This is a genomic window from Burkholderia sp. MSMB1459WGS, assembly GCF_001534535.1.
Taxonomy (GTDB): Bacteria; Pseudomonadota; Gammaproteobacteria; order Burkholderiales; family Burkholderiaceae; genus Burkholderia.
In genome coordinates this window covers 1-112,548 of record NZ_LPMU01000037.1, presented here as the reverse complement: position 1 = coordinate 112,548, position 112,548 = coordinate 1, and the positions used below count along the sequence as shown (strand labels likewise).

Below are 112,548 nucleotides of genomic sequence, written 5' to 3'. Positions count from 1 at the left end.
GTTCACGCCCTTCGACGCCCAGTACGTCTTCGCGTAGGTTTCCTGGATCGTGCCCTGCTCGACGCCGACCGACTTGCCCTTCAGCGATTCGGCCGTCGGCATCAGGCCGGCGCCCTTCTTCGTGACGAGGCGCGTCGGCGTGTTGAACAGCTTCGCCGAGAACGCGATCTGTTCCTGACGCGCCGGCGTCATCGACATCGACGACAGCACGCCGTCGAACTTGCGGGCCTTCAGCGCCGGGATCATCCCGTCGAAGTCGTTTTCGATCCACACGCACTTCGCGTTCAAGCGGCGGCAGATTTCGTTGCCCAGATCGACGTCGAAGCCGACCACCTTGCCGTCGGCGCCTTTCGATTCGAAAGGCGGGTAGCTTGCGTCGACGCCGAACCGCACGGTCGTCCAGTCTTTCGCGTACGCGCTGCCGGCCGATACGGCGAGCAGGGCCACGGTCACAGCCGCAAGAATCTTTTTCACTCGGTGACTCCTCGTTTTGTTCGATGGGTGCGCGGTTGTGCCGCGCCGTAAGCCTTCGGCCCGCCGCGGCTTCGCGTCGGACAGTCCGTTTCGCCCGCCCGATGGGGGCGCGCGACGTGCGCAAGATTATCAAGACAAAATACCGGCAGGGCGCCTAGGACAAGCCCCGATACCGGGCCCGGCGGCGGCGCGTCGGACGCGCCGCCGTTTCACACACAGGAACGATTCAGCCGAGCGTTTCGTTGACCGCGCGCTGCAGGCACGTGACGAAGTGCGAGACGGCCGGCGTGGGCAGCAGGTCGCGCCGCGCGATGATCGACAGGTCGAAGCGCGGCATGCTTTCGTCGAGTTCGGCCGTGCGGATGCCGAGCGGGGCGACCATCGCGGCGAGCGGGCGCGTGAAGCAGCCGATCACGTCCGAGCGCGCGACGAGCCCCAGCGTCACCGCGAACGACATCGGCGAGCGCAGCAAACGTTTCGGCAGCGGCAGCCCGTGCGCCTCGAACATCCCGACCATCACGCTGTGCGGAAACTGCTCGGCGCCGACGGTGACGATCCATTCGGCGTCGAGCAGTTCCTCTAACCGGCGCGCATGCGCGAGCGGATGACCGTCGCGCATCACGATCGTGAATTCGGTCGACAGCAGCGGCAATTGCGTGAAATCGCGGTCGAGCGCGGGCACATGGTGCATCGCAGCGATGTCGAGCGTGCCGTTGCGCAACTGCGCGAGCGCGTCGGGCACCGTCACTTCCTCCAGATGCAGGCTGACGTTCGGCATCGACCCGCGGAATGCCGTCACCGCGTGCGGCAACGCGGTCAGCGCGATCGACGGCATCGTGCCGACCGCGACGCGGCCCGACATCTCGCCTTTCACCTGCTCGACCGCCTCGACCGTGCGGCGGATGTCGCCGAGCAATTGCTCGGCGCGCGGCAGCAGCGCCTCGCCGCAGGCGGTCAGCTCGACGCCGCGCACGCTGCGGGCGAGCAGCTCCGCGTTGAGCGCGGTTTCGAGCTCGCGGATCGTGTGCGTGATCGCCGGCTGCGTGACGCCGAGCTCGCGGGCGGCGGCGCGCAGGCTCTTGTGGTGCGCGGCGGAGACGAACGCCTGGAGCTGCGCGATGTTCAAGGGGTTGCGGATGCGGGTCATGGATCGAGTCCGGTGGGCGCGAAAGGGGGCGGCGGATTCATGCTTCGGCGGGGCGATCCCGATGCGCGTCACGCATCGGCGCGCGCGCGGAACGCCTGCCGATAACGCTGCGGCGAGGTGCCGACGATGCGCGCGAAGCGTTCGCGAAACGCGGTGACCGAACCGAACCCGGCTTCCGTCGCCACATGTTCGATCGACAGCTCGGTCACCTCCAGCAACTGCTGCGCATGCCGCACGCGCGCGATCTGCAGCCATTGCCCCGGCGACGTGCCCGTCTGCTCCCGGAAGCGCCGCGTCAGCGTGCGCACGCTCGTCGACGCCTTGCGCGCGATCGCGTCGAGCGTCAGCGGCTTGCGCAGGTTGGCCTGCAGCCAGTCCATCAGGTCGTGCAGGCCGTCGCCGCCGGCCGGCCATTCGGGTGCGATGAACTGCGCCTGCCCGCCTTCGCGCACGCGCGGCGCCACCGCGCTGCGGGCGGCGTCGACGGCGACCGCCGCGCCATAGTCGGCCTGGATCATGTGCAGGCACAGATCGAGGCCGGCCGCTGCACCGGCCGACGTCAGGATCTGGCCGTTGTCGACGAACAGCACGTTCGGGTCGACGTCGACGGTCGGGTAGCGGCGCGCGAGTTCGGCGGCTGCGAGCCAGTGCGTCGTCGCGCGCAGGCCGTCGAGCAGCCCCGCTTCCGCGAGCACGAACGCGCCGCTGCAGATCGACGCGATCCGGCATCCGCGCGCGGCCGCCGCGCGCAGCGCGTCGAGCACGCGGCGCGACGTGGGCGCGAGCGGCGCCGACGTGCCGGGCACCATGATCGTATCGGCGTCGGCCAGCGCATCGAGACGAAACGGCGGACGCAGCTCGAACAGCTCGCCGCCGACGCGCGGCTGCTCGCTGCACACGCGCACGCGGTACGCGGGCGCGACGTCGGGCGCCCGCACGCGCGCGAACGTGTCGCAGGCGACGCCCAGATCGAACGGGACGACATCGGGCAACGCAAGAACGGCGACCGTGTGCATGGCGTGTGCGGCCGTGGCCGGAATCCGTTGAAAGATGTCATTCTAGCCAATGGCTCGAACCCGCACCACACGCGACAATCGCGGCGAACCACCTGGAGCCCGCCGATGAAACAAGACGATCGCAACGCGTTGCGGAACCTGCAATACCTGTCGCTGCTGGAGGCGACCACACTCGTCGTGCTGGTGTGCGTGGCCGTGCCGCTCAAGCATCTGGCCGGGTATCCGGTCGCGGTATCGATCATGGGCCCGGTTCACGGCATCGCGTTCGTCATGTATGGATGGGCGGTGGTCGGCACCGCGTCGAGCGGGCTGTGGAGCAAGGGCGAGGTCGCGCGGCTCGTGCTGTCGGCCGTCGTGCCGTTCGCGGGGCTGGCGAGCGCGGGCTGGATCGCGCGCAGGCGGCACGCACGATGATCTACCTGGTGCTGAAGGCCGTGCATCTGGTCGCCGTCGTCACGTTCGTCGGCGGGTTGCTGTTGTCGTCCGTCGGGGTCCGGATTGCGAACCTCGCCGTGCATCGCGCGGTGCGGCGCTGGGATCGCACGGTGACGGCGCCCGCGCTCGCGCTCGTCTGGATCGCCGGCATCGCGCTCGCGCTGAGCGGTCACTGGTTCGGCGCCGCGTGGCTGTCGGCGAAGCTTGCGCTCGTCGCCGCGCTGTCGGTGCTGCACGGGATCCTGGCCGGCACGCTGCGGCGCATGGAGCGCGACGATCTCGTCGTCATGCCGGCGCCGTGGCTCGGGCAAGCGGCGGGCGCGGCGATCGTCGCGATCGGGCTCGTCGTCGGGCTGGCCGTGATCAAGCCGTTCTGACGGCGCGACGCCGCGAACGTGACGCCGGGCGCGAACGGGTATCGCGCCGTTGTCGCGAAGCGCGTCACGCGGCGCCGTACGGGCAAAAAAGGCCTGGAAACTCGCGTTCCCAGGCCTGGAGACCATCGACGACGATGGTGGAGGAGACGATCTCGTCCCGATGCGCGTCACCCTTGTGCAGGCGACGTCGCGCAGGTGTCGCGCTCAGATTGCCCAGCCGCCGAGATAGAACGTGACGAGCACGGCCGCGATGAGCACGGTGCCGACGTTGAGCTTGCGGAATTCGCCGCTGGCGATGCGGCCGATCACGAGCGTCGAGAAGCCGAGCATGATGCCCGTCACGATGTTCGCGGTCAGCACGATGAACACCGCGCACACGAGGCCCGACATCGCGTCGACCATGTCGTCCATGTGCAGCTTGCTCACGCTGCCGAGCATCAACAGGCCGACGTACATCAGCGCCGGTGCGGTGGCGTACGACGGCACGAGTCCCGCGAGCGGCGAGAAGAACATCACGACGAGGAACAGCAGGCCGACCACGGCCGCCGCGAGCCCCGTCTTCGCGCCGGCGGCCACGCCGACGCTCGACTCGATGTAGGCCGCCGCCGGCGCGCCGCCGAGGAAGCCGGAGAAGATCGAGCTGATCGAATCGGCGGTCAGTGCGCGGCCGCCGTTGACGATGCGGCCGTTCTCGTCGAGCTGGCCGGCCTGCCCGGCGACCGCGCGGATGGTGCCGGTCGCGTCGAACACGGCGGTCATCACCAGCGCGAGCACGCTCGGCAGTACGGCCATCGACAGCGCGCCCTTGATGTCCATCGCGCCGATCAGCGATGCGTGGCCCGGCGCGCTGAGTGACGGCAGCGCGAAGATGCCGCGGTATTTCACGCCCGGATCGAAGATCAGGCCGAATACCGAGATCGCGATCACGACGAGCAGGATGCCGCCCGGCACGCGACGCTTTTCGAGGCCGAAGATCGCGGCGAGGCCGACGATCGACATGATGACCGGGAACGCGGTGATCTGGCCGAGCGAGACCGGCAGGCCGGCGCCCGGGTTCTTGATCACGAGGCCGACGTCGTTCGATGCGATCAGCAGCAGGAACAGGCCGATGCCGATCCCGGTGCCGTGCGCGACGCCCGCGGGCAGGTTGCGCAGGATCCACGAACGCACGCCGGTGACCGAGATGCCGGTAAACACGAGGCCCATCAGGAACACGGCGCCGAGCGCGACCGTCGGAGGCAGCCCCTTGCCGAGCACGAGGCCGAACGCGGTGAATGCGGTCAGCGAGATCGCGCAGCCGATCGCGATCGGCAGCTTCGCCCACAGGCCCATCAGCAGCGAGCCGAACGCGGTGGTGAGACAGACCGCGACGAACACGGCGCTCGTGTCGAAACCGGCCTTGCCGAACATGCCGGGCACGACGAACACGGAATAGACCATCGCGAGGAAGGTGGTCACGCCGGCAATGATCTCGCGACGCTGCGTGCTGCCGCGCGACGAAACGCCGAAGTACCGGTCGATGACTCCCTGGGCGCCAAAGTCAGTTTCTTCCGCGCCGACGCCGACCGTCGGCTGCACCGGGGTATCGCTCATGAGCTTGCTCCTTTATCAGCATGCTGAAACGGTCCGTAGCGAACCGTCGTCAGGGTGTCTCGTATCTGGTTGGGATTGTTCGGCAACGTCGTGGAGACGAATGACGCGCGATGCGCGTCGTGACGTGCGAATCGAAACGATCGCGAGGATGTCGCGTCGGACGACGCGTGGTGTGGTCGACCCCGTCACGTGTGCTTTGCCGTAGCGAAGGTTAGGCGAGCCGCCGATCACGTCCCATCGGGGGACGAGCATGCAGCGCATGTCGCAGCGCTTATATCGGCGTGCGATGGGGCTCCGTCGCGCCGACACGCGTGTATACGCCTAGTTCGAATCCGTTAAGGCGACTATTTGAATGCAGGGTCGGCGGGCGGGGTGGAAGCGGGCGACGCATTGAATATTACGAACGACTTTCAATGTGGCCGGGAGCGCCGGTGCGCACAAGGGCGGGCGGCGGAATTCGCGGCCGCGCAACCTGCATGCGGGCGATACGGCTGGCGCGCGTGCGCGGCCTCCGTGCCGGCGCGGGCTCAATCGTGCGCGAGATGTGCGAGATATGCGCAGAACATGTCGGCCATCGCGGCGGAATAGGCGTCGATTTCCGCCGGCGTGCGCGCCGTTTCGGAGAACGCCTTGCCGCCGGCCGTGAGCGTCGTCATGATCAGCTCGCACGCGAGCGCATGCGTGGCGTCGGATACGTCGGGCAGCGCTTCGCGCATGAACGCGTTGAACACCCGGTGGCTCTCCGCCTTCACTGCCTGCGCCTCGGGGGCGTCTCGATAGAGCGGCGCGGCATCGTCGAGGGCGACGCGCATCGGCGCCTCGTCGCATTCCGAACGGATGAACGCGTGGACGGCGGTGCGCAGCCGCTCGGGCGGCGTCTTCCGTGTCCTGCAGCATCCCGCACAGCATGTCGTGCGTCTGTCGCCACTCGTCGTGCTGGAGCCGGAACAGCACGGACGCCTTGTTCGGGAAGTACTGGTACAGCGAGCCCACGCTCACGCCGGCCCGCTCGGCGACGCGCGCCATCGTGAAGCGCTGCGCGCCTTCGCTCGCCAAAACCTGAATAGCCGCCTCGAGGACGTCCTCGACGAGACGGGTCGAACGCGCCTGCCGAGGCTGCTTGCGCGTGGCAATCGGGGTGTTTCGGCGGTCGGCCATGAGCGGTCTGCCAATGCGAATAGTAAAACCTGAATAGTTCGTCATATTCTAGTCGCACTCAACCCGATACAGGAGATTCGCATGACCACCCTGATGCTCGACCCGCTGGCTTCGCTGCTGGCGCGCCTGTTCGACGAAGCCGACGCGTCGTCGCCCGCGACGAGCCCGGACTTCGCCAACGTGTCGCGCGACGAGCAAGCGCGGCTGATGCGCAGCAAGACGGACTACGCCGATCTGTATGCGCGCCTGAAGGACTATCCGCTCGCCGTGTCGCGCGAGACGGGCACGCTGCTGTACATGCTCGCGCGCGGCGTCGGTGCGAAGGTAATTGTCGAATTCGGCACGTCGTTCGGCATTTCGACGCTGCATCTCGCGGCCGCGCTGCGCGACAACGGCGGCGGGCGGCTGATCACGAGCGAGTTCGAGCCGTCGAAGGTCGTGCGTGCGCACGCGAACCTGGCGGCGGGCGGATTGGCCGATCTCGTGGAGATTCGCGAAGGCGATGCGCTGCGCACGCTGGCCGCCGGTCTTCCGGATTCGGTCGACCTGCTGCTGCTCGACGGGGCGAAGGCGCTGTACCCGGAGATTCTCGCGCTGGTCGAGCCGCGGCTCAGGGCGGGGGCGTTCGTCGTGGCCGACAACGCGGAATACAGCCCCGACTATCTTGCTTACGTGCGTGCGGCGGAAAACGGCTATCTGTCGGTGCCGTTCGGTGGCGACGTCGAAGTGTCGATGCGGCTACGCTGACCAGAGGGAACGAGGGGGCTGGCGATTTCACGGTTCCCCGCATCAAATATAGGAAAACTGATTAAATGGAAGCGTGGCGGAAGGCGACGGGATGACACCCGTCGCTTGCGACGCCGTGCGCGTCACTTCAGGAACACGTATCGCGCGAAGTACGGGAAGCGGCCGACCGCATGCTCGGTCGTGCACGTCGCGGCCGGCGGCGTGCCGCCCGCCGTGTCGAGCCGCTGCACGAAGCGCACGCCGGCGAGCGTGCCGGTTGCGGCCGGCGTCGCCGCGAGCAGCAGTTGAGGAATACTGGCCGGGCTTGCGCTCGGCGCTTCCGCGAGCTTCTTGCCGGTAATGCGGCTACCGTCGAGTGCTTCCCACGACGGCCCCGCACCGTGCCGGACGACGAGCGTGCCGCCGCCGTCGAACAGCATCGCCTCCGGGCGCTTGAAGGTCCACGCGAGCCGGTGGTCGGCATCGTATTCGCACGAATAGATCTGCACGCCGGTCGCGGTGGTCGTCAGCACCGGCGTGGCCGGCGCTGGCGCCGTGAGGCCGGCGGCCTCGTCGGCTTGCGCGGGCGAGGTAAAGGCCGCCAGGGAAAAACCGGCTGCAAGGGCCAGCAGCATGTCGCGTGTCGGGGAGAGGCTTGGCATGACGGAGCGTCCTTTCAGGTCGGGTGACGGTCGTACGGCGTCGATCCCGTCAACGTTAGACGTCGATCGCACAGGCTGCAATGCGGAAATGGCAATCGCGGCGATAGTCGCCGCGATTGCCGAAGGACGGATGTGCGATCAGCGGATCGCGACCGGGTTGATGTTGACCTGCGTGGAGCCGACGGACAGCGGCTGACCGGGCACGAACGGGAGAATCGTTCAGGCCGCGGCTTGCGCGAGCGTCGGGTAGTCGGTCAGGCCGTGGGCGCCGCCGCCAAACAGCGTGTTGCGGTCGTGCGGCGCGAGCGCGGCACCGGTGCGCAGCCGCTCGGGCAGGTCGGGGTTCGCGACGAACGGGCGGCCGAATGCGACGAGGTCGGCCCAGCCGGCGGCGATCGCTTCGCGTGCGCGCTCGGCGGTGTACGCGCCGGCATAGATCAGCACGCCCGGGAACGCGGCGCGCAATTGCTGCTTGAAGGCGACCGGCATCAGCGGTGCGTCGTCCCAGTCGGCTTCCGCGATGTGCAGGTAGCCGACGCCGAGTTCGCCGAGCAGCTTCGCGGCGGCGACGTAGGTCGTTTCCGGATCGTCGTCGACGCAGCCGTTCAGCGTGGTCAGCGGCGCCAGGCGGATACCGACGCGCGATGCGTCGCCGGCCCCTTCGATCAGCGCCTGCGCGACTTCGCGCAAGAAGCGCAGCCGGTTTTCCAGCGAGCCGCCGTACGCGTCGGTGCGCGTGTTCGCGTTCGAGTCGATGAACTGGTTCACGAGGTAGCCGTTCGCGCCGTGCAGCTCGACGCCGTCGAAGCCGGCTTCGATCGCGTGGCGGGCGGCGGCGCGGTATTGATCGACGATCTCGCGGATCTCGTCGATCGACAGCGCGCGCGGCTCGGACGCCTGCACGAAACCCGGCGTGCTGCCGTCTTCGCCGGCGATGAACACGTTCACGCCCTTCGCCTGGAGCGGCGACGACGACACGGGCTGCGCGCCGCCGAGCAGGCTCGTGTGGCTCAGCCGGCCGACGTGCCACAGCTGCGCGAAGATGCGGCCGTGCGCGGCATGCACGGCGTCCGTCACCTTGCGCCAGCCGGCGACTTGCGATGGCGTGTGGATGCCCGGCGTCCATGCGTAACCTTTGCCGAGCGGCGCGATGTAGGTGCCTTCGCTGACGATCAGCCCCGCACTCGCGCGCTGCGCGTAATACGCGGCCATCAGTTCGTTGGCTTCGTCGCCGGGCTGGCTCGCGCGCGAGCGCGTCATCGGCGGCATCACGATGCGGTTCGGCAGCGTCAGCGCGCCGAGTCGCAGCGGTTGGAAAAGCGGGTCCTGGGTCATGGTGGTGTCCTGTCGGTGCCGCGGCCGGCGGGCCGCGACGGGTCATGTCGGATGAGGGCGCGGCGCGCTCAGTCCCACTTCGGCGCGAGGCCGGCCGGGTCGACTTCGCGACCGTTGCGTTCGAGCGCGGCGATCTGCGCCATGTCTTCGTCGGTCAGGCGCAGCGTCTGCGCGAGCAGGTTGCTCGCGAGGTTCTCGCGCCTGGTCGACGAAGGAATCACCGAGTAGCCGAGCTGCAGCGCCCATGCGAGTGCGACTTGCGCCGGCGTCGCGTCGTGGCGCTGCGCGATTGCGCCGAGCACCGGATCGCCGAGCACCTTGCCGTACGCGAGCGTCATGTACGACGTCACGTGGATGCCTTCGGCGTTCAGGAACTCGACCAGCTTGCGGTTCTGCAGGTACGGGCTCAGCTCGATCTGGTTCGTCGCGATCGCGTCCTTGCCGACGGCCGCGATCGCTTCCTTCGTCAGTTCGATGTTGAAGTTCGAGATGCCGATCCGGCGCGTGAGGCCCTTCGCCTGCGCGTCCGCCAGCGCGGTCATGAACGCGTCGATCGATACGCCGTTGCCCGGGGCCGGCCAGTGGATCAGCGTCAGGTCGACGTAGTCGGTGCGCAGCTTGCGCAGGCTTTCCTCGAGGCTGGCCGCCAGCTTGTCCGGCGCGTAGTTGTCGACCCAGATCTTCGTCGTGAGAAACAGGTCTTCGCGGCGCACGCCCGACGCGGCGATCGCTTCGCCGACTTCGGCTTCGTTGCCGTAGATCTGCGCGGTGTCGATCGCGCGGTAGCCGACTTCGAGGCCGTTGCGCACCGAGTCGATGACCACGTGGCCTTGCAGGCGGAACGTACCGAGGCCGAAGGCGGGAATCTTGCTCATCTGTGCTCCTGAAAGAGGGGGAACGATTGCGGTATCGGAATCATTCTGGCGCTTGAAACTGATGAAATAAACGCCTTTAGATATCAAAAATATTTGATTTGAAATCAAATATTGGTCGGCGCTTCGCCTATGGGAAGATGCTCGTCGGCCTTATGCGGCACGCGTCTGCGGATTCGTTTGCGGATGGAATGCGGGCAGCACGTCCGCCGCGATCTCGGCCATCGTTTCGTCGAGCGGCCGCCGGTTGCGGCGGAAATGCAGGCCGATGTGCTGCACGCCCGCGTCGCGCATCGCCGCGAGTTCCTCCGTCAGCGCGACGCGTCCCGCGCGGGCGCCGAAGCGATGCCGCTGCAGCGGCGCGTGCGGATCTTCCGCGAGGTCGAGATGGATGAAGCTCACGTACGGCTTGTCGCCGGCCACCGCACGCCAGCTCGCGGCGCGCTGCAGATGATCGGCGGGCGTGCCCGGATACGCGAGGCAGCCGTCCATGTGCTCGCCGATCCACGCGGGCGTCTGCTGCGCGAGGCCCGCGACGAGCAGCGGCACCGGCGAACGGGCCGCGGGAAGCACGTCCAGGCCGGGCGGCAGATGCCCGCGCGCGCCGTCGCGCAGCAGCGCGACCTGGTCGCGGAAGGTCGCGCCGCGCGTGGAGAAGTCGCGGCCGAACAGCGGATATTCGACCGGCCGGTCGCCGCTCGCGACGCCGAGCAGCAGGCGCCCGCCGCTCAATTCCTGGATCGTCGCCGCCGATTTCAGCGTCAGCAGCGGTTCGCGCAGCGGCAGCACGACGGCCGCGGTGCCGAGCAGGATGTCGCGCGTGATCCCGGCGAGGTAGCCGAGATACGAGAACGTCTCGAACACCTGCGCGGCGTCGCCGAACGACGGGTCGTACACCGGCACGTCGCGCACCCAGAGCGCGCGGAAGCCGAGCGTGTCGGCCAGTTGCGCGAGCTCCGCGTGGATCTCCATATCGGGCACGCCGGGGCGGCGGCCGTCATGCTGGCGCTTCGCGTCGCCGGCCGGCGACCAGTCGTTGTCGATCGGCAGTTCGATGCCGATGCTGAAGCCGCCGTCTGCGAGCTTGTCGAGCGACGTGGACATGATGGCGCCTCCGTTCAGACCGCGCGCAGGCTGCCGTCGAGCCGGTAGAAATCGAGCGACGACGCGGTGAAGAACGAGCGCGACGTGCCGGCGGCGAAATCGTCGATATGCACGACGGTGGCGCGATCGGCTTCCTGCCACGAGATCGCGTAGGTCTCGCCGGCGACGCGCTGCCACGTGTATTCGACTTCGCCCTTCGCGCCCGCGTACGGGCCTTCGGTGATCTCGTAGCGCATGTGACGGCCGTCTTCGTCGTATGCGTTGAGCGCGGTGAGGCCGTCGTAACGGACTTCGAAAGTCTTGCCGGCGAACGGCGGGCGTGAGGTCGATGCGTTCATGCTGGTGGCTCCTGTAAAAAAGTGGCGTTCAATGGGCGAGTTCGATGGGGCCGGCCGTGCGCTCGGGCAGCCCGTGGCGGCGGTCGAGACGGCCGCTCAGCGCGGTGAGTGCGAATGCGCCGAGCGTGACGACGGCGGCGATCCACGGCGTGTGGCCGAGGCCGACGTTCGCGACGATCAGGCCGCCGAGCGACGAGCCGCCGGCCACGCCGAGGTTGAAGGCGGCGATGTTGAAGCCTGATGCGACGTCGGTGGCGTCCGGCGCGAAGTGGCGTGCCTGCTTGACGACGTACACCTGCAGCCCCGGCACGTTGCCGAATGCCACGGCGCCCCACGCGAGCATCGTCAGGACTGCGAGCCATTTCGCGTGGATCGTGAAGGTCAACGCGAGCAGCACGATCGCGAGCAGCAGGAAGATCCGCTTGAGCGCCTTCACGGGGCCGACGGCGTCCGCGAGCTTGCCGCCCCACACGTTGCCGACCGCGACCGATACGCCGTAGCCGACGAGCACGAGGCTGACCTGCGACGGCGTGAAGCCGGCGATCCGTTCGAGCAGCGGCGCCATATAGGTGAACGCGATCAGCGAGCCGCCATAACCGACGGCCGTCATCGCATAGACGAGCAGCAGGCGTGGCTGGGCCAGCACGCGCAACTGGCGGGCGAGGGGCGCCGGCGGCGTCTGCGGCAGCCCGCGCGGCACGAATGCGACCGCGCCGACGAACGCGACGAGGCCGAACAGCGCGACGATCAGGAACGTCGCACGCCAGCCGAAGTGCTGGCCGATGAAGGTGCCGAGCGGAATGCCGGCGACGAACGCGACGGTCATGCCGCTGAACATCGTCGCGATCGCGCTGGCGGCCTTGTCCTTCGGCACGAGCGTGGTCGCGATGATCGAGCCGACCGAGAAGAACACGCCGTGCGCGAGGCCGGTGAGGACGCGCGCGACGATCAGCGATTCGTAGCCGGGCGCCTGCCACGCGACGAGGTTGCCGACGGTGAAGAGCGCCATCAGCCCGGCGAGCAGCGCCTTGCGCGGCACGCGGCCGGTGAGCGCAGTGAGCAGCGGCGCGCCGATCGCGACGCTCAGCGCATACAGGCTGACGAGCAGGCCGGCGGACGGCAGGCTGACGCCGAGGTCCGCACCGATCGTCGGGATCAGCCCGACGATCACGAATTCGGTGGTGCCGATGGCAAAGGCGCTGATGGTCAACGCAAGCAACGCGAGTGGCATGACAGGATCCGGGTTTCAGTAGGAATGGATCGCAGTGTGCCGGCTTTACTTTTGCTGAAAAACTGGTCTATAAACCAAATTGTTTTGATTTCAAATCAACAATGAAGACCACCCTCGACGAACTCCAGGCCTTTATCGCCGTGGTCGACACCGGTTCGATCACGGCCGCCGCCCAGCACCTCGACCTCACCGTGTCGGCGACGAGCCGCACGCTCGCGCGGCTCGAGGAGAAGCTGAAGACCACGCTGCTGCGCCGGACCACGCGGCGGCTCGAACTGACCGAGGAAGGGCGCGCATTCCTGCAGGACGCGCGCGCGATCATCGAATCGGTCGAGAGTGCGGAAGAGCAGATGCTCGCGCGGCGCGAGATGCCGTCCGGACGCCTGCGCGTCGACGCCGCGACGCCGTTCATGCTGCACGTGATCGTGCCGCTCGTGCGCGGCTACCGCGAACGCTTTCCGAAGGTCGAGCTGGAATTGAACAGCAACGAGGGCATCACCGACCTGCTGGAGCGGCGCACCGACGTCGCGATCCGGATCGGCCGGCTGAAGGATTCGACGCTGCACAGCCGGCGCATCGGCAACAGCCGGGTGCGCATGCTCGCGAGCCCCGCCTACATCGAAGCGCACGGCCAGCCGCGCAAGGTCGAGGATCTCGCGAAGCACACGCTGCTCGGCTTCACGCAGCCCGAATCGCTGAACGTATGGCCGATTCTCGGCACGGACGGCGAGCCTTACCGCATCGAGCCCGACGTCTGGTCGTCGAGCGGCGAGACGCTGCGGCAGCTCGCGCTGGAGGGCACGGGCGTCGTGTGCCTGTCGGATTTCGTGACCGCGCAGGATCGCGAGGCCGGGCGGCTCGTGCAGGTGCTCGCGCGGCAGACGCTCGAGGTCGAGCAGCCGATCAACGCGGTGTATTACCGGAACACCGCGATCTCGTCGCGGATCGCGTCGTTCGTCGATTACATGATCGAGATGCTCGGCGCCGGCAGCGGGCGCGATGCGCCGGCGCGGCGCAAGGCCACGTGGCTGCTGTCGCCGTAGCGACGCGGCGCAGGCGGCGCGGTCCCGGCCGGCAACGGGCGTGCCGCGCGGCGGCACGCCGTCGGGCTGCGCTTACGCTTCTTCGGCCCACGACATCCCGTCGCGCGCGAGCAGCGCCGACGAGGCCGCGGGCCCGAACGTGCCGGCCGTGTACAGGCGCGGCCGGTCGCCGAGCTGCTTCCAGCCGTCGAGGATCGGCTCGACCCACGACCACGCCGCTTCGAGCTCGTCGCGGCGCATGAAGTGCGTGAGGCGGCCGCGGATCACGTCGATCAGCAGCCGTTCGTACGCTTCCGCGCGCCGCTCCGGGATCGCCTGCTGCAAGTCGAGGTTCAGGCTCACCGGCACCATGTTCATCCCGCTACCCGGCTCCTTCGCGAGCATCTGCAACTGGATCGACTCTTCCGGCTGAAGCTGGATCACGAGGCGGTTGCTGTAGTGCCGCGGGCCGGTCGGGATGATCGAGAACGGCATGTCCGCGAACTCGATCACGATTTCCGACTGGCGGCGCTGCAGCCGCTTGCCGGTGCGCAGGAAGAACGGCACGTTCGCCCAGCGCCAGTTGTTGATGTACGCGCGCAGCGCGACGAAGGTTTCCGCGCGGCTGTCCGCCGGCACGTTGTCTTCCTCGAGATAGCCCTTGACCGGCTGGCCGTCGACCGCGCCGGCCGTGTACTGGCCGCGCACCGTGTCGCGCGCGACGTCCGACAGCGACATCGGCCGCAGCGAGCGCAGCACCTTCAGCTTCTCGTCGCGCACCGCGTCCGGGTCGAGCGACACGGGCGGCTCCATCGCGACGATGCACAGCAGTTGCAGCAGGTGGTTCTGCACCATGTCGCGCAGCGCGCCGGTGTGGTCGTAGAAGCCCGCGCGACTGCCGACGCCGACCGTTTCCGCGACCGTGATCTGCACGCTGCGGATGCTCGGCGCCTGCCAAAGCGGCCCGAAGATCGGGTTGCCGAAGCGCAGCACCATCAGGTTCTGCACGGTTTCCTTGCCGAGGTAATGGTCGATCCGGTAGATCTGCGATTCCTCGAAGTGCTTGCCGACCGCGTCGTTGATCGCCTTCGCGGACGCGAGATCGTGGCCCAGCGGCTTTTCGAGGACGACGCGCGAATGCGCGTCGACGAGGTGCGCGGCCGACAGGTTGTCGCAGATCGTCGTGAACAGCTCCGGCGACGTCGACAGGTAGAACACGCGGATCGCGTCGCTACGTGCCGCTTCGGCGAGCCGCCGGTAGTCGTCCGGCGCGTTCACGTCGATCAGCACGTACTTGAACAGGTCGAGGAAGCGGCTCCACGCGTCGGCGTCGAACGCCTTCTCGTCGATGAACGGGCGCGACTGCTCGTCCATGAACTTGCGGTAGCCGTCGATGCCCCAGTCGCGGCGGCCGACGGCGATGATGCGCGTCTCGGGCGGAAGATTGCAGTGCAGGTGCGCCATGTACAGCGCGGGCAACAGCTTGCGGGCGGCGAGGTCGCCGCCGCCGCCGAAGATGATCATGTCGACGGGCCGGTCGGCCGCGGTCTGGGAAGGCTGATTCGTCATGGGAGGTTCGCGGTTTGAAACGGTGAACGTGAAACGAACGTCGAGGGCATCGGGCGCCGGATGGCCGGCGCCGGTACGGCAAAACGCTAATAGTGCACCGTTTTAATGGATTGCGTATGCGTTCCCCCGGATGTAACAGGGCTTGCATTCTCGACGTCGGGTTGATTATGATTGAGCGCTCACTCATTAAAGGAATCGAACGTGGCTCGACCGCGCAGTCCCGACAAGCACGAAGCCATCCTCGCCGCGGCCGCGCGCGCGCTCGCCGAGGACGGCGCAACCGCCACGACCGCACGCATCGCGCGGCTCGCCGGCGTGGCGGAAGGCACGGTGTTCACGTACTTCGAGACCAAGGATGCGTTGCTGAACGCACTGTATCTGAGCCTGAAGGCCGACTTGCGCGAAGCGATGATGGCCGGGTTTCCGGAGCGCGCGCCGGCCGAGCAGGCCGTGCGGCATGCGTGGAACGGCTATGTGTCGTGGGGCATCGCGAATCCGGACGGCCGGCGCGCGCTGCAGCAACTGGGCGTGAGCGGGCGCATCGACCACGCGCATCGCGCGGCCGGCGCGGAAGGCTTCGGCGCGATCGGCACGCTGCTGCGCGAGCAGGTCGCCGCGTCGGGCGCGCTGAACCGGGACGAAGCGCATGCGTTCTGCTCGGCGTTGTTTACGTCGATCGCGGAAACCGCGATGGAGTGTATTGCACGCGATCCGGCGCGGGCCGATGCCTACCGGGAAGCGGGGTTTCGCGCGTTGTGGGCCGTGTTGCGCGCGGTGTGAGTCGAGGATCGCCGTCGTGGCGTCGCGTGCTGCGACGACCGGCAGAGCGTTTCAGGGAGGGCGATGCAGTCCGCAAGGGCTGCTACGTCGCCCATATTAATGAGTGAGTAGTCATTCATTTTCGTCGTTTCATCACGATCAAGGAGCGGAAAAATGTCGAAAGTCTGGTTGGTAACGGGGGCCGCACGCGGCCTGGGGCGAGCGATTGCGGAAGCGGTGCTGGCAGCCGGCGACCGGCTGGTGGCCGGCGCGCGCGATCCGGCGCGACTGGCCGATCTGGCCGAGCGTCATGGCGACCGGCTGCTGCCGGTCGAACTCGACGTCACCGACGAAGCGGCAGCCGCGCAAGCCGTCGCCGCGGCACGCGCCGCGTTCGGGCGCATCGACGTGCTGGTGAACAACGCGGGCTACGGCCACACGGCGCCGTTCGAGCAGACGGGCGCCGACGTCTTTCGCGACCAGATCGAAACGAACCTGTTCGGCGTGATCAATCTGACGCGCGCGGTGTTGCCGACGATGCGTGCGCAGCGCGCGGGGCACATCTTCCAGGTGTCGTCGGTCGGCGGGCGGACGTCGACGCCGGGATTGTCCGCGTACCAGGCCGCGAAGTGGGCGGTCGGCGGGTTCAGCGACGTGCTCGCGAAGGAAGTCGCGCCGTTCGGCGTGCGCGTGTGCACGCTCGAACCGGGCGGGATGCGTACCGAATGGGCCGCGCGGGCGAAGCGCGGGATCGACGATCTGCTGCCGGACTATCGGCCGTCGGTCGGAAAGATTCTCGACCTGCTCGGCGCGTATGGCGGCCACGAGGTCGGCGATCCCGCCCGGATCGCGGCGCTGATCGTCGAGCTGTCCCGTCGCGACGACGTGCCGATGCGCCTGCTCCTCGGCGGCGATGCGCTGTTCGTCTGCGAGCAGGCGGAGCGGCAGCGCGCGGAAGAGGCGGCGCGGTGGCGCGATGCGACGCTGTCCACGCAGTTTCCGGATGCGATGCTGCCGGACGGGCTCGATGCTTTGAAGGCGATCGAGTAACGGCGGCCGTAGTCGCGGGCAGCGCCTCGACCGCGTCGCTCGCGCAAGCCGTGCCGCTTGCCGCTGCCGATTTGCTCGGCGGCCCAGCGCGTAAAACTCGGCGGTGGGCCGCATGTTCGTCACGTTCGCGATGGGGCGATCAACTGCCGTAGATGTTCTCGCAGAGCGCGACACTGGCGCCCAGCTTCCGCGATAGATCGGCGGCCGCATCCAGTTGGGGTCGATCCAGTTCGCCCGATTCGTGCGCGACGCTGAGGCGGGACGCAGGACCGGACAGCGTCAGCGCCGCCATGAACTTGTCGCCGGCGCCGAAGATCGGCACCGCGAACGCCGCCGTGTGCACATCGCGCGCACCGGCGGTGAAGAGGGGCAGTGCAGGCGGCTTGTCATAGATCGGTTCGCCGAGCCCCCAGAAGCGGATCACGTGGCTGATGGCCGTGTCGTCGAGCGGCAGCATCGTCCCGGCGAGCCGCGTTTCACGCAGACCTTCGGACGGCTCGACCCGAAACAGGCAAAGCCGCTGCCCGCTGTCGTGCACATAGTACGATGCGCTTTCCTTCGTCAGCGCGGCCAGCGCATGCAGCGCCGGTTCCACCACCGTGGACAGATGGAAGGACTGCTCGTACAGCTTGCCGAGGTACAGCACGCGATGTCCGAGCGAATAGTTGCCGGATTGCGCGCGCACGACATAGCCCATTCGCTCCAGCGAGTTCATCAGCCGGTAGACCGTCGTCTTGTGCATGCCGGATGCCTGCGACAGCGTCGCGAGCGACTGCGATTCGGCGCCCGGCTTGAAGCAGTCCAACAGCGAAAGCGCCTTTTCCACGGCAACGACCCCGTCATTTCCCATTTCTTCTCTCCCATCGATACATGACAGAAATTGTACTAGGTAAAACGCTGGTTTACCACGTAAAAGGGTAAACGCCAGTGCCATGCCGTACGTCCTCTGGTTATAGTGATTTCACTATGTACACCACAGTTGTACAGAGTACAACACACAACCCGAGGTCGAATCATGAGCAACCCATTCGTCAGCACATCGCTGATCAATCGCGACATCGAACGCATCTCGCCGGAACTCGTTCAGGCGGCCGCGCGTTACCAGGCCGCGATCCTCGCCGACGTCGCGGGCCGCCGCGGTACGGTGCATGGCCGCGTGCGGCCGCTGTCGCCGAAGATGAAGGTCGCCGGTCCGGCGATCACGGTCGAAGTTCGTCCGGGCGACAACCTGGCGATCCATGCGGCGCTCGCCGTCGCGAAGCCGGGCGATGTCGTCGTGGTCGACGGCAAGGGCGACATCTCGTGCGCACTGCTCGGCGAAATCATGGCGGCGCAGGCGAAGGCGAGCGGCATCGCCGGCATCGTCATCGACGGCGCGGTGCGCGATGCGCACGAACTGGCCAACGGCGACTATCCGATCTTCTCGGCCGGCCTCAATCCGTGCGGCCCGACCAAAAGCATCGCGGGGCGCGTGAATGCGCCGATCTCGCTGGGCGGCACGACGGTCAATCCGGGCGATCTGGTGGTCGGCGATGCCGACGGCGTCGTCGTCATTCCGCGCGCCGACGTCGCGCGCATCGTCGATCTCGCGCAGAAAAAGCTCGACGTCGAAACCGCGCGTATCGAGGCGATCCACAAGGGCGACCTTCGTCCGGGCTGGATCGAGAAGGAACTGCGCGCGGCCGGCATGCTGGCCGAAGGCGAGGCACTGTGATGCAGCTCGCTTCGCATAAGCCCGTGGTCCTCGTGACCGCCGCCGACCTTGCGCCGCAAGCGCTCGAGATGCTTGCTCAGTTCGATGTCGTGTTCGCCGGCAAGCAACCGACCGAAGACGAGATCGTGGCGCTCTGCACGCGGCACAAGCCGGTCGCGATCATCGTCCGGTACGGCAAGGTCAACGCCCGCATCATGGATGCGGCCGACAACCTGCAGGTGATTTCGAAGCACGGCAGCGGCATCGACGTGATCGATCAGGACGCTGCCGCCGCTCGCGGCATCGCGGTGCGCGCCGCGGTCGGCGCGAATGCGGCCGCCGTCGCCGAGCACGCATGGGCGCTGCTGCTCGCCTGTGCGAAGTCGGTTCCGCAGCTCGATGTCCGCATGCGCGAAGGCCATTGGGACAAGTCGACGCACAAATCCGTCGAACTCGACGGGCGCACGCTCGGCCTCGTCGGACTCGGCGCGATCGGCCGGCGCGTGGCCACGATCGGCGCCGCGTTCGGCATGAAGGTGCTCGCGTTCGATCCGTTCGCGAAGGAAGCGCCGGCCGGTGTGAAGCGGGTGCCGCTCGACACGCTGTATGCGGAGTCGGACGTCGTGTCGCTGCATTGTCCGTTGACGGCCGACAACCGCCGGATGCTCAACCGCGACACGCTCGCGCGTTTCAAGCGCGGGGCGATTCTCGTCAATACCGCACGCGGCGGTTTGATCGACGAAGCCGCGCTTGCCGACGCGCTGGCGAGCGGCCACTTGCGCGCGGCCGGGCTCGACAGCTTCGACGTGGAACCGATGACGGCGCCGCACCCGTTCCAGCAGATCCCGAACGTGATTCTGTCTCCGCATATCGGCGGCGTGAGCGATGCCGCGTACGTGAACATGGGGAAGGGCGCGGCCGCCAACGTTCTCGCGGTGCTCGACGAACGCGCGCACAGCGCGGCTTGAACCCTGAACATCGAGGTACGCATGTTTTATCTGACGAGTCCCGAAGTGCGCGAAGCCGACGTGTTCACGCGCATGCCGGAGAAGTTCCGGAAGCCGGACGTCCGCACCGAATGGGCGCGCGCGAACCGCGGCGGCATGGTCACGGACTCCTTTCTCGAAGGGCCGGTGTGGGATCCGGACGGCTATTTGTTCGTCACCGACATTCCGCACGGACGCATCTTCCGTATTTCGCCGTCCGGCGACTGGGATCTCGTCGCCGAATACGACGGCGAGCCCAACGGGATGAAGCGCTTCGACGCATCGCACCTGATCATCACCGACTACCGGAACGGCCTGATGCTGCTCGATATCGAGCGCGGTGAAGTGCGTTCTTATCTCGAGCGCCGCAACACCGAGCGCTTCAAGGGCGTGAACGACCTGACGTTCGATTCGGCCGGCAACCTCTATTTCACCGACCAGGGGCAGACCGGGCTACACGATCCGACGGGCCGCGTGTATCGGCTGTCGCCCGACGGCAAGCTCGACATGCTGCTCGGCACCTGCCCGAGCCCGAACGGGCTCGTCCTGTCGCGCGACGAGAAGGTGCTGTTCGTCGCGATGACGCGCGGCAATGCCGTCTGGCGCATGCCGCTGCAGGCCGACGGGGCGGTCACCAAGGTCAGCCAGTTCTTCACGTCGTACGGACCGAGCGGCCCCGACGGCCTTACCGTCGATCTCGAAGGCCGCCTGTTCGTCGCGAATCCGGGGCTCGGCCGCGTGTGGGTACTCAACCACTGCGCGGAGCCGGTCGAGATCCTGACCGGTCCGAAAGGGGCGTCGCTCACGAGCGTGTGCTTCGGCGGGCCGGACATGAAGACGCTTTTCATCACCGAATCGACGTCCGGTTCCGTCCTGAAAGCGGACATGAGCATTGCCGGCCCGCTGCCGAAACAGGCCGCGAAGAAGGACTGAGACCCACGAGCCGGGAAGCCGCTCGCCGGCTTCCTGTCCGCATGCCGAAAGATCGCGCCGCCAGCCGCGCGACGAAGGAGACAAGCATGACCATTTCGCACGTGCTGCGTGCCGGCGATGACGCGCCGCGCGCCGACGCGCCAGCCACGGGGCGCCTTGCCGCCGAAGATTTCGCGGCCAGCGAGCGCACGCTCGCCAAGGCGTTCCGGCGCATTCTGCCGTTCATCTTCGTCTGCTACGTGATCAGCTATCTCGACAGGACCAACGTCGGTTTTGCCGCACTCACGATGAACAAGGATCTCGGGCTGACGGCCGAGCAGTTCGGCTTCGGTGCCGGCCTGTTCTTCATCGGCTATTTCCTGTTCGAGATTCCGAGCAACCTGATCATGCAGAAGGTCGGCGCGCGTGTGTGGATCGCAAGAATCATGATCACGTGGGGCCTGTTCTCGATGGCGACGGCGTTCGTCGTCGGACCGAAGAGCTTTGCGGCGGCGCGCTTCCTGCTCGGGCTCGCCGAGGCGGGGTTCACGCCCGGCATCTACCTGTACTTCACGCACTGGTTTCCCGGCAAGTGGCGCGCGAAGGTGACGGCGGCATTCCTCGTCGGCATTCCCGTCGCGAACATGGTCGGTTCGCCGATTTCCGGGGCGCTGCTCGAACTCGGCGGCCTGCATGGGCTGCGCAGCTGGCAGTGGCTGCTGCTGATCGAAGGCATCCCTGCGGTGCTGCTCGGCATCGCGTGCCTGTTCGTGCTGGCCGACCGTCCCGAGAAAGCGGCGTGGCTCAGTGACGAAGAGAAGACGTCGCTCGCGAAGCGACTCGCGTTCGAGCAGCGCGACATCGGCGCGAAGCACGGCAGCAATCTGCGCGACGCGATGACGAACTGGCGCGTGTTCGTGCTCGCGTTCATCAACTTCTGCGGGATCGTCGGCTCGCTCGGTGTCGGCTTGTGGATGCCGCAGATCATCAAGCAGTTCGGCGTCGAACACGCGGTGGTCGGCTGGCTGACGGCCATTCCGTATGCAATTGGTGCCGTCATGATGCTCTGGTGGGCGCGTGTGGCCAATCGCGTGGCCAACCGCATTCCGTACGTCGCCGGCGCACTGGCCGTTGCCGCCGTGGCGTTGTGCGCGAGCGCCTTCATTCATGCGCCGGTGTTCAAGCTGATCGCGCTGTGCATCACGGTGAGCGGGATCCTCGCGTTCCAGGCGACGTACTGGGCGATCCCGTCAGGATTCCTCACCGGCCGGGCCGCCGCGGGCGGACTCGCGCTGATCGTGTCGGTCGGCAATCTCGGCGGCTTCGTCGGGCCGTCGCTGATCGGCGCGCTCAAGCAATTCTCCGGTGGCTTCACCGCGCCGCTCATCGCCGTGTCGGGTGTGCTGCTGCTCGGCGCGTTGACCATTGCGTGGCTCGGCGATCCGGGCTCGGGCGCCGGCGAAGCGGCCGCAGCCCGCCGGACGTGAATTTTTCTTCGTCAGACCCACCCATAAAAAACAGTTTGGAGACTCCATGTTGTCGAATCAGGTCAGCCGCAATACCCGCCCGACATCCCGCTTCGTGCTCGGCGCCCTCACCGTCGCGAGCGCGGCCTCGTGGTGCGGTGCCGCCCATGCAGAAAGCAGCGTCACGCTGTACGGCATTGCCGACGTCGGGATCGAGCACATCAACAACACGAGCACCGGCGGCGCGCAGACGCGCGAAGCATCGGGCAATCTGTCCGGTTCGCGCTGGGGGCTGAAGGGCGTCGAGGAGCTCGGCGGCGGCATGAAGGCCATTTTCCAGCTGGAAGACGGCTTCAACATCAACGACGGCACGACTGCGCAGTCGACGAAAGGCCTTGGTCCGAACGCCGCCACGACGTCGCGAATTTTCGGCCGGCAGGCGTGGGTCGGGCTGTCGTACCGAGGCCAGCAACTGACGTTCGGCCGCCAGAACGCACTCTTCTACGACCAGGCCGTGGCCTTCGACCCGATGGGCGCGTCATCGCGGTACTCGGTGCTGTCGCTCGACTACGCGGCGGCCGCACGTATCGACAATTCGGCGAAGTACACCGGCGTGTTCGGTCCGGTGACGGCGCAGGCGATGGTCAGCACCCGCTACGACACCGGGTACGGCGCCGAGGTGCCGGGCGCGCAACTCACCGGCCGCTTCTTCAGCGGGGCGTTGACTTTCGCGCAAGGGCCGCTCGCCGCGAGCGTGTCGTACGAGCAGCGCAACAGTAACACCGTCGCGACGAACACGGGCACCGAGCGGCGCGCCACGGCCGCCGCGTCGTATGCGATCGGGTCGGTGAAGGGCTTCGCCGGCTATCGCTATCTCCGTGCGTCGAACGTGTTCATGCCGGCGAACCCGATTCGCGTCGCGAACGGCGCCGAAGCCAGCGCGGCGAACCTGTACTGGGCCGGCGCGCAATACGCGGTGTCGCCGGCGTTCGTGGTCACGGCAACCGCCTATTACCAGGACGTGCATTCGACCGGCGCCGATCCGTGGCTCGCCGTGCTCTGTGCGGACTATCTGCTGTCGAAGCGCACCGATATCTATGCGACGGCGGGTTTCGCGCGCAACAAGGGCGGCTCCGCGCTCGGCGTGAACGGCTATGGCACGGTCGCACCCGATCACAACCAGACGGGCGTGGTGATCGGCATGCGCCAGAAGTTCTAAGGCGAGGGCGATGCAGACCGTTCACGCACCCCATCTTCCTGTCCGGCCCGAGTGGCTCGCATTGCGCGACGAGCCGGTGCTCGAACCCGAGCTGGCCATCGTCGATGCCCATCATCACCTGTGGGACCGCCAGACCGGACGCTATCTCGCGGACGAGTTCGGCGCGGATCTGCGCAGCGGGCATCGGATCGTGTCGACGGTCTACGTACAGTGCCGCTCGATGTTGCGCGCAAGCGGGCCGGACGCGCTCAAGCCGGTTGGCGAAGTGGAATTCGCGAGCGGCATCGCCGCGATGTTCGACAGCGGCGCTTACGGCCCCGCGCGATGCTGCGAGGCCATCGTCGGCGGCGCCGATCTGTCGCTCGGCGCAGAACTCGATGCGGTGCTCGACACGATGCTGCAGGTGTCCGGCGGGCGACTGCGCGGAATCCGCAATCCGCTCGCCTGGCATGCGAGCCCCGACGTGCGATCGAGCCCGGTGACGCCGCCGCGCGACCGCATGTCGGATCCCGCTTTCCGGCAGGGCGTGACCGCGCTCGCTCGCTACGGGTTGGCGCTGGACGCGTGGGTCTATCACACGCAGCTCGACGACCTGTACGAACTCGCACGCGCATCCGAGCACGTCATCGTCGTCATCGACCATTTCGGCGGCCCGGTCGGCGTGGGTCCGCATGCCGGCCGGCGTGCCGAAGTGCATGCGCAATGGAAACGGCAACTCGCGCGTCTCGCCGCGCTGCCGAACACGCGCATCAAGCTCGGCGGCGCGGGCATGACCGTATTCGGTTCCGACTTCGCCGCGCGCGACCTGCCGCCGTCGTCGCAGGAGCTGGCGGCGGCGTGGCAGCCGTATTTCGACACCTGCGTCGAACGCTTCGGCGTCGATCGCTGCATGTTCGAAAGCAACTTCCCCGTCGACAAGGGGATGTTCAGCTATCGCGTGCTGTGGAACGCCTTCAAACGACTCGCGGCCGCGATGTCGGCCGATGAAAAGGCCGCGCTGTTCAGCCGGACAGCCGCAACGACGTATCGCGTCGCGATTCCCGGAGACAACCCATGAAGACGAGTGCAACCGTGGCGACGCAGGAAATCGATTCCGCAGCCGCGGAAAAAGGATTGACGCGCGTGACCGGTATCGAGTGGCGTTCGCTGTCGCTCGCGGGGCTCGGCTGGACGTTCGAGAGCTACGACTCGTTCCTGCTTTCGCTGCTGCTGCCGACGCTCGCGCTGCAGTTCGGGCTGAGCAAGGCGCAGCTCGGCATGTTCACGAGCGTCACGGCGGCCGGACAGATCGTCGGCGGCATTCTGTTCGGCTTCGTGTCGGACCGGATCGGACGCGTGCGTACCGCGATGCTCTGCGTCGGCATCTACTCGCTGTTCTCCGGCCTGATCGCATTCGCGCCCGACGCGCACTCGTTTGCCGCGCTGCGCTTTTTCGGCGCGCTCGGCATGGGCGGCACCTGGACCGCCGGCGCGGCGCTCATCGCGGAGACCTGGCACCCGAGCCGGCGCGGCAAAGGCGGCGCGCTGATGCAGATGGGCTTGCCGATCGGCGCGATTCTCGCGATCGCGATCTCGGGCATCGTCGGCGCCGCGCAGGGCGGATTGGCCGGCGACGGCTGGCGTCTGCTGTTCCTGATCGGTGCGTCGCCGTTTTTCATTCTGTTCTGGGTCGCGCGCAAGACGCCGGAATCGCCGATCTGGCTCGAGCGCCGGCAGGCGAAGTCGCAGGCCCGCAAGCTCGACACGGTGAGTCGCGAGAAGCTGAACGTGCGCGGCCTGCTCACCGCGTTTTGCTTCATCTTCTTTCTGCAATACCTCTACTGGGGCGTATTCACGTGGACGCCGACGTTCCTCATCACGGTAAAGCACCTCGACTTCGTGCATAGCCTGAAGTTCGTGCTGGCGCTGCAGTTCGGCGCGATCACCGGGTTTCTGCTGTTCTCGGCATGGGTCGACCGGCTCGGCCGGCGGCCGATGTTCCTGGCCTACCTGCTGGTCGGCGCGATGGCCGTCGGCGTGTACATCGTGTCGGTGAATCCGTGGCTGCTGATGGCCGCGATCTTTGTGACCGGTTTCAGCGTGAACGGCATCTTCGCGGGCGCCGGCCCGTTCCTCGCGGAGATCATCGGTAACACGGCCTCGCGTGGGTTCTTCATGGGCCTCGCGTATAACGGCGGCCGGCTCGGCGGGTTCATCGCGCCGCTGGTCATCGGTGCGCTGGCGTCGACGTCGGGCGGTTTCGTGCTCGGGCTCGCGACGACGATCGTCGCGTTCATCGCCGCGGCCGCGGTCGTGCTGTTCGCGCCCGAAACGCGCGGAAAGGCGCTGTCATGAACGTGGCAACGCAAGCCGGGTGGGTGAACAGGCTGTTTCCCGCGCTGTCGGAGGCGTCGCTGCGGCGCTATCTGAGCGGGCAGGTCGCGTCGGTGCTCGGCAGCTGGACGCAGAACGTCACGCTCAATCTGCTGACCTATCACCTGTCCGGCTCCGGAGCGATCCTCGCGCTGCTCAATTTTCTGCTGTACGGGCCGCAGCTGATCGTCGCACCGGTAGCGGGTTCGCGCATCGGCTCGGCCAACGCGCGCCGCGTGACGCTATGCGTGCTGACGGCGTCGCTGCTGCTGACGGGCAGCCTCTTCACGTGGTCGCTGCTCGGCCTGCTCGGCGTGAAGCTGATCCTCGCGCATGCGCTCGCGATTGGCGTGTCGAGCGCGGTGGAAACGCCCGCGCGGCAGGTGCTGCTGCTGACGAGCCTGCAGGATGCGACGCACACCTCCAACGCGGTCGCGATGAACACGATGGTCTACAACGTCGGGCGCATGGTCGGCCCGACCATCGCCGGGTTCGTCTATCCGACGCTGGGGCCGAGGACGTCGTTTGCGATCTATGCGCTCGCGCTCTGCTTCATGGCGACGTGCGTGCGGTCGATCCGGACCGCGTCGGCGGACCGCCCGTCGCGCGCCGAGAGCGGCCTGCGTGACGCGGTCGGCTACGTGCTGTCCGATGCGTTCTCGGCCCGCTATCTGCCGATTCTCGCATGCATCGGCCTGTTCGCCGGCAGCTACCAGACGCTCGTGCCGCTGCTCGCGGACCAGGGTTTTCACGACGCGGCACGCTTTACCGGCGTGTTTTTCGCATGCGCCGGCGCCGGCTCGTTGAGCGCGGCGGTGCTGCTGTCGTCGGCGCTCGGGCCGCGCGCGTCGCACCGGTTCATCGCGTATGCGCCGTGGACGGCAGTCGGCGCGCTTGCCGTGCTGGCCGCGACGACCGATGCGGCGGGATCGATTCCCGCGTTCTATGCGCTCGGCTTCAGCCTCACGTTCGCGGCCACGTCGACGAACGCGACCATTCAGCGCCAGTGTCCGGATCAGGTGCGCGGCGGGCTCGTCGGGATGTACGGCATGGCCTACAACGGCACGATGCCGTTCGGTTACCTGCTCGTCGGAAGCGCATCGGAAGCGCTCGGCGTGCGACACACCTTTGCCGCCATGGCCGCCGTGCTCGCGTGCGGGGTCATCGCGGTCATCGCGTGGCAACGGTTCACAGGAACGCGCTCAGGCGCACAATAAACGGAGACAACATGCAAACCGGTTTCATGGACGCGTCCGCGATCGAGCGCCGGACCATACGAAAGGTCGTCTGGCGACTCATTCCTTTCTTGATGCTCTGCTACCTGCTTGCCTTCATCGATCGGGGCAACGTGGGGATGGCGTCGCTGCAGATGAACCACGATCTCGGGATGTCGGCACAGGTCTTCGGCTTCGGCAGCAGCCTGTTCTTCATTTCGTACTTCTTTTTCGAAGTGCCGAGCAATCTCGCGCTGCAGAAATACGGCGCGCGGATCTGGATCGCCCGGATCATGATCACGTGGGGCATCGTGTCGGCGGCGACCGCGCTCGTGCACAACGCGACGACGTTCTACGTGCTGCGTTTCCTGCTGGGCGCGGCCGAGGCCGGCTTCTTCCCGGGCGTGCTGCTTTATTTGTCGTACTGGATTCCCGCGCAGTACCGTGCGCGGATCGTCGCGACGTTCATGGTCGCGATTCCGGCCGCGAGTTTCATCGGCTCGCCGATCTCCGCGCTGCTGTTGCAGATGGACGGTGTCTGGGGGCTGCGTGGCTGGCACTGGCTGTTCATCCTCGAAGGCATTCCAACCGTGCTGCTCGGCATCGCGTGCCTGTTCATGCTGACGAACAAGCCGGAAAACGCGAGGTGGCTTGGCGACGACGAGCGCGCGTGGCTCTCGAGCGCGCTGGCTGCCGGCCACAAGACACGCAAGAAAGTGCCGTCGCTGCCGCTCACGCAGCTGTTCCGCAACCGCTACGTACTGTGCCTTGCGCTCGTCGACACGTGTGCTTCCGCGGCAGGCAGCACGCTGTCCGTGTGGCAGCCGCAGTTGCTGAAGTCGTTCGGCTTGACGGTCATGGAAACGGGCCTGCTGAACTCGGTGCCGTACGCCGTGGCCTCGATCCTGATGGTCTACTGGGGCCGGCGCTCGGACCGCGTCGGCGAACGTCGCTGGCACACGGTCGTGCCGATGCTGCTGATCGGCGTGGGCCTGTTCGCGACATCGCTGAGCGGATCGCTGCTGCCGACGATCTGCATGCTCTGCGCGGTGCTGGTCGGCGCGTATTCGTTCAAGGGCCCGTTCTGGGCGCTCGCGACCGACATGCTGTCCAACAGCACCGTGGCGGCCGGGCTTGCGACGGTCAACGCGATCGCGAACCTGCTCGGCGGCGGGCTGATGGTGAACGTGTACGGGTGGGTGAAGGCGGCGACGGGCAGCTACGCGCTCGCGTTGATGCCGCTCGCGATCCTCACGCTCGTGAGCGTCGCGACGCTGTTGCTGCTCACGCGCAATCATGCGGCCGGCAAGCTGGTCGGCAAGACGGGGACCATCTGATCATGGCACGCATCGCGAGACGCGGGTTCCTCCGGATCGCCGGCGCGACGCTGGCTTCGGCGGTATTGCCGAGGCGGGCCGCCGCCGCCGAAACGTGGTCGGGCGGCACCGAGCGGCCGGCGTTCCAGTTGCCAGAAGGGGCGGTCGACTGTCACATGCACATCTACGACGACCGGTTCCCGGTCGCGCCGGGCACGACGCTGCGACCGCCGAATGCGACCGTCGCGCAATACCGAAGCGTGCAGGCGCGTATCGGCGTGAAGCGCAACGTGGTCGTGACGCCGTCGACGTACGGAACGGACAATCGCTGCACGCTGGCGGCGCTCGCGCAGTTCGGCGCCGACGCGTGTGGCGTCGCCGTGGTCGACGGCACAGTGAGCGACGACGAACTTCGGGCGCTCGATCGCGGCGGCATCCGTGCGATCCGGTTCAACCTGAGCTATCCGGGCGCGACGACGCTCGACATGCTGGCGCCACTCGCCGCCCGTATCGCGAACCTCGGATGGCATATCGAGCTGGTGGTTCAGGGCGCGCGGCTACCGGAGCTGGAGCGTCATCTCGCGGTGCTGCCTTGTCCGCTCGTCATCGACCATATCGCGCATGTGCCGCAGCCCGGCGGGCTGTCGTCGGCCGCGTTTCGTACCGCGCAACGCCTCGTTGAAAAGGGCCATACGTGGATCACGTTATCGGGACCGTACGTCGACAGCAAGACGGGCGCGCCTGCCTACGACGACGTCGCACCGGTCGCGAAGGCGCTGATCGACATGGCACCGGAACGCATGCTCTGGGGCACCGACTGGCCGCACCCGACGCAGAAGACGGACAAGCCGGACGATGCAAGCATGCTGGACGTGATCGCCGGCTGGATCGAGCGGCGGGACTGGCAGCAATTGATATTCGTCACGAACCCGGCGAAGTTGTACGGATTTGCATAGCGCGGGAGGATGTCGCGAATTTGAAGCCGCCAACGAAACGATGTCGTCCGCAATCGGGCGATACGTTTGAAGGCGGACGGAGCCAGCGCTTGATCAGAGAATCGAGCGGTAGGTGCCGCCCTCGACGCGCACCGCGGCGCCATTGGATGCCGCGCCCAAAGGACTGGCCAGCAACGCCACCATCGCGGCAATCTCGTCGGCCTCGATCATGCGGGCAATCAGCGAGCTTGGACGATACGTGTCGAAGAAGTGCGATTCGATTTCCGCATCGGTCATATCGGGCCGTGGCGCGGTTTGCCGAAGATAGGCGACGATGCCTTCGGATCGCGTGGCGGATGGCAGTACGCTGTTGACGGTCACGCCGGTTCCCTTCGTCAGTTCGGCCATTCCGCGCGAGACCGCGAGTTGAGCCGATTTGCTGACACCGTAGTGCACCATGTCCGGCGGTGTGAATGCGCCGACTTCGCTGGACATGAAGATCACACGCCCCCAGTTCTTCGCAAGCATGCGAGGAAAGTAATGACGTGACAGCCTGACACCCGACATCACGTTGACGTCGATCATTCGCAGCCAGTCGTCATCGGTGATCTCCGCGAACGGCTTCGCTTCGTAGTAGCCGAGATTGTTCACGAGAATATCCGTGTCCGGCTGGGCATCGATCAGTTCCGCGGCACCTCGGTCGTTGCTCACGTCGGCGACGATGCCGCGGACGTTGCCACGCTGCGCGCTAGCGGAAAGCTCGGCCACGGCCGCGTCGAGCTTGTCACGTTGCCGCCCGGTGATCGTGACCGCGACACCTTCCGCGGCCAACGTTCGCGCGATCGCCATGCCGATGCCGGCAGTGGCGCCGGTGACGATCGCGGTTTTTCCTTCAAGTTGCAGATCCACGGTTTGCTTCTCCTTGACTCATCGAGGAACCGGCATTGCCGGTCGATTGCACGGCTTACTTGAGCCGCTTCAGCATTTCGCCGGCGACGTCCAGCGCCGACGCCGGATTCTGTCCGGTGATCAATTCGCGGTCGGTCACCACGTGCGCGGTGAACGGCACCTCGTTACTGCTATAAATGCCGCCCGCGCGTTGCAATGCAGTCTGCGGATAGAACTTCATCGCGCCGCCGCCGAGCAGCCCTTTGGCTTGCTCTTCTTCCGCGTTGCTGATCACCGTCATCCGGTAACCGGCGTAGATCCATTTCGTGTCGCCGTCGCCTGCGTTTCCCGCCGCGAGCTTTCGTGCAAAGCCGGGCGCATCGGGCAGCGTCGACAGCAGCGCGATCGGGCCGTGGCAAACGAGCGCCGTGGTCTTGCCGCGCGCGTGAAAGTCGGCCAGCAATCTGCCCACTGCGGGGCTGGTCGACAGGTCCTGCATCGGCGCATGGCCGCCGGGAACATAGACGGCGTCGAAGTGCCCGTAACCGATCTGCTCCACCCGAGCCAGGCTGATCACCGGCGAATGCTCGCGCGACGTGATTTGTAGGCGGTCGAGCAAGGCCCGGTAGTCGCGCATCGCGTGGTCGTCGCCGCCGAAGTACATCTTGTCGGCCGACGTGACGTCCAGCGTCGGCGCCTTGCCCTGCGGCGTGGCGAAGGTCACCTGATGGCCGGCATCGAGCAGCGCCTTCACGGGCTGCATCAGTTCGTTCAGGTAGAAGCCCGTCGCGAAGACCTTGTCATCCTTCAGGTCGAGGTGATCGGAATCCGACAACACCACGAGCACGTTGGCCGCATGAGTGCCGTATGCGGCCATGCCGAGCAGTGCCGCCACGGCGAGCTTGCGCATCGAATACATCGTTTTCTCCATCGGGAAGTTTCAGGCTTGTCGTGAACGGGTGAGCAACAGATGACGCATCGCGGCGCCTACGCCGGAAGCCGACTGCGGGTTCTGGCCAGTCACGAGCCGTCCGTCGACGACGACCTTCGCGGTCCAGTTCGGCGCGGGATCGTGAAGTGCGCCACGCTGCTTCAAGGTGCTCGCGAGCAGGAAGGGGACGACGCGATCGAGCTGGACCGCCCGTTCTTCTTCGTCCGTGAATGCGCTCAGATTCTTGCCGGCGACGAGATATGTCCCGTCGTCGAGCTTCACGTCGACCAATGCGGCCGGGCCGTGACAGACGGCGCCGACCACGCCACCCGCTTCATGGACCGTGCGCGTCACCTTTTCCACGTCGGCATTGCCGGGAAAATCCCACATTGCGCCATGACCGCCGGCAAAGAAGACCGCCGCATATTTCGACGCGTCGACGTCGCCGAGCCGCTGCGTGTGGCGCAGCGCGTCGCGGAAAGCCGCATCGCGCCAATACCGGGCGTTGATTTCGTCGTCGAGATCGAGCCCGTCGACCGGCGGTTCGCCGCCCTGAATGGACGCGAATTCGACGGGAATGCCGGCGGCGTCCAGTTCGGCCAGCGGATGCGTCACTTCGCCGAGATAGAAACCGGTCGGCTCGCCGGTCGAGCCTTTCTTCGCGTGGCTCGTGAGTACGAATAGAACCGACAGATCCTGCCGGTCGCGATGTTGGCCATTCATGCTGTGCTCCTGGATTTCAATGGGTGACTCGGCGATGCAGTCACGACGCACGCACTTTATTTGGCTCGCCAGCGGAGATAAACTCGCGCGAAAGTAAATCTTTTGTTCTTTGGAGGACAAGATGGCGCGCAAATTCGACCATCTCGGTGACGTGGAAGCGTTCGTGACGGTGGTCGAAAAAGGCTCGATGACGGCCGGCGCGGTGGCATTGGGCAGCACGCCGTCCGTGTTGAGCCGGGCCATCACCCGTCTGGAAGCCCGGCTGGGCACGCAGTTGTTGCGTCGTTCCACGCGGCGGTTGAGCCTGACGGAGCACGGCAGGCTCTATCTGGAGCAATCGCGCGCGGCGTTTTTGCTGATCGATGACGCCGAGCGGGCCATTCAGGGGCACGGCGGTACCTTGACCGGCCATGTCCGGCTGAGCGTACCGACGACGTACGGGCACTATCGTCTGCCGCCGCTGCTTCGACGGTTCACGCGGGAACACCCGCACGTTCGCGTGGAGTTGAACATCGCGAACCGGAACGTGGATCTCGTGGCCGAAGGTTTCGACCTGGCGATCCGTCTGGGCGAATTGCCGGACAGCGGTCTGGTCGCGCGCAAGCTCGAGGATGCGGCGCTGTGCCTTGTCGCGTCGCCCGAGTACGTCGCCCACGCCGGCACGCCCGCAAACGTGGCCGACCTGGAGCACCATCTTTGTTTGCCGTTCATGCTGCCCAGCAGCGGCCGTATCGCGCCCTGGGTATTCCGTGACGGCGATCGGGACATCGATTGGCTGCCGGCTTCGAACGTCGCGGTGTCCGACGATGTGCTCGGTGTCGTGTCGATGGCGCAGAGTGGCGGCGGTATCTGCCAGACCTACGACTTCATCGTTCAGGATCGGATCCGGGCCGGAAATCTCGTCGAAGTGTTACCCCATCTGCGCGGGCGCACACGGCCGTTTTCGGTCGTCTACGCGCCGCATCGCCGCCTGTCGGCCGCGTCCCGCAATTTGATCGACATGTTGGTCACGTCGGCGGCCGAGGCTTGAAGCGATTGCGATACATCCTTCGCCGCGGCACGCGATGAAAGGGCGGCGCCACTTGCCGGGTCGGGCTTCCCGGTCAGGGTGGAAAGCCGTTTTCGACTGGGTGTACGGGCTATCCATCGTGAGCCTGTATCCCTATCCGATCGAAAGCCACACCGGACCGATGCCCCCGTATTAACCCTGATTAAAAAACCTTATCGCGGTGAAAAATTCCGCATCTTATTGCGCGGATATCGGCTCGCTATAGTGGCTCGCTTTCCCGCACGCATCCCCGCGTGCGCAGACGAACGGCAGGAGCCCCTTGATGACCACCGCTACCCGATTCACCGAAGTCGAGGATCTGATGCCCGCCGCAGGCGGGCTGCGCGAGATCCGTCACCACATCCATCACCATCCCGAACTCGCGTACGAAGAGCACGACACGGCCGCGCTCGTCGCGGACAAGCTCGAGCAATGGGGCTGGCAGGTGACGCGCGGGGTCGGCAAGACGGGCGTCGTCGGCACGCTGCGGGTGGGCGACGGCGCGCGCAGCATCGGCATTCGCGCGGACATGGATGCGCTGCCGATCGTCGAGGCGACCGGCCTGCCGTATGCGAGCGGCACGCACGGCAAGATGCACGCATGCGGCCACGACGGCCACACGACGATGCTGCTCGGCGCCGCGCAGCATCTCGCGAAGACGCGCAACTTCTCGGGCACCGTGCACCTGTATTTCCAGCCGGCGGAAGAGCACGGCGTCGACAGCGGCGCGAAGAAGATGATCGACGACGGCCTGTTCGAGCGTTTCCCGTGCGACGCCGTGTTCGGCATGCACAACCATCCGGGCGCGGCGCCCGGCGTCTTCCTCACGCGGCGCGGCCCGTTCATGTCGGCGGGCGACAAGGCGATCGTCACGATCGAAGGCGTCGGCGGCCACGCGGCGCGGCCGCATCTGACCGTCGACCCGGTGGTGGTCGCGGCGAGCATCGTGATGGCGCTGCAGACGATCGTCGCGCGCAACGTCGACCCGTCGCAGCCGGCGGTGGTCACGGTCGGCTCGATGCACGCGGGCACCGCGAACAACGTGATTCCGAACGGCGCGCGCCTCGAACTCAGCGTGCGTTCGTTCAGCCCCGAGGTGCGCGCGCTGCTCAAGCGTCGCATCACCGAGCTGGCCGAAACGCAGGCCGCGAGCTACGGCGCGACCGCGAACGTCGAGTACATCGAAGGCTATCCGGTCGTCGTCAATACGGATGCCGAAACGGATTTCGCCGCGCAGGTCGCGCGCGAACTCGTCGGGGATGCGCACGTGGTCGAGCAGGCCGACCTGCTGATGGGCAGCGAGGATTTCGCATTCATGCTGCAGCAGCGGCCCGGCTCGTTCGTGCGGCTCGGCAACGGCGAAGGCGAGGACGGCTGCATGGTGCACAACCCGAAATACGACTTCAACGATCGCAACCTGCCGATCGGCGCCGCGTTCTGGACGCGCCTCGTCGAGCGTTACCTCGGGCAGTGATCGCAACGGCGGCGCGCAGCCGGCGCTTCCGGCCGCATTGAGAGGAGAGGAGAGCGATGCAGAAAGACCATCTCGCGCTGCACCCCGCGTCGCCGGGCGCCGCCGAAGCCGGGGCGCCCGGCGCGCCTGCCGTCACGCGGCGCGGCGCGATCGCCGCGGCCGTGATCGGCAACTGGCTGGAATTCTTCGATTTCACCGTGTACGGCTTCTTCGCGGTGCTGATCGGCAAGCTGTTCTTCCCGTCGAGCGACCCGACCACGTCGCTGCTGCTGTCGGTCGCGACGTTCGCCGCCGGCTTCTTCATGAACCTGACGATCATGCTGATGGCGCTCGGCACCGGCCTGATCGCGATCGCGCCGACCTATGCGCAGGTGGGCGTGGCCGCGCCGCTGCTCGTGGTGTTCGCGCGGTTGCTGCAGGGCTTCTCGCAAGGCGGCGAATTCGGCGCGGCGACGTCGACGCTGCTCGAACAGGGCGGCACGTCGCGCCGCGGGTTCCGCGCGAGCTGGCAGCTCGCGACGCAAGGCGGCGCCGCGCTGATGGGCTCGGGGTTCGCGGCGCTGCTGTCGAACACGATGACGAAGGACGCGCTGGAAGGCTGGGGCTGGCGGCTGCCGTTCCTCGTCGGCGTGCTGATCGCGCCGGTCGGGATGTTTTTGCGTCGCCGGCTCGCGGACGACGCGCCCGGCGACCGCCATCACGGCATCGAGCGCGGCGTGCTGCACGAGCTGTTCTCGAAGCACGCGCGCACGGTGCTGCTGCTGATGCTCACGGTGATGGGCGGCACGGTGTCGACCTACATCCTGACGTTCTACATGCCGACCTACGCGATCCACACGCTCGGCCTGCCGATGAAGCTGTCGATGTTCGTCGGCGTCGCGTCGGGCTGCGTGATGCTGGTTACGTGCCCGCTGTTCGGCTGGCTGTCGGACAAGCTCGGCAGCCGGCGCCTGCCGATCTTCGTCGGCCGCGGCGTGCTGGTCGCGCTGCTGTTTCCGGCATTCTGGCTGATGAACCATCATCCGACGCTGTCGGTGATCCTGCCGCTGACCGCGCTGATGCTGCTGTTCTATTCGCTCGGCTCCGCATCGGAAATGGCGCTGATGTGCGAGTCGCTGCCGCGCCACGTGCGGGCGACGGGCATCTCGATCGCGTATGCGCTCGCGGTGACGATCTTCGGCGGCACCGCGCAGTTGATCGCGACCTGGCTCGTGAAGACGACCGGCAGCAAGCTCGCACCGGCGGGCTACGTGGCCGCGTGCGTGGTGCTGTCGCTGATCGCGGTCGCGATGCTGCGCGAGACCGCGCGCGAATCGCTGGACTGACGCGCGAGGCGTGATGGGGGCGGCGCGCGCGGCCGTATGCGCTTACCGTCCGCTCACCACCCTCAGATACGACGCGAGCATCGTCGCGAGTTCCTGCGCGGCCGGCGTCAGCGGTACGGCCGCGCGCTGCAGCAGGCAGACGTCCTGCGCTTCGGCCCGTTCGCGCACGGGCACCTTCACGAGCGCGCCGGCGAACGGCCCGTGCCGCGTGATCGTTTCGGTTTCGAGCGCGAGGGAATCGGTCTGCGTGACGATCTGCAGCGTCTCGAACATCCCTTCGACGGTCGCGAGGATCTTCGGCGGCGGCTGGCCGTGCGCGTCGAAGTACGCGAGCAGCCGGTTGACGACCGGGTCGGCGCTCAGGTTCGGCGAGCGCGTGGACACCCATGCGTGGCCGGCCAGCTCGGCGAGCGATCGCGCATGCATCGCCGGGTGCCCGTTGCGGCAGACGACCACCGGCGCCGACGTGCGCAGCGGCGTGACCGCGAGATCGGTCGTGTCGGTCTGCTTCGCGACCAGCGCGATCGCGAAATCGACCGCGCTTTCGCGCAGCCAGCCGATCATCATCCGCGACGTGCCGGTGCGCAGGTGCACGTCCACCTTGTCGAAGCGCGCGCGGAACGCGGTCAGCACCGGCGCGAACGCGTCGATCAGCGGCTCGGTCACGAGGCCGAGCGTGACGGTGCCTTCGTAGGCGCCGCTCAACTGACGGATCTCCCGCTCGACCTGATCGCATTCGCCGAGGATCGAACCGGAGCGCGCGAGCAGCCGCTGGCCGACGGCCGTCGGCACGATCCCGCGATTGGTGCGCGTGAACAGCGTCGCGCCGAGCGTCGCCTCGAGGCCCTGCAGTTGCTGCGAGACGCCGCTTTGCGCGAGATCGAGCGCGCGTGCGGCCGCGCGCAGGCTGCCGTGCTCGACGACGGCCTGGAAGATGCGGAGCTGGGACAGCGTGAACGCCATGGGAAGCTGCGAGACCGGTGATCGGAAATACCGATCATGATAAGTCAGCCGATGGTTCCGGCGGCAGCCGGCGGCCCCTACGATCGCAGGCAGTCCGGCGCATGCCGTTCGTCCCGCTACCTGCCCATCGTCGACCATGAAACGTCTCCTCGTCCCGCTCGTTTCCCTGTGCATTGGCCTAGCGGCCACGTCCGCGTTTGCGCTCGACGCGCACGTGGTGCGGCTCGGCATCGACCCGACCTATCCGCCGATGGATGCGAAAGCGCCCGACGGCAGCCTGAAAGGCTTCGACGTCGATCTCGGCAACGAGATCTGCCGCCGCGCGCAGTTGCGCTGCCAGTGGGTCGAGCTCGAATTCTCCGGGATGATCCCCGCGTTGCAGGCGCGCAAGATCGACGCGATCCTGTCGTCGATGGCGATCACCGCGAAGCGCGAGAAACAGATCCTGTTCTCGTCGAAGCTGTTCCGCTTCAAGTCGCGGCTCGTCGCGCGGCCCGGCAGCGGGCTCGACGGCACGGCGGCGTCGCTGGCCGGCAAGCGCGTCGGCGTGCAGTCGGGCACGCAGTTCGAATCGTGGGCGCTCGCGCACTGGGCGCCGGCCGGCGTCGGCGTGGTGCCGTACAAGAGCCAGGACGACGTGTTCGCCGATCTCGTGAACGGCCGCCTCGACGCGGCGCTGCTCGGCACCGTGGAAGCCGACTATGGGTTCCTGCGCCAGCCGCGCGGCAAGGGCTTCGCATTCGTCGGCGCGCCGCTCGACATGGGCGATCGCGGCGTCGGCATCGGCATGCGGCAGTCGGATACCGCGCTCAAGGCGTCGATCGACGGCGCGATCGCGTCGATGCTGAAGGACGGTACGTACGACCGGATCGCGAAGCAGTATTTCGATTTCAACCCGTACGGCGACTGAGCGCCGTGCAGGCCCGTCGTTCCGATTCCCCGTTTTCATCCGTTCGAGACCATCGATGCAGATTCGCACCACGCCGCTCCTGTCGCCGTCGATCGGCACGCAGCGCACGCTGACGAGCTTTCATTTCGGGCCGGCCGGCAGCGGCCGCAAGATCTATCTGCAGGCCGCGTTGCACGCGGACGAGACGCCGGCGATGCTCGCGGCGGTCGTGCTGAAGCAGCGCCTCGCGCAGCTCGACGCCGCAGGCCGGCTCGCGGCCGAAGTCGTGCTCGTGCCGGTGTCGAACCCGGTCGGTCTCAATCATCATCTGCTCGGGCAGTTCATCGGCCGTTTCGACCTCGCGAGCGGCCGCAACTTCAATCGCGGCTTCCTGCCGCTCGCGGAGATCGCCGCGCGGGCGCGCGACCGGCTGGGCGGCGACGGCGCGCGCAATCGCGCGATCGTGCGCGAATGCGTCGGCGCGGCGCTCGACGACATCGCGCCGCGCACCGAATTCGATGCGCTGCAGCTTGCGCTGCTGAAGCTGTCGCACGACGCCGACGTCGTGATCGACCTGCATTGCTCGCTCGAAGCGGTGATGCACGTATACACGAGCGATACAGCGTGGCCGGACGTCGAGCCGCTCGCGCGTTATCTCGGTGCGGAGGTGTCGCTGCTCGCCGAGGATTCGGGCGGCCATGCGTTCGACGACGCGCATCACCTGCTGTGGTCGCGATTGCGCGCGCATTTGCCGGAGGGCACGCCGATGGCCGCCGGCACCGTGGCCGTGACCGTCGAGTGCCGCGGCCAGCGCGACGTGACGTACGACTATGCGCAACGCGACGCCGACGCGCTCGTGGACTATCTCGTGTGGTGCGGCGCGGTGCGCGGCGAACGTGCGCCGCTGCCGCCGCTGGCCGCGCCGGCCACGCCGCTTGCGGGCAGCGAGCAGTTTTACGCGCCGGTGAGCGGGATTCTCGTGCACCGTGCGGCGATCGGCGCGACGATCCGTGCGGGCGATCCGCTGTTCGACATCGTCGATCCGCTGACGGATGCGGTCACGACGATCTCGAGCGCGACCGATGGCGTGTTCTACATGCGGCGCGCGATCCGTTTCGTGACGGCCGGCGCGCCGCTCGGCCGCGTGACGGGCACGGTGCCGGTGCGAACGGGGATGTTGCTGGGCGCGTGAGCGGCGCCGGGTGCGCGCGGTGTCCGAAATGCGCCGTGCAATTTCGTTCTCGTCAAATTGACCGGGCGTTGCCGCGCTCCTAAATTGGGCGATGCGGAGCGCGCTCCGTGTTCCGTGAGAAGGACGTTGCAAACAGAGTCAGAGAGTTGAGCGGGCGGCGCATGCCGCCCGTCTTTTTATCCGCTTCGCGCCACGCGATCCCTCCATCCCCGTCTTGCCGGTTCGCCGGGCGAACGATCGCTCAGCCGCGCCGCGCCACCAGCTCCGATACCGTCTGCGCGGCCTGCTGCAGCGGCCCGAGAAACTCCTTCACCATCTGCTTCGCGGTATGCCGCTGTGCGTTGCCGCTGATGTTCATCGCGGCGATCACCTGCCCGCGCCGGTTGCGGATCGGCGCGGAGATCGACATCAAGCCCACCTCGAGTTCCTGGTCGACCACGGCCCAGCCTTGCTGGCGCACCTGCGCGATCGTCGCCTTGAGTTCGCCGATGTCGGTGATCGTGCGCGGCGTATGCGCGCGGATCCCGCTTTGCGCGAGCGTTTCGTCGAGCGTCGCGTCGTCGAGCGCGGACAGCAGCACGCGGCCCATCGACGTGCAGTACGCGGGCAGCCGGCTGCCGATCGACAGGTTGATCGTCATGATCTTGCGGGTCGGCACGCGCAGCACGTAGACGATCTCGGTGCGGTCGAGCACCGCGGCCGAGCAGCTTTCGTGGATTTGCGCGGACAACTGCTCCATCACCGGATCGGCGAGATTCCAGAACGGCATCGACGTCAGGTACGCGAAGCCGAGCTCGAGGATCTTCGGCGTGAGCCGGAACAGCCGGCCGTCGGCCTCGACGTAGCCGAGCGTCTGCAGCGTGAGCAGGATCCGGCGCGCGCCCGCGCGCGTGAGGCCGGTGGCCGACGCGACCTCGGTGAGCGTCTGCTCCGGGCGCGCCGCGTCGAATGCGCGGATCACCGCGAGGCCGCGCGCGAACGACTGCACATAGGAGTCGCCGGGTTTCGTTTGAATATCGTCGGTTGTCATGAGCGCCTGGAATGTCGTGCAGCCGAGAAGATAGCGCAAGGGGCCCGACACGCCAACCGCACGGCGGATCGCGCCCTTGACAGGTCGTCCCTGCACTCCCTATGATGCGTTGAACGTTCGATACACGATCTTATGTTCGTATATAGAACATTTAAGCGCATCCCGGCAGGCAATGCAAGGGGGCGCCCCGTTCATTTCCCAGCCTTTCACGGGACCGGAGACACTGATGACCGAAGCTTTTCTGTGTGATGCGATCCGTACGCCGATCGGGCGTTACGGCGGTGCACTGTCCGGCGTGCGCGCCGACGATCTGGGCGCGGTGCCGCTCAAGGCGCTCGTCGAGCGCAACCGCGACGTCGACTGGACGGCGATCGACGACGTGATCTACGGCTGCGCGAACCAGGCCGGCGAGGACAACCGCAACGTCGCGCGCATGTCGGCGCTGCTGGCGGGCCTGCCGGAGGGCGTGCCGGGTTCGACGATCAACCGCCTGTGCGGCTCCGGAATGGATGCGGTCGGCGTGGCCGCGCGCGCGATCAAGTCGGGCGAAGCCGCGCTGATGGTGGCGGGCGGTGTCGAGAGCATGACGCGTGCGCCGTTCGTGATGGGCAAGGCCGCGAGCGCATTCGCGCGCCAGGCCGACATCTACGATACGACGATCGGCTGGCGTTTCGTCAATCCGCTGATGAAGCAGCTGTATGGCGTCGATTCGATGCCGGAGACGGCCGAGAACGTCGCAGTCGATTACCACGTCAGCCGCGCGGATCAGGACCTGTTCGCGCTGCGCAGCCAGCAGAAGGCCGCGCGTGCGCAGCAGGACGGTACGCTCGCCGAGGAAATCGTGTCGGTCACGATTGCGCAAAAGAAGGGCGATCCGGTGGTCGTGTCGCGTGACGAGCATCCGCGCGAAACGTCGCTCGAAGCGCTCGCGAAGCTGAAGGGCGTCGTGCGCCCGGACGGCTCGGTCACGGCCGGCAACGCGTCGGGCGTCAACGACGGCGCCGCCGCGCTGCTGCTGGCGAACGAGGCAACCGCGAAGCGCTTCGGCCTGACGCCGCGCGCCCGCGTGCTGGGGATCGCGACGGCCGGCGTCGCGCCGCGCGTGATGGGCATCGGCCCCGCGCCGGCCACGCAGAAGCTGCTCGCGCGGCTCGGGATGACGATCGACCAGTTCGACGTGATCGAGCTGAACGAAGCGTTCGCGTCGCAGGGTCTCGCGGTGCTGCGCATGCTCGGCGTCGCCGACGACGATCCCCGCGTGAACCCGAACGGCGGTGCGATTGCGCTCGGTCACCCGCTCGGCGCATCGGGTGCGCGCCTCGTGACGACAGCGATGTACCAGTTGCATCGCACGAACGGCCGCTTTGCGCTGTGCACGATGTGCATCGGCGTCGGTCAGGGCATCGCGATCGCGATCGAACGCGTCTGACCGGCGCGATGGGGTGAAGCGGCCGGATACGCGCCGCTTTACCGCCGCACCGTTTCCGCCACGATGGGCGGCACGAGATGTCTCGTGCCGCCCATCGTCGTTAACCGGCTGGCGACAGCTGCCTGAGCCGCGCGTCGAGCGCGTCGATCTCGGTGTCCGCGAACACCTCGATGCCATGCGCGCGCAGCAGCGCCGCCGTGACGCCGACGCCCGCGTGCCGCCGGCTCTCGAAACTTCCGTCGTAAATGAACGTGCTGCCGCACGAGGGACTGCCATCGGCGAGGATCGCGAAGCGGCAGCCGTGTGCCTGCGCGAGGGCCAGCGCGGTCTGCGCGCCGGCCACGAACGGGGCCGTCACGTCGGTGCCGTCCACGTCGACGATGCGGGCGTGACCCGACAGCACCTGCTGCCCCGATGCGCCGCCGGCGATCTCGGCAGGCGGGCGCGGCACGCCGAGGCCGCCCGCCAGTTCCGGGCAGACGGCCACGAGACGCCCTTCGCGTTGCCACCGTTCGAGCGCCTCGTGCGCGGCGGTTTTCGCCGAGCCGTTGTAACGGACCGGATGGCCGACCACGCACATGCTGACGAGGATCTTCGGCGTGGCGGGCGGTGGCGGGTCGTCGTTCAATGTCGCGCTCCGTGACGTGCTGACGGCAACTGATGGGGCTGTGGCGGCGCGCAAAATTCTACGCTTCATCCGCATGCCGGGCGGTCACGCCGTCGGCCCTTCGAGGTGAATGTCTTCGGGTTCGAGTGCGTAAAGCTCGGGATCGGGCGCCGCGCTGACCGTGAAGCCGAGCCGCAGGTAGAAGTCGATCGTGCGCTGCGACGGCGTGGCCGACACGTACAGACGCTCGGCGCCCATCGTGCGTGCCTGCGCCTGCGCCGCGCGATAGAGCTGTTTGCCGAGCCCGCAACCGCGCCAATCGTGGCTCACGTGCAGGAACTTCAACTGCAGCATGTCGCGCCGCGGGCCGAGCGGCCGGCTGTCGACGACGACGGCCGCAACGAGCCGCGTGCCGTCGAACCGCCCGAGAAACCAGCCGCCGCGGTCGTGACAGTCGAGCAGGATCGGCGTGTAGTGCTCGGCTTCGCCGTCGGGCCAGCCGGCCACGTCGTAGAACTCGGGCACGAGATGCAGCGCGTCGTCGCGCAGCACGTACAGGTGTTCGATGATTTCACGCCGGTCGATGGTCCACACGAGCGGCACGTCGTCGCGGGCCAGCAGGCGGGCCGACAGCGCGTCGCGCGCGGCGGCGGTGCGGCGCGTCATGCGGCCACCCGGTGCGCGGCGATCGCGTACATCAACGGCAGGCGCGGCATGCCTTCGGGCGGCACCATCCGGCGGCCGTCCAGCTCGCGCATGCCGTCGAAGCCCTTCCAGCCGTTCGCGTACGGATATTCGGTCAAGCGATCGATCGCAAGCCCGGCCGATACCAGTGCATTCACCACGTCGCCGATGCCCCACATGAACTCGTAGCTCGGATGCGGGTTCGCGAAATCGACGATGCCCGGGCGGTCGTGTTGCGCGCCGAGCCCCGTGCCGGACGCCGCGACGTAATCGCCGACGCCTGCGGGTTCCTCGGTCGCGTCGTCCTTGAAGTAGTCGTAGTGCGGCTGCCAGTGTTCGTCGAAATACAGCGAGAACGGATGGAACTCGACCATCGCGAAGCGGCCGCCCGGTGCGAGCAGCGAGGCGATCCCGTGCGCCCATGCGGTCAGGTCCGACAGCCAGTAGATCGCGCCGTACGACGTGAACACGCGATCGAAGCGCTCGCCGCGCGCGGCGGCTTCGGGCATCCAGTCGAGTACGTCGGCGCGCTCGAATCGCGCGGGCAGGCCCGCGTCGGCCGACAGTTGCCGCGCGAAGTCGATCGCCTCGTCGGAGATGTCGACGCCGGTTGCGTCCGCGCCCTCGCGCACGAGGCTCAGCGTGTCCTGCCCCGCGTTGCATTGCAGGTGCAAGAGCCGCAGACCCGCGAGATCGCCGAGCAGTTCGCGTTCTTCCGGAAACAGCGTCGAGCCGCCATTGCGGAAAAATGCGGCCTGATCGCCTTTATGGCTGTTATGCGCGACCGTCGCCTTATTCCAGGACAACCGATTCAGTTCGTGCAATGCCTTTTTCATCGAATTCGAATTCCGGTGGAATGGAGCAGGATAAGTCAAATCGTTTCGCCGCGCGCAACGGATGCCGGCATCGGCACGCCGGGCGGCGCGTTGTGACAAGTCGATAAACACGTGCCGCGATTATCGCTGGAATATTTGATCGAAATCATGGTAATGGCGGAATTGCATGCATGATGCGCGACAGGATTAAGGTTTCCCGGTGCATTGCCGACAAAGGACGAGAGTGTCGTAAAGCGATCAACCGTTTTTCGGCTACTGAGCGCGATTTCAGCGCGATGCGGACGACAGATCCGCCTTTCGGAGCCTTGCATGCGCAACAACCAGCCCGTTACTCAACAGGAATTCGATTTTCCCGACGACGTCACACTGATGTCGACGACCGATGCCGACAGCGTCATCACCTACGCGAACACGACGTTCGCGCAGGTGAGCGGGTTCTCGAACGAGGAACTCGTCGGCCAGCCGCACAACGTGCTGCGGCACCCGGACATGCCGAAGGAGGCGTTCGCCGACATGTGGGCGACGCTCAGGCGCGGCGAGCCGTGGACCGCGCTCGTGAAGAACCGCCGCAAGAATGGCGACCATTACTGGGTGCGCGCGAACGCGATTCCGGTGATGCGCAACGGGCAGCCGAAGGGCTACATGTCGGTGCGCACGAAGGCGACGCGCGACGAGACCCAGGCCGCGGACGCGCTGTATCGCGCGTTTCGCGAAGGCAAGAACGATCGGCGCCGGTTCCACAAGGGGCTCGTCATCCGCACCGGGCTGCTGCGGATCGCGTCGCTGCCGCAGACGATGTCGGTGCGTGCGCGTGTTCATTCGGCATCGTGTGTGCTGGCGCCGGCGGTCGTCGGCGCGGGCTGGGCCTGCGGGCTGACCGGCAACGGGCTCGCGGCGTTTGCCGGTGTGACGATCGGCGTGGCGGCCGCCGCCGGCTGGTGGCTCGATGCGCAGATCGTGCAACCGCTGAAGCGGCTGCACGAGCAGGCGCTGAACGTCGCGACCGGCGAGAGCCGGCGCGGCGTACGGATGAATCGCGTCGACGAGATCGGCATGACGCTGCGCACGATCAACCAGCTCGGGCTGATGTTCCGCTGGCTCGTCGACGACGTCAGCGAGCAGGTGCACAACGTGCAGCGCGCGAGCAACGAGATCGCGCAAGGCAACAACGACCTCAGCGCGCGTACCGAGCAGGCCGCGTCCAGCGTGCAGCAGACCGCCGCGTCGATGGCGGAAATGACGGCCACCGTGTCGAGCAATGCGGAAACGGCGCTGCAGGCGAATCGGTTGTCCGTTTCCGCGAGCGACGCGGCCGAGCGTGGCGGGCAGGCGGTGAGCGAGGTCGTCGCGACGATGAGCGAGATCACCGAGAGTTCGCGCAAGATTGCCGACATCATCGGCGTGATCGACGGCATCGCGTTCCAGACCAACATCCTCGCGCTGAATGCGGCGGTCGAGGCCGCACGCGCGGGCGAGCAGGGTCGTGGTTTCGCGGTGGTCGCAGGCGAGGTGCGCGCGCTCGCGCAGCGCAGCGCGAACGCGGCGAAGGAGATCAAGACGCTGATCGGCGCGAGCGTCGAGCGGGTGGAGTCGGGCGCGCGGCGCGTGGACGAGGCGGGCCGGACGATGGAGGACATCGTCACGCAGGTGAAGCGCGTGTCCGGTCTGATCGCGGAAATCAGCTCGTCGACGGCCGAGCAGAGCACGGGCGTCGCACAGGTCGACCAGGCGGTCGTGCATCTGGACAACATCACGCAGCAGAACGCGGCCCTCGTCGAGCAGAGCACGGCGGCGTCGGAAAGCCTGAAGCAGCAGGCGACGCGGCTGGTGGAGGCGGTGAACGTATTCCGCTGATTGCGGAGAAGGCAGGTGACGCGGGCACGGCGGAGAAGGATACCGGCCCGCGTCGTGACCGCCCGGTTCCGGCCGGGCGGCCGGGCGGCCGGGGCCTGCCGCTCGCGCGCCAGGCCCTGAACCGTCAGACGGCCAGGCAGAGGTACTTGATCACGACGTAGTCGTCGATGCCGTAGTGCGAACCTTCGCGGCCGAGGCCCGACTGCTTCACGCCGCCGAACGGCGCGACTTCGTTCGAGATCAGGCCCGTGTTCACGCCGACCATCCCGTATTCGAGCGCTTCGGCGACCTTCCACACGCGGCCGATGTCGCGGCTGTAGAAGTACGCGGCGAGGCCGAATTCGGTGTCGTTCGCGAGGCGGATCACCTCGTCGTCGCTGCCGAACTTGAACAGCGGCGCGAGCGGCCCGAACGTCTCTTCCTTCGCGACCTTCATCGCCGGCGTGACGCCGGTCAGCACCGTCGGCTCGAAGAAGCCGTGGCCGAGCGCGTGACGCTTGCCGCCCGTCACGACGGTCGCGCCCTTCGCGAGCGCGTCCTCGATGTGCGCCTCGACCTTCAGCACGGCTGCTTCGTTGATCAGCGGGCCTTGCGTGACGCCCGGCTCCGTGCCGCGGCCGACCTTCAACTGGCCGACGGCCGCCGCGAGCTTCTGCGCGAACTGGTCGTACACGGCTTCATGCACGTAGAAGCGGTTCGTGCACACGCACGTCTGGCCGCTGTTGCGGTACTTCGACGCGATCGCCCCCTGCACGGCCGCGTCGAGGTCGGCGTCGTCGAACACGATGAACGGCGCATTGCCGCCGAGCTCCAGCGACACCTTCTTGACCGTCGCCGCGCACTGCGCCATCAACAGGCGGCCGACCGGCGTCGAGCCCGTGAACGACAGCTTGCGCACGATCGGGTTCGACGTCAGTTCGCCGCCGATCGCCTTCGGGTCGCCCGTGACGACGCTGAACACGCCCGCCGGCACGCCAGCGCGCTCGGCCAGCACGGCCATCGCAAGCGCGGAGAACGGCGTCGCCTCGGCCGGCTTCACGACGATCGGGCAGCCTGCCGCGAGCGCCGGGCCGACCTTGCGGGTGATCATTGCCGCCGGGAAGTTCCACGGCGTGATCGCCGCGCACACGCCGATCGCTTCCTTCGTCACGACGATGCGCTTGTCGCTCGCCGGCGTCGGGATCGTGTCGCCGTACACGCGCTTGCCCTCTTCCGCGAACCACTCGAGGAACGACGCCGCGTAGCCGATCTCGCCCTTCGCTTCGGCCAGCGACTTGCCCTGCTCGGTGGTGAGGATCAGCGCGAGGTCGTCGGCGTTCTCCATCATCAGGTCGTGCCACTTGCGCAGGATGACCGCGCGTTCCTTCGCGGTCTTCTTGCGCCACGCCGGCCATGCGGCATTCGCGGCGTCGATCGCGTGACGCGTTTCCGCCGCGCCCATCGCCGGCACGGTGCCGAGCAGGCCGCCCGTCGCCGGGTTGCGGACGTCGAACGTCTCGCCGTTCGTTGCGCGTTGCCATTCGCCGTTGACGTACGCCTCTTGGCGGAACAGCGACGGATCTTTCAGTGCCAGGGTTTCCTGAACCGTGCTCATATGAATCACCTGCTTTGAAAAGGACGGATGCAAACGGCCGCCGCCGTCTTCACGACGGCGGCGGCGCATTCAGTCGGGGACGGGTACTCAGGCCGGCACGCCGACCGTTTCCTTCAGCACTTCCTCGAGGATCGCGAGCGCTTCGTCGAACACGGCTTGCGGGATCGTCAGCGGGAACAGGAAGCGCACGACGTTCGAGTACACGCCGCACACGAGCAGCAGCAGCCCGCGCTCGAGCGCACGCGCCTGCACGCGCTTCGTGAACTCGGCATCCGGCTCGCCCGAACCCGGCTTCAGGAATTCGACCGCGATCATCGCGCCCGGGCCGCGCACGTCGGCGATCTGCGGCACGTCCGCCTGCAGCGCATTCAGCTTCGCCTTCAGCACGTCGCCGAGCTGCGTCGCGCGCTCGCACAGCTTCTCTTCGTCGATGATCTCGAGCACCGCGTGCGCCGACGCGACGGCCAGCGGATTGCCCGCGTAGGTGCCGCCGAGGCCGCCGGGCGCGGCCGCGTCCATCACGTCCGCACGGCCGACGACGCCCGACAGCGGCATGCCGCCGGCAAGGCTCTTCGCCATCGTGATCAGGTCGGCCAGCACGTCGTAGTGCTGCATCGCGAACAGCTTGCCGGTGCGCGCGAAGCCCGTCTGCACTTCGTCGGCGATCAGCAGGATGCCGTGTTCGTTACAGATCTTGCGCAGCGCGCGCACGAACTCGGCCGGCGCCGGGTTGAAGCCGCCTTCGCCCTGGACCGGTTCGAAGATGATCGCGGCGACGCGCTTCGGATCGATGTCGGCCTTGAACAGCATCTCGATCGCCTTGATCGAGTCGGCCGTCGTCACGCCGTGCAGCGCGTTCGGGTACGGCGCGTGGAACACGTCGCCCGGGAACGGGCCGAAGTTCAGCTTGTACGGGGCGACCTTGCCGGTCAGCGCCATGCCCATCATCGTGCGGCCGTGGAAGCCGCCCGAGAATGCGATGACGCCCGGACGGCCGGTCGCCGCACGCGCGATCTTGATCGCGTTTTCGACGGCTTCGGCGCCGGTCGTGAAGAACGCCGTCTTCTTCGGGAAGTCGCCCGGCGCGCGTGCGTTGATCTTTTCCGCCAGCTCGACGTACGACGCGTACGGGACGATCTGGTAGGCGGTGTGCGTGAAGCTGTTCAACTGATCCGCGATCGCCTTGACGATCTTCGGGTGGCGGTGGCCCGTGTTCAGCACCGCGATGCCGGCGGCGAAATCGATGAAGCGGCGGCCTTCGACATCCCACAGCTCCGCGTTCTCGGCGCGGGCTGCGTAGAAATCGCACATCACGCCGACGCCGCGCGGGGTGGCGGCGTTCTTGCGGGCCTGCAGGTCGGCATTCTTCACGGTCATCTCCTTGATGTTCGGTCCGGTGGGTAGAAAATCGGGCGCCTTGGCAGCCCATGGACGCGACTATAATCACATTTGGCTCCGGCAATCAGAGCCATTTCAATAAATATTCAGGAGCCAATCATGCGCGCAAGCGTGTTGTCGGACTGGCTGGCGCAGCGCCTCGTGCGCGGCGGCGAACAGCCGATCTACCGCCAGCTTCACCGGCTGCTGCAACAGGCGATCCTGTCGCGCGAACTGCCGGCCGGCACGCGCGTGCCGTCGTCGCGGCTGCTGGCCGCCGAGCTCGGGATCGCGCGCAACACGGTCACGCAGGTATACGAACAGCTTGTGCTCGAAGGCTATGTGCACTCGGCGACGGGTCGCGGCACGTTCGTCGCCGACAGCGCGCCGGACGAGATCGTCGGCGCGCCCCCCGACGCGGCGGCCGGGCCGGCCGTCGTGACGCCGTCCGTGCGGCGCCTGTCCGCGCGCGGCACGCGGCTCGTCGAAGGCGCCGGCGTGTCGAAGCGTCAGGGCGGCGCGTTCATGCCGGGCGTGCCCGATGTGTCGCGATTTCCGGCGCGCGTATGGACGCGGCTGCACAACAAGTACTGGCGGCGCTTGCGCCCGGACCTGCTGACCTATGCGCCCGGCGGCGGCCTCGCGCTGCTGCGCGAGGCGCTGGCCGACTACCTGCGCACGTCGCGCTCGGTGCGCTGCACGCCCGAGCAGATCGTGATCACGACCGGCATCCACCAGTCGATCGACCTCGCGGTGCGGCTGCTGACCGATCCGGGCGATGCGATCTGGACCGAGGATCCGTGCTATTGGGGCGTGCGCAGCGTGCTGAACGTGTCGGGGCTCACCACGCGGCCGATTCCGGTCGACGACGAAGGCATCGCGCCGTCGGCCGCCGATCTCGCCGCGCCGCCGAAGCTGATGCTCGTCACGCCGTCGCATCAGTATCCGCTCGGGATGGTGATGAGCCTCGCGCGCCGCCGGATGTTGCTCGAATACGCGCGCCAGCACGGCTGCTGGATCATCGAGGACGACTACGACAGCGAATTCCGCTACGGCAGCCGGCCGCTCGCGTCGCTGCAGGGGCTCGACACGGCCGGGCAGGTGATCTACGTCGGGAGTTTCGGCAAGACGCTGTTCCCGGGGCTGCGGGTCGGCTATCTGGTCGCGCCGGAGCCGCTCGCGGAGAGTTTCGCGACCGCGAGCGCCGAGCTGTATCGCGAAGGCCAGTTGCTGCAGCAGGCCGTGCTCGCCGAATTCATCGCGGAAGGGCACTTCGTGTCGCATATCCGCAAGATGCGCACGCTGTACGGACAACGCCGCGAGGTGCTGCTCGACGCGGTCGCGCGCCGCTACGGCGATACGCTGCACGCGCTCGGCAGCGACGCGGGGCTGCATCTCGTCACACGGCTGCCGGACGGTGCCGACGATCGAGCCGTCGCGCAGGCCGCGCTCGAGCGCAACATCGTCGTGCGGCCGTTGTCCGGCTACTATGCGCACCGCGAGCGCGCGGCGTCGGGCTTGCTGCTCGGCTACGCGTGCGTGCCGGAGGACGAGATCGCGACGGCGTTCGCGACGCTGGCCGAGGCGATCGACGAGCGGGCGTTCGGCGGGGCCGTTGCGGTGGCGTGACGTGCGAGCACGGCGATATCGACTCGTTGCGATTCCGTCGAAGCTCGATACGCTCCGCAACGAGGCGCGTGTTTTTCGCGCGCTGCCAGCCCGCCTGCTTCCGCGTCGTTGAACGGGAGTCGCAAACCGGTTCATGCGGCTTCCCCTCGGGCAAGAGCGGCGGGCAATATTGCAAGGCGCAGCGGCGCGGAGAGGGCATCTCGCGGAATCGGTCGTGAAGGCCGGCACCGGCTATGGGCCCGGTGCGGGCGTTACAGCCGGATCAACGCCGCGCCCGTCACCACCAGCGCGCATGCGACGAGCCGCTGCGGACCAGGCCGCTCGCGCATCGCGAACCAGCCGATCGCGACCGCGAAGATCGAGCTCGTTTCGCGCAGCGCCGACACGGTCGCGACCGGCAGGTGCCGGTACGCGAGGATCACGATCCCGTACGCGGCAAGCGAGATCGTGCCGGCGATCGCGCCCTGCGCAAGGGCGGTGCGCGAGCCGAGCACCGCGCGCGGGCCGCCGCGCCATGCGCAGACGAGCACGAGCTGCGGCACGCTCCACAGCAGGTACACCCATGCGATGTAGCCGAGCGCGCTGCCGGACACGCGCGAGCCGATGCCGTCGCAGAGCGAATACGCGGCGATGAACACGCCCGTGAGCAACGCGTACGGCACGCCTTCTCCGGAGAACCTGAAGCCGCGCCGCAGCGCGAGCGACATGATCCCGAACGATACGAGTGCGATGCCCGCGAAGCCGAGCGGCGTCGGTCGTTCGTGCAGCACGGCGAACGCGAGCACCGACACCAGCAGCGGCGACATCCCGCGCGCGATCGGATAGATCTGCCCGAATTCGCCGTTGCGGTATGCGCGCGCGAGCGTGAAGCAGTACGCGACCTCGAGCACCGCGGACGCGGCGACGTACGGCCATGCGGCGGGCGCCGGCGCGGGCAGCAGCACGGCGCCGGCGATGCCGAACGCGAGATACGGCAGCGACATCGTGCCGAGTTGCACCAACCGGTCTTCGCTGACGTGGAGGAACGCGTTCCAGATCGCGTGCAGCAGAGCCGAGCACAGCACGAGGGCGACGAAGAGGTGATCCATCGATCAATGAGGAAGCGAGCAAGGGCGGGAGCCGGCAAGGGCCGTCAATTATGTGGGTATCGGGCGCGCTCGCGCGGAATTGTCGATAATGGAGCGTTGTTATTCACCGTATTTACCGGATGCCGACGATGACCGAAGCCACTCAAGCCCAGCCTGCCGTTCCGCGCCTCACGAGCCTGTCGCACGGGGGCGGCTGCGGCTGCAAGATCGCGCCGGGCGTGCTGTCCGAGCTGCTCAAGCGCGCGACGCCGCCCGCGCTGTTCCCTGACCTGCTGGTCGGCACCGAAACCTCCGACGACGCGGCCGTCTACCGGCTCAACGACGAGCAGGCGATCGTCGCGACCACCGATTTCTTCATGCCGATCGTCGACGATCCGTTCGACTTCGGCCGCATCGCGGCCACCAACGCGCTGTCCGACGTCTACGCGATGGGCGGCAAGCCGATCCTCGCCCTTGCGCTGGTCGGCATGCCGATCAACGTGCTGCCGCACGAGACGATCGCCGCCGTGCTGCGCGGCGGCGAATCGGTGTGCGCGGATGCCGGCATTCCGGTCGCGGGCGGCCATTCGATCGATTCGGTCGAGCCGATCTACGGGCTCGCGGCGATCGGCGTCGTGCATCCGTCGCGCGTGAAGCGCAACGCGGCCGCGCGCGCGGGCGACGTGCTCGTGCTCGGCAAGCCGCTCGGCGTCGGCGTGTTGTCGGCCGCGCTGAAGAAGAATCAGCTCGATGCCGACGGTTACGCGCAAATGGTCGCGACCACCACCAAGCTGAACCGGCCGGGCGCCGAGCTCGCCGCGCTGCCGGGCGTGCATGCGCTGACCGACGTCACGGGCTTCGGGCTGCTCGGCCATACGCTCGAACTGGCGCGCGGCGCGCAGCTCACCGCGCGCGTGCACTATGCGTCGCTGCCGTGGCTCGCGGGCGTCGAGGCGTTCGTGGCCGATGGGGTGTTCACCGGCGCGTCGGGCCGCAACTGGGCCGCGTACGGCGCCGATGTGCGGCTCGCCGACGGGCTGCCGCCCGTCGCGCAGGCGCTGCTGACCGATCCGCAGACCTCGGGCGGGTTGCTGGTGGCGTGCGCGCCGGAAGCGGTCGACGACGTGCTCGCGTGCTTCCGTGCCGACGGGTTCGACCGCGCGGCCGTGATCGGCGAGATGGTGGACGGGCCCGCACGCGTCGACGTCGCCTGAGTGCCGATTCACACACCGAATCGTTTCGACGTCGCTGGAATCGATGTCTTCCATCGATGGTATTGAATTGATGCGCTGGACGACCGATGAGCGACTTCCTGTTCGGGCTGACGATCGCGCTGTCAGTCGGGCCCGTCGCGCTGATGATCGCGAATTACGGCATGCGCGCCGGCACGGCGACCGGCGTGCGCGCGGCGATCGGGGTAGCCGCCGCCGATGGCTGCTATGCAATCGTCGCGTTCACGATCGGTGCGATGCTCGCGAACACGCTTGCGTCGCATCTGGCGCTGTTCCGTATGGTCGGTGCGCTCGTGTTGCTCGCGATGGGCGCGCGGATGCCGTGGGAGGCGCTGCGTGACCGGCGCCGCTCGCTCGACGGCGACGGAGCGCCGCCTCCGGGCGATCGCCCGTTCATGTCGATGTTCTTCGTCACGCTCGCGAACCCGCTGACCATTCTGTTGTTCTACGGCTATGCGACGGCTGCCGCCGGTGCGCATCGGCACTGGTTGTTCGGCGCCGCGTGCGTGTTTGCGGGTAGCCTGGCGGGGCAGCTCGTGTTCGCGTTCGGCGGCAGCGCGATCGGGCGCTTCGTGAAATCGCCGGGGTGGCTCGCCGCGAGCCATGTAGTCGCCGCACTCGTCGTGCTCGGTTACGGCGTGGCTGGGCTGATGCGCGTGTAGCGCGGCGCGAAGCAGCCGACGTCGCACGCGGCGACGAACCCGATAGCATTCCTGATGTTTTTCGACGCCGCGACGAACGCGCGATTTTCCGTCACGCAACACGCATCCGTTCGCACGAAACATCGCCGGCCGTTTCGTAGTCGGGTTCCGCATCGCGTACGCCCGTTCTATACTCGTCGCGCAGTCTCCGACAGCCGTTCTCACCCAACGTCACCGAAACAAGGAACGCCGATGCTGACTCGCTCCATTCTTTCCGCCGCCGCATTCTCGCTTGCCGCCTGTGCGACCGCGCCGTCGATCGCGCAGGACAACCAGGGCAACGATGCCGGCAACGCGGCATTCGCCGAGACCGGCTCGCATGGCCGCCCGGTCAAGGTCATGATCATCACGATGTTCGGGCCGGAGGGCCAGGCGTGGCTCGACCGGCTCGGCCCGTGGCGCGACATCGCCGTGCCCGGCCTGTCGCCCGACTATCCGGCCGTCCACTGCAACAAGCAGGACGTGTGCGTGGTCACGACCGGCATGGGCTATGCGAATGCGTCGGCGACGATCATGGCGCTCACGTTCTCGCAACGCTTCGATTTGCGCCGCACGTATTTCCTGGTCTCGGGCATCGCGGGCGTCGACCCCGCGCAAGGTACGGTCGGATCGGCCGCGTGGTCGAAATACCTCGTCGATTTCAGCCTGCAGTGGGAACTCGATGCGCGCGAGATTCCGGCCGGCTGGAACACCGGGTATCTCGGCATCAACACGAAGAGCCCGAACGACAAGCCGCCGCTCGACTATCGCACCGAAGTGTTCCAGCTCAACCCGCAACTGACCGATGCCGCCTACGCGCTGTCGCGCAACGTCGTGCTGGCAGACAGCGCGCAGGCGCAGGCCGCGCGTGCGAAGTTCACGTATGCGCCGGCGAACCGGCCGCCGACGGTGATCCAGTGCGACACGTCATCGGGCAACACGTGGTTCTCGGGCACGCTGATCGGCGAGCGCGCACGCCAGTGGACCAAGATCCTGACGGACGGCAAGGGCACCTACTGCATGACCGCGCAGGAAGACAACGCGACGTACGAAGCGCTCAAGCGCGCAGCGAGCGTGAAGCGGGTCGACCTGTCGCGCGTGGCCGTGCTGCGCACGGGGTCCGATTTCGATCGGCCGTACGCGGGGCAGACGAGCGCCGACAACCTGCTGAACTACGCGGACCAGGGCGGTTTCGCCCCGGCGACCGAAAACCTGTACCGCGCGGGCAATCCGCTGGTTCAGGACATCGTCACGCACTGGGGCGAATGGCGCGACGGCGTGCCGCGCCGTTGACGGCCGGACGATGATTCAGCCGGCGGTCAATGCGATTGCGGGGCCGAACGGAACGGCGTCCACACCGGAGTCGTGTCGTCCCAGTGATCGAGCGGCGAAGGAAGTGGGTCGTTCATCATGTACTCCTGCAACTAACTGACTGACTCGGCAAGTTGTCGACGAGGTGATCCGGGACGCCGCGCACGGGGCAATCCACTGCGCGGCGTCACGCGTTTACCGGCCCGCGCCGGCGAGCTGGTTGCCTTCCGGTGTCGGGCGATACGGGCCTTGCGCGAGTTCGAGCCCTTGCGGATACGACGTCGCCTTGCGCAGGTACGCGAGCGTGCCGTCCTTGCGTGCCTGCTCGACTTCCGCGCTCACTTCGGCGCGCGTACGCGGGCCGTTGTGCTGCGCGGACCACGACGTGTTGCCGGAGTCGCCGGCGTGCGAGGTGTCCGAATCGGCGAAGGCCGGTGCGGACACGGCAAGCGTGAGCGCAAGGGCCGAGAGAAGATGGCGGCGGTTCATGGCGTAACTCCTGGAGATGTCGGAGCGCGCGCCTGAGCGCTGACTCCGGTCCCGCGGGCGGGATCTGTTCGATGCGCAACGAGGTGCGCGACAGGGTTTACTCTAGGTTGCCGGTCCGTCGCGATAAATGCAGCAGACGCGAATTGAATTGTCGTGTCAGTGGAACAATCGCCATCCGCATCGCCGGCAGGGTTATGCGGAAATGGCCGGGAGTCCCGCGGCACGGGCTTCGCAAGGATGTGCGGCGGCGACGCGCAACGACGCACGCGGTCGATTGCCGCGCGTCGTGCAAAGGTTTACTGCGGATTCGGGAAGGATTGCGGCGCCGCGCTTGAAAGGCGTGCCCGGGCCGCGCTCAGGCAGGATGGTGCGCGGGCACCGCGGCCCGCGCGTGGAGGTCGGACGATTACGCGACCCACTCGTTGATGACCGGCGTATCGAGCACCGGCGCGCGCTCGGCTTCCTCGAACGTGCGCTTGCTGCACGTCGCGTCGAGGCTGCCCTTGCCGCTCAACAGCGGGCACCGGTCGAACACTTCGGCAATCCAGTCGACGAACACGCGCACCTTCGGCGACAGATGACGGCTGTGCGGATACACGACCGAGATCGGCATCGGCAGCGGCTTGACGCCGGGCAGGACTTCCTTGAGCCGGCCTTCGCGCAGGTGCGGCAGCACCATGAACAGCGGCGGCTGGATCAGGCCGAAGCCCTCGATCCCGCACGTCACGTACGCATCCGCGTCGTTCACCGACACGATGCCTTCCATCTTCATCTCGACTTCCTTGCCTTCGATCAGGAACGTCCAGTCGATCGTGCGGCCAGTGCGGCTCGAGAAGTAGTTGACGGCCTTGTGCTGGCTCAGGTCGTCGATCGTCTGCGGCTCGCCGTGGCGCTCGAGATAGTCGGGCGATGCGACCGTCACGCATTCGAACAGGCCGACGCGGCGTGCGACGAGCGACGAATCCTGCAGCGCCCCGACGCGGATCACGCAGTCGACGCCTTCCTGCAGCAGGTCGACCGGCCGATCGGACAGGCCGAGTTGCAGGTCGATGTCCGGATAGCGCGTATGAAACTCGCACAGCGACGGAATCACGAGCAGCCGCCCGATCGAGCCCGGCATGTCGATACGCAACTTTCCGTGCGGCTTCCGGTTGTTGGCCTGGAAGCTTGCTTCGGTTTCCTCGACGTCCGCGAGGATCCGCACGCAACGTTCGTAGTAGGCGGCGCCGTCCGGCGTGAGGGAGAGCCGGCGCGTGGTCCGGTGCATCAGCCGCACGCCGAGGAATGCTTCGAGATTCTGGATGATCGTCGTGACGGACGCTCGCGGCAAGCCGAGCGTTTCTGCTGCCTTGGTGAAGCTGCTTGTATCGACGACGCGAGTAAACACCTGCATGGCCTGAAGCCGGTCCATCACAACCTCCGCAATCTAATGAGCCCGCGAACGACAAGGCTGCGCTACCTCGTGGGTAAACGCAGCCTCGGATTGTTCGGGGGCGTTGAATTGTGTTGCCGGATTATAGGCATTTATCCCAATGTCTGCCGGACCCAGAATTCGTTCCATCTCGAAATGGATGCTGCATCGTCATGGACGCTTCTGAATTCAGCAAATTCCTGAAAGCCGCATTGCCCGCGCAAGCCATGGCGGGCGCGGCACTGACGGTGGCCGAAGTCGAAATTCCCGGCTACGCACAGGACATCGTGCTGCGCCTCTACCGCCGCCCGGACAAGACCGGGTTGCCAGTAGTGCTTTATTTCCACGGCGGTGGCTTCGTCCGCGGTTCGCTCGACGATGCGGACTTCGCCGCGCGCTTTTTAGCAGAACGCTTACCAGCTCTCGTAGTGTCGGTCGATTATTCGCTCGCGCCGGCCTTTCCTTTTCCGGCCGCGCCGGAGGATGCATATCGCGCCGCCGTATGGGCCGCGACGCGCGCCCGCGCGTTCGGCGGCAATCCGAAGAAGATCGGGGTCGCCGGGCACGACGCGGGCGGCCAGCTCGCGAACTGCCTGGCCTTCATCGCACGCGACCGCGGCGAAGTGTCGATCGTCGCGCAGGCGCTGTTCGGGCCGATGCTCGACCCGAGCATGACGCGCATCGGCGACGCCGAGCGCCTCGCGTCCGACATCACCGCGCGCGAATGCGCGGCCTGCTATCGCGCGTACTTGCCGCAGGCGGCGCAGCGGATGCACCCGTACGCGGCGCCGATCGAATCGGTGCGCCTCGCGGGGCTGCCGCCGACGCTCGTCGTCACCGCGCAGAACGACGTGCTGCACGTCGAAGCGGAGAAATATGCGGGCTGCCTGATTTCGTCGGGCGTGCTCACGCAGGTGATCCGCTATCCGGACATCACGCACGCCGCGCTCGCCACGCACGAAGCCGCGTTCGAGGAAGCCGTGCGCTTCTTCCAGTGCCGCTTCCAGGCGCGCCAGCCGAACCGTTCCGAATAACCAGACCAATCCACGCTTACCGGAGATCCACATGGCCATCCTACGCACCACCCGTTCCCGAATCGCGACCGCGGCGATCGTCACGCTCGCCGTCGTCGGCCTCGGCACGTTCGGCGCGATGCGCGTCAACGCGAACGCACCCGAAAAAGCGGCGGCGCCGCTGCCCGAAGTCGACGTCGCGACCGTCGTGCCGCAGACCGTGACCGACTGGCAAAGCTACTCGGGCCGTCTCGAAGCGGTCGAGAAAGTCGACGTGCGCCCGCAGGTGTCGGGCACGATCGTCGCGGTGAACTTCAAGGACGGCGCGCTCGTGAAGAAGGGCGACGTCCTGTTCGTGATCGACCCGCGCCCGTATCAGGCGGAAGTCGACCGCGCGGCCGCGCAGCTCGCGGCCGCGCAGGCACGCAACGGCTACGCGCAGACGGACTGGCAGCGCGCGCAGCGGCTGATCGGCGACAACGCGATCGCGAAGCGCGACTACGACGAAAAGCAGAACGCGGCACGCGAAGCGAGCGCGAACCTGAAGGCCGCCGAAGCCGCGCTGGAAACGGCACGCATCAACCTCGGCTATACGCGCATCACCGCGCCGGTATCGGGCCGCGTGTCGCGCGCGGAAATCACGCTCGGCAACGTCGTGTCGGCCGGCGCGTCGGCCGCGCCGCTGACGACGCTGGTGTCGGTGTCGCCGATCTACGCATCGTTCGACGCGGACGAGCAGACCTACCTGCAGTACATCAATGGCGCGCGCAGCGGCCGCAAGGTGCCGGTCGAGCTCGGCCTCGCCAACGAAACCGGCTACTCGCGCAGCGGCGAGATCGATTCGGTCGACAACCGGCTCGACACGTCGTCCGGCACGATCCGCGTGCGCGCACGCTTCGACAACGCGGACGGCACGCTCGTCCCGGGCCTCTATGCGCGCGTGAAGGTGGGCGGCAGCGCGCCGCACGAGGCGCTGCTCGTCGACGACGCGGCGATCAACACCGACCAGGACAAGAAGTTCGTGTTCGTCGTCGACCAGCAGGGCCGCGTGTCGTATCGCGAAGTGCAGCCGGGGATGCAGCACGGCAACCGGCGCGTGATCGTCAGCGGTCTCGCCGCCGGCGATCGCGTGATCGTGAACGGCACGCAGCGCGTGCGCCCCGGCGAGCAGGTGAAGCCGCACATGGTCCCGATGACGGGCGGCGACGAGCCGTCCGCGCCGCTCGCGAACACCGCGAAGCCGGCCGCACCGGCGAAGGCGGATTCGTAAGCGGCGCGCCCGCTTCGCATCCGCGTTCAACCAGACAGAGCCACACATGAACATTTCCAAATTCTTTATCGACCGGCCGATCTTTGCAGGAGTCCTATCGGTGGTCATCCTGCTCGGCGGGGTGATCGCGATGTTCCTGCTGCCGATTTCGGAATATCCGGAAGTCGTGCCGCCTTCCGTGATCGTGAAGGCGCAGTACCCGGGCGCGAACCCGAAAGTGATCGCCGAGACGGTCGCGTCGCCGCTGGAAGAACAGATCAACGGCGTCGAGGACATGCTCTACATGCAGTCGCAGGCGAACAGCGACGGCAACATGACGATCACCGTCACGTTCAAGCTCGGCACCGATCCGGACAAGGCCACGCAACTCGTGCAGAACCGCGTGAACCAGGCGCTGCCGCGCCTGCCGGAAGACGTGCAGCGGCTCGGCATCACCACGGTGAAGAGCTCGCCGACGCTGACGATGGTGGTCCACCTGATCTCGCCGGACAACCGCTACGACATGACCTACCTGCGCAACTACGCGCTGATCAACGTGAAGGATCGCCTGTCTCGGATCCAGGGCGTCGGCCAGGTGCAGCTGTGGGGTTCGGGCGACTACGCAATGCGCGTGTGGCTCGATCCGCAGAAGGTCGCGCAGCGCGGGCTGTCGGCCGAGGACGTCGTGCAGGCGATCCGCGAGCAGAACGTGCAGGTCGCGGCCGGCGTGATCGGCGCATCGCCGTCGCTGCCCGGCACGCCGCTGCAGCTGTCGGTGAACGCGCGCGGCCGTCTGCAGACGGAAGAAGAGTTCGGCGACATCGTCGTGAAGACGACGCCGGACGGCGGCGTCACGCACTTGCGCGACATCGCGCGGATCGAGCTCGACGCGTCCGAGTACGGGCTGCGCTCGCTGCTCGACAACAAGCCGGCCGTCGCGATGGCGATCAACCAGTCGCCGGGCGCGAACTCGCTGCAGATCTCCGACGAAGTGCGCAAGACGATGGCCGAGCTGAAGCAGGACATGCCGGCGGGCGTCGACTACAAGATCGTCTACGACCCCACGCAGTTCGTGCGTTCGTCGATCAAGGCCGTCGTGCACACGCTGCTCGAGGCGATCGCGCTGGTCGTGATCGTCGTGATCGTGTTCCTGCAGACGTGGCGCGCGTCGATCATTCCGCTGATCGCGGTGCCGGTGTCGATCGTCGGCACGTTCTCGTTGCTTCTGGCGTTCGGGTATTCGATCAACGCGTTGTCGTTGTTCGGGATGGTGCTCGCGATCGGTATCGTGGTCGACGATGCGATCGTGGTCGTCGAGAACGTCGAGCGCAACATCGAGAACGGGATGACCGCGCGACAGGCGACCTACAAGGCGATGCAGGAAGTGAGCGGGCCGATCATCGCGATCGCGCTGACGCTCGTCGCCGTGTTCGTGCCGCTCGCGTTCATGTCGGGCCTGACCGGCCAGTTCTACAAGCAGTTCGCGATGACGATCGCGATCTCGACGGTGATCTCGGCGTTCAACTCGCTGACGCTGTCGCCGGCGCTGTCCGCGATCCTGCTCAAGGGCCATGGCGACAAGGAAGACTGGCTCACGCGCGTGATGAACCGCGTGCTCGGCGGCTTCTTCCGCCGTTTCAACAAGGTGTTCCATCGCGGCGCGGAGAACTACGGGCGCGGCGTGCGCGGCGTGCTGTCGCGCAAGACGCTGATGCTCGGCGTGTACCTCGTGCTGGTGGGGGCGACGGTGCTGGTGTCGAAGGTCGTGCCGGGCGGCTTCGTGCCCGCGCAGGACAAGGAATACCTGATCGCGTTCGCGCAACTGCCGAACGGTGCGTCGCTCGACCGCACCGAGAAGGTGATCCGCGACATGGGTTCGATCGCGCTGAAGCAGCCAGGCGTCGAGAGCGCGGTCGCGTTCCCGGGGCTGTCGGTGAACGGCTTCACCAACAGCTCGAGCGCGGGCATCGTGTTCGTCACGCTGAAGCCGTTCTCGGAACGGCACGGCAAAGCGCTGTCGGCCGGCGCGATCGCCGGTGCGCTGAACCAGAAATACGGCGCGATCAAGGATTCGTTCGTCGCGGTGTTCCCGCCGCCGCCGGTGCTCGGCCTCGGCACGCTCGGCGGCTTCAAGATGCAGATCGAGGATCGCGGCGCGGTCGGTTACGCGAAGCTGTCGGATGCGACCAACGACTTCATCAAGCGTGCGCAGCAGGCACCTGAGCTCGGCCCGTTGTTCACGAGCTACCAGATCAACGTGCCGCAGCTCAACGTCGATCTCGATCGCGTGAAGGCGAAGCAGCTCGGCGTGCCGGTGACCGACGTGTTCAACACGATGCAGGTGTATCTCGGTTCGCTGTACGTGAACGACTTCAACCGCTTCGGGCGCGTGTACCAGGTGCGCGTGCAGGCCGATGCGCCGTTCCGCCAGCGCGCGGACGACATCCTGCAACTGAAGACACGCAACGACCGTGGCGAGATGGTGCCGCTGTCGTCGCTCGTCACGGTGACGCCGACGTTCGGCCCGGAAATGGTCGTGCGCTACAACGGCTACACGGCGGCCGACATCAACGGCGGCCCGGCGCCCGGCTTCTCGTCGGGGCAGGCGCAGGCCGCGGTCGAACGCATCGCGCACGAAACGCTGCCGCGCGGCGTGCGCTTCGAGTGGACCGACCTCACGTACCAGCAGATCCTCGCGGGCGATTCGGCGATGTACGTGTTCCCGATCAGCGTGCTGCTCGTGTTTCTCGTGCTTGCCGCGCTGTATGAAAGCCTGACGCTGCCGCTCGCGGTGATCCTGATCGTGCCGATGAGCATTCTGTCGGCGCTGACGGGCGTGTGGCTCACGCAGGGCGACAACAACATCTTCACGCAGATCGGCCTGATGGTGCTGGTGGGGCTGTCGGCGAAGAACGCGATCCTGATCGTCGAATTCGCGCGCGAGCTCGAACACGACGGCAGAACGCCGCTCGAGGCCGCTATCGAGGCGAGCCGGCTGCGGCTGCGCCCGATCCTGATGACGTCGATCGCCTTCATCATGGGCGTGGTGCCGCTCGTCACGTCGACGGGCGCCGGTTCGGAAATGCGCCATGCGATGGGGGTCGCGGTGTTCTTCGGGATGCTCGGCGTGACGCTGTTCGGGCTGATGCTGACGCCGGTGTTCTACGTCGTGCTGCGTACGCTCGCGGGCGGCAAGATCCACGTCGCCGGCAAGGATTCGACGGGGTATGGCGTACCGGCGCCCGATGCTTGAGGACCAGAAAATGAATAACTTGCACAACACGAATGGCCTGATGCGTTTCGCGAAGGTGGCGGCCGCGAGCACCCTGCTCGCGACGCTGCTCGCCGCGTGCGCGGTCGGCCCAGACTACAAGCGTCCGGATGCGGCGGCGCCCGCCGCGTTCAAGGAAGCGCCGACCCTCGCTGCCGGCGAGCAGGCCGGCACGTGGAAGACGGCCGAGCCGTCGGACGGCGAACATCGCGGCGAATGGTGGAAGGTGTTCGGCGATCCGGTGCTCGATTCGCTCGAGACGCAGGCGCTCGCCGCGAACCAGAACCTCAAGGCCGCGGCCGCGCGGGTCGAGGAAGCGCGTGCGGCGACCCGTTCGGCGCGCTCGCAATGGTTCCCGCAGATCGGCGCCGGGTTCGGGCCGACGCGCGAGGGGCTGTCGTCGGCATCGCAGTTCCAGCCGCAGGGCACGGGCCCGACCAACGCGACGCTGTGGCGCGCGCAGGGCACGGTGTCGTACGAGGCCGACCTGTTCGGCCGCGTCGGCCGCAACGTCGAGGCGTCGCGTGCCGACCAGGCGCAGAGCGAAGCGCTGTTCCGCTCGGTGCAGCTCGCCCTGCAGGCCGACGTCGCGCAGAACTACTTCGAGCTGCGTCAGCTCGACTCGGACCAGGATCTGTACCGCCGCACGGTGGAGCTGCGTCAGCAGGCGCTGAATCTCGTGCAACGCCGCTTCAACGAAGGCGACATCAGCGAGCTCGACGTGTCGCGCGCGAAGAACGAACTGGCCAGCGCGCAGGCCGATGCGGTCGGCGTCGCGCGCCGGCGCGCGGCGTCCGAGCATGCGCTCGCGATCCTGCTCGGCAAGGCGCCCGCGGATTTCGCGTTCAAGGAGACGCCGATCGTGCCGGTCGCGGTGAAGATTCCGCCGGGCCTGCCGTCCGCGCTGCTGGAACGCCGCCCGGACGTGGCGGCGGCCGAGCGCGCGATGGCGGCCGCGAACGCACGGATCGGGCTCGCGAAGTCGGCGTACTTCCCGAAGCTCGATATCACCGGATCGTTCGGCTATGAGGCGTCGACGCTCGGCAACCTGTTCCTGTGGTCGAGCCGCACGTTCCTGCTCGGGCCGTTCGCCGGCACTGCGCTGACGTTGCCGCTGTTCGACGGTGGGCGACGGGCGGCCGGCGTGCAGCAGGCGCGCGCGCAGTACGACGAACAGGTCGCGAACTACCGGCAGCAGGTGCTCGTCGCGTTCCGCGAGGTCGAGGACAATCTCGCCGATCTGCGCCTGCTCGACGACCAGATCCGCGCGCAGGATGCCGCCGTCAACGCGTCGCGCCGGGCGGCGAAGCTGTCGCGTACGCAGTACCAAGAGGGCGAAGTCGCGTATCTCGACGTGATCGACAGCGAGCGCTCGGTGTTGCAGTCGCAATTGCAGGCGAACCAGTTGACGGGGGCGCAGGCGGTGTCGACCGTCAACCTGATCCGTGCGTTGGGTGGCGGGTGGGGTGCGGCGCCGACGGTGGTCGGCGGTGCGGCGACCGGCAAGGAGGATGTGGCTGCGCGGTGAGTGTCAGTGGCGCGCGCAGCGCCATGCGACGGCGGCCGAAACGGCCGCATGTCGAAACGAAAACCCGATCCGTGGCGACGCGGATCGGGTTTTTTTACAGGCAGCGCGCCTGCGTGCGGTTGCACGGCTACGCACCGATGCAATTCGTGATCGGTCGCGGATGGCGATTCAGACTGCCGCAGCGACAGTGCGATAGTTGCAACTAACGGTCGAGTCGGCGAGCATCGACCACCGGTACCGCGGCTACGCGCGGCGGCTGGTGGTGAAGCGCAATGCGTGCATTGCTGAGGGACTTCAGGAAAGAAGGGGAGACGGGCGGGACGAACCCCGCCCGATCGCGTTACGTCGCGACGAACTCGTGCACGTAACGATTGAACACCGCGGGGCTTGCCGCGTTCATCCCGTGCGATGCGCCGGCGACGGTCTGCCGTTGTGCATTGCCGATCCATTGCGACAGCGTGTCGACGTTGTGGCGGAACATCTTCGGGCTGCGCTGGCCGTCGATCAACAGCGTGCGGCAGGCGATATCGCCTGCGGTTTCGGCCGAATAGGCGGGCAGCGGATCGCGCAACTGCTTCGGCAGTGTGCTCGCGTTGTCGATCGCCATCGTGCGAAAGCGCGACGTGCTCTTCTTCCATGCACCGGGCAGGCTCACGGAATCGACGAACATCTCGAGGCCGGCCTCGACATCGCCTTGCTCGATCAGGTTCACGGCTTTCGTGCGCAGCGCGAGCGCGGCGGCCGGCAGCGCGGCTTCGCGCACGCCGGGTTGCTGGAGCGGGCCGCCCGGATCGGCGAGCGTCAGCGACTCGACGAGGTGCGGATGTTGACGTGCGACGTTGAACGCGACGCTGCCGCCGCGCGAATGACCGACCAGATGCACGGGGCCGAGATCGAGCGCGTCGATGAATTCGGCAAGCTCGTCGACATGGTTCTGCCAACTGAACTCGTCCTGGATGCCCGCTTCGACGGCCGGCCAGTAATGGCTCAGGCTCGGCGCGATGCAGCGGTAATGAGCCGACAGCGATGCGAGCTGCGGATCCCAGTAACGGTAGTCGCACAGCGAACCGTGAACGAACACCATCGGCGCGCCGCTGCCCCGCTCGACATACGGCAGGCTGATGCCTGACGAAAGCGTCGCAAATTGCAGGTCGGGGTTCGCGAGCACGGACGGCTCGATTCGCATGTTCATGACTGAAAGACTCAAAGGTGCGTCAACACGACGCAACTATGCATCACGGCGAGCTGCAAGGAAAACGCATAATTTTCATCGTGACGATCAATTTTATTGATGGCTTCGCCGGAAACCCTTGTCGGAGCGTGCTCATGTGCCGAAGCCTTCAATCATCCGACGAATCATTTCGACGCTGAAAGGGCGTGCGACGGCCTCCACGCACGCACCTTGGCCTTGGGAAAGGGAAGGTTTGCCGGTCACCGCACCGCCAACACCGGCGCGCTCCGAACCTCGACCGGCAGATCATTGTCCGCCGCAAACCGCATCGCGAAGTCGAACGCATCCGCGCACACGTCGCGCAATTCGTCCGACACGAACAGGCATTTGACGCCGCCGTCGACGACCGGGATCGCGAGCCGTGACAGCGCGCACGGATAGCCGGGCCGCCGTTCGCCGACGAACAGCGTGATGACGCCCGCGAGCCGCTCGGGCCAGTCGCTCGGGCGAAAGGTTTTCTGCGCGTGCGTGACGCCGCGGATCAGGTGGCCGGCGAGACGGCCCCGTTCGGTGATGTCGATGCGATCCATGCCGATGTGCGTATCCTCTCGTTCGCGTCATTCGCCGCCGTCGGCCGCGGCGTCGCCGCGCGCGGGAATCCGCAGGTGACGCAGCTTGTGATAGAGCGTTTTCTTCGGCATGCCGAGCGCTTCGCTCGCATCCGCGACGTTGCCGCCGTGACGCCGCAGCATGTCCTCGATCAGCATCCGCTCGAAATACGCGAGCTGTTCCGCGAGCGTGCTGCCGGCCGTCGGCGCGCCGCCGGACGACAGCAGGCTGTCGCCGGTTAGCCCGAGCACGAAGCGGTCGGCCACGTTCTGCAGCTCGCGCACGTTGCCGGGCCACGCGTGCGTCATCAGCTCGGACACCTGCGCGGCGGTGACGACCGGCGCCGGCTGCCCGAAGCGCCGCGCGGCCGCGAGCACGAAATGCTCGAACAGCAGCGGCACGTCCTCGCGCCGCTCGCGCAGCGGCGGCAGCTCGATCTGCGCGACGTTCAGGCGATACAGCAGATCCGCACGAAAGCGGCCGTCGGCCGCGAGTTCGGCGAGATCGGCCTTCGACGCGGCGATGACGCGGCAGTCGACCGGAATCAGTTCGTTCGCGCCGAGCCGCTCGATCACGCGCTCCTGCAGCACGCGCAGCATCTTGATCTGCAGCGCGATCGGCATCGTCTCGATCTCGTCGAGGAACAGCGTGCCGCCATCCGCCCATTCGATCTTGCCGATGCGTTTCTTGATCGCGCCGGTGAACGCGCCGGCTTCATGGCCGAACAGCTCGCTCTCGAACACCTGCTCGGGCAGGCCGCCGCAGTTCAGCGCGACGAAATGCGCATCGCGCCGGCCGCCGAAGTCGTGCAGGCTGCGCGCGATCAGCTCCTTGCCGGTGCCCGTCTCGCCGGTAATCAGCACCGATACCGACGTATCCGCGAGGCGCAGGATCTTCTTGCGCACGTCGGCCATCGCGGGCGACTTGCCGAGCACGAACGCCTCGATGCCCTGCCAGTTGTTCAGCGCCGCACGCAGCCCCTGCACCTCGAGCGTGAGCCGGCGCTTCTCGACGGCGCGCGCGACGCGGCCGGCGATCAGGTCCGACGAGAACGGCTTCTCGATGAAGTCGTACGCGCCGACCTGCATCGCGCCGACGGCCGTCGAGATGTCCGCGTGGCCGCTGATCAGCACGACCGGGATCTGCGCATCGACGGCCATCACGCGGTCGAGCAACTGCAGCCCGTCGATGCCCGGCATCCGCACGTCCGACACGATCACCACCCGCGCGCCGGGCGCGACGTGGGCGAGCGCGTCGGCGGCGGACGCGAACGCGTCGACCGGGAACCCGGCGAGCGCGACGGCCTGCTCGACGCCGATCCGGACGTTCTCATCGTCCTCGACGACCAGCACCCGAATCTCATGTTCCATGCTCTGTCCTTTGTTGCGGCGTCGCCGCCGCGAATTCGATGGTGAACTGCGCGCCGCCTTCGTCGCGGTTCGCCGCGGCGATCTTCGCGCCGAACGCCTCGACGATACGCGACGTGATCGCGAGGCCGAGCCCGAGGCCCTGGCCGCGCGGCTTGGTCGTGACGAACGGCTCGAACAGGTGCGGCAGCACGTCGGGCGCGATGCCGGCGCCGCTGTCGGTCACCGTGAAGCGCACGCGGCCGGCATCGTCCGCTTCGGCCGCCTCGATGACGATGCGGCGCACCGGCGCGTCGTGCACCGCGTCGAGCGCATTGCCGAGCAGGTTCACGATCACCTGCTGCAACTGGCTCGATTCGGCCGAGACCGTCGTGCCGGGTGCGATGTTCACGTCGAGCCGCACGCCTTCGTCGCGAATGCGCGCGTCGTAGATGAGTCGCGCATGCGCGACGGCCTCGTTCAGCGACACCGCGACGCGCTCGACGTCGGGCTTGCGCGCGAAGGCCTTCAACTCGCCGGTGAGCACGGCCATGCCGTCGACCAGCTTGCCGACCCGTTCGAGGTTCGCGAGCGCCGGCGCCGGCTGGCCGCGTTCGAAGAACGTGCGCGCGTTGTCGCACAGCGTGCGGATCGCGACGAGCGGCTGGTTCAGCTCGTGCGTGAGGCCGGCGGCCATCTGCCCGAGCACCGCGAGCTTGCCCGCGTGCACGACCTCCTGCTGCGATGCGCGCAGGCGCTGCTCGGTGCGTTCGCGCTCGTCGATCTCGCGCTGCATCCGCTCGTTCGCAGCCGTGAGCGCGGCCGTGCGCTGCGCGACCGTCAGCTCGAGCTGGTCGTTCGCACGGCGCAGCGCGTCCTGCGCGCTCAGCCGCGCGATGATCGCCCGGCGCCGCTGGATTGCATAGCCGACGAGCAGCGCGACGATCAGGAACGCGCCGGTGACGAACACGAACGCGGTTTGCTGCTGGCGCCGCGCGCCCGCGATGTCGAGCAGCACCATCAGCGAATCGCCGGCCTGCGGCGCGGGGCGCGACATCACGAGATAGCGCGCGGTGCGGCCGGCGCGGTGCGGATCGGGAAAGGTGCCGAACCAGGCGGCCGAACTGCGGTCGCCGATGCGGCGATAGGGCAGCGCGTCGACGGTGCGGCCCGCGTATTGGCGCGACGCCTGGATGTCGCGCTGCTGCTGCGCGGTGATCGGGCGCAGTGCGGTGAATTTCCACGAAGGCTCGGTCGAGATCACGACCACGCCGTTGCCGTCGACCACCAGCGCGGCGACGCCCGGCGCGCGCCACGCCGATTCCAGCGGGTCGACGCTGATCTTCACGGCGGCCACGCCGATCGGCACGCCGTCGCTGCGCACCGCGCTCGCGAAGTAGACGCCCGGCACGCCGGTGTTGGTGCCGATGCCGAAGAAGCGGCCGCTGCCGCGCGCGAGCGCGTCCTTGAAATACGGCCGGTACGACACGTTGGTGCCGACGAAACTGATCGTCTCGTTCCAGTTGCTGGCGGCGATCACGTCGCCTTGCAGATCGATCACGTCGACCGCGCCGCTGCCCGCGTCGCGATTCACGGCTTCGAGGTAGGTGTTCACCGCATGCACGAGTTCGGGCGCATCGTTCGGCGCGGCTTTCAGCATCGCCCGCACGCCGTCCTGCCGCGCGACCAGGCCGGGCAGGATCTCGAAGCGGCCGAGCTCGCTTTTCAGGCTCGACGCGTACAGGTCGAGCCGGTGCGCGCCGGCCTCCTCGAGCGCGTCGATCGCGCGTTCCCACGCGAAATCGACGGCCGCGCCGGCCACGCCGACATACAGCACCGCGGCCGATGCCCAGCCCCACCACGGGATTCCCTTGAAGCTCTTCTGCACGTTCGCCCTCATCAAGCCCGCTACCGGTCGTCCGCTACCGGTCGTCCGCTACCGGCCCTCCGCAACCGGCCCTTCGCAACCGCCCGCTCGGAACGACGCGCGCCGCGCGCCGGCAGGGCCGGCGGCGGCGCGTGCGAAGCAGCCGGCGCGACGATGCGCGGGCCGCGCGTTATCCGAAGTGCGCGACCAGGATCAGCGTCACCGTGACGACGATCGCGCCGCCGATCCGCGTGGCGATCTGCGCGAACGGCATCAACTGCATCCGGTTCGCGGCGGTCAGGATCGCGACGTCGCCGGTGCCGCCTTGCCCGCTGTGGCAGGCGTTCACGATTGCGGTGTCGATAGGGTACATCTTCAGCAGGCGGCCGACCACGAAACCGGTGCCCATCAGCGTCGCGACGGTCGACACGATCGTGACCACGTTGACGATCGTGAAGGCGGCGGTCAGCTTGTCCCACGGCGTCATCGCGACGCCGATCGCGAACAGCAGCGGATACGTGACGGCGGTCGAGAAGAACTTGTAGACGACGAACGCGCCTTCCTGCAGCGGCGGCGACACCGCACGCGCGAGCTTCACCAGCACCGCGAGGAACAGCATCGCGACCGGCGCGGGCAGGCCGAACAGCTTGTGCGCCATCAGGCCGACGAGGTACAGCGTGATCGCCGTGATGCCGGCGCCCGCGATGTGCGTGACGTCGACGTGTCCGCGGATCTCCTCGCTTTCCGGCGTCATGTCGCCGCTTTCGCCGACTTGCAGGCGGCCGTTGCCGGTCAGGTGCGGCAGGCGCTTGCCGAGCATGTCGAGCGCGCCCGACAGGATGATCGCGGTCAGGCTGCCGAGCATCACCGACGGCAGCACCATCGCGAACATCTCGCCTTGCGGCAGGTGCATCAGTTCCGAATAGCCGATCGACAGCGGAATCGCGCCTTCGCCGACGCCGCCCGCCATGATCGGCACGACGATGTACAGCAGCGTGTGGCGCGCGCCGAGGCCGAGCGCGGTGCCGACCGCCGTGCCGACGATCGCGGCCGCGATGGAGCCGACGGCGAGCGGGACGAAGATCTTCACGAAGCCCTGGATCAGCACGCGCCGGTCCATGCTCAAGATGCTGCCGACGATGATCGACGCGATGAACAGGTACAGGAAGTTGGTCGACTTCGTGAATTCGACCGTCAGGTTCAGCACCGGCTTCGGCAGCACGTGGTAATAGGTGAGCGCCGACGGCACGAAGGTCGCGAAGATCGCGGCCGCGCCGATGTTGCGCAGCAGCGGCAGGCGCTTGCCCAGTTCCGCGCAGGTGAAGCCGAAGAACGCGAGGACGGCGATCGCCATCGAGATTTCGCCGGGCACCTTGCCCGTCACCGCGAAGCCGACGATCAGCCCGAACAGGATCACGTAGACAGGCAGCGGGATGATGCCGATGCGGATTTCCATCAGCTTCCACCAGCCTTGCGGCCAGAAGCGTTCGCGCGTGGCGGGACCGGCTGCGGCAATCGGCTCGGGATGGGACGGGGTTTGGATAGAGGTCTGCAAGACGTGTCTCCTGATGTTTGGAATGCCTGCATTCGCTTCGCGGCATCGTGTGCCGTCTATTACGCAACCCCCGTGCCAGCATCGCAGCCCGCCGGAATATTTTTAATGCATTGATTCATAAGGGATTTGTTTCGTCTGCGGAAAGGGTTCTCCACGCCGGCCGGCCGAGATTTCGGAATCGGCGCGGCGGGCAGGCCGAGATTTCGGCCTGGCGGCGCCCGGGCAGCCGGCCGTTGCTCCGCTACGGCGCGCGCGGGCGATCGGCGCGGCATGGCCGGTATTCGGTCTGCCGGGCGGCGCAGCGCGCCCGACGCCGCCATATCGCCGCGCGCGATTTTCTTCGCACAATCGCTTCGTAGACCGTCCTCCCGCCGCTCTCTATCATCGGCTGATCCTTTTCCGATGCAACGACGACTGTCCGGAGAGCGCCCGTGCGTTCGCCGCGGCGTCGCTCATCCGTCGATACCGTCTTTGGACAGGAGAGTGGTTTCCATGCTGCATCCCGTTTTTTCCGCCCGCTTTTTCGCCGGCCGCCTGGCCCGCCTGCTGACGGCCGCGCTGCTCGCGGCATGGCTCGGCCTCGTGCTGCCGAACGGCGCGCGCGCCGACACCGCGCCGCTGAAGGTCGGCATCTCGACCAGCCCGCAGATCGAGGCGCTGAAGATTGCCGCGAAGGAGGCGAAGGCGCAGGGCCTCGACGTGAAGATCGTCGAATTCACCGACTGGAATACGCCCAACGCGGCGCTCGCGAACAAGGACATCGACGTCAACTACTTCCAGCACATCCCGTTTCTCGAGAACGCGAAGAAGCAGGGCGGCTACGACTTCATCGCGATCGCGCCCGGCACGATCATGAAGATCGGCCTCTATTCGAAGAAGGTGAAAAGCTTCGCCGAGCTGAAGGACGGTGCGCGCGTCGCGATCGCGAACGATCCGGTCAACGGCGGGCGCGGGCTGTTGCTGCTGCAGCGCGCGGGGCTGATCGCGCTGAAGCCGGGCGCCGACTACCGTGCGACGACGCACGACATCGTCGCCAATCCGAAGCACCTGAAGATCATCCCGCTCGAAGCGTCGCAGCTCGCGCGCTCGCTCGACGACGTCGACCTCGCGCAGGGCTACCCGAGCTTCATCAAGCTCGCGGGCACGGCCGACCCGAACAGCGCGCTGCTGTTCGACGGCACCGAGAACAAGAACTTCGCGATCCAGTGGGTCGTGCGGCCCGAGAGCGCGAACGACCCGCGCATCCGCAAGTTCATCGCGATCTACCAGCACTCGCCGGCCGTGCGCCGGGCACTCGACAACGCGTTCGGCTCGCTGTACGCGATCGCGTGGTGACGGAGCCAGACATGACGACGGCGAACCGCAAGAAGATCCTGCTCAACGCGTTCAACATGAACTGCGTCGGGCACATCAACCACGGGCTGTGGACGCATCCGCGCGACCGCTCCGCGCACTACACCGATCTCGACTACTGGGCCGATCTCGCGAAGACGCTCGAACGCGGCAAATTCGACGGGATCTTTCTCGCGGACATCGTCGGCGTGTACGACGTGTTCGGCGGCGGGCCCGACGCCGCGCTGCGCGAATCGGTGCAGGTGCCCGTCAACGATCCGCTGCTGCTCGTGCCGGCGATGGCGCAGGTCACGCGGCATCTCGGCTTCGGCGTGACCGCGAACCTGACCTACGAGCCGCCGTACCTGTTCGCGCGCCGCATGTCGACGCTCGATCATCTGACGAAAGGGCGCGTGGGCTGGAACATCGTGACCGGCTATCTCGACAGCGCCGCGCGCGGGATGGGTCTCGCGCAGCAGATCGGCCACGACGACCGCTACGAGCGCGCCGACGATTACATGGACGTCGTCTACAAGCTGTGGGAACGGAGCTGGGACGACGACGCGGTGATCCGCGACGCGCAGGCGCGGGTGTTCACGCAGCCGGGCAAGGTGCGGCGCGTGAAGCACGACGGCCCGTTCTATTCGATCGATGCGATTCATCTGAGCGAACCGTCGTTGCAGCGCACGCCGGTGCTGTACCAGGCCGGCTCGTCCGCGCGCGGCGTCGAGTTCGCGGGCCGCCACGCGGAATGCGTGTTCGTGAACGGGCAGAGCAAGGCCGCGGCGCGCGCGGCGGCGCTCGACATCCGCGCGGCCGCCGCGCGGCAGGGGCGCGACCCGGCATCGATCAGGATTTTCGCCGGGGTGAGCGTCGTGACCGCCGAGACCGAGCGGCTCGCGCGCGAGAAATTCGACGAGTACCGGCGCTACGCGAGCCCGGAAGCCGGCCTCGCGCACTTCGCGAGCTCGACCGGCATCGACTTCGCGAAATACGGCCTCGACGAGCCGATCTCGTATGTGAAGACCGATTCGATCCAGTCGGCGGTCGACGCGATCTCGCGCAAGAGCACGACGGGCACGTGGACGGTGCGCCGGATGCTCGAGCAGATGTCGCTCGGCGGCCGTTATGCGCCGATCGTCGGTTCGCCGTCGCAGGTCGCAGACGAACTGCAGTCGTGGATCGACGAGACGGGCATCGACGGCTTCAACCTGACGCGCACCGTGATGCCGGAATCGTTCGAGGATTTCGTCGATTGGGTCGTGCCCGAGCTGCAGAACCGCGGCGTCTACAAGGAAGACTACGATCCCGCGCCGACGCTTCGCGAGAAGCTGTTCGGCGCGGGCCCGCGCCTGCCTGCCTGGCACACCGGCGCCCAGCACCGGCCGACGGCCGTATCGGAACCCGCGCATCCCGCGCATGCCTGAACGTGACGGAGCGAAGCGATGACGCAATTGTTCGATACGCTGGGTTTCATCGAGGCATCGGCCGTACGCGCCGGCGCCGCTGCGACGGCGCATGAGGAAACGGCCGCGCCGGCCGACGGCGCGGCCGTGTCGCTGGAGCAGGTCGGCAAGGTGTTCGCGACGCCGCGCGGCCACGCCGCCGCGCTGCGCGACGTGACGCTCGACGTGCGGCGCGGCGAGGTGTTCGGGATCATCGGCCGCAGCGGGGCCGGCAAGTCGACGCTGCTGCGGCTCGTGAACGGCCTCGAACGGCCGAGCTCGGGCCGCGTGCGCGTGCAGGGCGTCGACGTCGGCGCGCTCGACGAGGATGGCCTCGTCGCGTTGCGGCGCCGCACCGGCATGGTGTTCCAGCATTTCAACCTGCTGTCCGCGAAGACGGTGTTCGAGAACGTCGCGCTGCCGCTGAAGATCGCCGGCGTGCCGAAGGCCGAACGCGTGCGCAAGGTCGAGGCGCTGCTCGATCTCGTCGGGCTCGCCGCGAAGCGCGATGCGTATCCGGCGAGCCTGTCGGGCGGACAGAAGCAGCGTGTCGGCATTGCGCGGGCGCTCGTGCACGATCCCGAGGTGCTGCTGTGCGACGAGGCGACGTCGGCGCTCGATCCGGAAACCACGCAATCGATCCTCGCGCTGCTCGCGGACATCAACCGCCGCCTCGGGCTGACGATCGTGCTGATCACGCACGAGATGGAGGTGATTCGCGCGGTGTGCGACACCGTGGCGGTCATCGAACAGGGCGAGGTCGTCGAAACGGGGCCGGTATGGCGCGTGTTCGGCGATCCGCGCCACGGTGCGACGCGTGCGTTGCTGAGCACGCTCGGGTACGACCTGCCGGCCGAGCTGGCCGCGCGCGTGCGGCCGCTGCCCGAGCCGGCCGCGCTGCCCGACGGCGCGCAGGTCGTGCTCGACGTCCGCTATACGGGCGAGAGCGGCGGCGAGCCGGACGTCGGCGCGCTAGCAGCGGCGCTCGGCGGCTCGGTGCGGTTCCTGCACGGCGGCATCGAAAGCATCCGCGGGCATGCGCAGGGGCGGCTCGTGATCGCCGCGACGCCGCGTGCGGACGACGCCGGCCCGTCGGCGGCGCGCGGCGGTGCGGTCGCCGCGCTGCTCGAACGCGCGCGCCGCCATGCGAATCGCGCGGAGGTGCTCGGCTATGTTTGAGCTCTGGTGGCCCGAACTGCTCGACGCGATCCGCGACACGCTGTCGATGGTCGCCGCGTCGGCCGCGATCGCCGCGCTGATCGGCATCCCGCTCGCGGTGATTCTCGTGACCACCGCGCCCGGCGGCATCTACGCGCGGCGCGGCGTGAACGCGGTGCTCGGCGCGCTCGTCAACGTGTTCCGCTCGACGCCGTTCATCATCCTGCTGGTCGCACTGCTGCCGTTCACGCGCGTGCTGATCGGCACGACGATCGGTGTCTGGGCGGCCGTCGTGCCGCTGTCGATCGCCGCGATCCCGTTCTTCGCGCGGATCGCCGAAGTGAGCCTGCGCGAAGTCGATCGCGGGCTGATCGAGGCCGCGCTCGCGATGGGCGCGAAGCGCCGCCACATCGTGTGGCACGTGCTGCTGCCCGAAGCGCTGCCCGGCATGCTCGGCGGGTTCACGATCACCGTCGTCGCGCTGATCGGCTCGACCGCGATGGCGGGCGCCGTCGGCGCGGGCGGGCTCGGCGATCTCGCGATCCGCTACGGCTATCAACGTTTCGACACCACCGTCATGGCGACCGTGATCGTGATCCTGATCGCGCTCGTCTCGGCCGTGCAAATCACGGGCGACCGCCTGGTCCGACGCGTGACCCGGCGCACCTGAGCGACGCCACGAGCGTCCGCTCGCTTCCTTCACGATCCTGAGAGAGAAAAACGATGACCTTGCCCCTCGGCGCGCCGCGCGAATGGAACGGACAATTCGAGGAAGCGCTGTTTCTCGACGTGGCGCGACGCCATCGTCCGGACTTCCCCGACAAATTGGCGACGCCGCCACGCGAGCCGCGCAACGACGACGAGCTGGCCGCCGTCGCCGACTACTACACGAAGATGGCGTCGCACGACCTGTTCATCGTGCAGGTCGTCGCGAAGGCGATCGACACGCTGTTCCGCGACGATCCGCATTTCCAGCTGATCCTGTCGCGCCAGCTCGGCGACGACGGCGCGCATGCGGTGATCGGCCGCGAGCGCGTGACCGCACTCACCGGGCGCGACCCGCTGCCGGAAGTCGACCGGCTCGTCGCCGCGCACTGGGCACGCATCGGCGACATCGCGGTGCGCGACGTCGCGGGGTTTCTCGCGTTCGAATGGCATTACGAGCTGCACATCCTCGCGAAGCTGTGGATTCAGCGCAAGACCGGCCGCATCGGCGACAGTGCGATGCGCGAGCACGGCGAGAACCGGATTCGCCCGGACGAGGAGTGGCATCGCGTGCAGATCGTCCAGTGGTGGTTCGACACGCTGCAGGCGCTGCCGGCCGCCGAGCGCGACGCGCTGATCGATCGTGTGATCGCGGCCGACGAGGAAACCCAGGCGCGGCTCGACGGCTACCTGCACGACGAGTACGCGCACACGGCGCTGGTGTTCGGCGCGGATATCGCGGAATATCGTGCGATCTACGACGACTGGCGGCGCGAGATCCTGTCGCGGCTGACCGGCCGCCGGCTTGGCGCACTCGTACCGCTGTCGGGCGAAACCGCTGAACAGGAAGCCGTCGCATGAACGATCCACGCCGCCCGGCGACCCTCGAGCCGGATACCGATCCGCCGGCCGTCGACCGCGCTGCGCTGGCGCGCGCGATCGACGCACTGCGCGCGAGCGCCGCGGAGCGCGACCGCGCGGGCGGTCACGCGGCGCAGGAGAAGCAGTGGCTCGCCGATGCGGGCCTGCTGACGCTCGCGGTGCCGCGCGCATTCGGCGGTCAGGAAGCGGCGTGGCCCGCGATCTACGACGTCATCCGGCAGGTCGCGCGGGTCGACAGCGCGCTCGCGCATCTCGTCGGGTTCCAGTGCCTGCAAGTGGTGAGCGTCGACGTGTGGGGCAGCGCCGCGCAGCGCGAGCGCTACCTGCGCGGCACGGTCGACGAGCGCTGGTGGTGGGGCAACGCGGTCAATCCGCTCGACACGCGGCTCGTGGCCACGGCGACGGCCGACGGCGGCTACCGGCTCGACGGCGTGAAGGGCTTCTGTTCCGGCACGCGCGGCTCGCAGCGGATGACGGTGTCCGCGCACGATCCCGCCACCGGCCGGACCGTGTTCGGCGTGGTGCCGACCGATCGGGTGGGGATCACCGGCAACGAGGATTGGGACCCGATCGGCCAGCGCCAGACCGACAGCGGCAGCGTGCGCTTCGACGGCGTGGCGCTCGCGGCGGACGAGGTGCTGCATCGTTCCGAGACTCCGCCGACGCCCCGCGCGACGCTGCGCACGCTCGTGTCGCAGCTCGTGCTGACGAACCTGTTCGTCGGCCTGGCGGAAGGCGCGCTGGCCGAGGCGCGCGATTACGTGCGACGGCATGGCCGCCCGTGGATTCACTCGGGCGTCGAGCGGGCCGAAGACGATCCGTACACGCTCCAGCGCTTCGGCGACATGCGCGTGCGCGCGATCGCCGCGGCGGCGCTGGCCGATCGCGCGGCCGGCATGTTGCAGCACGCGTGGGCGCGGCAGGATGCGCTGACGGCCGACGAACGCGCCGAAGTCGCGCTCGCGGTATCGGAAGCGAAGATCGTCGCGCAGCGCGCGGCGCTCGACAACGGCGAGGCGCTGTTCGATGCGTGCGGCGCGCGCGCGACGGCCGCATCGCTCGGCCTCGACCGCTTCTGGCGGAATGCGCGCACCCATACGCTGCACGACCCGCTCGACTACCGGCTGCGCGACGTGGGCCGGTTCGCGCTCACCGCGGAATTGCCGCCGGCGTCGCTCTATACGTGATATGCAGCGCGGCGGCACCGGCAAGGCGCCGCGTGCTGCTGCCTTCGCCGTTGCCACATCGATGAGCCGGCCTGCTGGACGTCCGGAGTGATATGTTATATCGTAGCGATACAATATATCATTTCATTCTCAACGCCCTGTTCCGGAATCGCCGATGAGCCCCGCCCTTCACCCGTCCACGCGGCTTCCCGTGACCGTCCTGTCCGGCTTTCTCGGCGCCGGCAAGACGACGCTGCTCAACCATATCCTCAACAACCGCGAGGGCCGGCGCGTCGCGGTCATCGTCAACGACATGTCGGAGGTCAACATCGATGCGGCGCTCGTGCGCGACGGCGGCGCGGGGCTGTCGCGCACCGACGAGAAGCTGGTCGAGATGAGCAACGGCTGCATCTGCTGCACGCTGCGCGAGGATCTGCTGATCGAGGTCGACCGCCTCGCGCGCGAAGGGCGCTTCGATCAGCTCGTGATCGAATCGACCGGCATCTCGGAGCCGCTGCCGGTGGCCGAGACGTTCACGTTCGAAGGCGAGGACGGCCGCAGTCTCGGCGAAGTCGCGCGGCTCGACACGATGGTGACGGTGGTCGACGCGTTCAATTTCCTGCGCGACTACGCGTCGCGCGACAGCCTGCAATCGCGCGGCGAATCGATGGGCGACGAGGACGCACGCACGGTCGTCGATCTGCTGATCGACCAGATCGAGTTCTGCGACGTGCTCGTGATCAACAAGATCGACCTGATCGACGGCAGCGCGCGCGAGCGGCTGGTCGCGCTGCTGCGCGGGCTGAACCCGCGTGCGCGGATCGAGATCGCCGAATTCGGCAAGGTGCCGCTCGAGCGTGTGCTCGACACGGGCCTGTTCGACTTCGACGCGGCGTCGCGCGCGCCGGGCTGGCTGCAGGAGCTGCGCGGCACGCACACGCCGGAGACCGACGAATACGGCATTCGCAGCTTCGTCTATCGCGCGCGGCGGCCGTTCCATCCGCAGCGCTTCCTCGATCTCGTCGAAAGCGAATGGCCGGGCGTCGTCCGCTCGAAGGGGTTCTTCTGGCTGGCCACGCATCCGACCGTCGCCGGTTCGTGGTCGCAGGCGGGCGCGGTTGCGCGGCACGGGCCGGCCGGCCACTGGTGGGCGGCCGTGCCGCCCGAGCGCTGGCCGCAGGATCCGGAAGCCGTCGCGCAGATCCGCGCACGCTGGGACGAGCACGTCGGCGACGCACGGCAGGAGCTCGTGCTGATCGGCATGGACATGGACGAGCCGGCGCTGCGCGCGCGCTTCGACGCGTGCCTGCTGACCGATGCCGAGATGGCGACCGGCCCCGAACACTGGACCACGTGGGACAACCCGTTTCGCGACTGGCCCTGACCTGAACACGCGCTGCCTGCATCGATCCGGATGGAGAAGGCGCTCCACCGGATTCCAGACATGAATGCAGCGCTTCCCGATATTTCACTGACCGATGCCGCGCCGGGCCTTGGCCCGCTCGAATGGGTCGGCATGCAGGGCATCGATCTGCCCGTCGTCGTGGCGGAGCCCGGCTGCCGGCGCGACGCGCATGCGCGTGCCGATGTCCAGGTCGATCTGCCTGCGCCGCGGGTGAAAGGTATCCACATGTCGCGGCTGTACGGGCTGCTCGACCGGCTGGCCGATGGTGAAGCGCTGTCGCCGGCAGGCTTGCAGCGCATGCTGCGCGCGATGATCGACAGCCACCGCGACTGCGACACGCGCAGCGCGCGCGTGCGGCTGCGCTTCGACCTGCTGGCCCGTCGCGCCGCGCTCGTGACCGACGGGCTGGCCGGCTGGAAGGCTTATCCGGTGCAGATCGACGCGACGCTGGCCGGGGATGCGTTCGCGCTGCGTGCGCAGGCGACGATCGTCTATTCGTCGACGTGCCCGTGCTCGGCGGCGCTGTCGCGGCACTGGGTCGAACAGGCGTTTCTGGCGGCATTCGGCCGCGACGATCGCGTGGAGCCGGCGGCGGTCGCCGCGTGGCTGAAACGGCATGCGACGGCCGCCACGCCGCACAGCCAGCGCAGCGAAGCCGTCGTCGGCGTGGCGCTGCCGGCCGATGGCGCGACACTGGGGCTGATCGACCTCATCGATCGCGTCGAGCATGCGCTGGGCACGCCGGTGCAGACGGCCGTCAAGCGTGCGGACGAGCAGGCGTTCGCGGTGCTGAACGGCGAGAACCTGATGTTCGTCGAGGATGCCGCGCGCCGCGTGCAGGCCGCGCTGGAAGATCGCCATGCGAGCCCGCGCGTGCACGTGCGCCATCTCGAAAGCCTGCATCCGCACGATGCAGTGGCGTGGGCCGCACCGGTACGCGAAGGAGGCGACGCATGCTGATCCGCAAGCTGTTCCGGTTCGAGAACGCACACGTCGTACGCGGCTGCAGCACGCGGCGTTGCTCGCATTCGATCCATGGCCACTCGTACCGCGTCGAGTTGCTGCTCGAGGCGCACGCGCTGGATCACGGGCAGATGATCTACGACTTCGGGCTGCTCAAGGGCGACGTGCGCGACCTGATCGACGCGTTCGACCATGCGGTGACGCTGTGGTCGGACGACGATCCGCACTACGTCGAAAGCATGAGCCGGCATTCGGAGCGCTGGGTGCGGCTGCCGGTGTCGCCGAGCGCCGAGCAATTCTCGCGCGTGCTGTTCCGGCTCGTCGATGCCGCGTTGTCGGGCACGCCGATGTCGAACGGCGAAGCTGACGTGCGACTGTATTCGGTGATCGTTCACGAAACCGAGACCGGCTACGCACAGTGCTTCCGCGACGATGCATTCAACCCGCGCATGGGCCGCATCGACCTCGACACGATCGTCTTCTCGCCCGCCATCGTCGCGCAGTGGCGCGATCCGGGCCTGTTCGAGCGGCTCAAGCGCGGCCAGGTCCTTTCCATACAGGAATCCTCATGATCAGGAAGAACCCGCGCGGCGACCTGCCGCAGATTCATCCGAACGCGTTCGTCGACCCGACCGCCATCCTGTGCGGGCGTGTGATCGTCGAGGAGAACGTGTTCATCGGCCCGTACGCGGTGATCCGCGCCGACGAAACGGATGCGGACGGCCAGATCGCGCCGATCGTGATCGGTGCGCATTCGAACATCCAGGACGGCGTCGTGATCCATTCGAAATCGGGCGCGAGCGTGACGATCGGCCGGCACACGTCGATCGCGCATCGCGCGATCGTCCACGGGCCGTGCACGGTCGGCGACGGCGTGTTCGTCGGATTCAACAGCGTGCTGTTCAATTGCACGATCGACGACGGCTGCGTGGTGCGCTACAACGCGGTCGTCGACGGCTGCCGCCTGCCGCCAGGCTTCTACGTGCGCTCGACCGAACGCATCGGGCCGGAAACCGACCTCGCCGCGTTGCCGCAGGTGACGCCCGACGCGAGCGATTTCTCCGAGGACGTCGCGCGGACGAACAACGCGCTGGTGCGCGGTTACAAGCACATCCAGAACGAGTTCTGATTCATGGGCGAGCGGGTGCGACGGGAACGCTGCGACCGGGCGGAACGACGCCACGTCGATCTGCTGGTGTACGGCGGCACGGTGATGACGCCCAACGGCGCCGAGCGGATCGACGTCGCGTGCGTGGATGGCCGCGTCGTCGCGCTGGGCGTGTTGCGCGGTACGTGGAGCGCCGACGTGCTGCTCGATGCGCGCGGATTGCACGTGCTGCCCGGCGTGGTCGACAGTCAGGTGCATTTCCGCGAACCGGGGCTCACGCACAAGGAGACCATCGAGGCCGGCACGCGCGGCGCGGTGCTCGGCGGCGTCACGACGATCTTCGAGATGCCCAATACTCATCCGCTGACGTTGAGCGAGCAGGATCTGAACGCCAAGCGGGATCTTGCGCGCGGTCGTGCGTGGTGCGACTACGCGTTCTACATCGGCGGCTCGGCCGCCAATGCCGAACGGTTGCCGGTGCTCGAACGTTTACCCGGCTGCGCGGGGGTGAAGGTCTTCATGGGCAGTTCGTTCGGCGATCTGCTGGCCGACGACGAAACCGTGTTGCGCCGGATCCTGCGCAACGGGCAACGACGCATGGCCGTGCATGCGGAGGACGAGGCGCGGCTACGCGAACGCAAGGCGATCGCCGAGGCCAGCGGCGACGTGCGCGACCATCCGCGCTGGCGCGACGCGCAAAGCGCGCTGGCCGCGACGCGGCGCATCGTCGGACTGGCCGCGGAGGCAGGGCGCCGACTGCATGTGCTGCACGTGTCCACGGCGGATGAAATGGCGTTTCTCGCGCGGCACCGGCGGCGCGTGACGGTCGAAGTCACGCCGCATCACCTGAGCCTGCATGCGCCGGATTGCTACGAGCGGCTCGGCACGTTCGCGCAGATGAATCCGCCGGTGCGCGAACGGCATCATCGGGACGCGCTGTGGCAGGCCGTCCGCGACGGCGTGGTCGACGTCATCGGCAGCGATCACGCGCCGCATACGCGCGACGAAAAGCGCCGCCCGTATCCGCGCTCGCCGAGCGGGATGACCGGCGTGCAGACGCTGCTGCCGCTGATGCTCGATCACGTGAATGCCGGCCGCCTGAGCCTGGAACGGCTGGTCGACCTGACCAGCGCCGGGCCGGCGCGCATCTTCGGCATCGAAGGAAAGGGGCGCATTGCGGCCGGCTACGACGCCGATTTCAGCATCGTCGACTTGCGCGCGCGGCGGGTCATCCGCGACGAATGGATCGCGAGCGTGAGCGGCTGGACGCCGTACGACGGATGCGCGGTCGCGGGCTGGCCCGTGCATACGGTCGTGCGCGGGCAGGTCGTCGTGCGTGACGGCGAGTTGAACGGGCAGCCGGCCGGGGAGGCCGTGACGTTTCTCGACACCTAGATCGGCAGCCGTACCGTCTGCTTGATGCGCTTCAGCGGAATCTCGGTTTCGACGTTGCGTACGCCCTCGATCTGCGTGAGCGTTTCCATCTGAAAGCGCTGATAGTCGTCGAGATCCTTCGCGATCACGCGCAGCAGATAGTCGTAGCTGCCGGCCATCAGATGGCATTCGAGCACTTCCGGCGCCCGTTCCATCTCGCGCGCGAAGCGTTCGACCGTCGTCTTGTCCTGGCGCTCCAGCGTGACGCGCACGAATGCGGTGAAGCGCAGCTCGACGGCCGCCGGGTTCAGCAACGCGACATAGGCGTCGATTACGCCCTGTTCCTCGAGCAGGTGAACGCGGCGCAGGCACGGCGTGGGCGACAGTCCGGCCTGCTGCGCGATGTCGGCGTTCGTCTGGTTCGAATTCTGCTGCAATGCACGCAAAATGCGTCGATCGATCGCATCCAGTTTGATTGGCATTTTTGGCTACCCGAAATACGAGTATTGGAGAATAACTCCAAATACATAGCGGAAAGTAGCCGAGTTTGCATCCAATCTCCAACGGAAGTTGCCGATAATCTGACGACTGTCCGGCCCCGGGCGCGCGATCCCCGCCCGCCGCGGCGCCACTTTCAGGAGCTTCCCGATGCTGCACGTCGCCTGGTTGCCGTTCATGGCCACCTCCCTTCTGATCATTCTGACGCCGGGCCAGGACATGGTGCTCGTGATGTCGCGCACGCTGTCCGGCGGCACGCGCGCGGGCCTCGTGACCGCCGCGGGCGTCAGCGTCGGGCTGCTCGTCCATACGATGCTCGCGACGCTCGGGCTGGGTGCGCTGCTTCAGGCATCCGAATGGCTGTTCACCGCGCTGAAGGCGATCGGCGCGCTGTACCTGTTGTACCTCGGCATCACGCTGCTGCGTTCGTCGGGCGAATTGACGCTCGCGGGCAACGGCAATGCGCCGGCATCGCGGCTCCGGACGTTCGCGCAAGGCGCGCTGTCCAACGTGTCGAACCCGAAAGTCGCGCTTTTCTATCTGGCGTTCCTGCCGCAATTCGTTCCGGCGGGCGCCCCGCATCCGATGCTGTCGCTGTTCGTGCTCGGCGCGACGTTCGCCGGGCTGACGTTTCTCGTCAAGGGGCCGGTCGCGTTGTTCGCCGGCCTGCTGTCGGCGTCGATCCGCCGCAACCCGCGCATCCTGACGCGCATGCATCGCGTCAGCGGCGTCGTCTTGCTGGCGCTGGGCGTGAAGCTGGCGCTCGAGCGCCGCTGATCGGGCACGATGCCGGCACGCCGGCCGGCGCTACGCCTCCGGCAACGCGTCCGCCAGCGCCCGCATCGCATCCACCGTTTCCGGATTCGCCGGAAAGAACGCCTCGATCGCCAGTTCCGACAGCGTCACGTCGACCGGCGTGCCGAACACCGTCGTCGTACTGAAGAACGTCAGCTCGCCGCTCGCCGTGCGCAACCGCAGCGGCACGGCGATATCCGCGAAATCGGTGCGCGCGGGCGCGTCGTCGGGCTGGCCGGCCGGCGCCGGATACGCGGCGAGTTCGTCGCGCAGCGTATGCAGCGTGCGATCGCCGCTCGCATCGATCTGCCGCTGCAACCGATGCAGGATGTGCGCGCGCCATTCGTGCCAGTTGACGATCTGCGACGCGAGACCGTCCGGATGCAGGCTCAACCGCAGCACGTTGACGGGCGGCTGCAGCAGCGCCGGATCGGCCTGCGCGACCAGCGCGCCGAGCATCCGGTTCGCCGCGAGCAGCGTCCAGTGGCGGTCCACCGCAAGCGCCGGGTACGGCTCGTGCCCGCGCAGCACGGCCTCGACCGCATGACGCGCCGCATCCAGTTCCGGGTCCGAAAACGGTCGTTCGCGAAACAGCGGCGCAAAGCCGGCCGCGACGAGCAGCGCATTGCGTTCGCGCAGCGGCACGTCGAGGCGTTCGGCCAGATGCAGCACCATCTCGCGGCTCGGCTGCGCGCGGCCCGATTCGACGAAGCTCAGGTGGCGCGCGGAAACCTCCGCGTCGAGCGCGAGCGCCATCTGGCTCAGGCGCCGGCGTTGCCGCCACGTGCGCAGCAGCGGACCGATGCCGGACGCGCGGCCGGCGGACGGGGAGGGCGAATGGAGGGCGGCGGTCGGGTTCATGGCGCAGATGATAGGCAATCCCGCGCCGCTTTGGCATTACCTGCGAGGTAAGCGCCGCGCCACGCCCACCCCGGCGCGCACAGCCGCTGCGTTACCATAGCCCCCGTGCCACCTGAGAGGCGGCGCCGGACCTGCGACGACAACGCATGGGCCGGCCGCCGCGCACATCGACAACAAGGCATTCCAGGGGAATCCAACAATGAAAAAACTCGCCGTCCGGCTCGCCTGCGTGGCGACGCTCGCACTCGCCGCGACCAGCGGCCACGCGCAGACCGAAGCTGCGCAGGTGGAAATGAGGGCCGCCGCCGCGGCCGCCAACGAAGCGGTCGTGAAGGGGCCGACCGACATCGACGTGAAACACGAAGCCGTGCTGAAGCTGAAGGCCGGCGAATCGTTCGTGCCGGCCGCCGAAGCCGGCCGCTACCTGCGTTCGATGGGCAACGCGATCGACGAATCGAAGCTGGTCGGCCTCGTGCTGCCCGACGATCCCGACGCCGACTGGATCTCTGTCGTGTCGTTCGAGCCGAGCGGCTACATCCGCGACGACGACGCGAAGGACTGGAAGCCCGACGAACTGCTGAAAAGCCTGCAGGCCGGCACCGAGGCGAACAACCCGGCGCGCAAGGAGCGCGGCCTGCCCGAAACCGAGGTGGTCGGCTGGGCGAAGGCGCCCGCATACGACGCGGCCACGCACCGGCTCGTGTGGTCGGCGATCATCCGCGACAAGGGCGCGGCGCCGAATGCCGGGAACGACGGCGTGAACTATCGGACGCTCGTGCTCGGCCGCGACGGCTACCTGTCGCTGACGATGGCGTCGACGCTCGCCGATCTGCCGAAGTACAAGGCATCGGCCGACGCGCTGCTGGCGAACATCAGCTTCAACGACGGCAAGCGCTATGCCGATTTCAACAAGTCGACGGACCACGTCGCCGAGTACGGGCTCGCGGCGCTGATCGTCGGCGTCGGCGCGAAAAAGCTCGGGCTGCTCGCGCTGATCGGCGCGTTCGCGGCGAAGTTCTTCAAGATCGGCGCGGTCGCGCTGCTGGCCGGCGGAGCGGCGCTCAAGCGCTTCTTCGGGCGCAAGCCGAAGGCGGCCGCGGTGCCGGCCGTCGCCGACGCATCCGCCACGGAGCGCAAGGAATGACCAAGCTGTTGCTGCTGATCTTCGGCGGCCTGAAGCTCGGCAAGGTGCTCGTATCGGCCGGCACGATGCTCGCGTCGATCGCGGTCTATGCGCTGTTCTACGGCTGGCGTTTCGCGGCCGGTTTCGTCGCATTGCTGCTGGTGCACGAAGCCGGTCACTACCTCGCCGCGCAGCGGCGCGGGCTCGACGTCGGGCTGCCGACCTTCATCCCGTTCGTCGGCGCGTGGATCCAGTTGAAGGAAATGCCGCACGACGCGGAAACGGAGGCATACGTCGGGCTCGCCGGGCCGTTCGTCGGTACGCTCGGCGCACTGGCCTGCTATGCGGCCGCCCGCCACTACGACAGCAACCTGCTGCTCGCGCTGTCGTACACGGGTTTCTTCCTGAATCTCTTCAACATGATTCCGCTGTCGCCGTTCGACGGCGGGCGGATCACCGCGGTGCTGTCGCCGCGCATCTGGTTCGCCGGCGTGCCGGTGCTGATCGCGCTGTTCGTGTATCGGCCGAGCCCGCTGCTGATCGTGATGGCGATCCTCGCGCTGCCGCAACTGAAGCGCGCGTGGCGCTACGATCCCGACGCGCCGGAGAATCGGGTGTACTACGCGACGTCGATCGAGACGAAGACGACCTACGCACTCTGCTACGTCGGCCTGCTTGCGTTCCTCGCGCTGATGACGTCCGGCGTGCACGACATGCTGCGCGTCGTGCACGCGTCGGCCTGACGTCGATTCGATGCAAAAAAACGGCGGCCGCAGCTACGCGGCCGCCGTTTCTCTAAGGTCGAACTTCACGCGTCGCGATGGCGCAGTTCGACGCGCTTGATGTCCTTCACGATCACGAGATAGCTGAACACGGTGACGAGCGCGTTCAACCCGACGAACACGAGCGCGCCGTTGAACGAGCCGCTCGCGCCGACGAGGTAGCCGATCGCGATCGGCGCGACGATGCCCGCCGTATTGCCGAACATGTTGAACAGGCTGCCCGACAGGCCGATCGCCTCTTTCGGCGCGGTATCCGCGACGACGGCCCAGCCGAGCGAGCCGATCCCCTTGCCGAAGAACGACACGGCCATCAGCGTGATGACCAGCGCTTCGCTGTCGACGTAGTTGCAGCCGATGATCGCCATCGACAGCGCCATCCCGCCGACGATCGGAATCTTGCGTGCGAGCGTCAGCGACACGCCGCGGCGGATCAGCGCGTCCGACAGCATCCCGCCGAGCACGCCGCCGAGGAACCCGCAGATCGCCGGCAGCGACGTCATGAAGCCGGCCTTCAGCAGGGACATCCCGCGCGCCTGCACGAGGTAGATCGGGAACCACGTGAGGAAGAAGTACGTCAGCACGTTCACGCAGTACTGGCCGAGATAGACGCCGAGCAGCATCCGGTTCGACAGTAGCTGGCGCACGTAGTACCAACCCGCCACGCGGCTGCCTTCGGAGGCGCCGCCGCTGCCGCGTGCGCCGGTAGGCCGGCCCGTCGACCGCACCAGGCCGCCGCCCTGTTCGATATGCTCGAGCTCCGCGCGATTCACGCCCGGATGGTCGACCGGATCCTTCATCACGCGCAGCCACAGGCATGCAAGGGCGATGCCGGCGAGACCGAGCCACAGATACACGTGGTGCCAGCCGTATGCATGCGTGAGCCACGCCATCAGCGGCGAGAACACGACGGCCGCGAAATACTGCGCGGCGTTGAAGATCGCCGATGCCGTGCCGCGCTCGGCGGTCGGGAACCAGCTCGCGACGACCTTCGCGTTCGCCGGAAACGCGGGCGCTTCCGCGATGCCGACCGCGAAGCGCATCGCGAACAGCGCGGCGACCGCGAACGCGGCGCTGCCGCCGAGGCCGATCGTGCTCTGCAGCAGCGTGAACGCCGACCACAGGAAGATGCTCGCCGCATACACGCGCCGCGCGCCGAAGCGGTCGAGCAGCCAGCCGCTCGGCAGTTGCGCGAGCACGTACGCCCAGCTGAATGCCGAGAAGATGTAGCCCATCGTCACCGGATCGATGCCGAATGCCTTGCGGATCGGCGTGCCCGTGATCGACAGCGTCGCGCGGTCCGCGTAGTTGAGCGTCGTGACGACGAACAGCATCGCCAGGATCCAGTAGCGCACGGCGGTTCGACGCGCGGTGCGCGCGAGGTCGAGCGGGAGATCGCGAGGGGAGGTCTGATTGCTCACTTTAAATGTACGTCGTCGTATGACATGAGCGAAAGTTTATTGACGATAGGCGAATCCAGAAACCTCGGGTTTTCCCTCGGGAATCGTCATCACAATATGGGAAGAACGGGATTCGCTGGCCGCGCGAGGCTGGCGGGTGTATCGTCGGCGCCTTCGCGGGCGGCGCGATGCCGTCGGCAGACATCGTATCTGTTGAGCTACAATGAGCAATCCATTCCCGAACCACGGAGCACACCCCATGCAACTGACAGGAGAGATGCTGATCGGCGCCGAAGCGGTGGTCGGCTCGGCCGGAACCTTGCACGCGTTCGACCCGACGAAGGGTGCGCCGATCGACGTTCCGGCATTCGGCGTCGCGACGCAGGCCGACGTCGACCGCGCGTGCGAACTCGCACGCGACGCGTTCGACGCGTACCGCACGCAGCCGCTCGCGGCCCGTGCGGCGTTTCTCGACGCGATCGCCGATGAAATCGTCGCGCTCGGCGATGCGCTGATCGAACGCGCGCATGCCGAAACGGGCCTGCCGGTCGCGCGGCTGCAGGGCGAGCGCGGCCGCACCGTCGGCCAGCTTCGGCTGTTCGCGCGCGTCGTGCGCGACGGGCGCTTCCTTGCCGCGTCGATCGATCCCGCGCAGCCGGCCCGCACGCCGCTGCCGCGTTCGGACCTGCGGCTGCGGAAAATCGCGCTCGGGCCCGTCGCCGTGTTCGGCGCGAGCAATTTCCCGCTCGCGTTCTCGGTGGCCGGCGGCGATACCGCGTCGGCACTCGCGGCCGGCTGCCCGGTGATCGTGAAGGCGCATGAAGCGCACCTCGGCACGTCCGAGCTGGTCGGCCGTGCGATCCGCGCCGCGGTCGCGAAAACCGGCATGCCGGCCGGCGTGTTCTCGCTGCTGGTCGGCCCCGGCCGCGTGACCGGCGCGGCGCTGGTCAGCCACCCGGCGATCCAGGCCGTCGGTTTCACCGGTTCCCGGCAGGGCGGGATGGCGCTCGTGCAGCTCGCGAACGCGCGCCCGCAGCCGATTCCCGTCTATGCGGAAATGAGCAGCATCAACCCCGTCGTGCTGTTCCCGGCCGCGCTGGCCGCGCGCGGCGACGCGATCGCGACGGGCTTCGTCGATTCGCTGACGCTCGGCGTCGGCCAGTTCTGTACCAATCCGGGCCTCGTGCTCGCGATCGACGGTCCCGATCTCGACCGCTTCGAGACGGTCGCCGCGCAGGCGCTCGCGAAGAAGCCGGCCGGCGTGATGCTCACGCGCGGCATCGCCGATGCGTACCGCAACGGTCGCGGCAAGCTCGCCGAGCTGCCCGGCGTGCGCGAAATCGGCGCGGGCGAGGCTGCGCAGACCGACTGCCAGGCGGGCGGCGCGCTGTACGAAGTCGGCGCGCAGGCGTTCCTGGCCGAGCCGGCGTTCAGTCACGAGGTGTTCGGGCCGGCGTCGCTGATCGTGCGCTGCCGCGATCTCGACGAAGTCGCGCGCGTGCTCGACGCGCTCGAAGGTCAGTTGACGGCCACGCTGCAGATCGATGCCGACGACAAGCCGCTCGCGCGCCGGCTGCTGCCGATCCTCGAACGCAAGGCCGGGCGCCTGCTCGTCAACGGCTACCCGACCGGCGTCGAAGTGTGCGATGCGATGGTGCACGGCGGCCCGTTCCCCGCCACGTCGAACCCGTCCGTCACGTCGGTCGGAGCGACCGCGATCGAGCGATTCCTGCGGCCGGTGTGCTATCAGGACTTCCCGGACGACCTCTTGCCCGAAGGGCTGCAGGAAAGCAATCCGCTGGCGATTCCGCGGCTGCGCGACGGCAAGGCGGAGTGACGTGGCGTAACCGCTGAACGCAGCGTCCCGGAAGGGACGCGTTCCGGCACGTCGAAACACGGCGGCGGGGCCCACGGGCCCCGCCGCCTTTTTTATTCAACGCGGGCTTTCGTGCCGGTTTCGCCCGGTCAGTGAGCGGGGCGGGCGACGAGTTCCAGGCGCTCCGCTGCAGCCAGCAGGCGCCGGTCGCGCGTCCATAGCTTGCTGCCGCTGGTTTCAATAACGACATCAAATGGTGCTCTTGGTGATGCGCAGACGGGGGGCGATGTCGGCTTTCCTGTTGCCCGCGTTTCTCTTACAGTAGCGAAGCCGCGGGCCGTCTGGCCCGCAGGCGAGCCTGAGAGAACGCACAAGACAATAAGGAACCATCCGATGAATATCAGCAAGCGTGGCGACCACTTGTTCGCGGCCGGATTGTGGAAAGCGATCGGCGACGTCGCGAAATCGGTTCGCACCCAGATCGGCGAATACAGCGAAGGGCGCGTGCTGGCCGACGCGCTGTTCGCGCTGCAGCGCGAGCTGGGCGGCAGCGAATTCGACGTGACGATCAACCAGGGGCGGCCCGTCGCGGGCTCCGATCCGCATTCGTTGATCTTCGGCAGAGCCGTCGAGCGCTTCAAGTACGACATGCAGGCGGTGGTGTTCGCGCTGAAGCATCGTCGCAGTATCGACGGGCCGAACGGTGCGCAGCGCGCCGACGCGCTCACGCAGGCCAATACGCATCTCGCCACCGCGAAGCAGTACGCGATGTTCACCGTCGGGCGGTTCTTCGATGCGGTCGTCGACCGCGACGTGCTGGAACAGATCATGAGCGCCGAGTCGCCGGCGCGCGGCCGGCCGCTTGCGGCGCGCAAAGGGATCGACGAGACGCAGCGTACGCTCGCGAGCGTGCGGCAGCGGATCATCGGCGCGATCGCACAGATGTAATGAAGTGGCCGCGCCGGCTCGTCGAGCCGCGCGGCCATCGCGTGATACGGATACGGACGAGTGCGGGAGCCGGCGCGCCGTGCCGATGAAGGCCCCGCGCCGCCGGCGAATCCCGCTTACTGCGGGCCCATCTTCTTGATCAGCACGTCGAGCTCGGCCGCTTCGGCGTCGGTCAGGTCGACGAGCGGCGCGCGCACCGGGCCCGCATCGTGGCCGACGAGCTTCGCGCCCGCCTTCACGATGCTGACCGCGTAGCCTGCGCGGCGATTGCGGATCTTCAGGTACGGCAGGAAGAACGCGTCGATCAGGCGGCCGACCGTCGCGTGGTCGTCCTTCGCGATCGCTTCGTAGAATTCCATCGCCGTCTTCGGGATGAAGTTGAACACCGCCGACGAGTACACCGGCACGCCGAGCGCCTTGTACGCGGCCGCATAGACTTCGGCCGTGGGCAGGCCGCCGAGATACGCGAAACGATCGCCGAGGCGGCGGCGGATCGTGACCATGCTTTCGATTTCGCCGACGCCGTCCTTGAAGCCGATCAGGTTCGGGCAACGGTCGGCGAGGCGCTCGAGCATGTCGGCATTCAGCTTCGAATTCGCGCGGTTGTACACCACGACGCCGATCTTCAGCGCGCGGCAGACCTGCTCGACGTGCTCGGCGATCCCTTCCTGGCTCGCTTCGGTCAGGTAGTGCGGCATCAGCAGCACGCCGCTCGCGCCGAGGCGCTCGGCTTCCTGCGCATATTCGATCGCCACGCGCGTCGCGCCGCCCGCACCGGCGAGGATCGGCACCTTGCCCTTGCAGGTTTCCGTCGCGACGCGGATCACGTCCGAATACTCGCGCTGCGTGAGCGAGAAGAATTCGCCGGTGCCGCCGGCCGCGAACAGTGCGCTCGCGCCATACGGCGCCAGCCATTCCAGGCGCTCGGCATAGGTGGACGGGCGGAAGCTGCCGTCGGCGTCGAAATCCGTCAGCGGAAACGACAGCAGGCCGTGGGAGATGATCTGTTTGAGTTCTTGCGGTGAAGTCATGGTTGGGTCGTCCGTCTAGCGCGAGTGCGGGGTTCGTCGGTACGGCATCCGAGCCATATTGGCGATGTCGTTGTATGTCATCGTACAACGCACGAATGAGCGGCGCAAGCGGTTTGCTGGCCAGTCAAGGGTAGGGTCTTTCCGGATAAGGGTTTACGCAGCATCGTCGATTGAGGTTGAATGTCGTATGATGACTAACGATATCGCAGATAGCACCAGGAATTCCATGACTGCTTCCCCTCTCTACATCCGCGTGCATCCGGACGACAACGTCGCGATCGTCGTCAACGACGGCGGTCTGCCCGCAGGCGCGACGTTCGCCGACGGGCTGACGCTGTGCGAAGGCGTGCCGCAGGGGCACAAGGTCGCGCTCGTCGACCTCGCGGCCGGCGACCCGGTCGTTCGCTACAACGTGGTGATTGGCTATGCGCTGACCGACCTGCGGCGCGGCAGCTGGGTCAACGAGCGCACGATGCGCATGCCCGAGCCGCCGGGCCTCGACGACCTGCCGCTCGCCACGCGTGCCGCGCCGCCGCTCGAGCCGCTCGAAGGCTATACGTTCGAGGGCTTTCGCAATGCCGACGGTTCGGTCGGCACGCGCAACATCCTCGCGATCACGACGACCGTGCAGTGCGTGTCGGGCGTCGTCGAGCATGCGGTGAAGCGGATCAAGGACGAACTGCTGCCGCGCTACCCGAACGTCGACGACGTGGTCGGGCTCGAACACACGTACGGCTGCGGCGTCGCGATCGACGCGCCCGACGCCGACATCCCGATCCGCACGCTGCGCAACATCAGCCTGAATCCGAACTTCGGCGGCGAAGTGATGACCGTGAGCCTCGGCTGCGAGAAGCTGCAGCCCGAGCGCCTGCTGCCGCCGGGCGCGATTCCGGTGGCGGCCGACGGCGCGACGGACAACGGCGGCGTGGTGTGCCTGCAGGACGCCGCGCACGTCGGCTTCAACTCGATGATCGACTCGATCATGAAGATGGCCGAATCGCATCTCGAGCGGCTGAACCGCCGCCGTCGCGAAACCTGCCCGGCGTCGGATCTCGTCGTCGGCGTGCAGTGCGGCGGCAGCGACGCGTTCTCGGGGCTCACCGCGAATCCGGCGGTCGGCTTCGCGGCCGACCTGCTCGTGCGCGCGGGCGCGACGATCATGTTCTCGGAGGTGACCGAAGTGCGCGACGGCGTCGCGCAGCTCACGTCGCGCGCGGCGAACGAGGACGTCGCGCGCGAGATCATCCGCGAGATGGACTGGTACGACCGTTACCTGCAGCGCGGCCGCGTCGACCGCAGCGCGAACACGACGCCGGGCAACAAGAAGGGCGGCCTGTCGAACATCGTCGAGAAGGCGATGGGGTCGATCGTGAAGTCGGGCAGCGCGCCGATCGCCGGCGTCGTGCGCCCCGGCGATCGCGCGCGGCAAAAGGGGCTGCTGTATGCGGCGACGCCGGCGAGCGATTTCATCTGCGGCACGCTGCAGCTCGCGGCGGGGATGAACCTGCACATTTTCACGACCGGCCGCGGCACGCCGTACGGCCTCGCGCAGGTGCCGGTGATCAAGGTCGCGACGCGCAGCGATCTCGCGCGCCGCTGGCACGACCTGATGGATCTCGACGCGGGGCAGATCGCGACCGGCGCGGCGACGATCGAGGACACGGGCTGGGCACTGTTCCGGCTGATGCTCGACGTCGCCAGCGGCAAGCGCCGCACGTGGGCCGAGCAATGGAAGCTCGCGAATGCGCTGACGCTGTTCAATCCGGCGCCGGTGACCTGACGCGCAGCGGGGGCGGCGGCAAGACGATGCGGGCGCCTTCGGGCGCCCGTTTTCGTTGCGATGCACGTGGCGGTTGCGCGCGGGCATGCGGCGCGTGGCCGGCGCGATTTCCTTACCTCCCGCGTAATCGACCGCCCCCGCCGGCCGAGCGACGATAGCGGCACGCGGACACGAAACGTCCGCGACATCGTCCTTCACCGACACAAGGAGCCTCGCCATGAACACCGCTCAATCCGCATCGTCCGTTCACGCCGATCTGATCGACCGCTACTTCGACGCCTGGAACGAACCCGACGTCGTGCGCCGCCGCGCGCTGATCGATGCGACGTACGCGAGCGACGCGGCCTATCGCGATCCGCTGATGGCCGGCGACGGCCATGCGGGCATCGACACGATGATCGCCGCCGTGCAGCAACGTTTCCCCGCATACCGCTTCCGGCGCACGACCGACGTCGACGCGTTCGGCCAGCACCTGCGATTCTCGTGGGCGCTCGTGTCGCCCGACGGCGCGGCGATCGTGAAGGGCTCGGACTTCGGCACCGTCGACGCGTCGGGCCGCCTCGCATCGGTCACGGGTTTCATCGACGAAATGCCGGCCGCGGCGTCATGACCTGAACGATGTATGCACCGCGGCCGCCGGGATCGGGTAACGTTATGCGATTCGTTCCTGAACCCGGAGACTAGCCCACATGTTGAAGAATCTCGATCCGCTGCTGCACGCCGACATCCTGCACACGCTGCGCGCGATGGGTCACGGCGACGAAATCGCGATCTGCGATGCGAATTTCCCCGCGGAATCCGTCGCGGAGCACACGGTGGTCGGCCGTGCGCTGCGGATCGACGGCGCCGATTCGGCGCGCGTCGTGCGCGCGGTGCTGTCGGTGCTGCCGCTCGATACGTTCGTCGACACGCCCGCGTGGCGGATGGAAGTCGTCGGCGATGCCACCGTGGTGCCGCCCGTGCAGCGCGAAGTGCAGGCCGAGATCGACCGCGCGGAAGGGCGTTCAGTGCCGCTTACCGGCGTCGAGCGTTTCGCGTTCTATGAGCGCGCGCAGCAGACGTACGCGGTGATCGTCACCGGCGAAACGCGCGGCTACGGCTGCTTCATCTTCAAGAAGGGCGTGCTGTTGAGCGACGCGGGCTAAACGCGTTTGTCAGCGCGCCGGGCTGCCGGCGCCGCCGCCGCGGTGTAAAGATTTGCTACAACCTTTTTCTTGGACACCGCGAAAAGACCCTCTATGCTGGCCCATTTGCCGCGCGCCCTTCCGGGGCCGCGCGGCGCCGAACCGCACGGGCGCACCCGGGCGGGCGGCCGAATTGCATACGAGGAGAGAGGCATGACGCGTACCGTCGATTCCGGCGTCATTTTTTTCGCACGCCTGGCGCTGGCGGCGTTGTTCTTGTGGGGCGGCATCATGAAGCTGCTCGGCTACAGCGATTTCGTCGCGTACCTGCACACGATGAACGTGCCCTATCAACAGGTCGTCGCGCCGATCGTCGTCGCCATCGAGGGGCTGGGCGGCCTGCTGTTGATCGTCGGCTACAAGGTACGGCCGCTCGCGTTGTTGATGGCGGTCTACACGATCGCGACCGCGATGGTCGGGCACAATTTCTGGGACGCGACCAACGCGGCCGTCCAGCACGACATGGTGATTCACTTCTGGAAGAACGTCGCGATTTCCGGCGGGTTCCTGCTGCTGTTCGTCACCGGCGCCGGCGGTGCGAGCATCGACGCGTTGCGCCGGCCGAGTTCGTCGTACGGCGTGCTGCGTTGAACTGACCGGACGCGCGCCGCTACGCGCAGGCAAGTCGAAAGGGCCGAATCCCGCACGCCGCGGGATTCGGCCCTTCGTTCATCCGGCGGGCGCGCGGGCGCCGGCGTTCAGTGCGTGCCCTGCACTTCCTTCGCATCCTTCGAGAACTGCACGGCGATCGCGCCGAGCACGCAGATCGCCGCGACGTACACGACCGGTGCGAGCGGATTCGACTTCATCATCAGCGACACGATCACCGGCGTGAGGCCGCCGAAGATCGCATATGCGACGTTGTACGAGAACGAGATGCCCGAGAAGCGCACGACGGCCGGGAAGCTCTTCACCATCACGAACGGCACCGCGCCGATCGTGCCGACCATGAAGCCCGCGATCCCGTAGTAGAGCGGCAGCGTCGACGCATCGGCCGCGACCTGCACGAACAGCAGGTAGTAGCACGCGGCCAGCCCGATGCCGCCGATGCCGAGCACGCGCTTCGCGCCGATCCAGCCCGCGAGCGAACCCGCGGTGATGCAGCCAGCCGTCAGGCACAGCGTCGCGACGCTGTTCGCGAACAGCGTCGTCGCCGGCGCCAGGTGGAACTGCTTCTGCAGCAGCGCGGGCGTCATCAGGATCACGACGACGATCGCGGCCGACAGCATCCACGTGAGCAGCATCGACACGATCACCGCGCGGCCGTGGTCGCGCAATACCGCCTTCAGCGGAATCTCGGCCGCGAGCGCCTTCTTCGCCTTCATCTCGGCGAACACCGGCGTTTCATGCAGCCAGCGGCGCAGGTACACGGAGAACAGCCCGAACACGCCGCCGAGCAGGAACGGGATGCGCCACGCGAACGCGGCGACTTCGGCCGTCGAGTAGCGGCTGTTGATGCCGGCCGCGACGAGCGAGCCGAGCAGGATGCCGGCCGTCAGGCCCGCGGTCAGCGTGCCGCACGCGTAGCCGATATGGCGCGACGGCACGTGCTCGGACACGAACACCCACGCGCCCGGCACTTCGCCGCCGACCGCCGCACCCTGCAGCACGCGAAACAGCAGCAGCAACACCGGCGCGAGGATGCCGATCGTGTCGTAGGTCGGCAGCATGCCCATCAGCAGCGTCGGCACCGACATCATCAGCACGCTCAGCGTGAACATCCGCTTGCGGCCGAACAGGTCGCCGAAGTGCGCCATGATCACGCCGCCGAGCGGGCGCGCGAGATAGCCGGCCGCGAAGATGCCGAACGTCTGCAACTGGCGCAGCCAGTCGGGAATGTCGTGCGGGAAGAAGAGTTGTCCTATCGCCGGCGCGAAGAACACGAAGATGATGAAGTCGTAGAACTCGAGGGCGCCGCCGAGTGCGGCAAGGCCAAGGGTCTTGTAGTCGCTGCGCGTGAGCGCGCGTTCGGCGGCGCGAGGCACACCGCTCAATTCGGAAGCTTGCATGGTCAGGACGATCGGTTTTCGAATGTTGTTGTCGGTGCTGCGTCTCCAGAGCCCGCTATCGGCATGGACTGACAAGGCGCGGCTTGCGTCGTCGAAGCATGCCGCGTGCCGGGTGAGGCACGCAACACGCGCCGCCGCACCGGGATGGGGCACGGCGGAGACGAGGCGTCAAAGCGGGTGGGGGGATTCTACAGGAGCGCGAAATGCCTGCACGCGGGCGCGTGCCGGGAACGGCTTCGGACCATGCAGCCGAAGCGCGCGCGGCGCCGGCGGCCGGTGAGCCGCTGGCGCGCCGCGCGAGGCAGGGGCCCGCGTAATCAGTTGCCGGCGATCGTGTCGACCGGCTTGAACGCGCCGCGCTCGACCTTGTAGATCGTCACCGGCGCATCCTTCAGGTCGCCCTTCGGGTCGTACGCGATGCTCGCGGCCGACACGCCCTTGATCGACACCTTGCCGAGGTACGGCGTGTACACCTTCGGATCGGTCGAATTCGCTTCCTTCATCGCGGTGAGCAGCGCGATCGTTCCGTCGTACGAGTACGGCGAGTACGTGATCACGTCTTCGTTGAAGCGCGCCTTGTAGCGTGCGGCGTAGCCGGAGAAGCCCGGCATCTTTTCCTTCGGCAGCCCGCCCATGTAGACGATCGCGCCTTCGGCCGCGTCGCCGCCGACCTTCAGGAACGTCGGCGAGCGCGACATCTCGCCCGTCACGAACGCCGACTTCATCCCGAGCTGGCGCATCTTGCGGATCATCGGCGACGATTGCGCATCGCCGCCGCCGTAGAAGACCGCGTCCGGATTCACGCCCTTCAGGTTGGTCAGGATCGCCGAGAAATCGAGCGCCTTGTCGTTCGTGAAGTCGCGCTTGACGATCGTGCCGCCGGCCGCTTCCACGGCCTTCGCGAATTCGTCGGCGATGCCCTGGCCGTAGGCCGTGCGGTCGTCGATGATCGCGATGCGCTTGAAGCGCAGCGTCTTCACCGCGTACGTGCCGACGATGCGGCCGGCCTGCGCGTCGCTCGTCAGCAGCCGGTAGGTCGTCTTGTAGCCGCGCGCCGTGTATTGCGGCGACGTCGCCATCGAGATCTGCGGCAGCCCCGCGTGATCGTACAGGTCGGACGCGGGGATGCTGGTGCCCGAGTTGAAGTGGCCGATGATCCCGCGGACGTTGTCGTCGATCAGCCGCTGCGCGACGGTCGTGCCGGTGCGCGGGTCGGCCTGGTCGTCCTGCGAGTCGAGTTGGAAAGTGACCGGCTTGCCGCCGATCGTCGGATGCGTCGCGTTGAAATCGGCGATCGCGAGCTGCACGCCCTTCTGCATGTCCGTGCCGTAATTCGACTGCGGGCCGGTCAGCGGTGCGGCGAAACCGATCTTGACGACGTCGGCGGCGACGGCGTGCGCGCCCGACAGTGCGCAGGCGGCGGCCAGCGCGACGTGCGATACCTTCAGCTTCACTTTCACTTCCCCTTGATGGCGTGGTTGGGCCGCCGCCGGCATGCGGGCCGGCGCCGGTAAACCGGGCGAGACGTATCGGTCCGCAGGCCGACGTGCAGGCCGTGCGTGCTTGTCGCGTGCTGCGCGCGCTGTGCCGGAATCGGCGTGTGCGGCGGCGGATGCGGTCGGCCGCGCGTGCCGATTGCGGCAGCGGCGGGATGTCGTCTCGCGACCGTGAAGCGAAGTCTAGATAGCGAAAATGCGTGCGTCTTGCGCGTTCGATGCGTGGCCGGCGACGATATCGGCATATCGTCGATAACCCTGATATATGCCGAAATCGTCATGGCGAATGCGCAAACCCGCCAAGACGCGGGCCGTCGGCATTTTTAGGATGACGGATTCGGGTGCGTTGCGCCGGCGTGTCGATGCGCTGCGGCGGCAGCGGTGCAAGCGGAGCGACTGCCGGCCGCGCACGGCCGCGTAGTGGCGTAGTAGTTGCGTGCGCAACTTGTCCAGCCGACCGACGGACGGCCGGGACACGCGATGCAACCGGCCGTCGTCTTGCCTGCCCCGCGTTCGGCGCGACGCGATCTAAGGGGCGCTCCTATAATCGACGCCATCTGCCACTCGCTTCGCGGTTGCCGGGATGACGACCTTGCTTGCCGTACCGCCCATGAGCCTGTCCGACACATTGCGCTACCAGCCCGACAACGCCGATCTCGGTGCGATGCTCGCGCATTTCCGCCTGCTCGAACCGGTATTCGATGCGCTGCCGGATGTTGCGTTCTTCGTGAAGGACGGGAGCGGCCGCTACGCGCTCGTCAATCGCACGCTGGCGATGCGCTGCGGCTACAAGGACAAGCGCGACCTGCTCGGCAAGACGGCCGACGAGGTGTTTCCGCGCCGCTTCGGCCGGAGTTACTTCGAGCAGGACATGGCGACGATCAACGCCGGCCAGCAGTTGATGGACCAGCTCGAGCTGCACCTGTATCCGGGCCGCCAGCCGGGCTGGTGCCTGACCTGCAAGGAGCCGCTGCGCGACGCCGCGGGCCGGGTGGTCGGCCTCGCGGGCATCTCGCGCGACCTGAAGGCGCACGAGGGATCGCACCCGGCGTACAGCCGGCTCGCCGACGTGGTCCAGCACATCCAGGATCACTACGTGCAGCCGCTGAACCTGAAGCAGCTCGCGCAGATGGCCGGGATGTCGGTCGCGCAGCTCGAACGCTACTTCCACAAGGTGTTCCACCTGACGCCGCGCCAGGTGCTGCTGAAGACGCGGCTCGACGCGGCCACCGCGCTGCTGGTCACCCACGACAAGGTGACCGACGTCGCGGCGCTATGCGGCTACACGGATCACAGCGCGTTCACGCGCCAGTTCAAGGCGACGGTCGGCGTGACGCCGACGGAATACCGGTTGATGCTGCAGGAGCGGGCAGGGTGACGCGACTCGCCGGCGTGGCCGGCGGGTCGCGGGGATCGGTGTCGTGCGGGAAGGGAGAAAGAGGGAAAGGGTGAAGCCGGCGGCTCAGCGGTAGCCGAGCCCTTTCAGGACGGCCGTGCCGTCTTCGGTCAGCCGGAAGCTCGGGGCCGTATCGGGGTCGAGCTTGACCATTTCGACGAGGCCGGCTTCCTGCAGCGCGGGCAATTCGGGTTTGGCGTTCGCGCCGATCGGTGCATGCAGCAACACGAGCAACGTCGCGATTTCATGATGACTGAGCAGGCGGCGCAGCATCGTCTTCTTTGCAGGGGGCGCGGCCGGGCGGCCCGCGGGTGCTTCTACGGCGCTCATCGCTTTCCTCCTTTTCAAGATAACCATCGGGTACTGGTTGCGGATGGTGCCGTCGAAGACTTAAGCGATTCTTAAAACCGTGGCGGGAGACGCAATGCTGCACTGCGGCACGGGTTACCGGATGTAACGTCAGACGTTGCGCGGCTTCCGGCATGCGCCCGGGCCGGCCGCGCGGCCGGGCCCTTGGCCGCGCTTTGCCACGATGGCGCGGGCGAGCGGTGCCCGTCCGGTCGACTGCCGAAGTGCGAGCGCGGTCGCGCCCCAAACGCCGGTTCGTGTCCGCTCCTTATTTCCTGCGCTGCGCCTGCGCGGCGAGCCGCACGGCCGCATTCGCGGCGCCGTAGCCGTCGTACCCGCCGCGCCGCTCGACGATCTCGAGCGAGAAGCGGTTGTCGACCAGTTCCGTATACGCATGCAGGAATTCGCCGCCCTGTTCGTCGCGGTCGTAGAGCAGGTGGTGCGTGCTCAGCGTGTCGATCAGTTCGTCCGGCAACGCGTAACGCGCGGCGAGATCGTCGTAGTAGTTGGCCGGAATGCGCAGGAACGGCACGCCGTCGGCCGCGAACGCGGCGACCGTCTTCACGATGTCGTCCGTGCGGAACGCGACGTGGTTCAGCCCGGTGCCGTGGTAGCGGTCGAGCGATTCGGCGACGGCCGTGTGGCGGTCGACCGATGCGTTCAGCGCGATCCGAACCGAGCCGTCGGCGCTGCGCACCGCGCGGCTGCGCATCAGCCCGTACGGGTCGGGCACGAGCCAGCTGCGCTCGGCCTCGAAGCCGAATGCGGTCTTGAAGAACAGGATCCACGTGTCGAGCGCGTCGGCCGGCAGCGCGAGGCACACGTGATCGATGCCCGTCAGCGGGCCGACTTCGCTCGGGCCGTCGATGTCGGTCAGTACGAAGTCCGATTCATACAGCGTCGGCGCATCCGGCGCTTCGTCGACGAAATATTCGAGGCTGCCGTCCGGCGCCTTCACGCTCGGCAGCACGCGTTCGTTCGGCCCGACCCGGCCCGAGAACGGCGCGTAGCCGAAGCCGGCTGCGCGTTCGAACGCCACTTTGGCGTCGTCGACGCGGAACGCCGACGCGCACAGCGACAGCCCGTGCTGCTGGAAGAACGCATCGGCGAACGAGTCGCGCTCGGCGTTCAGCACGATCGATGCGGCGCCGTGCTGGAACAGCGTCACGTCCTTCGAGCGATGCCGGCCGGCGAGCCGGAAACGCATCCGGCCGAGCCATTCGCCGACGGTTGCCGCCGCCTGCGCGTCGACCGCGAATTCGATGAACTGGAACCCGACGTGTGCCGGCGGCGCGGGCGGTGCGAACAGCGGCTGGCCGGCGGCCGGCGCGCGACCCTCCTGTGCGAGCCGCGCGCGTGTCAGGTCTTCCAGGTAGAGCAGCGAGCGATGGCCGTCCGCGGCCGTGAGCGCGGTCGGCGCCGCGCGGAAACCGTCGTTGAAGATCTCGAGCGACAGCGGCCCCGTATAACCCGACTCGATCACGCGCGCGGTGAAGCGCGCCAGGTCGAAGTCGCCCTGGCCCGGGAACGAGCGGTAGTGGCGGCTCCATTCGAGCACGTCCATCGCGAGCTTCGGCGCGTCGGCGATCTGCACGAACGCGATCCGGTCGCCGGGGATGTCGGCGATCGCGTCCGGCGAATCGTCGAGCGACAGCGTGTGGAAGCTGTCGAGCGCAAGGCCGAGGTGCGGGCTGTTCACCGCATTCACGAGCTGCCACGCGTGGCCGTACCGTTTCACGACGCGGCCCCACGCCAGCGCTTCGTACGCGGCGACCACACCGGCCTGCCGCGCGGCCTCGGCGAGCGCGCCGAGCTGGTCGACGAGCAATCCGTCGTCGGCGATCGTATCGGCCGCCACACTGCTGCAGACGAGGATGCGGTCGGTGCCGAGCGCATGCATCACGTCGAACTTGCGCTTGATCCGGTCGAGATTGCGCGCGAGTTGGGCCGCGCTCACGCCCTCGAAGTCGCGAAACGGCTGGAACAGCACGATGTCGAGGCCGAGATCGGCGGCCATGCGCCGGACGTCGGCCGGCGATCCGTCGAAGTAGACGAGGTCGTTTTCGAAGATTTCGACGCCATCGAAGCCCGCAGCCTGGATGGCGGCGAGCTTCTCGGCGAGCGTGCCGGACAGGGACACGGTGGCGATCGAGCGCTGCATGGGCGATTCCTGCGGGTGAGCGGGGCATGGCACCGGTCGAACCGACCCTGAATGAACCAGTCGTTGAGTTCGGCGCGGGCGCCATATCCCGAATTTACTGGGCTAGTGATGCATATTGTACAAACTAACTAGATGGTACAAATTAGCGAAAACCCGAAAAGACATTGCGCTTGCGCAAGCGCACACTAGCGCCAAATCTTGACGTCAGGGGGCGGAGTCGGCTCACGATTCGCCCCCGTTTCTGGAGCAAAGTCACATGAGCAAGCACAAGGTGCTGGTGCTGAACGGCCCCAATCTGAATTTGCTGGGCACGCGCGAGCCCCACATCTACGGCGCGGAAACGCTCGCCGATCTCGAGCAGCGCTGCCGCACGGCGGCGGAAGGGCTCGGGCTGGAAATCGAGTTCCGCCAGTCGAACGCCGAGCATCAACTGATCGACTGGCTGCATGCCGCGCGTCACGACACGCACGGCATCGTGATCAACCCGGCCGCCTATACGCATACGTCGGTGGCGCTGGCCGACGCGCTGTCCGCGATCGCGAAGCCGGTGATCGAGGTGCATATCTCGAACGTCCATCGCCGCGAGGCGTTTCGCCACCATTCGTATGTGTCGGCGATCGCCGAAGCCGTGATCTGCGGCTGCGGCACCGAAGGCTACGTGTTCGCGCTGCAGCGCCTGGCGACGCTGTTCGCGCAGGGAGCCGCCCGATGAGCCGCCCGTCGTTTCTGATCGGCCTGATCGGCCAGGGCATCGGCGGTTCGCTGTCGCCCGCGATGCACGAGGAAGAGGGATTCCGCCAGGGCTTCGGCTACGTGTACCGGCGCATCGATCTCGACGTGCTGGGCGTGAACGTCGACGCGCTGCCGCAGCTGCTCGAGGCCGCGCAGCGGATGGGCTACAACGGGCTGAACATCACGCACCCGTGCAAGCAGCGCGTGATCGAGCATCTCGACGCGCTGTCGGACGACGCGCGGGCACTCGGCGCGGTGAACACCGTGCTGTTCAAGGACGGCAAGCGGATCGGCCACAACACCGACTGGTCGGGCTTCGCGAAATCGTTCCGCCGCGGGTTGCCCGACGCGTCGCTCGAACGCGTCGTCCAGCTCGGCGCGGGTGGCGCGGGCGCGGCTGTCGCGCACGCGGCGCTGCAGATGGGCGCGGCCGAACTGACGATTTTCGATGTCGACGGCACGCGGGCCACCGCGCTGGCGGGCGAATTGCAGCAGCGCTTCCCCGCGGCCCGGGTCGCACCGGGTAACGATCTCGCGGCCGCGATGCGTGCCGCGACCGGCCTGATCCACGCAACGCCGACCGGCATGGTCAAGCATCCGGGCCTGCCGCTGCCGGCCGAGCTGCTCCACGCTGGCATGTGGGTGGCCGACATCGTGTATTTCCCGCTCGAAACCGAGCTGATCCACGCTGCCCGCGCGGCCGGCTGCGCGACGCTGCCGGGCGGCGGGATGGCCGTGTACCAGGCTGTCGACGCGTTCGAGCTCTTCACCGGACGCACGCCCGACGCCGAGCGGATGTTCGATCACTTTCAGTCGCTCGTCGCGCGCTGACCCCTTACAGATAGATACGGAAAGAGACCAGGAGACGACCATGCAGCACACCACCCACACGAGCGCCGCGCCGGCGCAGGCGGCCGGCACGGTCCGGCGCACGTCGGCGCGCTACAAGATCCTCGCGCTGCTCGCGATCGGCACGATGATCAACTATCTCGACCGCACCGTGCTGGGCGTGGCTGCGCCGCAGCTCACCAAGGAGCTCGGCATCAACGCGGCCGTGATGGGCATCATGTTCTCCGCGTTTTCGTGGACGTACGTGGCGATGCAGGTTCCCGGCGGCCTGTTCCTCGACCGCTTCGGCAGCAAGATCACCTACTACTGGTCGATGACGCTGTGGTCGCTGTGCACGTTCCTGCAAGGCTTCGTGCCGGGCGTCGCGACGCTGCTCGCGTGCCGCCTCGGCCTCGGCATCACCGAGGCGCCGTGCTTCCCCACCAACAGCCGCGTCGTCGCGACGTGGTTTCCGCAGAACGAACGCGCGATGGCGACGGGCACCTATACCGTCGGCGAATACATCGGCCTCGCGTTCTTCAGCCCCGTGCTGTTCGCGCTGATGGGCGCATTCGGCTGGCGCTCGCTGTTCTGGGTCGTGGGCGCGGTCGGCATTGCGTTCGGCCTCGTCTGGTGGAAGCTCTACCACGAGCCGCGCAACCATCCGGGCGCGAACGCGGCGGAGCTTGCTTATATCGAGGCGGGCGGCGGTCTCGTGCACGGCGTGCGCAAGACCGACGACAAGAGCGGCAAGGCCGCGCAGCCGAAGTTCAGCTGGGCGATGGCCGGCAAACTGCTGAAGAAGCGCCAGCTCGCGGGCATCTGCCTCGGCCAGTTCGCCGGCAACTCGACGCTCGTGTTCTTCCTGACCTGGTTCCCGACCTATCTGGCAACCGAGCGCCACATGGGCTGGCTGAAGATCGGCTTCTTCGCGGTGATGCCGTTCATCGCCGCGTCGGTCGGCGTGATGTTCGGCGGAATCTTCTCCGACTGGCTGCTGCGCCGCGGCAAGTCCGCGAACCTCGCGCGCAAGCTGCCGATCATCGCGGGCCTGCTGCTCGCGTCGACGATCATTCTCGCGAACTACGTGCAGAGCAACGAAGCGGTGATCGCGATCATGTCCGTCGCGTTCTTCGCGCAGGGGATGGCCGCACTCGGCTGGACGCTCGTGTCGGACATCGCGCCGGATGGCCTGCTCGGCGTGACGGGTGGCATCTTCAACTTCGCGGCGAACCTCGCCGGCATCATCACGCCGCTCGTCGTCGGCGTCATCGTCGCGTCGACCGGCTCGTTCGTCGGCGCGCTCGTGTTCATCGGCGTGATCGCGCTGGTCGGCGCGCTGTCGTACATCTTCGTCGTCGGCGACATCAAGCGGATCGAGTTGTAAGGACCGGTTCCCCGCACATTCGGTGCGTTCGCCCGGCGGCCGATCGGCCGTCGGGCGTTTTTATTTGCGCGTGCCGGCCGCCGGCCGGCACGTACGCAATTTCATGCGTGCTGCATCGCGATGCCGAGCGATTCGACCGCGGCCGCGATGGCGGCGACCGCACGCCGGATATCGTTCGCGTCGATCGCGCCGATGCAGCCGACGCGGAACGTCTCGAGGCGCGTGAGCTTGCCCGGATACAGGATGAAGCCCGCGTCGCGCACCGCGTCGTAGAAGCGGCGGAAATCGTAGGCCGGATGGTCGGGCGCGTGGAACGTGACGATCACCGGCGCTTGCACGCTGGCGTCGAGGAACGGCACGAAGCCGAGCGCGCGCATCGATTCGACCAGCGTCCGGCAGTTGTCCGCATAGCGGGCGCCGCGCGCCGGCTGGCCGCCTTCGGCGAGGTACTGGTCGAGCGCGGCGCGCAACGCGGCGATCACGTGCGTCGGCGGCGTGAAGCGCCATTGCCCGGTCTTGCGCAGATACGCGTACTGATCGTGGAGATCGAGCGCGAGCGACAGCGAGTTGCCTTCGCTCGCGTCGAGCGCATCGCGCCGCACGATCGCGAACCCCATTCCCGGCACGCCTTCGAGGCATTTGCCGCTGGCCGAGATCAGCGCGTCGATGCCGCTGTCCGCCAGCGCGATCGGCAGCGCGCCGAACGAACTCATCGCATCGACGATCAGCCGCTTGCCGTGCCGCCGGCACGCGGCCGCGATCGCATCGAGCGGATTCAGGATCCCGGCGCTCGTTTCCAGGTGCACGAGCGCGACGTGCGTGATGCGCGGCTCGCGTGCGAACGCGGCTTCGACGGCCGCGGCTTCGACAGCCGCGTCTTCGCCGAACGGCAACGCGATCGCGTCGATACCGAGCCGGCCGAGAATCTTCAGAATGCGCGCGCAATACGCGCCGTTGTCGGGAACCAGCACGACGCCGTCGCGCGGCACCAGCGTGCCGAGCGCGGCTTCGACCGAGAACGTGCCGCTGCCCTGCATCGGCACGCACACGTACGCGTCGCCGCCACCCGCGATGGCGACGAGGTCGGCACAGACGCTGGCCGTCAGTTGATTGAAAGCGGCATCCCACGACCCCCAGTCATGTTGCATTGCGTGGCGTGTTGTGGCGGACGTGGTGAGCGGGCCGGGCGTGAGCAGGATCGGGTCGGGCATGGTTTTTATCTCCGGCAAAGGGCGAATGAAACGCGGGACGGCATTTCTGAATGACTTGCATGATCGTGGCAAAATGTGTCATTTTTTGGAAATTGTGGCATTCGTCACGGGTTTGTCATCGAACGCTGTGATCCTTCGGTTGCCGCGCGACACCCAGCCTGAGCGCGGCAGCGAGGCGGGCCGCCAGGCGGCCTGCCCGGAGACGACAGGAGAGCCGGATCGTGCCCGGCCGTTTGGTGTTCCGCCTACGGAGAAGTGAGATGACACTGCAGAAACCCTCGCGCGCCGCTGCCGGCGCGTTCCGCAAGCTCGCGCTGGCCGCCTGCGCGGCCGGCCTGCTGCAAGGCGCCGCGATGCCGGCGCATGCGGCAAACGCGGTCGTGCTGTACACGGCGGACGGCCTCGAGAACCTCTATCGCGATGTGCTGCCGGCCTTCGAGAAGAAGGAAGGCGTGAAGGTCAACATCGTGACGGCAGGCAGCGGCGAGGTGGTGAACCGCGCGAACATCGAGAAGAATTCCCCGAAGGCCGACGTGATCGTCACGCTGCCGCCGTTCATCCAGCAAGCCGGCCAGATGGGCCTGCTGCAGCCGTACCAGAGCGTGAACTACAAGAACGTGCCGGCCATCGCGAAGGCCGAGGACGGCACGTGGGCGACCTTCGTGAACAACTACTTCTCGTTCGCGATCAACCCGGACGTCGTGAAGAACCAGCCGAAGACGTTCGCCGACCTGCTCGCGCCGGCCTACGCCGGCAAGGTCGCGTACTCGAACCCGGCCACGGCCGGCGACGGGATGGCCGTGCTGATCCTGACGACGTCGCTGATGGGCGAGGACAAGGCCTTCGACTACCTCGCGAAGCTGTCGCAGAGCGTGAAATTCCACACGAAGGGCACGGGCTACCTGAACGTGCTGCTGTCGCGTAACGAGATCAGCGTCGCGAACGGCGACCTGCAGATGGACCTCGACGACGCCGAGCACGGCGCGCTGTCCGTCAAGCCGATCTTCCTGGCCGCGAAGGACGGCGACCAGCCGACCACGTTCCAGCTCCCGTACGGCATCGGCCTGATCAAGAGCGGCCCGAACCAGGACGCCGGCCGCAAGCTGATCGACTACCTGATGTCGACGGAAGTGCAGTCGAAGGTGCCGGACATGTACGGCATCCCGGGCCGCACCGACGTGCCGCTGGCCGGCAAGAACGGCGAAGCGGTCAAGAAGGCGATCGCGGGCGTGAAGCTGATTCCGGTCGACTGGACCCAGGTGATGGCGAAGAAGCCGGTGTGGATCGAGCGCTGGAAGAAGGACGTGATCGGCAGCTCGGGCAAGCAGCTCGACGTCGTCAAGCCGAAGTGACCGGCGCACGCCGCCTGTATCAGCGAGCAAGAGGATGAACCCGGTGGAAACCACCCTGACCCATCCCGGCGCATTCGGCGCCGCCGAACCGCACGCGACGCTGCGGTCCGGCGCGCCGGGCGGCGTGCAGATCGAACACCTGAGCGTGCGCTACGGCGCACGCACGGTGCTCGACGATCTGTCGCTGTCGATCGGCGCCGGTGAATTTCTGACCGTGCTCGGCAAGAGCGGCTGCGGCAAGACCACGCTGCTGCGCTTCATCGCCGGGTTCGTGAAGGCCGACGGCCTGACCGGCACGCTGACCGTCGCCGGACGCGACCTGACCTATGCGCCGCCGCACAAGCGCAACCTCGGTCTGCTGTTCCAGAATTATGCGCTGTTCCCGCACCTGTCGGTGTTCGAGAACGTCGCATTCGGGCTGCGCGCACGCGGCATGGCGTCGTCGGAAGTGACGCGCCGCGTCGCCGATGCGCTCAAGCTCGTGCAACTCGGCGATGCCGGCCACCATCTGCCCGCGCAACTGTCGGGCGGGATGCAGCAGCGCGTCGCGCTGGCCCGCGCGCTCGTGATCGAGCCCGACGTGCTGCTGCTCGACGAGCCGCTGTCGGCGCTCGACGCCAACCTTCGTGCATCGGTGCGCAGCGAACTGAAGGCGTTGCACGAGCGCTTGCCGAACCTGACCGTCGTCTGCGTGACGCACGACCGCGACGACGCGCTCGTGCTGTCCGATCGCGCGCTGCTGATGCGCGACGGCCACATCGCGCAGCTCGGCACGCCGCAGCAGTTGTACGACGCGCCGCGCGACGGTTACGTCGCGCGCTATCTCGGCCCGGCGAACCTGCTGCCGCCGCACGTGATCTTCCCGCTCGGCGATCCGCGCCACGAGGTGCGCGGCAAGGTCGCATGCGTGCGTCCCGAGCGGCTGACCGTGATGCCGCCCGCGGCGGGCGGCCTGCACGGCACCGTATCGTCGGTCGAATGGCAGGGCGCGGATCTGTCGATCGCGGTCGTGATCGACGCGGCGCCCGACGAGCCCGTGCGCGTCACGATGCAACGCGGCCGCGGCGCGGCCCCCGAGCGCGGTGCGCGCGTGTCCCTGCATTGCGAGGCAGACGATGTCGTCCTTATCGAGCCCTGAAACCGGCCTGCCGCCGCACGTGCTCGCGTCGGCCGCCGCGCATGCCGCCGCCGCGCGGCGCCGCAGGCGCATGGGCGACCTGCACCTGGCCGCGCTCGCGATCGTCGTGCTCGGCCCGCTTGTCGTCTATCCGCTGGTGAAGCTCGTGCTGCTGAGCGTCTCGGGCGATCACGGGTTGAGTTTCGCCGCGTACCGGACTTTCTTCGGCAATCCCGACACGCGCAACGTGCTGCTGACCACGCTCGGCGTCCTGTTCGCGAGCGCCGGCACCGCGTCGGTGCTCGGCGTGCTGCTGGCTGCGCTGCTGTTCTTCAGGCCGTTTCCGGGCGCGTCGCTCGTCACGCGCTTCCTGGAGCTGTACGTCGCGTTTCCGTCGTTCCTCGTCGCGTTCACGCTGATTTTCCTGTACGGCTCGCAGGGCTCGATCAGCATCGCGTTGCAGCACCTGTTCCATCTCGAGAACCCGCCGCTCGACTTCCTGTTCGGGATCGGCGGCGTGATCCTTGCTCAGACCGTGTTCTACACGCCGTTCGTCGTGCGGCCGACGCTTGCGTCGTTCGCGACGCTCGACCTGCGGTTGATCGAAGCCGCGCGCAGCCTCGGCGCGCCCGGCTGGATGCTCGCGCGCCGCGTCGTGCTGCCGATCGCGTGGCCGGGTATCGCCGCCGGCACCGTGTTGTGCTTCCTGCTGACGCTGAACGAATTCGGGATTCTGCTCGTGCTCGGCAGCGCGCGGCTCGTGACGCTGCCGGTCGCGATCTACAGCAGCGCGACCGTGGATCTCGATCTGCCGACCGCGTCGGCCGGCGCCGTCGTGATGTTGTCGCTGTCGCTGGCGCTGTATACGGTTTATCGCCGGGTGAACCGGCGTGCGACGGGAGGAAACGATGTCCGCTGAATTCCGTATCGGGCACGCCGTGCCGCGCCACACGATCGGCTGGACCGACGCGCTGCTCAAGCATGCGTCCCGCGTCGCGCTCGCGCTGGCCGCATTCGCATGCTTCTGGCTGTTCGTGCTGCCGGTAATCGTCGTCGCGCTGTCGAGCGTGTCGACGCAGTGGTCGGGCACGATCCTGCCGGCCGGCTACAGCTTGCGGTGGTTCGAGCGGCTCGGCTCGCAGGAGTACGACGCGCTGCTGACGAGCCTCGAAATCGGCTTCGGCGTATCGGCGCTCGGCACGATCCTCGGGCTGTGGCTGGCGCTCGCGCTCGAAGGGCGCGACCGGCGCGGCCTCGGCGCGGTCGTCGACGCGCTCGTGATGGTGCCGAACGGCGTACCGAGCGTCGTGCTCGGGCTCGCGGTGCTGATCGCGTATCACCAGAAGCCGCTCGACCTGTCGAGCTCGGCGGCGATCGTCGTGCTGGTGCAACTGGCGCTGATTCTGCCGTTCTGCTATCGCTGCGCCGCCGCCGCGTTGCGTCCGGAGCTGACCGTGCTGCGCGAGGCGGCCGCGAGCCTGGGTGCGCCGCCCGCGATGGTGCTGCGCCGTGTGCTGCTGCCGCAACTCGTGCCGGCGCTGCGCGCGAGTCTCGCGCTCGGCTTTGCGCTGTCGCTCGGCGAGCTCGGCGCGACGCTCACGGTTTATCCGCCCGGCTTCGCGACCGTGCCGATCGTCGTGATCGGCCAGGTGGAGCGCGGCTATTACCTGCCGGCGTCGGCGTTGTCGCTGCTGATGCTCGGCGCGTCGCTCGCGGCGCTGCTGCTGATCGCCGCGCGCGTGCCGCGCGGCACGCGGGCGGCATCATGAACGCCGCGTTCGCGTTGCGCCATCCTGGCGATGCGTCGCCCGCCGGCGCGTCGACCGGTCTCGCCGGACGCTCGATCGACGTCAATGGCCGGTGCTACCGGCTGCCGGTCGAGCCGACCGTCGTCGTCTGTGTCGACGGCTGCGAGTACGACTATCTCGAACGCGCGGTGGAAGCGGGCGTCGCACCGTTCATCGGCCGGATGATCGCGGAAGGCACGGCCTGGCGCGCCGATTGCGTCGTGCCGACCTTCACCAACCCGAACAACCTGTCGATCGTCTGCGGCGTGCCGCCGTCGGTCCACGGCATCTGCGGCAACTATTTCTGGGATCCGGCCGCCGACGGCGGGCGCGGCGCCGAAGTCATGATGAACGACCCGGCCTATCTGCGGGCCGGCACGCTGCTCGCGGCGGCGGCCGACGTCGGCGCACGGGTGGCCGTCGTGACCGCGAAGGACAAGCTGCGCAGGCTGCTCGGCTGGCGGCTGAACGGCATCTGCTTTTCGGCCGAGAAGGCCGCACAGGCCAATCTCGCGGAAAACGGGATCGTCGACGTGCTCGACTGGGTCGGCCTGCCGTCGCCGGACGTGTACAGCGCGGCATTGTCCGAATTCGTGTTTGCGGCCGGCGTGCGGCTCGCGCAGACGCGCCAGGTCGACCTGATGTACCTGTCGACCACCGACTACGTGCAGCACAAGTGCGCGCCGGGCAGTGCCGGCGCGAACGCGTTCTACGCGATGATGGACGGCTACCTCGCCCAGCTCGACGCGCTCGGCTGGGCGATCGGCCTCACGGCCGATCACGGGATGAACGCGAAGCACGATCCGGCGACGGGCCGGCCGAACGTGATCTATCTGCAGGATGCCTTCGACGGCTGGTACGGCGCGCAGGCTGCGCGCGTGATCCTGCCGATCACCGATCCGTACGTCGTGCACCACGGTGCGCTCGGTTCGTTCGCGACGATCTACCTCGCGCCGGGTGTCGACCGGGCCGAGGCGATGTGGCGCGTCGGCGGCCTCGACGGCGTCGAACTCGTGCTCGACAACGCGGAAGCCGCCGCGCGCTTCGAACTGCCGGCCGACCGGATCGGCGATCTCGTCGTGATCGGCCGCCGCGACATGACGCTCGGCACGCGCGAGCGCGAACACGACCTGTCGGGCCTCACGGTGCCGCTGCGTTCGCATGGCGGCGTGTCCGAGCAGGAAGTGCCGCTGCTGTTCAATCGCCGTATCGAGCGGGACGATCCCGCACGTCGCCCGCGCAACTTCGACGTGTTCGATTTCGTGTTGAACCGGATCGCGACATGATGGCTCATCCGCGGCAGGATCATCCGTCGTTTCGTGAGGAAGCATTGCGCTGGCGCGGCACGCGCGCGATGCGCGAACGCACGCTCGACGTCACGGATCCATACACCGGAACACGCGTCGGCACCGCGCCGCTCGCCAGCGTCGACGACGTGCGCGCGGCGTTCGATTACGCGATGGCCTACCGGCCGATGCTCACGCGCTACGAACGTTCGCAGATTCTCGAACGTGCGGCTGCGCTGCTGCGCGAGCGCACCGAGGAGGCGTCCGACCTGATCACGCTCGAGTCGGGGCTGTCGAAACGGGATTCGCGCTACGAGATCGGCCGGGTGGCCGACGTGCTGAAGTTCGCGGCGGTCGAGGCGCTGCGCGACGATGCGCAGAGTTTCTCGTGTGACCTGACGCCCCACGGCAAGGCACGGCGCGTGTTCTCGCAGCGGCAGCCGCTCGACGGCGTGATCGTCGCGATTACGCCGTTCAATCATCCGATGAACCAGGTGGCGCACAAGGTCGCGCCGGCGATCGCGACCAACAATCGCGTGATCGTGAAGCCGTCGGAGAAGGTGCCGCTGTCGGCGTTCTATCTGGCCGACCTGTTATATGAAGCGGGGCTGCCGGAGCCGATGCTGCAGGTGCTGACCGGCGATCCGGCCGAGATCGCGGACGAACTCGTCACGCATCCGCATGCGTCGCTGATCACGTTCACGGGCGGCGTCGCGATCGGCAAGGCGATTGCCGCACGGGCCGGTTACCGGCGCATCGTGCTGGAACTGGGCGGCAACGATCCGCTGATCGTCCTTGCCGATGCCGATCTCGACCGCGCGGCGTCGCTCGCGGTGCTCGGCTCGTACCGGAATTCGGGCCAGCGCTGTACGGCCGTCAAGCGGATGCTGGTGCAGCGCTCGATCGCGCCCGCGTTCACCGAATTGCTCGTCGAGAAGACGCGCGCATGGAAATACGGCGATCCATTCGATCCAGCGAACGAAATGGGCACGGTGATCGACGAGGCAGCGGCACGGCTGTTCGAGGCGCGCGTGAACGAGGCGGTCGCGCAGGGGGCGCGCCTGCTGACCGGCAATGTGCGGCGCGGCGCGCTGTACGCGCCCACCGTGCTCGACAACGTCGATCCGTCGATGACGATCGTGCGTGAGGAGACCTTCGGCCCCGTCTCGCCCGTCATCGCGTTCGACACGATCGACGACGCGATCCGGATCAGCAACGGGACGGCGTTCGGGTTGTCGTCGGGTGTCTGTACGGACAGCACGGCGGCCGTCGTGCGGTTCGTGAACGAACTGAACGTCGGCACGGTGAACGTGTGGGAAGTGCCGGGATACCGGATCGAACTGTCGCCGTTCGGCGGCGTCAAGGATTCGGGGCTCGGCTACAAGGAAGGCGTTCAGGAGGCGATGAAGAGCTTCACGAACCTGAAGACGTTTTCGCTGCCTTGGGAGTAAACGAATGGCGCTGACGGTGGAAGAGATCCACGGGCTGTATCGCGAACATGGCCATGTGGCCTATAGCGGCGAACCGGTCACGCAGCTCGAGCATGCATTGCAGAGCGGATTGCTGGCGGAGTCGTCCGGCGCGGACGAAGCGCTGGTCGCGGCGGCGTTCCTGCACGACCTCGGCCATTTGCTGAATCGCCAGGGCGAGACGCCGAGTGCGCGCGGGATCGACGATCTGCATCAGTATTATGTGCTGCCGTTCCTGCGGCCGCTGTTCAACGATGCGGTGCTCGAGCCGATCCGGCTGCACGTCGACGCGAAGCGCTGTCTGTGCCGCACGGATGCCGGCTACGTCGAGAGCCTGTCGCCGGACTCGGTGCGCAGTCTGGCGTTACAGGGCGGCGTCTTCAGTGAAGAGGAGGCAGCAGCGTTCCTGCTGCGCCCGTTTGCGGAGGACGCTTTGCGCCTGCGCCGCTGGGACGACACGGCGAAGGAGGAAGGCAAGGTGACACCGGATCTCGATCACTATATGGAGATCGTCGCGCGCCAGGTGCGCGCGGCCTCCTGACGGTTCGGCTGCTTCTACTTCTATATAAGGCGCCGCACGCGTCAGCGTGCGGCGCCTTATATTTTTTGCGAAACCCCTTGCGCGATTGCCGGCGGATGCATAGAATCACGCCTCTTTCGCGCTAACGGAAACGCAGCGCGGGAGGAAGGGAAGCGGTGCTGTTGGGGTTCGGAAGTAGCGAGCCCGACAGCGCAGGAAGATGACCCCGCAGTCGCAACGATGTCGTGCAGAAAGTTGTTGACGCGCTGCGAAACACGGTTCATAATCTCGCTTCTCTGCTGCTGAAAACGCAGCGCTGCTGGGGAACTTCAGGTTCCTCGCAGAATGCTCTTTAAAAATTAACAGCCGATAAGTGTGGGCGCTTGATGAAAGCGAGCTGATCCTCGGATCAGATAGCAAAAGTATCAAGAGTCTCACACTAAAGTAAGTCAGGTTTATGAAG

The 112,548-nt window shown here is 67.6% G+C and carries 103 protein-coding genes and 1 pseudogene (1 of these 104 only partly in view); 63 read left to right on the top strand and 41 right to left on the bottom strand.

The genetic code is table 11. The annotated features are described in order from the left end of the window. The 3 genes from WT97_RS14810 to WT97_RS14800 form a co-directional block, all read right to left on the bottom strand. Positions 1–474: the 5' portion of an ABC transporter substrate-binding protein gene (locus WT97_RS14810; RefSeq protein WP_059792892.1), read on the bottom strand. Its footprint begins 309 nt before the window's first position; the window shows 474 of its 783 coding nt (coding positions 1–474); it begins with the start codon at positions 472–474; its stop codon lies beyond the left edge, outside the window. Positions 475–700: 226 nt separating this feature from the next. Then, positions 701–1,621 carry a LysR substrate-binding domain-containing protein gene (locus tag WT97_RS14805; RefSeq protein ID WP_059792894.1) on the bottom strand — a complete coding sequence of 307 codons (921 nt, stop codon included), beginning with the start codon at positions 1,619–1,621 and terminating at the stop codon, positions 701–703. A 68-nt stretch (positions 1,622–1,689) separates the two neighbouring features. Beyond that, positions 1,690–2,637: a GlxA family transcriptional regulator gene (locus tag WT97_RS14800; protein ID WP_059499430.1), complete on the bottom strand. Its 948-nt coding sequence runs from the start codon at positions 2,635–2,637 to the stop codon at positions 1,690–1,692. A gap of 105 nt (positions 2,638–2,742) precedes the next feature. On the opposite strand from WT97_RS14800, the gene WT97_RS14795 reads away from it, so the two are divergent. Both WT97_RS14795 and WT97_RS14790 read left to right on the top strand, forming a co-directional pair. Continuing rightward, positions 2,743–3,051, top strand: a complete 309-nt coding sequence (locus WT97_RS14795; RefSeq protein WP_060033061.1) for a DUF3817 domain-containing protein — start codon at positions 2,743–2,745, stop codon at positions 3,049–3,051. After that, the gene (locus WT97_RS14790) at positions 3,048–3,449 is read left to right on the top strand and encodes a CopD family protein (protein WP_060353690.1); all 402 of its coding nucleotides are present in this window, start codon (positions 3,048–3,050) and stop codon (positions 3,447–3,449) included. The genes WT97_RS14795 and WT97_RS14790 overlap by 4 nt, the downstream gene beginning before the upstream one ends. 204 nt (positions 3,450–3,653) lie before the next feature. On the opposite strand, the gene WT97_RS14785 is transcribed toward WT97_RS14790, so the two are convergent. Then, on the bottom strand, positions 3,654–5,042 hold the full coding sequence (locus tag WT97_RS14785) for an NCS2 family permease (RefSeq protein WP_060353689.1): 1,389 nt from the start codon (positions 5,040–5,042) through the stop codon (positions 3,654–3,656). 527 nt (positions 5,043–5,569) lie between these two features. Next, a pseudogene (locus WT97_RS14780) lies at positions 5,570–6,245 on the bottom strand (TetR family transcriptional regulator). Positions 6,246–6,281: 36 nt separating this feature from the next. On the opposite strand from WT97_RS14780, the gene WT97_RS14775 reads away from it, so the two are divergent. Next, positions 6,282–6,947, top strand: coding sequence for an O-methyltransferase (locus WT97_RS14775; RefSeq protein ID WP_060033067.1), 666 nt, complete (start codon positions 6,282–6,284; stop codon positions 6,945–6,947). Between the two features lie 122 nt (positions 6,948–7,069). Here the strand turns inward: WT97_RS14775 and WT97_RS14770 are convergent, their stop codons facing one another. The 6 genes from WT97_RS14770 to WT97_RS14745 form a co-directional block, all read right to left on the bottom strand. Continuing rightward, positions 7,070–7,588, bottom strand: a complete 519-nt coding sequence (locus WT97_RS14770; RefSeq protein WP_060033070.1) for a DUF3455 domain-containing protein — start codon at positions 7,586–7,588, stop codon at positions 7,070–7,072. Positions 7,589–7,807: 219 nt separating this feature from the next. Then, positions 7,808–8,923, bottom strand: a complete 1,116-nt coding sequence (locus WT97_RS14765; RefSeq protein WP_060353688.1) for an alkene reductase — start codon at positions 8,921–8,923, stop codon at positions 7,808–7,810. Between the two features lie 68 nt (positions 8,924–8,991). Beyond that, complete coding sequence (gene dkgB / locus WT97_RS14760) at positions 8,992–9,798, bottom strand: 2,5-didehydrogluconate reductase DkgB (protein ID WP_060353687.1); 807 nt, start codon at positions 9,796–9,798, stop codon at positions 8,992–8,994. 150 nt (positions 9,799–9,948) lie between these two features. After that, on the bottom strand, positions 9,949–10,899 hold the full coding sequence (locus tag WT97_RS14755) for an LLM class oxidoreductase (protein ID WP_059792908.1): 951 nt from the start codon (positions 10,897–10,899) through the stop codon (positions 9,949–9,951). 14 nt (positions 10,900–10,913) lie between these two features. Then, positions 10,914–11,237 (bottom strand): hypothetical protein, encoded by a 324-nt coding sequence (locus WT97_RS14750; protein WP_059499420.1) that lies wholly within the window; start codon positions 11,235–11,237, stop codon positions 10,914–10,916. Positions 11,238–11,265: 28 nt separating this feature from the next. After that, positions 11,266–12,468, bottom strand: coding sequence for an MFS transporter (locus WT97_RS14745; protein ID WP_060353686.1), 1,203 nt, complete (start codon positions 12,466–12,468; stop codon positions 11,266–11,268). 101 nt (positions 12,469–12,569) lie between these two features. On the opposite strand from WT97_RS14745, the gene WT97_RS14740 reads away from it, so the two are divergent. Then, positions 12,570–13,511: a LysR family transcriptional regulator gene (locus WT97_RS14740; RefSeq protein ID WP_059499418.1), complete on the top strand. Its 942-nt coding sequence runs from the start codon at positions 12,570–12,572 to the stop codon at positions 13,509–13,511. 72 nt (positions 13,512–13,583) lie between these two features. Here the strand turns inward: WT97_RS14740 and zwf are convergent, their stop codons facing one another. Next, positions 13,584–15,059, bottom strand: coding sequence for a glucose-6-phosphate dehydrogenase (gene zwf, locus WT97_RS14735; protein ID WP_059499417.1), 1,476 nt, complete (start codon positions 15,057–15,059; stop codon positions 13,584–13,586). Positions 15,060–15,260: 201 nt separating this feature from the next. On the opposite strand from zwf, the gene WT97_RS14730 reads away from it, so the two are divergent. Both WT97_RS14730 and WT97_RS14725 read left to right on the top strand, forming a co-directional pair. Beyond that, the gene (locus tag WT97_RS14730; RefSeq protein ID WP_060353685.1) at positions 15,261–15,839 is read left to right on the top strand and encodes a TetR/AcrR family transcriptional regulator; all 579 of its coding nucleotides are present in this window, start codon (positions 15,261–15,263) and stop codon (positions 15,837–15,839) included. Between the two features lie 153 nt (positions 15,840–15,992). Further along, a complete protein-coding gene (locus tag WT97_RS14725; RefSeq protein ID WP_060353684.1) occupies positions 15,993–16,868 on the top strand; it encodes an SDR family NAD(P)-dependent oxidoreductase in 876 nt (291 codons plus the stop codon). A 139-nt stretch (positions 16,869–17,007) separates the two neighbouring features. Here the strand turns inward: WT97_RS14725 and WT97_RS14720 are convergent, their stop codons facing one another. Next, the gene (locus WT97_RS14720) at positions 17,008–17,718 is read right to left on the bottom strand and encodes an IclR family transcriptional regulator (RefSeq protein ID WP_059792915.1); all 711 of its coding nucleotides are present in this window, start codon (positions 17,716–17,718) and stop codon (positions 17,008–17,010) included. Positions 17,719–17,883: 165 nt separating this feature from the next. Between WT97_RS14720 and WT97_RS14715 the strand changes: the two genes are divergently transcribed. From WT97_RS14715 to WT97_RS14670, 10 genes are all read left to right on the top strand, one after another. Continuing rightward, on the top strand, positions 17,884–18,582 hold the full coding sequence (locus WT97_RS14715) for a methyltransferase (protein ID WP_059792917.1): 699 nt from the start codon (positions 17,884–17,886) through the stop codon (positions 18,580–18,582). Further along, positions 18,582–19,529: an NAD(P)-dependent oxidoreductase gene (locus tag WT97_RS14710; RefSeq protein ID WP_060353769.1), complete on the top strand. Its 948-nt coding sequence runs from the start codon at positions 18,582–18,584 to the stop codon at positions 19,527–19,529. The genes WT97_RS14715 and WT97_RS14710 overlap by 1 nt, the downstream gene beginning before the upstream one ends. 21 nt (positions 19,530–19,550) lie before the next feature. Next, entirely contained in the window at positions 19,551–20,480 is a 930-nt protein-coding gene (locus WT97_RS14705; protein ID WP_060353683.1) for an SMP-30/gluconolactonase/LRE family protein, read from the top strand. A gap of 86 nt (positions 20,481–20,566) precedes the next feature. Beyond that, the gene (locus tag WT97_RS14700) at positions 20,567–21,946 is read left to right on the top strand and encodes an MFS transporter (protein WP_060353768.1); all 1,380 of its coding nucleotides are present in this window, start codon (positions 20,567–20,569) and stop codon (positions 21,944–21,946) included. A 46-nt stretch (positions 21,947–21,992) separates the two neighbouring features. Next, on the top strand, positions 21,993–23,144 hold the full coding sequence (locus tag WT97_RS14695; protein WP_059792923.1) for a porin: 1,152 nt from the start codon (positions 21,993–21,995) through the stop codon (positions 23,142–23,144). A 10-nt stretch (positions 23,145–23,154) separates the two neighbouring features. Beyond that, positions 23,155–24,201: an amidohydrolase gene (locus WT97_RS14690; RefSeq protein ID WP_060353682.1), complete on the top strand. Its 1,047-nt coding sequence runs from the start codon at positions 23,155–23,157 to the stop codon at positions 24,199–24,201. Beyond that, positions 24,198–25,478, top strand: coding sequence for an MFS transporter (locus tag WT97_RS14685; RefSeq protein WP_060353681.1), 1,281 nt, complete (start codon positions 24,198–24,200; stop codon positions 25,476–25,478). Before WT97_RS14690 ends, WT97_RS14685 begins: the two co-directional genes overlap by 4 nt. Beyond that, entirely contained in the window at positions 25,475–26,713 is a 1,239-nt protein-coding gene (locus WT97_RS14680; protein ID WP_060353680.1) for an MFS transporter, read from the top strand. The genes WT97_RS14685 and WT97_RS14680 overlap by 4 nt, the downstream gene beginning before the upstream one ends. An 11-nt stretch (positions 26,714–26,724) precedes the next feature. After that, positions 26,725–28,047, top strand: coding sequence for an MFS transporter (locus tag WT97_RS14675; RefSeq protein ID WP_059792931.1), 1,323 nt, complete (start codon positions 26,725–26,727; stop codon positions 28,045–28,047). Positions 28,048–28,049: 2 nt separating this feature from the next. Further along, positions 28,050–28,982, top strand: a complete 933-nt coding sequence (locus WT97_RS14670; protein WP_060353679.1) for an amidohydrolase — start codon at positions 28,050–28,052, stop codon at positions 28,980–28,982. Positions 28,983–29,075: 93 nt separating this feature from the next. On the opposite strand, the gene WT97_RS14665 is transcribed toward WT97_RS14670, so the two are convergent. The 3 genes from WT97_RS14665 to WT97_RS14655 are packed head-to-tail and all read right to left on the bottom strand — an operon-like array spanning position 29,076 to position 31,503. Beyond that, complete coding sequence (locus WT97_RS14665) at positions 29,076–29,870, bottom strand: SDR family NAD(P)-dependent oxidoreductase (protein WP_060353678.1); 795 nt, start codon at positions 29,868–29,870, stop codon at positions 29,076–29,078. Between the two features lie 55 nt (positions 29,871–29,925). Then, positions 29,926–30,780: a type 1 glutamine amidotransferase domain-containing protein gene (locus WT97_RS14660; RefSeq protein WP_257128491.1), complete on the bottom strand. Its 855-nt coding sequence runs from the start codon at positions 30,778–30,780 to the stop codon at positions 29,926–29,928. Positions 30,781–30,789: 9 nt separating this feature from the next. Continuing rightward, complete coding sequence (locus WT97_RS14655) at positions 30,790–31,503, bottom strand: type 1 glutamine amidotransferase domain-containing protein (protein WP_059499413.1); 714 nt, start codon at positions 31,501–31,503, stop codon at positions 30,790–30,792. Between the two features lie 121 nt (positions 31,504–31,624). Here WT97_RS14655 and WT97_RS14650 point away from each other — a divergent pair, with 121 nt between their 5' ends. From WT97_RS14650 to WT97_RS14640, 3 genes are all read left to right on the top strand, one after another. Beyond that, on the top strand, positions 31,625–32,533 hold the full coding sequence (locus WT97_RS14650) for a LysR family transcriptional regulator (RefSeq protein WP_059792939.1): 909 nt from the start codon (positions 31,625–31,627) through the stop codon (positions 32,531–32,533). Between the two features lie 301 nt (positions 32,534–32,834). Further along, positions 32,835–34,025, top strand: coding sequence for a M20 aminoacylase family protein (locus WT97_RS14645; RefSeq protein WP_059792942.1), 1,191 nt, complete (start codon positions 32,835–32,837; stop codon positions 34,023–34,025). A 56-nt stretch (positions 34,026–34,081) separates the two neighbouring features. Further along, positions 34,082–35,350, top strand: a complete 1,269-nt coding sequence (locus WT97_RS14640; RefSeq protein WP_060353677.1) for an MFS transporter — start codon at positions 34,082–34,084, stop codon at positions 35,348–35,350. 42 nt (positions 35,351–35,392) lie between these two features. On the opposite strand, the gene WT97_RS14635 is transcribed toward WT97_RS14640, so the two are convergent. After that, the gene (locus tag WT97_RS14635) at positions 35,393–36,313 is read right to left on the bottom strand and encodes a LysR family transcriptional regulator (RefSeq protein WP_060353676.1); all 921 of its coding nucleotides are present in this window, start codon (positions 36,311–36,313) and stop codon (positions 35,393–35,395) included. Positions 36,314–36,449: 136 nt separating this feature from the next. Here WT97_RS14635 and WT97_RS14630 point away from each other — a divergent pair, with 136 nt between their 5' ends. Then, the gene (locus WT97_RS14630; RefSeq protein WP_059499408.1) at positions 36,450–37,223 is read left to right on the top strand and encodes a transporter substrate-binding domain-containing protein; all 774 of its coding nucleotides are present in this window, start codon (positions 36,450–36,452) and stop codon (positions 37,221–37,223) included. Positions 37,224–37,278: 55 nt separating this feature from the next. Continuing rightward, on the top strand, positions 37,279–38,394 hold the full coding sequence (locus WT97_RS14625) for a succinylglutamate desuccinylase/aspartoacylase family protein (protein ID WP_059499407.1): 1,116 nt from the start codon (positions 37,279–37,281) through the stop codon (positions 38,392–38,394). A 241-nt stretch (positions 38,395–38,635) separates the two neighbouring features. Here the strand turns inward: WT97_RS14625 and WT97_RS14620 are convergent, their stop codons facing one another. Next, positions 38,636–39,424 carry an IclR family transcriptional regulator gene (locus WT97_RS14620; protein WP_059499406.1) on the bottom strand — a complete coding sequence of 263 codons (789 nt, stop codon included), beginning with the start codon at positions 39,422–39,424 and terminating at the stop codon, positions 38,636–38,638. A gap of 226 nt (positions 39,425–39,650) precedes the next feature. Here WT97_RS14620 and pcaF point away from each other — a divergent pair, with 226 nt between their 5' ends. Then, positions 39,651–40,853 (top strand): 3-oxoadipyl-CoA thiolase, encoded by a 1,203-nt coding sequence (gene pcaF / locus WT97_RS14615; protein WP_059499405.1) that lies wholly within the window; start codon positions 39,651–39,653, stop codon positions 40,851–40,853. A gap of 100 nt (positions 40,854–40,953) precedes the next feature. Here pcaF and WT97_RS14610 read toward each other — a convergent pair whose 3' ends face one another. The 4 genes from WT97_RS14610 to WT97_RS34075 form a co-directional block, all read right to left on the bottom strand. Continuing rightward, complete coding sequence (locus WT97_RS14610) at positions 40,954–41,481, bottom strand: DUF523 domain-containing protein (protein WP_060353675.1); 528 nt, start codon at positions 41,479–41,481, stop codon at positions 40,954–40,956. Positions 41,482–41,565: 84 nt separating this feature from the next. Next, positions 41,566–42,126, bottom strand: coding sequence for a GNAT family N-acetyltransferase (locus WT97_RS14605; RefSeq protein WP_060353674.1), 561 nt, complete (start codon positions 42,124–42,126; stop codon positions 41,566–41,568). Next, positions 42,123–42,980 carry a bifunctional 2-polyprenyl-6-hydroxyphenol methylase/3-demethylubiquinol 3-O-methyltransferase UbiG gene (locus tag WT97_RS14600; protein ID WP_060353673.1) on the bottom strand — a complete coding sequence of 286 codons (858 nt, stop codon included), beginning with the start codon at positions 42,978–42,980 and terminating at the stop codon, positions 42,123–42,125. Before WT97_RS14600 ends, WT97_RS14605 begins: the two co-directional genes overlap by 4 nt. A gap of 35 nt (positions 42,981–43,015) precedes the next feature. After that, positions 43,016–43,291, bottom strand: a complete 276-nt coding sequence (locus tag WT97_RS34075; protein ID WP_156440254.1) for a hypothetical protein — start codon at positions 43,289–43,291, stop codon at positions 43,016–43,018. On the opposite strand from WT97_RS34075, the gene WT97_RS14595 reads away from it, so the two are divergent. Beyond that, positions 43,290–44,834 (top strand): PAS domain-containing methyl-accepting chemotaxis protein, encoded by a 1,545-nt coding sequence (locus WT97_RS14595; RefSeq protein ID WP_060353672.1) that lies wholly within the window; start codon positions 43,290–43,292, stop codon positions 44,832–44,834. The two genes, WT97_RS34075 and WT97_RS14595, sit on opposite strands and share 2 nt — an antisense overlap. A 124-nt stretch (positions 44,835–44,958) precedes the next feature. Here WT97_RS14595 and gabD read toward each other — a convergent pair whose 3' ends face one another. Continuing rightward, positions 44,959–46,428 carry an NADP-dependent succinate-semialdehyde dehydrogenase gene (gene gabD, locus WT97_RS14590; protein ID WP_060033125.1) on the bottom strand — a complete coding sequence of 490 codons (1,470 nt, stop codon included), beginning with the start codon at positions 46,426–46,428 and terminating at the stop codon, positions 44,959–44,961. Between the two features lie 87 nt (positions 46,429–46,515). Further along, positions 46,516–47,799 (bottom strand): 4-aminobutyrate--2-oxoglutarate transaminase, encoded by a 1,284-nt coding sequence (locus WT97_RS14585; protein WP_095211605.1) that lies wholly within the window; start codon positions 47,797–47,799, stop codon positions 46,516–46,518. Between the two features lie 126 nt (positions 47,800–47,925). Between WT97_RS14585 and WT97_RS14580 the strand changes: the two genes are divergently transcribed. After that, a complete protein-coding gene (locus WT97_RS14580) occupies positions 47,926–49,434 on the top strand; it encodes a PLP-dependent aminotransferase family protein (RefSeq protein WP_060033128.1) in 1,509 nt (502 codons plus the stop codon). Between the two features lie 251 nt (positions 49,435–49,685). Here WT97_RS14580 and WT97_RS14575 read toward each other — a convergent pair whose 3' ends face one another. Then, a complete protein-coding gene (locus WT97_RS14575; protein ID WP_060033131.1) occupies positions 49,686–50,522 on the bottom strand; it encodes a DMT family transporter in 837 nt (278 codons plus the stop codon). A gap of 128 nt (positions 50,523–50,650) precedes the next feature. Between WT97_RS14575 and selD the strand changes: the two genes are divergently transcribed. From selD to WT97_RS14560, 3 genes are all read left to right on the top strand, one after another. Next, complete coding sequence (selD, locus tag WT97_RS14570; RefSeq protein ID WP_082742150.1) at positions 50,651–51,715, top strand: selenide, water dikinase SelD; 1,065 nt, start codon at positions 50,651–50,653, stop codon at positions 51,713–51,715. Between the two features lie 86 nt (positions 51,716–51,801). After that, entirely contained in the window at positions 51,802–52,395 is a 594-nt protein-coding gene (locus tag WT97_RS14565) for a LysE family translocator (protein ID WP_060033137.1), read from the top strand. 231 nt (positions 52,396–52,626) lie between these two features. Beyond that, entirely contained in the window at positions 52,627–53,706 is a 1,080-nt protein-coding gene (locus WT97_RS14560; protein WP_059499394.1) for a purine nucleoside permease, read from the top strand. 213 nt (positions 53,707–53,919) lie between these two features. On the opposite strand, the gene WT97_RS14555 is transcribed toward WT97_RS14560, so the two are convergent. Both WT97_RS14555 and ceoR read right to left on the bottom strand, forming a co-directional pair. Then, the gene (locus tag WT97_RS14555) at positions 53,920–54,213 is read right to left on the bottom strand and encodes a DUF4148 domain-containing protein (RefSeq protein ID WP_059834422.1); all 294 of its coding nucleotides are present in this window, start codon (positions 54,211–54,213) and stop codon (positions 53,920–53,922) included. 406 nt (positions 54,214–54,619) lie between these two features. Continuing rightward, on the bottom strand, positions 54,620–55,624 hold the full coding sequence (gene ceoR, locus WT97_RS14550) for a putative multidrug efflux transcriptional regulator CeoR (protein ID WP_059499392.1): 1,005 nt from the start codon (positions 55,622–55,624) through the stop codon (positions 54,620–54,622). Positions 55,625–55,797: 173 nt separating this feature from the next. Here ceoR and WT97_RS14545 point away from each other — a divergent pair, with 173 nt between their 5' ends. From WT97_RS14545 to opcM, 4 genes are read left to right on the top strand one after another with little or no spacing between them, the layout of a single operon-like run. Then, positions 55,798–56,658: an alpha/beta hydrolase gene (locus WT97_RS14545; protein ID WP_060353671.1), complete on the top strand. Its 861-nt coding sequence runs from the start codon at positions 55,798–55,800 to the stop codon at positions 56,656–56,658. Positions 56,659–56,689: 31 nt separating this feature from the next. Continuing rightward, positions 56,690–57,907 (top strand): multidrug efflux RND transporter periplasmic adaptor subunit CeoA, encoded by a 1,218-nt coding sequence (ceoA, locus tag WT97_RS14540; RefSeq protein WP_059499391.1) that lies wholly within the window; start codon positions 56,690–56,692, stop codon positions 57,905–57,907. 46 nt (positions 57,908–57,953) lie between these two features. Continuing rightward, entirely contained in the window at positions 57,954–61,139 is a 3,186-nt protein-coding gene (ceoB, locus tag WT97_RS14535; RefSeq protein ID WP_059499390.1) for a multidrug efflux RND transporter permease subunit CeoB, read from the top strand. Positions 61,140–61,149: 10 nt separating this feature from the next. Continuing rightward, positions 61,150–62,685: a multidrug efflux transporter outer membrane subunit OpcM gene (gene opcM / locus WT97_RS14530; RefSeq protein WP_060353766.1), complete on the top strand. Its 1,536-nt coding sequence runs from the start codon at positions 61,150–61,152 to the stop codon at positions 62,683–62,685. 340 nt (positions 62,686–63,025) lie between these two features. Here the strand turns inward: opcM and WT97_RS14525 are convergent, their stop codons facing one another. The 5 genes from WT97_RS14525 to WT97_RS14505 all read right to left on the bottom strand — a co-directional run bounded on the left by WT97_RS14525 (position 63,026) and on the right by WT97_RS14505 (position 69,233). After that, positions 63,026–63,877, bottom strand: coding sequence for an alpha/beta fold hydrolase (locus WT97_RS14525; protein WP_059499389.1), 852 nt, complete (start codon positions 63,875–63,877; stop codon positions 63,026–63,028). Positions 63,878–64,116: 239 nt separating this feature from the next. Continuing rightward, complete coding sequence (locus WT97_RS14520; protein WP_060353670.1) at positions 64,117–64,446, bottom strand: DUF3579 domain-containing protein; 330 nt, start codon at positions 64,444–64,446, stop codon at positions 64,117–64,119. 27 nt (positions 64,447–64,473) lie between these two features. After that, a complete protein-coding gene (locus WT97_RS14515) occupies positions 64,474–65,835 on the bottom strand; it encodes a sigma-54 dependent transcriptional regulator (RefSeq protein WP_060353669.1) in 1,362 nt (453 codons plus the stop codon). Next, a complete protein-coding gene (locus WT97_RS14510; RefSeq protein ID WP_060353668.1) occupies positions 65,825–67,711 on the bottom strand; it encodes an ATP-binding protein in 1,887 nt (628 codons plus the stop codon). Before WT97_RS14510 ends, WT97_RS14515 begins: the two co-directional genes overlap by 11 nt. Before the next feature lie 157 nt (positions 67,712–67,868). Beyond that, positions 67,869–69,233 carry a 2-hydroxycarboxylate transporter family protein gene (locus tag WT97_RS14505; protein ID WP_059499385.1) on the bottom strand — a complete coding sequence of 455 codons (1,365 nt, stop codon included), beginning with the start codon at positions 69,231–69,233 and terminating at the stop codon, positions 67,869–67,871. Positions 69,234–69,725: 492 nt separating this feature from the next. Here WT97_RS14505 and WT97_RS14500 point away from each other — a divergent pair, with 492 nt between their 5' ends. The 11 genes from WT97_RS14500 (at position 69,726) to WT97_RS14450 (ending at position 80,792) form a co-directional block, all read left to right on the top strand. Further along, on the top strand, positions 69,726–70,568 hold the full coding sequence (locus WT97_RS14500; RefSeq protein WP_060353667.1) for a MetQ/NlpA family ABC transporter substrate-binding protein: 843 nt from the start codon (positions 69,726–69,728) through the stop codon (positions 70,566–70,568). An 11-nt stretch (positions 70,569–70,579) separates the two neighbouring features. Then, a complete protein-coding gene (locus WT97_RS14495) occupies positions 70,580–71,992 on the top strand; it encodes an LLM class flavin-dependent oxidoreductase (RefSeq protein ID WP_060353666.1) in 1,413 nt (470 codons plus the stop codon). An 18-nt stretch (positions 71,993–72,010) separates the two neighbouring features. Then, the gene (locus WT97_RS14490) at positions 72,011–73,189 is read left to right on the top strand and encodes a methionine ABC transporter ATP-binding protein (RefSeq protein ID WP_060353665.1); all 1,179 of its coding nucleotides are present in this window, start codon (positions 72,011–72,013) and stop codon (positions 73,187–73,189) included. After that, positions 73,182–73,838 carry a methionine ABC transporter permease gene (locus WT97_RS14485; RefSeq protein WP_027781522.1) on the top strand — a complete coding sequence of 219 codons (657 nt, stop codon included), beginning with the start codon at positions 73,182–73,184 and terminating at the stop codon, positions 73,836–73,838. Before WT97_RS14490 ends, WT97_RS14485 begins: the two co-directional genes overlap by 8 nt. A 53-nt stretch (positions 73,839–73,891) precedes the next feature. Next, a complete protein-coding gene (locus WT97_RS14480; protein WP_060033175.1) occupies positions 73,892–74,734 on the top strand; it encodes a hypothetical protein in 843 nt (280 codons plus the stop codon). Next, positions 74,731–75,942: an acyl-CoA dehydrogenase family protein gene (locus tag WT97_RS14475; protein WP_060353664.1), complete on the top strand. Its 1,212-nt coding sequence runs from the start codon at positions 74,731–74,733 to the stop codon at positions 75,940–75,942. Before WT97_RS14480 ends, WT97_RS14475 begins: the two co-directional genes overlap by 4 nt. Positions 75,943–76,096: 154 nt before the next feature. Then, complete coding sequence (gene zigA / locus WT97_RS14470) at positions 76,097–77,305, top strand: zinc metallochaperone GTPase ZigA (protein ID WP_059499378.1); 1,209 nt, start codon at positions 76,097–76,099, stop codon at positions 77,303–77,305. 60 nt (positions 77,306–77,365) lie between these two features. After that, positions 77,366–78,286 carry a GTP cyclohydrolase FolE2 gene (gene folE2 / locus WT97_RS14465; RefSeq protein ID WP_179949777.1) on the top strand — a complete coding sequence of 307 codons (921 nt, stop codon included), beginning with the start codon at positions 77,366–77,368 and terminating at the stop codon, positions 78,284–78,286. Further along, positions 78,280–78,861, top strand: a complete 582-nt coding sequence (locus WT97_RS14460) for a 6-carboxytetrahydropterin synthase (protein ID WP_060353662.1) — start codon at positions 78,280–78,282, stop codon at positions 78,859–78,861. Before folE2 ends, WT97_RS14460 begins: the two co-directional genes overlap by 7 nt. Continuing rightward, positions 78,858–79,418 (top strand): carbonate dehydratase, encoded by a 561-nt coding sequence (locus WT97_RS14455; protein ID WP_034206075.1) that lies wholly within the window; start codon positions 78,858–78,860, stop codon positions 79,416–79,418. Before WT97_RS14460 ends, WT97_RS14455 begins: the two co-directional genes overlap by 4 nt. 3 nt (positions 79,419–79,421) lie before the next feature. Then, positions 79,422–80,792 (top strand): dihydroorotase, encoded by a 1,371-nt coding sequence (locus WT97_RS14450; RefSeq protein ID WP_060353661.1) that lies wholly within the window; start codon positions 79,422–79,424, stop codon positions 80,790–80,792. Here the strand turns inward: WT97_RS14450 and WT97_RS14445 are convergent. Further along, positions 80,789–81,253: an Lrp/AsnC family transcriptional regulator gene (locus WT97_RS14445; protein WP_059780030.1), complete on the bottom strand. Its 465-nt coding sequence runs from the start codon at positions 81,251–81,253 to the stop codon at positions 80,789–80,791. The two genes, WT97_RS14450 and WT97_RS14445, sit on opposite strands and share 4 nt — an antisense overlap. A gap of 166 nt (positions 81,254–81,419) precedes the next feature. On the opposite strand from WT97_RS14445, the gene WT97_RS14440 reads away from it, so the two are divergent. After that, the gene (locus WT97_RS14440) at positions 81,420–82,046 is read left to right on the top strand and encodes a LysE family translocator (protein ID WP_060033190.1); all 627 of its coding nucleotides are present in this window, start codon (positions 81,420–81,422) and stop codon (positions 82,044–82,046) included. A 30-nt stretch (positions 82,047–82,076) separates the two neighbouring features. On the opposite strand, the gene WT97_RS14435 is transcribed toward WT97_RS14440, so the two are convergent. After that, complete coding sequence (locus tag WT97_RS14435; protein WP_060353660.1) at positions 82,077–82,925, bottom strand: helix-turn-helix domain-containing protein; 849 nt, start codon at positions 82,923–82,925, stop codon at positions 82,077–82,079. A gap of 199 nt (positions 82,926–83,124) precedes the next feature. Between WT97_RS14435 and WT97_RS14430 the strand changes: the two genes are divergently transcribed. Further along, positions 83,125–84,069, top strand: a complete 945-nt coding sequence (locus tag WT97_RS14430; protein ID WP_060353659.1) for a DUF2167 domain-containing protein — start codon at positions 83,125–83,127, stop codon at positions 84,067–84,069. Then, positions 84,066–84,791 carry a site-2 protease family protein gene (locus WT97_RS14425; RefSeq protein WP_060033196.1) on the top strand — a complete coding sequence of 242 codons (726 nt, stop codon included), beginning with the start codon at positions 84,066–84,068 and terminating at the stop codon, positions 84,789–84,791. Before WT97_RS14430 ends, WT97_RS14425 begins: the two co-directional genes overlap by 4 nt. Positions 84,792–84,856: 65 nt before the next feature. On the opposite strand, the gene WT97_RS14420 is transcribed toward WT97_RS14425, so the two are convergent. Further along, positions 84,857–86,248 (bottom strand): MFS transporter, encoded by a 1,392-nt coding sequence (locus WT97_RS14420; protein ID WP_060353658.1) that lies wholly within the window; start codon positions 86,246–86,248, stop codon positions 84,857–84,859. 238 nt (positions 86,249–86,486) lie between these two features. On the opposite strand from WT97_RS14420, the gene WT97_RS14415 reads away from it, so the two are divergent. Both WT97_RS14415 and WT97_RS14410 read left to right on the top strand, forming a co-directional pair. Further along, entirely contained in the window at positions 86,487–88,064 is a 1,578-nt protein-coding gene (locus tag WT97_RS14415) for an aldehyde dehydrogenase (NADP(+)) (RefSeq protein ID WP_059792996.1), read from the top strand. Positions 88,065–88,436: 372 nt separating this feature from the next. Next, positions 88,437–88,991: a hypothetical protein gene (locus WT97_RS14410; protein WP_059792997.1), complete on the top strand. Its 555-nt coding sequence runs from the start codon at positions 88,437–88,439 to the stop codon at positions 88,989–88,991. A 116-nt stretch (positions 88,992–89,107) separates the two neighbouring features. On the opposite strand, the gene kdgD is transcribed toward WT97_RS14410, so the two are convergent. Next, on the bottom strand, positions 89,108–90,022 hold the full coding sequence (gene kdgD, locus WT97_RS14405; protein WP_059499367.1) for a 5-dehydro-4-deoxyglucarate dehydratase: 915 nt from the start codon (positions 90,020–90,022) through the stop codon (positions 89,108–89,110). Positions 90,023–90,248: 226 nt separating this feature from the next. Between kdgD and garD the strand changes: the two genes are divergently transcribed. The 4 genes from garD (at position 90,249) to WT97_RS14385 (ending at position 93,577) form a co-directional block, all read left to right on the top strand. Then, entirely contained in the window at positions 90,249–91,802 is a 1,554-nt protein-coding gene (gene garD, locus WT97_RS14400; RefSeq protein WP_034206086.1) for a galactarate dehydratase, read from the top strand. Between the two features lie 217 nt (positions 91,803–92,019). Beyond that, positions 92,020–92,412: a nuclear transport factor 2 family protein gene (locus tag WT97_RS14395; protein WP_059499365.1), complete on the top strand. Its 393-nt coding sequence runs from the start codon at positions 92,020–92,022 to the stop codon at positions 92,410–92,412. Positions 92,413–92,491: 79 nt separating this feature from the next. Continuing rightward, positions 92,492–92,947 carry an RbsD/FucU family protein gene (locus WT97_RS14390; RefSeq protein ID WP_060033206.1) on the top strand — a complete coding sequence of 152 codons (456 nt, stop codon included), beginning with the start codon at positions 92,492–92,494 and terminating at the stop codon, positions 92,945–92,947. 192 nt (positions 92,948–93,139) lie between these two features. Then, entirely contained in the window at positions 93,140–93,577 is a 438-nt protein-coding gene (locus tag WT97_RS14385) for a DoxX family protein (protein WP_059499363.1), read from the top strand. 107 nt (positions 93,578–93,684) lie between these two features. Here WT97_RS14385 and WT97_RS14380 read toward each other — a convergent pair whose 3' ends face one another. Beyond that, positions 93,685–94,995: an MFS transporter gene (locus tag WT97_RS14380; protein ID WP_059793003.1), complete on the bottom strand. Its 1,311-nt coding sequence runs from the start codon at positions 94,993–94,995 to the stop codon at positions 93,685–93,687. A gap of 317 nt (positions 94,996–95,312) precedes the next feature. Beyond that, positions 95,313–96,491, bottom strand: coding sequence for a branched-chain amino acid ABC transporter substrate-binding protein (locus WT97_RS14375; protein ID WP_060353657.1), 1,179 nt, complete (start codon positions 96,489–96,491; stop codon positions 95,313–95,315). Between the two features lie 583 nt (positions 96,492–97,074). On the opposite strand from WT97_RS14375, the gene WT97_RS14370 reads away from it, so the two are divergent. Continuing rightward, the gene (locus WT97_RS14370) at positions 97,075–97,869 is read left to right on the top strand and encodes an AraC family transcriptional regulator (RefSeq protein WP_059499360.1); all 795 of its coding nucleotides are present in this window, start codon (positions 97,075–97,077) and stop codon (positions 97,867–97,869) included. A gap of 84 nt (positions 97,870–97,953) precedes the next feature. Here the strand turns inward: WT97_RS14370 and WT97_RS14365 are convergent, their stop codons facing one another. Both WT97_RS14365 and WT97_RS14360 read right to left on the bottom strand, forming a co-directional pair. Continuing rightward, entirely contained in the window at positions 97,954–98,217 is a 264-nt protein-coding gene (locus WT97_RS14365) for a hypothetical protein (protein WP_006489463.1), read from the bottom strand. 286 nt (positions 98,218–98,503) lie between these two features. Further along, a complete protein-coding gene (locus WT97_RS14360; protein WP_059499359.1) occupies positions 98,504–100,396 on the bottom strand; it encodes a bifunctional sugar phosphate isomerase/epimerase/4-hydroxyphenylpyruvate dioxygenase family protein in 1,893 nt (630 codons plus the stop codon). Positions 100,397–100,652: 256 nt separating this feature from the next. On the opposite strand from WT97_RS14360, the gene aroQ reads away from it, so the two are divergent. From aroQ to WT97_RS14345, 3 genes are read left to right on the top strand one after another with little or no spacing between them, the layout of a single operon-like run. Then, positions 100,653–101,108 carry a type II 3-dehydroquinate dehydratase gene (gene aroQ, locus WT97_RS14355; protein WP_027781502.1) on the top strand — a complete coding sequence of 152 codons (456 nt, stop codon included), beginning with the start codon at positions 100,653–100,655 and terminating at the stop codon, positions 101,106–101,108. Further along, positions 101,105–101,959: a shikimate dehydrogenase gene (locus WT97_RS14350; protein WP_059499358.1), complete on the top strand. Its 855-nt coding sequence runs from the start codon at positions 101,105–101,107 to the stop codon at positions 101,957–101,959. Before aroQ ends, WT97_RS14350 begins: the two co-directional genes overlap by 4 nt. 40 nt (positions 101,960–101,999) lie before the next feature. Then, positions 102,000–103,343: an MFS transporter gene (locus tag WT97_RS14345; RefSeq protein ID WP_059499357.1), complete on the top strand. Its 1,344-nt coding sequence runs from the start codon at positions 102,000–102,002 to the stop codon at positions 103,341–103,343. Positions 103,344–103,444: 101 nt separating this feature from the next. Here the strand turns inward: WT97_RS14345 and WT97_RS14340 are convergent, their stop codons facing one another. Next, positions 103,445–104,554, bottom strand: a complete 1,110-nt coding sequence (locus WT97_RS14340) for a 2-aminoethylphosphonate--pyruvate transaminase (RefSeq protein WP_060353656.1) — start codon at positions 104,552–104,554, stop codon at positions 103,445–103,447. Here WT97_RS14340 and WT97_RS32795 point away from each other — a divergent pair. Genes WT97_RS32795 through WT97_RS14305 form a run of 8 tightly spaced genes read left to right on the top strand, consistent with a single transcriptional unit; the run spans position 104,553 to position 112,106 of the window. Then, entirely contained in the window at positions 104,553–104,813 is a 261-nt protein-coding gene (locus WT97_RS32795; RefSeq protein ID WP_257128490.1) for a hypothetical protein, read from the top strand. The genes WT97_RS14340 and WT97_RS32795 overlap by 2 nt on opposite strands. Position 104,814: 1 nt before the next feature. Further along, positions 104,815–105,906 (top strand): 2-aminoethylphosphonate ABC transporter substrate-binding protein, encoded by a 1,092-nt coding sequence (phnS, locus tag WT97_RS14335; RefSeq protein WP_059499355.1) that lies wholly within the window; start codon positions 104,815–104,817, stop codon positions 105,904–105,906. Between the two features lie 34 nt (positions 105,907–105,940). Next, positions 105,941–107,044 carry a 2-aminoethylphosphonate ABC transport system ATP-binding subunit PhnT gene (gene phnT / locus WT97_RS14330; protein WP_034206097.1) on the top strand — a complete coding sequence of 368 codons (1,104 nt, stop codon included), beginning with the start codon at positions 105,941–105,943 and terminating at the stop codon, positions 107,042–107,044. Then, positions 107,022–107,942, top strand: coding sequence for a 2-aminoethylphosphonate ABC transporter permease subunit (gene phnU / locus WT97_RS14325; RefSeq protein WP_034206098.1), 921 nt, complete (start codon positions 107,022–107,024; stop codon positions 107,940–107,942). Before phnT ends, phnU begins: the two co-directional genes overlap by 23 nt. Then, entirely contained in the window at positions 107,932–108,792 is an 861-nt protein-coding gene (gene phnV / locus WT97_RS14320; protein WP_060353655.1) for a 2-aminoethylphosphonate ABC transport system, membrane component PhnV, read from the top strand. The genes phnU and phnV overlap by 11 nt, the downstream gene beginning before the upstream one ends. Beyond that, complete coding sequence (gene phnA, locus WT97_RS14315; protein ID WP_059793015.1) at positions 108,789–110,096, top strand: phosphonoacetate hydrolase; 1,308 nt, start codon at positions 108,789–108,791, stop codon at positions 110,094–110,096. Before phnV ends, phnA begins: the two co-directional genes overlap by 4 nt. Continuing rightward, the gene (phnY, locus tag WT97_RS14310) at positions 110,093–111,547 is read left to right on the top strand and encodes a phosphonoacetaldehyde dehydrogenase (RefSeq protein WP_060033222.1); all 1,455 of its coding nucleotides are present in this window, start codon (positions 110,093–110,095) and stop codon (positions 111,545–111,547) included. The genes phnA and phnY overlap by 4 nt, the downstream gene beginning before the upstream one ends. 4 nt (positions 111,548–111,551) lie before the next feature. After that, positions 111,552–112,106, top strand: coding sequence for a phosphonate degradation HD-domain oxygenase (locus tag WT97_RS14305; protein ID WP_060033225.1), 555 nt, complete (start codon positions 111,552–111,554; stop codon positions 112,104–112,106). Positions 112,107–112,548 lie beyond the last annotated feature (442 nt).

What these genes read in the sequence shown, in the direction of transcription:
- WT97_RS14485 (WP_027781522.1), top strand. Translation starts at nt 73,182, where the DNA reads ATGTTTGAGCTCTGGTGGCCCGAACTGCTCGACGCGATCCGCGACACG.
- WT97_RS14565 (WP_060033137.1), top strand. Translation starts at nt 51,802, where the DNA reads ATGAGCGACTTCCTGTTCGGGCTGACGATCGCGCTGTCAGTCGGGCCC.
- WT97_RS14575 (WP_060033131.1), bottom strand. Translation starts at nt 50,522, where the DNA reads ATGGATCACCTCTTCGTCGCCCTCGTGCTGTGCTCGGCTCTGCTGCAC.
- phnV (WP_060353655.1), top strand. Translation starts at nt 107,932, where the DNA reads ATGTCCGCTGAATTCCGTATCGGGCACGCCGTGCCGCGCCACACGATC.
- WT97_RS14390 (WP_060033206.1), top strand. Translation starts at nt 92,492, where the DNA reads ATGTTGAAGAATCTCGATCCGCTGCTGCACGCCGACATCCTGCACACG.
- WT97_RS14620 (WP_059499406.1), bottom strand. Translation starts at nt 39,424, where the DNA reads ATGACAACCGACGATATTCAAACGAAACCCGGCGACTCCTATGTGCAG.
- WT97_RS14715 (WP_059792917.1), top strand. Translation starts at nt 17,884, where the DNA reads ATGAGCAACCCATTCGTCAGCACATCGCTGATCAATCGCGACATCGAA.
- WT97_RS14525 (WP_059499389.1), bottom strand. Translation starts at nt 63,877, where the DNA reads ATGAACATGCGAATCGAGCCGTCCGTGCTCGCGAACCCCGACCTGCAA.
- WT97_RS14375 (WP_060353657.1), bottom strand. Translation starts at nt 96,491, where the DNA reads ATGCCGGCGGCGGCCCAACCACGCCATCAAGGGGAAGTGAAAGTGAAG.
- WT97_RS14305 (WP_060033225.1), top strand. Translation starts at nt 111,552, where the DNA reads ATGGCGCTGACGGTGGAAGAGATCCACGGGCTGTATCGCGAACATGGC.
- zwf (WP_059499417.1), bottom strand. Translation starts at nt 15,059, where the DNA reads ATGACGAATCAGCCTTCCCAGACCGCGGCCGACCGGCCCGTCGACATG.
- ceoB (WP_059499390.1), top strand. Translation starts at nt 57,954, where the DNA reads ATGAACATTTCCAAATTCTTTATCGACCGGCCGATCTTTGCAGGAGTC.
- WT97_RS14605 (WP_060353674.1), bottom strand. Translation starts at nt 42,126, where the DNA reads ATGACGCGCCGCACCGCCGCCGCGCGCGACGCGCTGTCGGCCCGCCTG.
- WT97_RS14655 (WP_059499413.1), bottom strand. Translation starts at nt 31,503, where the DNA reads ATGAATGGCCAACATCGCGACCGGCAGGATCTGTCGGTTCTATTCGTA.
- phnS (WP_059499355.1), top strand. Translation starts at nt 104,815, where the DNA reads ATGACACTGCAGAAACCCTCGCGCGCCGCTGCCGGCGCGTTCCGCAAG.
- WT97_RS14395 (WP_059499365.1), top strand. Translation starts at nt 92,020, where the DNA reads ATGAACACCGCTCAATCCGCATCGTCCGTTCACGCCGATCTGATCGAC.
- WT97_RS14660 (WP_257128491.1), bottom strand. Translation starts at nt 30,780, where the DNA reads ATGGAGAAAACGATGTATTCGATGCGCAAGCTCGCCGTGGCGGCACTG.
- WT97_RS14580 (WP_060033128.1), top strand. Translation starts at nt 47,926, where the DNA reads ATGCGCGCAAGCGTGTTGTCGGACTGGCTGGCGCAGCGCCTCGTGCGC.
- WT97_RS14360 (WP_059499359.1), bottom strand. Translation starts at nt 100,396, where the DNA reads ATGCAGCGCTCGATCGCCACCGTGTCCCTGTCCGGCACGCTCGCCGAG.
- WT97_RS14445 (WP_059780030.1), bottom strand. Translation starts at nt 81,253, where the DNA reads ATGCCAATCAAACTGGATGCGATCGATCGACGCATTTTGCGTGCATTG.
- WT97_RS14645 (WP_059792942.1), top strand. Translation starts at nt 32,835, where the DNA reads ATGACCACCGCTACCCGATTCACCGAAGTCGAGGATCTGATGCCCGCC.
- WT97_RS14515 (WP_060353669.1), bottom strand. Translation starts at nt 65,835, where the DNA reads ATGGAACATGAGATTCGGGTGCTGGTCGTCGAGGACGATGAGAACGTC.
- WT97_RS14705 (WP_060353683.1), top strand. Translation starts at nt 19,551, where the DNA reads ATGTTTTATCTGACGAGTCCCGAAGTGCGCGAAGCCGACGTGTTCACG.
- WT97_RS14545 (WP_060353671.1), top strand. Translation starts at nt 55,798, where the DNA reads ATGGACGCTTCTGAATTCAGCAAATTCCTGAAAGCCGCATTGCCCGCG.
- WT97_RS14480 (WP_060033175.1), top strand. Translation starts at nt 73,892, where the DNA reads ATGACCTTGCCCCTCGGCGCGCCGCGCGAATGGAACGGACAATTCGAG.
- WT97_RS14700 (WP_060353768.1), top strand. Translation starts at nt 20,567, where the DNA reads ATGACCATTTCGCACGTGCTGCGTGCCGGCGATGACGCGCCGCGCGCC.
- gabD (WP_060033125.1), bottom strand. Translation starts at nt 46,428, where the DNA reads ATGAGCACGGTTCAGGAAACCCTGGCACTGAAAGATCCGTCGCTGTTC.
- ceoA (WP_059499391.1), top strand. Translation starts at nt 56,690, where the DNA reads ATGGCCATCCTACGCACCACCCGTTCCCGAATCGCGACCGCGGCGATC.
- WT97_RS14440 (WP_060033190.1), top strand. Translation starts at nt 81,420, where the DNA reads ATGCTGCACGTCGCCTGGTTGCCGTTCATGGCCACCTCCCTTCTGATC.
- WT97_RS14430 (WP_060353659.1), top strand. Translation starts at nt 83,125, where the DNA reads ATGAAAAAACTCGCCGTCCGGCTCGCCTGCGTGGCGACGCTCGCACTC.
- dkgB (WP_060353687.1), bottom strand. Translation starts at nt 9,798, where the DNA reads ATGAGCAAGATTCCCGCCTTCGGCCTCGGTACGTTCCGCCTGCAAGGC.
- WT97_RS34075 (WP_156440254.1), bottom strand. Translation starts at nt 43,291, where the DNA reads ATGCAAGGCTCCGAAAGGCGGATCTGTCGTCCGCATCGCGCTGAAATC.
- WT97_RS14795 (WP_060033061.1), top strand. Translation starts at nt 2,743, where the DNA reads ATGAAACAAGACGATCGCAACGCGTTGCGGAACCTGCAATACCTGTCG.
- WT97_RS14385 (WP_059499363.1), top strand. Translation starts at nt 93,140, where the DNA reads ATGACGCGTACCGTCGATTCCGGCGTCATTTTTTTCGCACGCCTGGCG.
- WT97_RS14415 (WP_059792996.1), top strand. Translation starts at nt 86,487, where the DNA reads ATGCAACTGACAGGAGAGATGCTGATCGGCGCCGAAGCGGTGGTCGGC.
- WT97_RS14675 (WP_059792931.1), top strand. Translation starts at nt 26,725, where the DNA reads ATGCAAACCGGTTTCATGGACGCGTCCGCGATCGAGCGCCGGACCATA.
- WT97_RS14755 (WP_059792908.1), bottom strand. Translation starts at nt 10,899, where the DNA reads ATGTCCACGTCGCTCGACAAGCTCGCAGACGGCGGCTTCAGCATCGGC.
- WT97_RS14490 (WP_060353665.1), top strand. Translation starts at nt 72,011, where the DNA reads ATGACGCAATTGTTCGATACGCTGGGTTTCATCGAGGCATCGGCCGTA.
- WT97_RS14680 (WP_060353680.1), top strand. Translation starts at nt 25,475, where the DNA reads ATGAACGTGGCAACGCAAGCCGGGTGGGTGAACAGGCTGTTTCCCGCG.
- WT97_RS14595 (WP_060353672.1), top strand. Translation starts at nt 43,290, where the DNA reads ATGCGCAACAACCAGCCCGTTACTCAACAGGAATTCGATTTTCCCGAC.
- WT97_RS14710 (WP_060353769.1), top strand. Translation starts at nt 18,582, where the DNA reads ATGCAGCTCGCTTCGCATAAGCCCGTGGTCCTCGTGACCGCCGCCGAC.
- WT97_RS14785 (WP_060353689.1), bottom strand. Translation starts at nt 5,042, where the DNA reads ATGAGCGATACCCCGGTGCAGCCGACGGTCGGCGTCGGCGCGGAAGAA.
- WT97_RS14410 (WP_059792997.1), top strand. Translation starts at nt 88,437, where the DNA reads ATGAATATCAGCAAGCGTGGCGACCACTTGTTCGCGGCCGGATTGTGG.
- WT97_RS14380 (WP_059793003.1), bottom strand. Translation starts at nt 94,995, where the DNA reads ATGCAAGCTTCCGAATTGAGCGGTGTGCCTCGCGCCGCCGAACGCGCG.
- phnT (WP_034206097.1), top strand. Translation starts at nt 105,941, where the DNA reads ATGAACCCGGTGGAAACCACCCTGACCCATCCCGGCGCATTCGGCGCC.
- WT97_RS14520 (WP_060353670.1), bottom strand. Translation starts at nt 64,446, where the DNA reads ATGGATCGCATCGACATCACCGAACGGGGCCGTCTCGCCGGCCACCTG.
- WT97_RS14555 (WP_059834422.1), bottom strand. Translation starts at nt 54,213, where the DNA reads ATGAACCGCCGCCATCTTCTCTCGGCCCTTGCGCTCACGCTTGCCGTG.
- phnA (WP_059793015.1), top strand. Translation starts at nt 108,789, where the DNA reads ATGAACGCCGCGTTCGCGTTGCGCCATCCTGGCGATGCGTCGCCCGCC.
- phnU (WP_034206098.1), top strand. Translation starts at nt 107,022, where the DNA reads ATGTCGTCCTTATCGAGCCCTGAAACCGGCCTGCCGCCGCACGTGCTC.
- WT97_RS14495 (WP_060353666.1), top strand. Translation starts at nt 70,580, where the DNA reads ATGACGACGGCGAACCGCAAGAAGATCCTGCTCAACGCGTTCAACATG.
- WT97_RS14740 (WP_059499418.1), top strand. Translation starts at nt 12,570, where the DNA reads ATGAAGACCACCCTCGACGAACTCCAGGCCTTTATCGCCGTGGTCGAC.
- WT97_RS14630 (WP_059499408.1), top strand. Translation starts at nt 36,450, where the DNA reads ATGAAACGTCTCCTCGTCCCGCTCGTTTCCCTGTGCATTGGCCTAGCG.
- WT97_RS14725 (WP_060353684.1), top strand. Translation starts at nt 15,993, where the DNA reads ATGTCGAAAGTCTGGTTGGTAACGGGGGCCGCACGCGGCCTGGGGCGA.
- WT97_RS14650 (WP_059792939.1), top strand. Translation starts at nt 31,625, where the DNA reads ATGGCGCGCAAATTCGACCATCTCGGTGACGTGGAAGCGTTCGTGACG.
- WT97_RS14640 (WP_060353677.1), top strand. Translation starts at nt 34,082, where the DNA reads ATGCAGAAAGACCATCTCGCGCTGCACCCCGCGTCGCCGGGCGCCGCC.
- WT97_RS14690 (WP_060353682.1), top strand. Translation starts at nt 23,155, where the DNA reads ATGCAGACCGTTCACGCACCCCATCTTCCTGTCCGGCCCGAGTGGCTC.
- WT97_RS14600 (WP_060353673.1), bottom strand. Translation starts at nt 42,980, where the DNA reads ATGAAAAAGGCATTGCACGAACTGAATCGGTTGTCCTGGAATAAGGCG.
- WT97_RS14685 (WP_060353681.1), top strand. Translation starts at nt 24,198, where the DNA reads ATGAAGACGAGTGCAACCGTGGCGACGCAGGAAATCGATTCCGCAGCC.
- WT97_RS14345 (WP_059499357.1), top strand. Translation starts at nt 102,000, where the DNA reads ATGCAGCACACCACCCACACGAGCGCCGCGCCGGCGCAGGCGGCCGGC.
- zigA (WP_059499378.1), top strand. Translation starts at nt 76,097, where the DNA reads ATGAGCCCCGCCCTTCACCCGTCCACGCGGCTTCCCGTGACCGTCCTG.
- WT97_RS32795 (WP_257128490.1), top strand. Translation starts at nt 104,553, where the DNA reads ATGGTTTTTATCTCCGGCAAAGGGCGAATGAAACGCGGGACGGCATTT.
- WT97_RS14790 (WP_060353690.1), top strand. Translation starts at nt 3,048, where the DNA reads ATGATCTACCTGGTGCTGAAGGCCGTGCATCTGGTCGCCGTCGTCACG.
- WT97_RS14805 (WP_059792894.1), bottom strand. Translation starts at nt 1,621, where the DNA reads ATGACCCGCATCCGCAACCCCTTGAACATCGCGCAGCTCCAGGCGTTC.
- WT97_RS14460 (WP_060353662.1), top strand. Translation starts at nt 78,280, where the DNA reads ATGCTGATCCGCAAGCTGTTCCGGTTCGAGAACGCACACGTCGTACGC.
- garD (WP_034206086.1), top strand. Translation starts at nt 90,249, where the DNA reads ATGACTGCTTCCCCTCTCTACATCCGCGTGCATCCGGACGACAACGTC.
- WT97_RS14750 (WP_059499420.1), bottom strand. Translation starts at nt 11,237, where the DNA reads ATGAACGCATCGACCTCACGCCCGCCGTTCGCCGGCAAGACTTTCGAA.
- WT97_RS14635 (WP_060353676.1), bottom strand. Translation starts at nt 36,313, where the DNA reads ATGGCGTTCACGCTGTCCCAGCTCCGCATCTTCCAGGCCGTCGTCGAG.
- WT97_RS14670 (WP_060353679.1), top strand. Translation starts at nt 28,050, where the DNA reads ATGGCACGCATCGCGAGACGCGGGTTCCTCCGGATCGCCGGCGCGACG.
- WT97_RS14770 (WP_060033070.1), bottom strand. Translation starts at nt 7,588, where the DNA reads ATGCCAAGCCTCTCCCCGACACGCGACATGCTGCTGGCCCTTGCAGCC.
- WT97_RS14475 (WP_060353664.1), top strand. Translation starts at nt 74,731, where the DNA reads ATGAACGATCCACGCCGCCCGGCGACCCTCGAGCCGGATACCGATCCG.
- WT97_RS14450 (WP_060353661.1), top strand. Translation starts at nt 79,422, where the DNA reads ATGGGCGAGCGGGTGCGACGGGAACGCTGCGACCGGGCGGAACGACGC.
- WT97_RS14500 (WP_060353667.1), top strand. Translation starts at nt 69,726, where the DNA reads ATGCTGCATCCCGTTTTTTCCGCCCGCTTTTTCGCCGGCCGCCTGGCC.
- WT97_RS14560 (WP_059499394.1), top strand. Translation starts at nt 52,627, where the DNA reads ATGCTGACTCGCTCCATTCTTTCCGCCGCCGCATTCTCGCTTGCCGCC.
- selD (WP_082742150.1), top strand. Translation starts at nt 50,651, where the DNA reads ATGACCGAAGCCACTCAAGCCCAGCCTGCCGTTCCGCGCCTCACGAGC.
- WT97_RS14455 (WP_034206075.1), top strand. Translation starts at nt 78,858, where the DNA reads ATGATCAGGAAGAACCCGCGCGGCGACCTGCCGCAGATTCATCCGAAC.
- WT97_RS14775 (WP_060033067.1), top strand. Translation starts at nt 6,282, where the DNA reads ATGACCACCCTGATGCTCGACCCGCTGGCTTCGCTGCTGGCGCGCCTG.
- ceoR (WP_059499392.1), bottom strand. Translation starts at nt 55,624, where the DNA reads ATGGACCGGCTTCAGGCCATGCAGGTGTTTACTCGCGTCGTCGATACA.
- folE2 (WP_179949777.1), top strand. Translation starts at nt 77,366, where the DNA reads ATGAATGCAGCGCTTCCCGATATTTCACTGACCGATGCCGCGCCGGGC.
- pcaF (WP_059499405.1), top strand. Translation starts at nt 39,651, where the DNA reads ATGACCGAAGCTTTTCTGTGTGATGCGATCCGTACGCCGATCGGGCGT.
- WT97_RS14425 (WP_060033196.1), top strand. Translation starts at nt 84,066, where the DNA reads ATGACCAAGCTGTTGCTGCTGATCTTCGGCGGCCTGAAGCTCGGCAAG.
- WT97_RS14765 (WP_060353688.1), bottom strand. Translation starts at nt 8,923, where the DNA reads ATGACCCAGGACCCGCTTTTCCAACCGCTGCGACTCGGCGCGCTGACG.
- WT97_RS14435 (WP_060353660.1), bottom strand. Translation starts at nt 82,925, where the DNA reads ATGAACCCGACCGCCGCCCTCCATTCGCCCTCCCCGTCCGCCGGCCGC.
- WT97_RS14510 (WP_060353668.1), bottom strand. Translation starts at nt 67,711, where the DNA reads ATGAGGGCGAACGTGCAGAAGAGCTTCAAGGGAATCCCGTGGTGGGGC.
- phnY (WP_060033222.1), top strand. Translation starts at nt 110,093, where the DNA reads ATGATGGCTCATCCGCGGCAGGATCATCCGTCGTTTCGTGAGGAAGCA.
- WT97_RS14350 (WP_059499358.1), top strand. Translation starts at nt 101,105, where the DNA reads ATGAGCCGCCCGTCGTTTCTGATCGGCCTGATCGGCCAGGGCATCGGC.
- WT97_RS14625 (WP_059499407.1), top strand. Translation starts at nt 37,279, where the DNA reads ATGCAGATTCGCACCACGCCGCTCCTGTCGCCGTCGATCGGCACGCAG.
- kdgD (WP_059499367.1), bottom strand. Translation starts at nt 90,022, where the DNA reads ATGACTTCACCGCAAGAACTCAAACAGATCATCTCCCACGGCCTGCTG.
- WT97_RS14745 (WP_060353686.1), bottom strand. Translation starts at nt 12,468, where the DNA reads ATGCCACTCGCGTTGCTTGCGTTGACCATCAGCGCCTTTGCCATCGGC.
- opcM (WP_060353766.1), top strand. Translation starts at nt 61,150, where the DNA reads ATGAATAACTTGCACAACACGAATGGCCTGATGCGTTTCGCGAAGGTG.
- WT97_RS14800 (WP_059499430.1), bottom strand. Translation starts at nt 2,637, where the DNA reads ATGCACACGGTCGCCGTTCTTGCGTTGCCCGATGTCGTCCCGTTCGAT.
- WT97_RS14720 (WP_059792915.1), bottom strand. Translation starts at nt 17,718, where the DNA reads ATGGGAAATGACGGGGTCGTTGCCGTGGAAAAGGCGCTTTCGCTGTTG.
- WT97_RS14370 (WP_059499360.1), top strand. Translation starts at nt 97,075, where the DNA reads ATGACGACCTTGCTTGCCGTACCGCCCATGAGCCTGTCCGACACATTG.
- WT97_RS14340 (WP_060353656.1), bottom strand. Translation starts at nt 104,554, where the DNA reads ATGCCCGACCCGATCCTGCTCACGCCCGGCCCGCTCACCACGTCCGCC.
- aroQ (WP_027781502.1), top strand. Translation starts at nt 100,653, where the DNA reads ATGAGCAAGCACAAGGTGCTGGTGCTGAACGGCCCCAATCTGAATTTG.
- WT97_RS14365 (WP_006489463.1), bottom strand. Translation starts at nt 98,217, where the DNA reads ATGAGCGCCGTAGAAGCACCCGCGGGCCGCCCGGCCGCGCCCCCTGCA.
- WT97_RS14695 (WP_059792923.1), top strand. Translation starts at nt 21,993, where the DNA reads ATGTTGTCGAATCAGGTCAGCCGCAATACCCGCCCGACATCCCGCTTC.